Source organism: Erysipelothrix sp. HDW6B (assembly GCF_011301115.1).
In the GTDB taxonomy this organism is placed as follows: Bacteria; Bacillota_I; Bacilli_A; order Erysipelotrichales; family Erysipelotrichaceae; genus Erysipelothrix; species Erysipelothrix anatis.
The window spans coordinates 115,343-230,685 of the sequence record NZ_CP049860.1 but is presented as its reverse complement, the minus strand read 5'-3'; the positions used below and the strand labels follow the sequence as shown (position 1 = coordinate 230,685).

At 37.7% G+C, this 115,343-nt stretch carries 97 protein-coding genes, 1 other RNA gene and 1 other annotated feature (2 of these 99 running past the window's edge); of the genes, 39 read left to right on the top strand and 59 right to left on the bottom strand.

The annotated features are described in order from the left end of the window. The 3 genes from G7061_RS01090 to G7061_RS01080 form a co-directional block, all read right to left on the bottom strand. Positions 1-11,840 carry the 5' portion of an SdrD B-like domain-containing protein gene (locus G7061_RS01090; RefSeq protein ID WP_166118089.1) on the bottom strand. Its footprint begins 2,170 nt before the window's first position, so 11,840 of the gene's 14,010 nt are visible here — the first part of the coding sequence; the start codon lies at positions 11,838-11,840; its stop codon lies beyond the left edge, outside the window. Between the two features lie 16 nt (positions 11,841-11,856). Beyond that, entirely contained in the window at positions 11,857-12,369 is a 513-nt protein-coding gene (locus G7061_RS01085; RefSeq protein ID WP_166082626.1) for a hypothetical protein, read from the bottom strand. A gap of 968 nt (positions 12,370-13,337) precedes the next feature. After that, on the bottom strand, positions 13,338-14,729 hold the full coding sequence (locus G7061_RS01080) for a PLP-dependent aminotransferase family protein (RefSeq protein WP_166118087.1): 1,392 nt from the start codon (positions 14,727-14,729) through the stop codon (positions 13,338-13,340). A 102-nt stretch (positions 14,730-14,831) separates the two neighbouring features. On the opposite strand from G7061_RS01080, the gene G7061_RS01075 reads away from it, so the two are divergent. Both G7061_RS01075 and G7061_RS01070 read left to right on the top strand, forming a co-directional pair. Continuing rightward, the gene (locus tag G7061_RS01075; RefSeq protein WP_159639843.1) at positions 14,832-15,275 is read left to right on the top strand and encodes a carboxymuconolactone decarboxylase family protein; all 444 of its coding nucleotides are present in this window, start codon (positions 14,832-14,834) and stop codon (positions 15,273-15,275) included. Between the two features lie 82 nt (positions 15,276-15,357). Then, positions 15,358-16,302 carry a dipeptidase gene (locus G7061_RS01070; RefSeq protein ID WP_166118085.1) on the top strand — a complete coding sequence of 315 codons (945 nt, stop codon included), beginning with the start codon at positions 15,358-15,360 and terminating at the stop codon, positions 16,300-16,302. 22 nt (positions 16,303-16,324) lie between these two features. Here the strand turns inward: G7061_RS01070 and G7061_RS01065 are convergent, their stop codons facing one another. Then, complete coding sequence (locus G7061_RS01065) at positions 16,325-17,254, bottom strand: YafY family protein (RefSeq protein WP_166118083.1); 930 nt, start codon at positions 17,252-17,254, stop codon at positions 16,325-16,327. A 97-nt stretch (positions 17,255-17,351) separates the two neighbouring features. Between G7061_RS01065 and G7061_RS01060 the strand changes: the two genes are divergently transcribed. After that, positions 17,352-17,990 carry a type 1 glutamine amidotransferase family protein gene (locus tag G7061_RS01060; protein ID WP_240914422.1) on the top strand — a complete coding sequence of 213 codons (639 nt, stop codon included), beginning with the start codon at positions 17,352-17,354 and terminating at the stop codon, positions 17,988-17,990. 30 nt (positions 17,991-18,020) lie between these two features. On the opposite strand, the gene G7061_RS01055 is transcribed toward G7061_RS01060, so the two are convergent. Continuing rightward, positions 18,021-18,767 carry an alpha/beta hydrolase family protein gene (locus G7061_RS01055; RefSeq protein WP_166118081.1) on the bottom strand — a complete coding sequence of 249 codons (747 nt, stop codon included), beginning with the start codon at positions 18,765-18,767 and terminating at the stop codon, positions 18,021-18,023. After that, positions 18,757-19,062, bottom strand: coding sequence for a DUF898 family protein (locus G7061_RS01050; RefSeq protein ID WP_159634673.1), 306 nt, complete (start codon positions 19,060-19,062; stop codon positions 18,757-18,759). The genes G7061_RS01055 and G7061_RS01050 overlap by 11 nt, the downstream gene beginning before the upstream one ends. Before the next feature lie 115 nt (positions 19,063-19,177). Here G7061_RS01050 and G7061_RS01045 point away from each other — a divergent pair, with 115 nt between their 5' ends. Then, the gene (locus tag G7061_RS01045) at positions 19,178-20,203 is read left to right on the top strand and encodes a hypothetical protein (RefSeq protein ID WP_159639851.1); all 1,026 of its coding nucleotides are present in this window, start codon (positions 19,178-19,180) and stop codon (positions 20,201-20,203) included. A gap of 21 nt (positions 20,204-20,224) precedes the next feature. On the opposite strand, the gene G7061_RS01040 is transcribed toward G7061_RS01045, so the two are convergent. Then, the gene (locus G7061_RS01040; RefSeq protein ID WP_159639853.1) at positions 20,225-20,410 is read right to left on the bottom strand and encodes a hypothetical protein; all 186 of its coding nucleotides are present in this window, start codon (positions 20,408-20,410) and stop codon (positions 20,225-20,227) included. Between the two features lie 216 nt (positions 20,411-20,626). On the opposite strand from G7061_RS01040, the gene G7061_RS01035 reads away from it, so the two are divergent. Then, positions 20,627-21,580: a serine hydrolase gene (locus tag G7061_RS01035; RefSeq protein ID WP_166118079.1), complete on the top strand. Its 954-nt coding sequence runs from the start codon at positions 20,627-20,629 to the stop codon at positions 21,578-21,580. 102 nt (positions 21,581-21,682) lie between these two features. Here the strand turns inward: G7061_RS01035 and G7061_RS01030 are convergent, their stop codons facing one another. The 4 genes from G7061_RS01030 to G7061_RS01015 all read right to left on the bottom strand — a co-directional run bounded on the left by G7061_RS01030 (position 21,683) and on the right by G7061_RS01015 (position 27,071). After that, positions 21,683-25,186, bottom strand: coding sequence for an InlB B-repeat-containing protein (locus tag G7061_RS01030; protein WP_166118077.1), 3,504 nt, complete (start codon positions 25,184-25,186; stop codon positions 21,683-21,685). 267 nt (positions 25,187-25,453) lie between these two features. Beyond that, positions 25,454-25,741, bottom strand: a complete 288-nt coding sequence (locus G7061_RS01025) for a hypothetical protein (protein ID WP_166082615.1) — start codon at positions 25,739-25,741, stop codon at positions 25,454-25,456. Between the two features lie 143 nt (positions 25,742-25,884). Then, positions 25,885-26,424 (bottom strand): phosphatase PAP2 family protein, encoded by a 540-nt coding sequence (locus G7061_RS01020; protein WP_166118075.1) that lies wholly within the window; start codon positions 26,422-26,424, stop codon positions 25,885-25,887. Further along, positions 26,424-27,071, bottom strand: a complete 648-nt coding sequence (locus G7061_RS01015) for a metal-dependent transcriptional regulator (protein WP_159639861.1) — start codon at positions 27,069-27,071, stop codon at positions 26,424-26,426. The genes G7061_RS01020 and G7061_RS01015 overlap by 1 nt, the downstream gene beginning before the upstream one ends. Positions 27,072-27,205: 134 nt before the next feature. On the opposite strand from G7061_RS01015, the gene G7061_RS01010 reads away from it, so the two are divergent. The 4 genes from G7061_RS01010 (at position 27,206) to G7061_RS00995 (ending at position 30,293) form a co-directional block, all read left to right on the top strand. Beyond that, positions 27,206-27,865 (top strand): metal-dependent hydrolase, encoded by a 660-nt coding sequence (locus G7061_RS01010; protein ID WP_166118073.1) that lies wholly within the window; start codon positions 27,206-27,208, stop codon positions 27,863-27,865. A gap of 12 nt (positions 27,866-27,877) precedes the next feature. Beyond that, a complete protein-coding gene (locus tag G7061_RS01005; RefSeq protein WP_159639865.1) occupies positions 27,878-28,360 on the top strand; it encodes a hypothetical protein in 483 nt (160 codons plus the stop codon). 61 nt (positions 28,361-28,421) lie between these two features. After that, on the top strand, positions 28,422-29,492 hold the full coding sequence (serC, locus tag G7061_RS01000; protein ID WP_159639867.1) for a 3-phosphoserine/phosphohydroxythreonine transaminase: 1,071 nt from the start codon (positions 28,422-28,424) through the stop codon (positions 29,490-29,492). Positions 29,493-29,741: 249 nt separating this feature from the next. Continuing rightward, on the top strand, positions 29,742-30,293 hold the full coding sequence (locus tag G7061_RS00995) for a helix-turn-helix domain-containing protein (RefSeq protein WP_166118071.1): 552 nt from the start codon (positions 29,742-29,744) through the stop codon (positions 30,291-30,293). Between the two features lie 77 nt (positions 30,294-30,370). On the opposite strand, the gene G7061_RS00990 is transcribed toward G7061_RS00995, so the two are convergent. From G7061_RS00990 to G7061_RS00960, 7 genes are all read right to left on the bottom strand, one after another. Next, positions 30,371-30,922, bottom strand: a complete 552-nt coding sequence (locus G7061_RS00990; RefSeq protein WP_166118069.1) for a hypothetical protein — start codon at positions 30,920-30,922, stop codon at positions 30,371-30,373. A gap of 56 nt (positions 30,923-30,978) precedes the next feature. Beyond that, positions 30,979-31,617, bottom strand: coding sequence for an orotate phosphoribosyltransferase (pyrE, locus tag G7061_RS00985; protein ID WP_159639873.1), 639 nt, complete (start codon positions 31,615-31,617; stop codon positions 30,979-30,981). Beyond that, a complete protein-coding gene (pyrF, locus tag G7061_RS00980; protein ID WP_166118067.1) occupies positions 31,617-32,300 on the bottom strand; it encodes an orotidine-5'-phosphate decarboxylase in 684 nt (227 codons plus the stop codon). The genes pyrE and pyrF overlap by 1 nt, the downstream gene beginning before the upstream one ends. A 131-nt stretch (positions 32,301-32,431) precedes the next feature. Next, a complete protein-coding gene (gene pyrR, locus G7061_RS00975; RefSeq protein ID WP_159634721.1) occupies positions 32,432-32,935 on the bottom strand; it encodes a bifunctional pyr operon transcriptional regulator/uracil phosphoribosyltransferase PyrR in 504 nt (167 codons plus the stop codon). Positions 32,936-33,952: 1,017 nt separating this feature from the next. Then, positions 33,953-35,293, bottom strand: a complete 1,341-nt coding sequence (locus tag G7061_RS00970) for an APC family permease (RefSeq protein WP_166118065.1) — start codon at positions 35,291-35,293, stop codon at positions 33,953-33,955. A 14-nt stretch (positions 35,294-35,307) separates the two neighbouring features. Beyond that, positions 35,308-36,426 (bottom strand): cation diffusion facilitator family transporter, encoded by a 1,119-nt coding sequence (locus G7061_RS00965; protein WP_166118063.1) that lies wholly within the window; start codon positions 36,424-36,426, stop codon positions 35,308-35,310. A gap of 7 nt (positions 36,427-36,433) precedes the next feature. Then, positions 36,434-37,273 carry a VOC family protein gene (locus G7061_RS00960; RefSeq protein WP_166118061.1) on the bottom strand — a complete coding sequence of 280 codons (840 nt, stop codon included), beginning with the start codon at positions 37,271-37,273 and terminating at the stop codon, positions 36,434-36,436. A 169-nt stretch (positions 37,274-37,442) separates the two neighbouring features. Between G7061_RS00960 and G7061_RS00955 the strand changes: the two genes are divergently transcribed. Genes G7061_RS00955 through G7061_RS00945 form a run of 3 tightly spaced genes read left to right on the top strand, consistent with a single transcriptional unit; the run spans position 37,443 to position 39,162 of the window. After that, positions 37,443-37,826, top strand: coding sequence for a hypothetical protein (locus tag G7061_RS00955; protein WP_159634733.1), 384 nt, complete (start codon positions 37,443-37,445; stop codon positions 37,824-37,826). After that, positions 37,823-38,254 (top strand): NfeD family protein, encoded by a 432-nt coding sequence (locus tag G7061_RS00950; RefSeq protein ID WP_159639883.1) that lies wholly within the window; start codon positions 37,823-37,825, stop codon positions 38,252-38,254. The genes G7061_RS00955 and G7061_RS00950 overlap by 4 nt, the downstream gene beginning before the upstream one ends. A gap of 5 nt (positions 38,255-38,259) precedes the next feature. After that, positions 38,260-39,162 (top strand): SPFH domain-containing protein, encoded by a 903-nt coding sequence (locus G7061_RS00945; protein ID WP_166082607.1) that lies wholly within the window; start codon positions 38,260-38,262, stop codon positions 39,160-39,162. 46 nt (positions 39,163-39,208) lie between these two features. Here the strand turns inward: G7061_RS00945 and G7061_RS00940 are convergent, their stop codons facing one another. Then, positions 39,209-39,622 (bottom strand): Fur family transcriptional regulator, encoded by a 414-nt coding sequence (locus G7061_RS00940; protein WP_159634739.1) that lies wholly within the window; start codon positions 39,620-39,622, stop codon positions 39,209-39,211. 2 nt (positions 39,623-39,624) lie between these two features. Beyond that, positions 39,625-40,245, bottom strand: a complete 621-nt coding sequence (locus tag G7061_RS00935) for a YigZ family protein (RefSeq protein WP_236261680.1) — start codon at positions 40,243-40,245, stop codon at positions 39,625-39,627. 107 nt (positions 40,246-40,352) lie between these two features. Here G7061_RS00935 and G7061_RS00930 point away from each other — a divergent pair, with 107 nt between their 5' ends. From G7061_RS00930 to G7061_RS00920, 3 genes are all read left to right on the top strand, one after another. Then, on the top strand, positions 40,353-41,207 hold the full coding sequence (locus tag G7061_RS00930; RefSeq protein WP_159645227.1) for a DegV family protein: 855 nt from the start codon (positions 40,353-40,355) through the stop codon (positions 41,205-41,207). 57 nt (positions 41,208-41,264) lie between these two features. Next, complete coding sequence (locus G7061_RS00925; protein ID WP_159639887.1) at positions 41,265-42,119, top strand: DegV family protein; 855 nt, start codon at positions 41,265-41,267, stop codon at positions 42,117-42,119. Between the two features lie 110 nt (positions 42,120-42,229). After that, a complete protein-coding gene (locus G7061_RS00920) occupies positions 42,230-42,916 on the top strand; it encodes a response regulator transcription factor (RefSeq protein ID WP_159634751.1) in 687 nt (228 codons plus the stop codon). Between the two features lie 52 nt (positions 42,917-42,968). On the opposite strand, the gene G7061_RS00915 is transcribed toward G7061_RS00920, so the two are convergent. The 6 genes from G7061_RS00915 to G7061_RS00890 are packed head-to-tail and all read right to left on the bottom strand — an operon-like array spanning position 42,969 to position 51,057. Next, entirely contained in the window at positions 42,969-43,931 is a 963-nt protein-coding gene (locus tag G7061_RS00915) for a type I phosphomannose isomerase catalytic subunit (protein WP_159634754.1), read from the bottom strand. Next, positions 43,928-44,833, bottom strand: coding sequence for an ROK family protein (locus G7061_RS00910; RefSeq protein WP_166118059.1), 906 nt, complete (start codon positions 44,831-44,833; stop codon positions 43,928-43,930). The genes G7061_RS00915 and G7061_RS00910 overlap by 4 nt, the downstream gene beginning before the upstream one ends. A 2-nt stretch (positions 44,834-44,835) precedes the next feature. After that, on the bottom strand, positions 44,836-45,717 hold the full coding sequence (locus G7061_RS00905; RefSeq protein WP_166118057.1) for an ROK family protein: 882 nt from the start codon (positions 45,715-45,717) through the stop codon (positions 44,836-44,838). 4 nt (positions 45,718-45,721) lie between these two features. Further along, on the bottom strand, positions 45,722-47,098 hold the full coding sequence (locus tag G7061_RS00900) for a glycoside hydrolase family 1 protein (protein WP_205700100.1): 1,377 nt from the start codon (positions 47,096-47,098) through the stop codon (positions 45,722-45,724). 1 nt (position 47,099) lies between these two features. Then, positions 47,100-49,766: an alpha-mannosidase gene (locus G7061_RS00895; protein ID WP_166118053.1), complete on the bottom strand. Its 2,667-nt coding sequence runs from the start codon at positions 49,764-49,766 to the stop codon at positions 47,100-47,102. Position 49,767: 1 nt separating this feature from the next. Continuing rightward, complete coding sequence (locus G7061_RS00890; protein WP_159645212.1) at positions 49,768-51,057, bottom strand: glycoside hydrolase family 125 protein; 1,290 nt, start codon at positions 51,055-51,057, stop codon at positions 49,768-49,770. A 173-nt stretch (positions 51,058-51,230) separates the two neighbouring features. Between G7061_RS00890 and G7061_RS00885 the strand changes: the two genes are divergently transcribed. Together G7061_RS00885 and G7061_RS00880 are read left to right on the top strand one after the other, a co-directional pair. Further along, the gene (locus G7061_RS00885; protein ID WP_159639901.1) at positions 51,231-52,286 is read left to right on the top strand and encodes a substrate-binding domain-containing protein; all 1,056 of its coding nucleotides are present in this window, start codon (positions 51,231-51,233) and stop codon (positions 52,284-52,286) included. An 8-nt stretch (positions 52,287-52,294) separates the two neighbouring features. Continuing rightward, positions 52,295-54,430, top strand: coding sequence for a GH92 family glycosyl hydrolase (locus tag G7061_RS00880; RefSeq protein ID WP_166118051.1), 2,136 nt, complete (start codon positions 52,295-52,297; stop codon positions 54,428-54,430). 38 nt (positions 54,431-54,468) lie between these two features. Here the strand turns inward: G7061_RS00880 and G7061_RS00875 are convergent, their stop codons facing one another. The 12 genes from G7061_RS00875 to G7061_RS00820 form a co-directional block, all read right to left on the bottom strand. Beyond that, positions 54,469-55,965, bottom strand: a complete 1,497-nt coding sequence (locus G7061_RS00875; protein WP_159639905.1) for a response regulator transcription factor — start codon at positions 55,963-55,965, stop codon at positions 54,469-54,471. Continuing rightward, positions 55,958-57,640, bottom strand: a complete 1,683-nt coding sequence (locus G7061_RS00870) for a sensor histidine kinase (protein ID WP_236262182.1) — start codon at positions 57,638-57,640, stop codon at positions 55,958-55,960. The genes G7061_RS00875 and G7061_RS00870 overlap by 8 nt, the downstream gene beginning before the upstream one ends. Positions 57,641-57,660: 20 nt before the next feature. Next, a complete protein-coding gene (locus G7061_RS00865) occupies positions 57,661-58,263 on the bottom strand; it encodes a YesL family protein (RefSeq protein ID WP_159639909.1) in 603 nt (200 codons plus the stop codon). Between the two features lie 100 nt (positions 58,264-58,363). Further along, on the bottom strand, positions 58,364-59,818 hold the full coding sequence (locus G7061_RS00860; RefSeq protein ID WP_159634784.1) for an ABC transporter substrate-binding protein: 1,455 nt from the start codon (positions 59,816-59,818) through the stop codon (positions 58,364-58,366). A gap of 54 nt (positions 59,819-59,872) precedes the next feature. Continuing rightward, positions 59,873-60,793: a carbohydrate ABC transporter permease gene (locus G7061_RS00855; protein ID WP_159634787.1), complete on the bottom strand. Its 921-nt coding sequence runs from the start codon at positions 60,791-60,793 to the stop codon at positions 59,873-59,875. A 9-nt stretch (positions 60,794-60,802) separates the two neighbouring features. Then, a complete protein-coding gene (locus tag G7061_RS00850) occupies positions 60,803-61,735 on the bottom strand; it encodes a sugar ABC transporter permease (protein WP_159634790.1) in 933 nt (310 codons plus the stop codon). Positions 61,736-61,868: 133 nt separating this feature from the next. Beyond that, on the bottom strand, positions 61,869-63,059 hold the full coding sequence (locus G7061_RS00845; RefSeq protein WP_166118050.1) for a family 20 glycosylhydrolase: 1,191 nt from the start codon (positions 63,057-63,059) through the stop codon (positions 61,869-61,871). Between the two features lie 348 nt (positions 63,060-63,407). After that, a complete protein-coding gene (locus G7061_RS00840; RefSeq protein WP_166118048.1) occupies positions 63,408-65,696 on the bottom strand; it encodes an ATP-binding cassette domain-containing protein in 2,289 nt (762 codons plus the stop codon). Between the two features lie 120 nt (positions 65,697-65,816). Further along, on the bottom strand, positions 65,817-66,734 hold the full coding sequence (gene miaA, locus G7061_RS00835) for a tRNA (adenosine(37)-N6)-dimethylallyltransferase MiaA (RefSeq protein WP_166118046.1): 918 nt from the start codon (positions 66,732-66,734) through the stop codon (positions 65,817-65,819). Continuing rightward, a complete protein-coding gene (gene mutL / locus G7061_RS00830) occupies positions 66,731-68,590 on the bottom strand; it encodes a DNA mismatch repair endonuclease MutL (RefSeq protein ID WP_166118044.1) in 1,860 nt (619 codons plus the stop codon). The genes miaA and mutL overlap by 4 nt, the downstream gene beginning before the upstream one ends. Then, positions 68,583-71,096, bottom strand: a complete 2,514-nt coding sequence (mutS, locus tag G7061_RS00825) for a DNA mismatch repair protein MutS (RefSeq protein ID WP_166118042.1) — start codon at positions 71,094-71,096, stop codon at positions 68,583-68,585. The genes mutL and mutS overlap by 8 nt, the downstream gene beginning before the upstream one ends. After that, positions 71,086-72,639 (bottom strand): PTS glucose transporter subunit IIBC, encoded by a 1,554-nt coding sequence (locus tag G7061_RS00820; RefSeq protein ID WP_159634806.1) that lies wholly within the window; start codon positions 72,637-72,639, stop codon positions 71,086-71,088. The genes mutS and G7061_RS00820 overlap by 11 nt, the downstream gene beginning before the upstream one ends. Positions 72,640-72,706: 67 nt before the next feature. Between G7061_RS00820 and G7061_RS00815 the strand changes: the two genes are divergently transcribed. Then, entirely contained in the window at positions 72,707-73,912 is a 1,206-nt protein-coding gene (locus G7061_RS00815) for an FtsW/RodA/SpoVE family cell cycle protein (RefSeq protein WP_159634809.1), read from the top strand. A 26-nt stretch (positions 73,913-73,938) separates the two neighbouring features. Here the strand turns inward: G7061_RS00815 and G7061_RS00810 are convergent, their stop codons facing one another. Next, positions 73,939-74,721 carry an NAD kinase gene (locus G7061_RS00810; protein ID WP_166118040.1) on the bottom strand — a complete coding sequence of 261 codons (783 nt, stop codon included), beginning with the start codon at positions 74,719-74,721 and terminating at the stop codon, positions 73,939-73,941. A gap of 42 nt (positions 74,722-74,763) precedes the next feature. Between G7061_RS00810 and G7061_RS00805 the strand changes: the two genes are divergently transcribed. Then, entirely contained in the window at positions 74,764-75,306 is a 543-nt protein-coding gene (locus tag G7061_RS00805; protein ID WP_159639925.1) for a CYTH domain-containing protein, read from the top strand. On the opposite strand, the gene G7061_RS00800 is transcribed toward G7061_RS00805, so the two are convergent. The 3 genes from G7061_RS00800 to dnaX are packed head-to-tail and all read right to left on the bottom strand — an operon-like array spanning position 75,272 to position 78,623. After that, entirely contained in the window at positions 75,272-76,138 is an 867-nt protein-coding gene (locus G7061_RS00800) for a hypothetical protein (protein WP_159639927.1), read from the bottom strand. The two genes, G7061_RS00805 and G7061_RS00800, sit on opposite strands and share 35 nt — an antisense overlap. A 14-nt stretch (positions 76,139-76,152) precedes the next feature. Next, positions 76,153-76,743, bottom strand: coding sequence for a recombination mediator RecR (gene recR / locus G7061_RS00795; protein ID WP_159634821.1), 591 nt, complete (start codon positions 76,741-76,743; stop codon positions 76,153-76,155). A gap of 8 nt (positions 76,744-76,751) precedes the next feature. Then, positions 76,752-78,623, bottom strand: a complete 1,872-nt coding sequence (gene dnaX / locus G7061_RS00790) for a DNA polymerase III subunit gamma/tau (RefSeq protein WP_166118038.1) — start codon at positions 78,621-78,623, stop codon at positions 76,752-76,754. Positions 78,624-78,697: 74 nt separating this feature from the next. Here dnaX and G7061_RS00785 point away from each other — a divergent pair, with 74 nt between their 5' ends. Further along, a complete protein-coding gene (locus G7061_RS00785) occupies positions 78,698-79,303 on the top strand; it encodes a sortase (RefSeq protein WP_166118036.1) in 606 nt (201 codons plus the stop codon). A 45-nt stretch (positions 79,304-79,348) separates the two neighbouring features. Here the strand turns inward: G7061_RS00785 and G7061_RS10810 are convergent, their stop codons facing one another. Further along, positions 79,349-80,236 (bottom strand): GNAT family N-acetyltransferase, encoded by an 888-nt coding sequence (locus tag G7061_RS10810; RefSeq protein WP_201288182.1) that lies wholly within the window; start codon positions 80,234-80,236, stop codon positions 79,349-79,351. A 25-nt stretch (positions 80,237-80,261) separates the two neighbouring features. Further along, an RNA gene (ffs, locus tag G7061_RS00775) (signal recognition particle sRNA small type) lies at positions 80,262-80,349 on the bottom strand. A 77-nt stretch (positions 80,350-80,426) separates the two neighbouring features. Between ffs and G7061_RS00770 the strand changes: the two genes are divergently transcribed. Next, on the top strand, positions 80,427-81,218 hold the full coding sequence (locus G7061_RS00770; protein WP_166118034.1) for an HAD family hydrolase: 792 nt from the start codon (positions 80,427-80,429) through the stop codon (positions 81,216-81,218). 54 nt (positions 81,219-81,272) lie between these two features. Here the strand turns inward: G7061_RS00770 and serS are convergent, their stop codons facing one another. From serS to dnaA, 10 genes are all read right to left on the bottom strand, one after another. After that, complete coding sequence (gene serS / locus G7061_RS00765) at positions 81,273-82,562, bottom strand: serine--tRNA ligase (protein ID WP_166118032.1); 1,290 nt, start codon at positions 82,560-82,562, stop codon at positions 81,273-81,275. Between the two features lie 34 nt (positions 82,563-82,596). Continuing rightward, positions 82,597-82,788 (bottom strand) — a binding site (T-box leader). 97 nt (positions 82,789-82,885) lie between these two features. Continuing rightward, a complete protein-coding gene (gyrA, locus tag G7061_RS00760) occupies positions 82,886-85,396 on the bottom strand; it encodes a DNA gyrase subunit A (RefSeq protein ID WP_159634839.1) in 2,511 nt (836 codons plus the stop codon). A gap of 10 nt (positions 85,397-85,406) precedes the next feature. Further along, positions 85,407-87,326: a DNA topoisomerase (ATP-hydrolyzing) subunit B gene (gene gyrB, locus G7061_RS00755; RefSeq protein ID WP_166118031.1), complete on the bottom strand. Its 1,920-nt coding sequence runs from the start codon at positions 87,324-87,326 to the stop codon at positions 85,407-85,409. After that, on the bottom strand, positions 87,326-88,423 hold the full coding sequence (gene recF, locus G7061_RS00750) for a DNA replication/repair protein RecF (RefSeq protein ID WP_236261682.1): 1,098 nt from the start codon (positions 88,421-88,423) through the stop codon (positions 87,326-87,328). Before recF ends, gyrB begins: the two co-directional genes overlap by 1 nt. Next, a complete protein-coding gene (locus G7061_RS00745) occupies positions 88,395-88,616 on the bottom strand; it encodes an RNA-binding S4 domain-containing protein (RefSeq protein ID WP_159639941.1) in 222 nt (73 codons plus the stop codon). Before G7061_RS00745 ends, recF begins: the two co-directional genes overlap by 29 nt. Before the next feature lie 188 nt (positions 88,617-88,804). Next, on the bottom strand, positions 88,805-90,664 hold the full coding sequence (locus G7061_RS00740; RefSeq protein ID WP_166118029.1) for a fructose-specific PTS transporter subunit EIIC: 1,860 nt from the start codon (positions 90,662-90,664) through the stop codon (positions 88,805-88,807). A 2-nt stretch (positions 90,665-90,666) separates the two neighbouring features. Beyond that, positions 90,667-91,578, bottom strand: a complete 912-nt coding sequence (locus G7061_RS00735) for a 1-phosphofructokinase family hexose kinase (protein ID WP_166118027.1) — start codon at positions 91,576-91,578, stop codon at positions 90,667-90,669. A 113-nt stretch (positions 91,579-91,691) separates the two neighbouring features. Next, the gene (locus tag G7061_RS00730) at positions 91,692-92,429 is read right to left on the bottom strand and encodes a DeoR/GlpR family DNA-binding transcription regulator (RefSeq protein WP_159639947.1); all 738 of its coding nucleotides are present in this window, start codon (positions 92,427-92,429) and stop codon (positions 91,692-91,694) included. A 2-nt stretch (positions 92,430-92,431) separates the two neighbouring features. Beyond that, positions 92,432-93,550 (bottom strand): DNA polymerase III subunit beta, encoded by a 1,119-nt coding sequence (gene dnaN / locus G7061_RS00725; protein WP_159639949.1) that lies wholly within the window; start codon positions 93,548-93,550, stop codon positions 92,432-92,434. A gap of 262 nt (positions 93,551-93,812) precedes the next feature. After that, positions 93,813-95,186 (bottom strand): chromosomal replication initiator protein DnaA, encoded by a 1,374-nt coding sequence (gene dnaA / locus G7061_RS00720; protein WP_159645167.1) that lies wholly within the window; start codon positions 95,184-95,186, stop codon positions 93,813-93,815. Positions 95,187-95,782: 596 nt separating this feature from the next. Here dnaA and rpmH point away from each other — a divergent pair. From rpmH to G7061_RS00680, 8 genes are all read left to right on the top strand, one after another. Next, positions 95,783-95,917, top strand: coding sequence for a 50S ribosomal protein L34 (gene rpmH / locus G7061_RS00715; protein ID WP_003774176.1), 135 nt, complete (start codon positions 95,783-95,785; stop codon positions 95,915-95,917). A gap of 46 nt (positions 95,918-95,963) precedes the next feature. Next, positions 95,964-96,290, top strand: coding sequence for a ribonuclease P protein component (rnpA, locus tag G7061_RS00710; RefSeq protein WP_159634863.1), 327 nt, complete (start codon positions 95,964-95,966; stop codon positions 96,288-96,290). A 24-nt stretch (positions 96,291-96,314) separates the two neighbouring features. Further along, the gene (gene yidC, locus G7061_RS00705) at positions 96,315-97,160 is read left to right on the top strand and encodes a membrane protein insertase YidC (protein ID WP_159639953.1); all 846 of its coding nucleotides are present in this window, start codon (positions 96,315-96,317) and stop codon (positions 97,158-97,160) included. A gap of 16 nt (positions 97,161-97,176) precedes the next feature. Then, the gene (locus G7061_RS00700) at positions 97,177-97,791 is read left to right on the top strand and encodes a R3H domain-containing nucleic acid-binding protein (protein WP_159634869.1); all 615 of its coding nucleotides are present in this window, start codon (positions 97,177-97,179) and stop codon (positions 97,789-97,791) included. A 38-nt stretch (positions 97,792-97,829) separates the two neighbouring features. Next, positions 97,830-98,384, top strand: coding sequence for an aminoacyl-tRNA hydrolase (gene pth / locus G7061_RS00695; RefSeq protein WP_159645165.1), 555 nt, complete (start codon positions 97,830-97,832; stop codon positions 98,382-98,384). Continuing rightward, positions 98,381-101,803 carry a transcription-repair coupling factor gene (mfd, locus tag G7061_RS00690; protein ID WP_166118025.1) on the top strand — a complete coding sequence of 1,141 codons (3,423 nt, stop codon included), beginning with the start codon at positions 98,381-98,383 and terminating at the stop codon, positions 101,801-101,803. Before pth ends, mfd begins: the two co-directional genes overlap by 4 nt. Then, a complete protein-coding gene (locus G7061_RS00685) occupies positions 101,793-102,056 on the top strand; it encodes an RNA-binding S4 domain-containing protein (protein WP_166118023.1) in 264 nt (87 codons plus the stop codon). The genes mfd and G7061_RS00685 overlap by 11 nt, the downstream gene beginning before the upstream one ends. A gap of 238 nt (positions 102,057-102,294) precedes the next feature. Beyond that, positions 102,295-102,615: a septum formation initiator family protein gene (locus tag G7061_RS00680; RefSeq protein WP_159639959.1), complete on the top strand. Its 321-nt coding sequence runs from the start codon at positions 102,295-102,297 to the stop codon at positions 102,613-102,615. Between the two features lie 21 nt (positions 102,616-102,636). Here G7061_RS00680 and G7061_RS00675 read toward each other — a convergent pair whose 3' ends face one another. Further along, positions 102,637-103,179 (bottom strand): NUDIX hydrolase, encoded by a 543-nt coding sequence (locus G7061_RS00675; RefSeq protein WP_166118021.1) that lies wholly within the window; start codon positions 103,177-103,179, stop codon positions 102,637-102,639. Continuing rightward, a complete protein-coding gene (locus G7061_RS00670) occupies positions 103,163-103,381 on the bottom strand; it encodes a hypothetical protein (RefSeq protein ID WP_159645159.1) in 219 nt (72 codons plus the stop codon). Before G7061_RS00670 ends, G7061_RS00675 begins: the two co-directional genes overlap by 17 nt. Positions 103,382-103,482: 101 nt before the next feature. On the opposite strand from G7061_RS00670, the gene tmk reads away from it, so the two are divergent. The 9 genes from tmk (at position 103,483) to G7061_RS00625 (ending at position 111,445) form a co-directional block, all read left to right on the top strand. Beyond that, the gene (tmk, locus tag G7061_RS00665) at positions 103,483-104,115 is read left to right on the top strand and encodes a dTMP kinase (protein WP_370456902.1); all 633 of its coding nucleotides are present in this window, start codon (positions 103,483-103,485) and stop codon (positions 104,113-104,115) included. Further along, positions 104,099-105,040 carry a DNA polymerase III subunit gene (locus tag G7061_RS00660; RefSeq protein ID WP_166118019.1) on the top strand — a complete coding sequence of 314 codons (942 nt, stop codon included), beginning with the start codon at positions 104,099-104,101 and terminating at the stop codon, positions 105,038-105,040. The genes tmk and G7061_RS00660 overlap by 17 nt, the downstream gene beginning before the upstream one ends. An 11-nt stretch (positions 105,041-105,051) precedes the next feature. Next, the gene (gene rsmI / locus G7061_RS00655; protein ID WP_159641730.1) at positions 105,052-105,897 is read left to right on the top strand and encodes a 16S rRNA (cytidine(1402)-2'-O)-methyltransferase; all 846 of its coding nucleotides are present in this window, start codon (positions 105,052-105,054) and stop codon (positions 105,895-105,897) included. A 10-nt stretch (positions 105,898-105,907) separates the two neighbouring features. Next, positions 105,908-106,882 carry a GMP reductase gene (gene guaC / locus G7061_RS00650; RefSeq protein ID WP_159634899.1) on the top strand — a complete coding sequence of 325 codons (975 nt, stop codon included), beginning with the start codon at positions 105,908-105,910 and terminating at the stop codon, positions 106,880-106,882. Between the two features lie 30 nt (positions 106,883-106,912). Then, the gene (locus tag G7061_RS00645; RefSeq protein ID WP_159634902.1) at positions 106,913-107,311 is read left to right on the top strand and encodes a Fur family transcriptional regulator; all 399 of its coding nucleotides are present in this window, start codon (positions 106,913-106,915) and stop codon (positions 107,309-107,311) included. 46 nt (positions 107,312-107,357) lie between these two features. Continuing rightward, positions 107,358-108,125: a tyrosine-protein phosphatase gene (locus G7061_RS00640; RefSeq protein ID WP_166118017.1), complete on the top strand. Its 768-nt coding sequence runs from the start codon at positions 107,358-107,360 to the stop codon at positions 108,123-108,125. A 95-nt stretch (positions 108,126-108,220) separates the two neighbouring features. Then, positions 108,221-110,140 carry a methionine--tRNA ligase gene (gene metG / locus G7061_RS00635; protein WP_159641732.1) on the top strand — a complete coding sequence of 640 codons (1,920 nt, stop codon included), beginning with the start codon at positions 108,221-108,223 and terminating at the stop codon, positions 110,138-110,140. A gap of 43 nt (positions 110,141-110,183) precedes the next feature. Beyond that, complete coding sequence (locus tag G7061_RS00630; RefSeq protein ID WP_159634911.1) at positions 110,184-110,786, top strand: histidine phosphatase family protein; 603 nt, start codon at positions 110,184-110,186, stop codon at positions 110,784-110,786. A gap of 50 nt (positions 110,787-110,836) precedes the next feature. Next, entirely contained in the window at positions 110,837-111,445 is a 609-nt protein-coding gene (locus G7061_RS00625; RefSeq protein ID WP_159650022.1) for a histidine phosphatase family protein, read from the top strand. A 33-nt stretch (positions 111,446-111,478) separates the two neighbouring features. Here the strand turns inward: G7061_RS00625 and G7061_RS00620 are convergent, their stop codons facing one another. The 3 genes from G7061_RS00620 to G7061_RS00610 are packed head-to-tail and all read right to left on the bottom strand — an operon-like array spanning position 111,479 to position 114,686. Then, positions 111,479-113,464 (bottom strand): ABC transporter permease, encoded by a 1,986-nt coding sequence (locus tag G7061_RS00620; protein ID WP_159641734.1) that lies wholly within the window; start codon positions 113,462-113,464, stop codon positions 111,479-111,481. Next, positions 113,461-114,330: an ABC transporter ATP-binding protein gene (locus tag G7061_RS00615; RefSeq protein ID WP_166118015.1), complete on the bottom strand. Its 870-nt coding sequence runs from the start codon at positions 114,328-114,330 to the stop codon at positions 113,461-113,463. The genes G7061_RS00620 and G7061_RS00615 overlap by 4 nt, the downstream gene beginning before the upstream one ends. Continuing rightward, positions 114,327-114,686 (bottom strand): GntR family transcriptional regulator, encoded by a 360-nt coding sequence (locus G7061_RS00610; protein WP_159641735.1) that lies wholly within the window; start codon positions 114,684-114,686, stop codon positions 114,327-114,329. The genes G7061_RS00615 and G7061_RS00610 overlap by 4 nt, the downstream gene beginning before the upstream one ends. Positions 114,687-114,815: 129 nt before the next feature. On the opposite strand from G7061_RS00610, the gene mnmG reads away from it, so the two are divergent. Then, a protein-coding gene (mnmG, locus tag G7061_RS00605) for a tRNA uridine-5-carboxymethylaminomethyl(34) synthesis enzyme MnmG (RefSeq protein WP_159634926.1) crosses the window boundary here: on the top strand, positions 114,816-115,343 show its start. 1,332 nt of this gene lie beyond the right edge of the window; the window shows 528 of its 1,860 coding nt (coding positions 1-528); the start codon lies at positions 114,816-114,818; the stop codon falls past the right edge of the window.

Genomic DNA, 115,343 nt, shown 5'->3' with positions numbered 1-115,343 from the left:
TCATCTTTTCCTAATGCGTTAACAGTGACTTTGAAGCTGAGAATCATTGATTCACCTTTCTTCACACCATTAATATCCCAATACAGTACGCCATCTTCAAGTTTCATTGTAGCGGTTCCGCTGCTTTGATCATCGAATGTTTGGCTGTTTTCTACATACGTTGTTCCTTCAGGGATAGCATCTTTAACGTTTAGTTTATTCAATGTTTCTTCGCCTGTATTCACAACTGTTAAGTTATAAGTAATTTCATCGCCAGCAGTTACGAAACTTCCTGTTACTGGTGTTGATGATTTGTGGAATTCGAATGAACGTTTTTGTTTGTGTTCAATTTCTTCCGTTGGACGTTCTGGTTCACCTGGTGTGCTTGAATAAGCAACATTTCGGATTGTACGTTCGTCGTCCACTTTGAGTTTATCAACGGTTACTTTGAAGCTTAAGATGATTGTTTCACCTTTCTTCACGCCGTTAACTTCCCAGTAAAGCGTGCCATTTTCTGATTTCATTGTAGCGGTTCCACTACTTAGATCATCAAATGTTTGGCTGTTCTCAACATAGGTTGTTCCTTCAGGGATAGCATCTCTAACGTTAAGTTTGTTCAATGTTTCTTCACCTGTATTCACAACTGTTAAGTTATAAGTAATCTCATCACCAGCTGTGACAAAACTTCCTGTCACTGGGTCAGAGCTCTTATTAAATTTGTATGAACGATCTTGTTTGTGTTCCACTTCCTCTGTTGGATCTGGTGGGACACCTGGTAGATTTGAGTACGCAACATTTCGGATTGTACGTTCATTTTCAGTGCCTAAATCTTTAACAGTAACTTTAAAGCTTAATGTCATTGTTTCGCCTTTTTTGAGGCCATCAACGTTCCATTGCAATTTGTCATCTGTTTTTGACATAACTGCGGTTGCGCTGCCACCTGTATATGTTTGGCTTCCTTCCACAAAGACGGTTCCTTCTGGAACAGTATCTGTAGCGACAAGATTGTGGACACTTGTTTCACCAGTATTAATGAGTGTTAAGTTATATGTAATAACGTCTCCACCAGTTACATACGTACCTGATGCAGGTGTTGAATCCTTATGGAACTCATATGAGAGTTTTTGTAAGTGTTCAACTGGGTTAGTTGGTGTTGGTTCTGGGTCTTTTGGAAGGGTGACGTAACCGATATTTGTAATCTTACGTTCGCCTTTTGTATCCATAGCATTTGCTTTAACTTCAAAGCTTACTTGTACACTTTCGCCAACTGCCACAGCTTCGATATTCCATGTTAATGGACTATCTGCGGACATTGTTCCAACATGACCGCTTACAATCTTCATACTATTTGGTACAAAGGTTGTAAACTCAGGAACCATATCAGTAATCGTGAGATTTCTTAATGTTTGGTTACCTGTATTTGTTGCAGTGATGGTGTATGTAATTGTTTCATCAACATCTACATAGCTTCCTGATGCTGCAACTGCATCTTTACTTACGACATAGCTCAGTTTTTGAGTATGGCGTGTAGTTTCTGATTCTTTAGGAGTTTCATCATCTGGTAGTTTTGCATAGGCTGTATTCAAGATTTCTTGTTCAGCACCATTTGCCTCGAGAGCATCAACAACAACTTCAAACTCGAGTGTCATTGTTTCCCCTTTTTTAAGACCGCTAACGTTCCAGCTTAATGTATCGCCTTCAGTCATAACAGCTGTTCCGCTTCCACCTGAGAATTTCATACTGTTTGGTACATACTGAGTATGGGTAGGAATTGCATCTGTTACGTTTAAGTTATTTAGTGTTGCTTCACCTGTATTTTCGACTGATAAGATGTATCGAATTGTCGAACCACCATCCACGACACCATCAACTGGATCACTTGTCTTGTGGATTTCGTAATCAGTTTTTTGATTGTGAATAATCTTATTCGTTTCTTTTACAGGTTCTTCATTCATCTTGTATTGCGCAATATTCTCAATTACACGTTCACCAATTGCAGTCATGTCATCTGCAGTAACTTTAAAGCTGACTGCTGTTGATGTCTTACCTGCTAAATTGTTGATATCCCATGATAACGTTTCCGTACTATCATCAGATACAACAGTTGCTTCACCAGAATCTGTTATGCTTCCCGCAACATATTTTGTATGTGTTGGAATAACATCCGTAATTCTGATTGATTTAATTGGTTCACTTCCTGTGTTATGAACATTAATACGGTATTCAATTTCTTCATTTCCAGCAACATAACTTCCTGATACTGGAGTACTGTCTTTAACGACATTGTACGATAGATCTTGATGATGAATAATCGTATTTGTTGGTCGTTCATCCGGTTCATCTTTAAGTTTTCCGAACGCTGTATTTTCAATTGTTCTGGTACCTACTTCTAAGAGTGGTTTCACAGTAACTGGAATATGAATTTCAACAGTTTCATCAGTTTTTAAACCTTCGATTGACCATTTCTTACCATCTACATCTGTAATATCTTGAACGACGGTTGAATCTGGTTTCGTAATTCTTATGCCATTTTCAACAAGTTCAACTTCATTTGGTAACACATCTCGGATAATTCCGTTGTTGATTGTTTCATTACCAACGTTAGTAAATTTAAGTGTATAGACGATTGTATCGTAACCTTTAACGGTTGTGTCATTCTCAACATCACTTGTTTTCTCGATAGAATACTGGCTTTGTTGTTCGTGAGTAATGACATTTGTATTCTTGTAAACTGGAGCTGTTTCAAGTTTGTACTGACCCACGTTAGTAATATAACGTTTTCCTGTATGATTCATTTCTTGAACGTTAACTGTAAATTGTACAGTAGCTTCTGATTTTGCAGGAATTTCGTCAATTGTCCATTCTGCAACTCCGTTTTCAACTTTCATAATTGACGTTGAATTGCTTGATGCAATTGTATTGTCAACATAAGTTGTGAATTGTGGAATTTCGTCACGTAACATAAAGTTGGTTAGTGATTCTTCTCCACTGTTATTGATGGTCAAGGTATAAACAATATTACTTCTTCCATCTACAAGTCCTTCAGCAACATCAGCAGATTTGACTACTGCGTACTCAAGTTTTTGTTTGTGCTCAACTTCGTCAGTTGGGACTGTTGGGATTTCAGGGAATCCACTGTAAGCAACGTTTTTAATACTTGATTCGCCGTCGACACTTAATGGGTTAACCGTGACATCAAATTTCATTTCAAGTGCTGTTTGTGGTTCCAAGTTACTTACGTTCCATTTTAGAACATCACCATCTTGGCTCATTACTACAACAGCATCATCATTTCCTTCATGTTTCATGCTACCAGCTACAAATGTTGTAAATTCTGGAATTGCATCAGTAACATTTAGATCATTAATTGTTGATTCCCCAATATTTTCTAACTTGAGGATATATGTAATGACATCGCCACCATTTACATAACTTGGTGCTTCAGGCGTACTTGGTAAAGGATTTGAACTCTTGACCAATGTATACTTGATGCCTTGTTCATGTTTTGTTCCTGGTGTCTCTTCAGGTGTATTTGGTTCAACAACATATTGTGCGGCATTAAGAATTTCGCGTTTTCCAACTTCTTTCATTTCGTCAACAGTGACTTTGAATGTTGGTGTTGTTGTTTCACCTGTAGTAACTTCATCAATAACCCATTTCAATGTATCACCTGTTTGTGTCATTGTGACACCTGTTGTAGGATCAACACTTTGGCTTCCTTCGACATATGTTGTGTATGTTGGAATCTTATCGGTTACTTCGACGCCACGTAATGTTTCGTGACCTTTATTTTCTACAGCAATGAAGTATTGAATTTCGTCACCAGCATTAACGATACCGTTTCCTGGTGTACTTGTTTTTCTTACTTCATAATCCATCATCTGTTTGTGTTTGATGATGTTTGTTTTTGTAGGAATTCCATCATCTGGTAATTGTCCTTGTGCCTGGTTCGCAATTTCTCGCTCACCCTTCACAGTCAATGGATCTACCGTGACTTTGAAGATAAGTTTTGCATTGTCTCCAACTTTGAAGTTATCGAGTTTCCAACTTACTTTTCCTACTTCCGCTTTCGGTGTAATTGTTCCTGAACCTGTACTTGTGATGCTATTTTCAACATACTTAGTAAATTCAGGAATCATATCTTCAATGCGAAGATCATTCAATGTTTGTTTTCCACTGTTTGTTACATCAAGCGTATATGTAATAACTTGTTTACCATCTACAAATGTATTTTCTGCAACATCACTGCTCTTAACAAGAGTAAATGCTGCTTCTTGATGGTGTGTAATTTTATTTGTTTTTTCATATTCAGGCATTCCATCAATGATGTATTCTGCCTCATTAACAATATTTCGTGAACCAATTTGTGTCATTGGATTTACACGAACTTTGAAGTTTACTTCAACCACGCCATCTTTTTCAACTTCAGCAACTTTCCATGTTGGAACGCCAGCTTCTAGTGACTCAGTAACATCAGCGCGATTTGATTTCATACTTCCTTCAACATATGTTGTATAGCTTGGAATAGCATCACGAATGACGACATTATCAAGACTTTCATGCTGGAGGTTTCTCAACGTAATCGTATACTCAATTTCTTGGTTTCCGTCTACATATGTATTTGCTTCGACATCACTTGTCTTAACAATTTCATAGCCGAATTTTTGTTTGTGTACGACCGTTGATTCTTTTGGTGTAGTTTCTTTAGGTAATTGTGAATATGCAGTATTTGGTACATCTCGTGAGTCAACATCCCCAGCTACAAGTCTGTCAACCGTTACGTTGAAGATCAAATCTACAGTTTCATTAGGAGCAAGATCTTCGACAGTCCATGAAATCTTACCGAGTCCATGATCTCCACCTGCTTCGTATTTACCACCTAAGTTTGGATATCCTTCAACGACTTTGTACTCTGTAAATTCAGGAATACTATCCCAAACATTAAGTGCGTTAATTGTTGAAGATCCAGTATTTTTAACACGTAAAGTATATTTAATAGTTTCTGGTCCATCAACTAATGAACCACTTGCAGGGTCACTAAATTTCTCGAAAGTATAGTGAATGCCTTGATTGTGTTCAATTGTATTCGTTGGTTTTGGTGTTGGAATACCATCAAATTGATAGTAACCCGTATTTTCAATCGTTCTGCTTCCTTCTGCTTCCATTGGTTGTACTTCAACATCGAAACTTACGGTTGCTACAGATTTACCTGCCAACTCTGCAATTGTCCATTTTAATGTACTTGTAGTATCGTCTTTTGTTGCATCAACACTACTTGCAATTAATCCAGCCACATAGTTAGTGAATTCTGGAATCGCGTCAGTAATGACAAGATTCTTCAACGGTTCTGTGTCTGTATTTGAAATCTTAATTGAATATTTAATAATATCTTTACCATTTACGGTTGTTCCGTGAACTGGATTACTTTCTTTTACGATTGTATAGTTCATGGATTGTTTGTGTTTAATGGTTTCTGATGGAATTTTTGGCAATTCATTGAGTGATACATATGCTGTATTCTCTATCGATTTTTCCCCAACTGTTTGAAGTGGTTGAACGACAACTTGATACGTTACCGTAACAGTTGCACCAGCCTCAAGATCAGTTATATTCCATACTGCTTCACCGTTTTCCACTTTACTTTCAGTGTTTGCATGATCAGATGTTAGTTTTCCATCTTCATTTAATACAACACCTGCAGGAATTGGATCGGTAATTTTTACATTTTTTGCAGTTGCTTTTCCATCATTTGTAACAGCAATGGTATATGTGATGACATCGCCACCTTTTACGACACTACCGTCTGCTGGATTTGAGCTCTTAACAATTTTTACATTTGGCTCAGCAACTTTGTGGTACGTTGTTTCTGAATTTTTGGTTACTTCAGTTTCAGTGTATATAGCAGTGTCTTTTACATTTTGAACGACACCATTCGAATCGATAAAGTCTTCTTTGTAGAATTTACCTTCTTTTTGAATGTCTTTCATTACTGCTGTATTTTCAAATTGTTTTTCATACGTTTGTGGGTCTGTATCCGTAAGTGTTGTGCTTGGTGCGACAACTCTAAATGTTAAGTAAGCTTCTTCGCCACTTCCCATTTTGTTCAGTTCCCATTTCAACGCATTGTTTGCTTGTGTTGGTTCTGTTTGAGTAACCGTTGCTTGTGTTCCCGCATACGCATTTTGTGTTGCGGAATCTCGGAATACGGCTTTCATCGAACCTGGTACATATGTAACACCTTCTGGCACTACATCGTCAACTGTAATAACATCTGACAGCATTCCTTCACTACCTGTATTTTTAACCTTGAGGCGATACTCTACAGTTTGTGATAAGTTTGTTGGAACTGGATTTGTACTTGTTCCTCTGTTTTCTGGATCAAGTCCTGTTTCCGTTACCAATGCTGCAGTTTTTTCAATTTTTGCATTTCTTGCAATTATCTTATGTTGAACTTGAATTGATGGCAACTCAGTGTCACCAACAACGATTGTTCCGTGGTTACCAAAGTCACGTTCTGTGACCCCTTCCGGTAATTTGTCCACCACTACTTTGAACTCATACAGTGTCTTACCGATACTTACATTACGCACACCCCAATACACTGTTCGTGTTTGAGGATTGTATGCAGCTGAATCTGGTAATACTTCCCATGATGAGTTTACATCTTTTACTCTAATTGAATTTGGTACTAAACTCATTCCTACAGGAATTTTGTCAGATACCTTAACACCAGTCAATGCACCACGAGGTGAATTAACAGTAAGTGTATATGTAACAACGTCTCCTTCTGAAATTGATGGTTTTTCGCCTGGGGCGCCATCAAGTTTACCAGCAGGATCCGCACTCTTCTCAATTGAGTATGGATAGAAGAATCCAGCATCATTATTTGAAGAGACAAAGTTTAAATCTTTCATTGCTGATAGTTCTGGTAATTTTATTTCATCAATAAATGCTTCTTGAAGAATATAATTACTGTCATATTTTCCTTGTGCATCACTGTCAACACCTTGAGGCACACCTGGAGCTTTACGTTCGGTCAACTCATAGTCAGACAATGTAAATCCTGACGCATCTACGAAGTTAACTTTATATTCTCCAGCAGGAAGGTTATCAAATGAGTATTGACCGCGACTATTTGTTTCCTGTGGTCGAACGGTTTTACCCATTACATCTTTTACTGTATTTCCATCTTTATCAGTTAATCTGACACCAACACCAGCAAGTAGTTTTTCATTAGCATCACGTTGCCCGTTTCGGTTTGAATCGAACCAAGCTTGGCCACTGATCATACGTTTAGCAACACTTACTGTTTTCGATGGTGCAACTAATGGGACTTTCTCATCACCTCGAACCACCGAAATGTTATTACCATAAATATTACCTGGCATGTTTCCAACTGGTACTAAGTTATAGGATATATCAATTCCAGTCATTGCATCTAAATCACCCACGAGTGCTATTGCAGTAACTTTCTCTCCAGCAGGAATTGTAAATGTGAAGAGCTTGTCACCACCAGATATTGAAGCTGCAGTCCAACCCGTAACGTCCACGTTTGCAGCATTATTGGTTGTTTTTTGAACTCCCGTATCTGTTGTATAAACAACTCTTAATGGTGTAAGTTTTGGACTTTGACTATATTTAACATTAATTGACTGTAAATCATATGTTCCATCAAATTTACTTCCTCTACCATCGCCATTGTACGGTAAAATATCTAGGAGTTTTGCATCCATTATTGCATTATTTCCTGCATTACTATAGCTAATATTAAATCCTACAGTTCCAGATAATTCAATAACTGGCTTAATAGCATTTTTTATTACAGATGTTGGACTGTTTTTAATTATCCGCACATCTGCATTGTCGATGTTTCGGTTTGAAGCCATAATTCGCCTCATATCTAGATCTGACGAAATTTTTACAGTATTACTTAGTATTTTTCCATCCTCGACATCAGTTACTGGATTTTCCAATGTACCAATTGTTGCTGAAAATCTAAGTTTTTCCATTGGCGCTCCGACTAATAAATCCGGAATTGTCCATGTTAACTCTTGGTATGATTGCCCACTTTTATTTGTCTTAGTAACAATGACTGGCTCTAAAATTTCACCACCAGTGATTGACCCTTGTTGACCCGGCGTTTGATTCGGTACATACTCACCACCGAGAGTACCACTTCCTGCATTATACTTAACATTTGGAGGCAACTCATCAACAATTTTAACTGTATCTCGAAGCTTACTATCAGGATTTGGTAAACCTGAAGTAAATTCAAGTGTTGGAGTAATTAAATAGTCGATAACTCGTTCTCCACTTCCTAAGTTAAAGTTATATTTGGGTTTGTTTCCATCGGTTTGTTCAACAACTTTTGTTACTGTTGTTTTGTCTCCTATAATAAGCAATGATTGACCTTGCCATGGGCCTCCACCGTGCGTTCCAGGAACAAGATTTCCGTCTTTATCATATGCTGTTTTTGTATAGCTTGAGTTCATAGTTTCGGTCGGTGTTGGATATACACTTGTTGGATTAAGTCGTGAAACACTTTCGTCCAGTTTGTTTGATTCAGTATAAACCCTTAAATCATTTGTTGATTGATAGACTTTTCCAATTTCAGCCGTTTCCTTTATATACATGAACGATCCGATTTGGACGGTTCTTCCCGCAGCTACTCGAGTATTTCTACCTTCATAAAGAATTGCTACTGGAATGTATCCCTTACTTACCAATTCGTCTACCGTCGCAAAATATACAAGATCTTCTTCTCTGGTACTACCCATCTCAGCATCGTTCTTCCAGCCAGTTTTATCTGGTTTTGCACCATACAGAATTCGTGGTGATTTTAAACCTACGCTATTAGTAGCTACAAACTTAGCTGCATATCCTGTTTTTGCATCCACCGGCATAAATGCCTTATCATCAAATTTTTGAAGTAAATTATAACTTTGTACTTCTAAATCTTTTTCGTTTGATACACCGGATGAAACAGTTGACCACATTGTCATATTATGGCCGTTAGTAGTTGATCCATCACCCTGATCCCACTGAGAGTAATATGCCTTATCTTCAAGCGAGACGCTTGACTCTTGTCCGAAAATTGTCCTTTTCGTGTATGAACCCGGCAATGTCTTCTCTATTCGTTCAACCGTTTTATTATCAGAAGTCACCATATCAGAAGTCACTTTTTGACCCGACTTAGATTCTGCTCTGATGTTAGTTATTTCTGTAGTTCTATAATATTCATACTGCACGTTTTCATTGTCTATTGGATTGAACACCTGTATGTATCCTGCAGTAAAAACTGCTTGATTTTTATCATACTTAATCGGGTCCTTCGATGTATCTCCTCCATTATGCGTTGGGTAAATGACTGAATCGAAAAGATACTTATCAAATGTAAAACTATAACTATCTAATCCAGTCTTAGTCATACCAACTTTTCCCACTTCATTTCTAAAAGCAGAATGTATATTTCCTGGACCAAGAGCAGAGAGCGAGACTGGTGCGGCTTGAATCCCCAGTACACTATTATCTCCAAGCCACTGCATGTTACGTCCATATGCTCCTTTAGATCCGTAATTATTCAATTTATAATCCCAAACTTCTGGAGTTAGTATATTCGTAACGTCTTGCCGAGTTTCAGGTTTTCCCATAACTTGGCGTTCATACTTATACTTTAAATCAAAGGTTATTGGTCCTGTCGGAACTTCTAAACCCTTCAGTGATCGTTCTTCCTTGTTGTTGTAAATTGAAATACTAATTGCTTGAGCTGTTAGTCTTCCCAATTTGGGATTTACACTTTCGGGTGTAGCCACATTTCCTTTATCAAAGTCAAAATCATCTTTTAGAGATAGCCAATTTGTTGGCACTTGAGTTAGTTTAACATTGATCTTTGGTAACGCAGATACTGTGGTTACTTGTGTTTCTAGAGTTTGTTGACTATTGCTTTTTTCATTTCCATCAAGCCATAGTTTGAATGTAGGTTTGATTTGTTCACCATTTTGAGCACCTTTAACATTTAGAAGCACTTTAATAGGTTGTGTACCCGGTATCGGTGACTTACCGTTAGCATCTTTCGTTATTTTAATGTACCCGGTCATTGTCTGTTTATTTCCTACAACAGTAACCTTTGGTTCTGAGATTTCAGGCATGTTTTTTGTATCAAACTCTGCAACATCAATAGGTTTGTCTATTGTAAATTCGACATAAATTCTTGCATCAGTAAATGAGTCGAACTCTGATTTATCCCGAACAGCTAATGTTGTATCCAAATCGTAACGAATCGTATCAAACGAGCGTACTATTCCGTTATGAGGTCCTGAGTCATTCCCTGGGTTGTTATCTGCATCCCACTTTTCGGTACCATCATATACCTTGACGATTTTGGAATTACTTATGAATGCGTCATCAGGACTTTTTGCGAGATCCCCACCGGGTTTTTTGACGTTTGGTTTTAAATTATCTTCTTCCCATTTTATATCTATTTTTTTCGCAGGAAAGTTTAAGTTTCCATCAACATCAGTATCGTAGAATCCTTCATCAGATCCATCAACTTTTCCATATACGCGATAGTAAGGATTTCCATCTTTACCTGTAAATGAGTAGAAGAATGAACGTGGAGTAATTGTCTTATCCGTTCCTTTATCTACAGGATCGTTATAGTACGGTTGTTTAGTCGGTGCTGTACTATTTTCTACAAATCCTTTTTTCGATAAATTTAAGAACTCTTTTTCAATGCTCTTAATGACCGAAACTTCTGGTGCACCAAATCGTGTATCATATTTACCTTCGTCTGTAATTCGATGCCATCCTTTTGTTGCACTTGGATCTGTCACATTTGTTACTTCACCGAACGATCTATATGCAGATGCGGATGAATTCGTTTCATATTTATATACGTCAAATCCAGCTTTTGAAGATTGTGCAGCATCCTTAGCAAAACCATTGGCTTCACTTGGTGTTGTTCCCTCAACTGGTTTGACCACGAAGTTATAAGGTGCAATTGTCATATTTTCATTTGATAAATCAATGACACTTTCAACAGTAACTGTGTTTCCAAACTCATTTGAGCTATAGAAACCCTTGTTCGCACCATCTACAGTTCCGTATACGCGATAGTAACTGATACCATCACGACCCACAAACGTATACACAAGTCGACCAGTTCCTGTTGGACCTTTATAATATGCAGGGATTACCGATGCATCAGGTATTTGTTGTTCAAATACACCATCTGCCATATTGATAATTTGCTCAGATTGCTCACTACCATCGACTGTTTCTTCGCTATTGTTAAATATTGCGTTCGTTTTTTCGTCTTTAGGAACAAATGCTTCGCGTTCCTTGTCGATATCAATTTTTTCGTTGGACTTTAATGTTTCAAAGTCTTTATCGATTTCATAGAACCCTGGATTTTGTCCATCATATGTTCCATAAACGCGATATACCTTTTTATTTTGTGTATCTTTCGTTACAAAGATTTTCTCAGCAATACGTGTACGAAGTACAACGTCTCCAGCTACGGACTGATCAATCGTTGGCTCAGATTTTGATGCGTTATCAGCTTTTACGCTTGCATCTTCAGTATTGTTACTTTTCTCGATTGTTTGTTTCTTTTCATTAGCCTTTTTAATCGCTGCATCATTAATTTCCTGCAATGCGATATCTACCTTGTGAAGTTCTTCCTGTGTTACTTCTTTATAATACTCAGGGAAATTTCCATCTGGAATTGTTACGATCTCTCGGAACAATGTTGAATCAACTTCAGCAAGAGGCGTTTGCGCATTAACTGTTGTGAAACCAATTGATAATGCCATCACAAAAGCTAATGAACTTCTTAGGAATTTACTTATATTCCCTTTCATTAAATTGTCCCCCTACCTATTTCAACGAACCAAAAACTGCTTGCTCTATGTCCGCTCTTAAAAGACTGCGTTCATCCACAGTAAGTTCTTGTTGGTTGAAATCTATTGCCGTATCTTCTGGCAAGAATATTTTATGACTTTCGTCATTAACAAAAATGATAAGTGGTCTGAAGCTCATTGCCTCGTCAGGTATGTCTTCATGTTTTAAAAATTCTGTGATCCTTCGATTCACATCTGTTGTGAATGCTGTTTCATTACTCATGTCAATATAGTTTGCCTCAAGTTTTAAATCCTTTAACACATCATTTAGTGTGGGGATTATGTTTAAGCTTGCATAACTACCTGGATGCGCCACAACATATACACCATTCTCATCATTCGTTAACGCCTTCGTTACCGATTCATAGTCTACGGTTCTAAATTGGTTAGTTTTTGGTACCCCTTTGTATGCGCCCATGTCAGCACTGTTGTTTGCACAACCAGTTGCGAGTAGCACAAAAATAATGGATATCATCAACCATTTTTTCATTCGTTTATCATATCCTTTCTACGTGATGTAGACTTGACATTTATTTGCCTACCATCAACTTTTTATACTCAAAAAGAAAATGTAGTTAAGCCCCCGCCCCCCGTTCTATGATTATGTTCTTTTTCAATATAATTTCCGATATTCCCAGCACCAAACGATGTTGGGTGCAAGTGCCATGCTCAAAAAGTGCCTTCGATAATCAGCACCATTTGATTGATAAATATCAGAATTATAATCTATTGATCTAGATTCCATAATTCTGTGGATACATTATACATTAAGTTTTACACAAAAAGTTCATACAGACTCGGCATAAAATTTATATTTAAATACAAACCTAACAATTTAAGATTTCGTTCTTAGATTGTTTTCGATTTGTTTGGTTTATGAATTTATGAACGCATTGTTTGTTAGGGTTTCCGGTTTCATCACAAGCAATTTGTATCTTCTGACTAGAAAATTGGTCAACGCTTAAGCATCCTTCAATTTTCTAGCATAGAATGCGGATTTATTACCTTTTTTAAAAATGTGGAAAACTTTCTGGCGGTCACATTTAAGATATAACGTTCATTCTAGCCATTAGACTTTGTGAAGCGTAAATGTAAAATATAAGCTTTTTTGAAAAAGTTTGACTAAATAATTATGACTTTTATGAAATTTTGTTGAAATGAGGTAAGAATTTTGCGTTTTCGGTGTAAACCTGAATTTTTGAGCTTACAGCATAGTTTCGTCACATTGTTCAATGTCTTTAAACCCAATCAAATTGTACCTTTTACGTCATTTTAGAGAGTACAGTTTGTTGTATAAACTATTCCAATTTGTTCCCTATTTTTCGATTCCGCACCATCTTGAGATCAGCTTTGTTAAGGTTTAACGTTTTATCCAAATTTTGATTGTGAAGCAATCATCTTCATTGTCGACATCTACTTATACTTGTGAAATTCATAAAAATTGATTAATAAAAAAACCTACAATGTAGGTTTTTTCGATTCCACGAACCATGCTTGATAGAGCAATTCGATCCCTTTCTCGATATCCTCTAAACTCACATCGGTAAATCCCATGAATACAGTAGGATGCTTTCTCCCATCAGCATAAAAGTCACTGGTCGGATAAATCTTTACCCCTTTTTTCCATGCTTCCTTCACTAAAATCTCTGAAGTCGTGTTTTTATCAACTTCCAACAATACAAATAGTCCCCCGTTTGTACCATGAATGGATACATACTCTCCAAATTTGTTTTTACATAATGTACGAATCAAATCATGCTTCTTCTTATACACATTACGCATTTTTCGGATATGCTTTTCGTAGTCTTGATTCACAAGAAACTTTTCAAGAATACTCTGCTGTAATGTTGACACCGAACTTGTGTATCCATCATAACGGGTTTCATATATTGGTAAAAGTGATGGTGGAAGAATGAGGTACGACATTCTTAGCGTTGAAGAAAGCGGCTTCGAGAAGGTTCCAAAGTAAATAACGTTTCCGCTCTCATCCATCGATTGTAGAGAGGGAATTGGGTCACCTTTGTAGCGAAATTCACTATCATAATCGTCTTCAATGATGTAGATGCTGTGCTTACGTGCCCATGTTAGCAATTTTTGCCGCATCGACACGCGCATAACACTTCCAGTCGGAAAATGATGTGATGGAGTAACAATTACAGCTTGTAAATTATGTTTGGGATTTTCAGGGAGTTCAAGATTCCCATTGTAGTAAGAAAGTGGCTTGCTATAGATATCATTTTTGAGGAGTGTGTTTCGTGTCACTGGGAATCCCGGATCTTCCATTGCAATTGTTGACTTAGAATTTCTCGCTTTCAGTAAATTACTAATTATCTCTAGACTATAGACATACCCGTTGGTCACAACAATCTGTTCGTACGATGCGCGTACGCCTCGGTGGCGATACAAGTATTCCGCAATTGCGATTCTGAGATTAATGTTTCCTTTATTATCAAGAAAAGGGTCTGTCTCTGAACTGAGAACCTCTAAAGTGTACTGTTGCCATTTTGCTTTAGGAAATGTGGAAAATCCATTTCCTCCATATTTGAAATCAATGATGGAATCAGAAATTTCAGTTTGGGGTTTTCTCAGATTCGGCAGTGCTGTCAATTTTATTTCACTAAAGGTATCAAGGACCACAAAACCTACATTAGGTTTTGATAGGATGTATCCTTCAATCTCTAATTGTATATACGCACGATCAACACTATTTCTACTCACATTAAGATCAAGCGCTAAGCTGCGTGTTCCTGGCAGTAAGTCGCCTTTCTTAAGTTGCCCCGTCTGCATATCTCTTATTAAATTTTCGTAAATTTGTCTAAAAATTGGAATCGAACTTGTTTTATCTATCATTATCCACACTCCTGGACCCATTCAATCTCATGATATCTGGACCTTTTGTAGTTCCAGTTCCACTGTATAATAGAAGTATAAAATCGTCAACAGGAGGCTATTATGAATAAATCAATTGACTATTATACACTTGCGCCAGATGCTATGAAAGCAATGTTTGCAATGGAGAGTTTTGTTAATTCAATTCCGTTAGATCCGTCATTAAAGGAACTGATTAAGATTCGAACCTCACAGATTAACGGATGTGCATATTGTGTCAACGCTCATTCTCAAGATGCCATGAAACTTGGAGAAACAACACAACGGATTCTTAGCTTATCTGTTTGGGAAGAGTGCACTTTTTACACTGAAAAAGAACAAGCTGTATTGCGACTTGTCGAGCATGTTGTTGAAGTAGCAACAAAACGTGTCCCACAAAATGTCTATGATGACATTTCAAAACACTTCACAGATCAAGAATATGTCTATATTGTTTTTTGTATAAACCAAATGAATGCATGGAATCGCATTGCGATCTCAATGGGAAAGAAGGCCGATCGTCAGTAATACGCGCAGGACGTACGTTAACATTCATGAGATTCACTGTGCAAAACTATGCTATAATCAATCCTAAGAAATGGAGATTCCTATGAAAACATATCCTATTATTGATTGGCATTGCGATGTATTGATGAAACTACATCAGAATCCAGAATACAGTTTTTATGACAATGAAAACCTAGATGTTAATGTTTTGAAATTGCGTAAAGGTGGCGTTAAAGTCCAAGCCTGTGCAATTTTCATTGATCCCGACGCATATATTGATAACAAGTACGACGTTGCATTGGGGCAGATTGATGCATTTAAAAACAATGTTCTCAAACAAGAGGGAATTGTCCACATAAAACATTTTGCGGAAATTGAAAACCTAAATGATGATGAAATCGGTGTCTTCTTGACTCTCGAAGGACTTGATTGCGTTGGGTCGGATATTACAAAAGTGAAGCAATTTATAGATGAAGGTGTCCTATCTATTGGAATGACATGGAACGACGCAAACTTGGCATGTGATGGAATTGGTGAAACACGAGGCGCTGGGCTCACAACATTTGGATTTGATGTTGTGAAACTCGCTAATGACCGTGACGTCTTCATCGATGTTTCCCACATTAGCTTGAATGGATTCGAAGACGTCTTAGATACAGCTAAGCATGTAATTGCAAGCCATTCAAACGTTCAGAAACTTGCCTCACACCGACGTAATCTCAAGGATGGACAAATTCAAAGGATGAAAGATAGAGGGGCTCTTGTACACTTTGTGTATTGCGATGCGTTTGTCAATGACCAGCATCGGGTTGAACCGACTACAATTCAAATGCTTGTTGACCACATCGAGCATTTGCATCATGCAGGGCTCGCATCACAACTTGGACTTGGTTCTGATTTCGATGGTATCTCCTCCAAAATTGTGAATCTTGAAGATGCCAGCCAGAGTCAGAATTTATTACACGAGATCTCAGTACGCTTAGGCTCCGCTTTCGCAGAAGACATAGCCTTTGGAAACTTCATGAGATACGTTAACCGTCACTTCTAAAAAAGTAACCTGTGGGTACTTTTTATTTGTATAAATCCGCAACACGTTGGATTCGAGTTCTGAGTTCTTGACGAACATGTTTTGGTGCGAGACACTCGCTTTTATCTCCAAAACTCAGCAAAATATTGTAATAATAGTCATTTTCCATGAAGGGAAAGTCAACGAGATAGTACGTATCATCTATTGCAGAAAATGCATCAAACGAGCAATAATCCATTACACGATCCATTAATGACCGTTGTACACGTAACGTGACGGTTTCATTGGGACTATCTAAGACAGTTGATACATCAAGGCGAACTTGGGAGTACTCTCTACGCTCAAATGATGTGGGTGTTATCTTTAGGTCCGAAAGGCGTGAAAGTCTGAAGATTCGATAGTCTTCTCGCTCTAAACAATACCCATGCCAATACCAGCGATTACCTTTAAGTACGAGTTGATACGGCTCAACTGTACGTTGTGTACTATTACCAAAACGGTCGTGATAGGTGAATGTTAACAGTCTTTGCGATTCAATGGCTTCCTTAATAATCTCTAGATACGATTGAACATTACGATTTCCAAACCAAGAACTTAAATCAATATGAACGTGTTGCGTTTGCAGCACAATGTCCTTTTCTTTTTCCGGTGGAATTAGACTTTTAACTTTGGTCAAGACATTCGTTAAAGTGTCATTGGATGTCATATCGGATACACTCGATAGACCTGTAAGAATTGTTGACAAATCTGAAGTTGAAAATACGTTGTGATTAAGTTTATAGTTCGGCATTATTTCAATGCCGCCACCGACTCCAGGTATTGTTCGAATTGGGATTCCCGCCAAATCAATAGCATCAATATCTCGATAAATCGTCCGGAGTGACACTTCAAACATATCGGCAAGTTCTTGTGCGCTTACGCGTTTTCTTTCCAGCAATACAATAATGATACTCATCATACGATCCGTTTTCATGGGCATTTCCTCATCTTTATTAAACAAATTATAAATTGTTGACATAATGGTGTCAACAATTGTCACGTATACTATAAATACCAAGAGAATGGAGATTATGATGAAACATATTTATGTATATGTAATGGATACATTAGCAGATTGGGAGATTGGATATATTACCGCGGAATTGCATTCACGTCGCTTTTTTAAGGACAATGCACCTGAGATTGCTATTCAAACGATAAGCTACGCGTCGCAGTCGATTACTACCATGGGAGGACTTAATGTTACTCCTGATTGCACGTTGGATAGTATGATTGTAGACGAGAATACTGTGTTGATTTTACCTGGGTCAGATACGTGGCATCAACCAGAGCACCAAGCCGTACTTCAGTATGCACAACAGATTTTAAATGCCAATGGTAGTGTTGCAGCAATTTGTGGTGCTACACTCGCTCTCGCCACTTCGAACATGTTGAATTCACGCAAACATACCAGCAATGGTCCGGGATTCCTTGACATGTTTGCACCCAATTATACGGGTCAAACCTTTTATCAAGATCAACCGGTTGTTCGCGACAACAACCTTATTACTGCGGGATCCACAGACGCGCTCCTTTGGTCCAAAACAATTCTTGAGACACTGGATGTCTTTAACGATGACACCCTAGCATTATGGTACACTTTCTTTAACGAAGGGAACCCGAATGTCTTCTATGCACTTATGGAGACTTTACCCACCAAAGGCCACTAGTTCTAAAAAAAAAGACGTCACTGACGTCTTTTATTCTGTTATCGCATTTAGTCCTCGTTGGACAGCCGCTGCAAAATAGGGCCATCCATGATCGCCATCAGCGATTTGTGTATAGCGTACTTGCGCATGTTTTTCAAAGACTGCAACCGTTGCATCAACATCCGCAAACGGAACAATCGTATCCAACATTCCTGTCTCAATATAATACTGCGTGGTATTCGCCTGCGCGAAAGAGACTGGATGATTTGCATAATATTTTTCGAAATCATAAGTACCATCTTCATCGCGGAATATACTCCAAGCATAAGTTTCTGTCTCGGGGGTCATTTCTTTCCATACTGCAGGTGCAATGGCAAAGACTTTTTTGAACGTATTGGGATGTTTCATCGATAAGCGCAAGGCGCCATAGCCTCCCATTGATACACCACCGAGTAATATATCACCATTGGTACGATACTTTTCCAAATAATGTGGAATTAATTCTTCCATAATCATGGATTCCATAGGATATCCCGGCCCATCAAGATAAAATGAATTGAAACCGTCAACAAAGACTACGATGCCTTCATAGTGCATTGCGTCTAACTGACCTTTCATGTCCATACGCTCAAGGAAATTGAGTTGATGTCCGCCAGCGCCATGGAACATAAAGAGTACTGAATACCTTGCATCCGATGTGTCATAGGATGCAGGAAGATAAACACTCGAGTTCCAGTCTATACGCATTTTCTTACTTGCAATAAAACTCGAGATAATAGTGCCTGAATTAGTTAACAAAATATGTGTGCTCCGTTCTCCATTGTAATACTTTAACATGAACAAAGAATCCGTAAATTCCGAAAGTTACAAGAGTGAGTAACCACCATACAATCCATTGTCCAAATAAACTCATTGCAGTTCCAGTAAAGACTGTACGATTGCCTTCAAGGACTGTGTGGTCTGCTTCCCATCGGTACGTACGAACCATTGCCCATGGTGATCCAAAACCAAGTGTAAAGACTACGATAATAACATTGACGATTTGTAAGCCAAGGTATGACATAAAACCGCCATCAAAATATGAACTTTTCATTGATAAGTCCCCCTTTTTTACATTATACACGATAAATACGACAAGATAGGACGAATGTCTACCAATTACATAGGTATAGGTGTAATATATAAAAATATGGAGGGGGGCGACTCTATTGAAAGATAAGCGACATTATTATCTGAATTGGGTACTTATTTTTATTACGGGTGTCCTTCTTTTTGTGCTTGTTTTGATTCAAACTGGATTCACTTTCTCAAAAACATCCGTACTTGAGGCGATTCGTTCTCAAGATCCTAAATACGGTGAAATCGTATTCGCAACAACCCTCAATGATCGTAAAGAAGTTTATGTCTTTAAATATGGTGATGATTTGTATGCTCCAGTCGTGCTGGAACGTTTGGGTTCGTTATGGCGAAATAGTCATTACTACTACCAAGATGTCGCACAAATGAACATGTACTATACCGGTATTCGCGGCATTGCTTATGATTTTAATTCGATGAGTGCGCAGCGTCTCAATTATATTGATTTATCGTTAAATAAAGATTCTCACTGTTTCTTGGTCATTGATGAAGACTTAGACAATGTCAATGTTAAGTTCGAATCAGAACCTACTGAAGTACCAATGACTAAGAGTCAAAATGCCTTTTATCTTCAAAGTGATGTTGATATCGAAGCAGAAGATTCATTACTGATTGGTTATAAAGATACACAGGCCATCAAAGCGCGGTTAATTACGCATGATCCGGCGACAGTGATTGACTCTGTAAGTATTGGTACCAACACAACATTAAATACGAAGAAAAATCCTCTAATTGTTCCACGAATTCAAGCTTATGCTTATGATGATACTGCCTATACGAAAATTCCTTTTATCCATAAAGATGTAACACGGAATCCCATCTATACCGTCAGCATCAATAAACAAGTCCCTGACTACGCAACGACGACGCAAGGTTTAGTTCGCGAAAAAGATGGTCATACGTTACTAACCTATTATCATTTTAATGATTCATATCTGCTTGAGGTGCATAGCGTCGAGACAAAAACAAACCAGTATTTTGAACTTTCATCCGATACGTTTGCTTTGATTTCAAATGAAATCAATCATTGGTTGAGCAGCCTCAATCCGCCATCAACGCGCAGTACGATCTATTCAATTATTAAGACATCTTCATGATGTCTTTTCTTTACTTTACTATTATTTTTGTTTTTTGAAGGCAGGAAGTCCAGTAGCACCAAGAAGAAAGGCGACAAGTCCTAGTATGAGCGCACCTGTCATATACGTAATAATCACTCCAAGTAATACGCCACGAAGCAGTGCTCCAAAATTTGTATCAAAACCATCAATATCTGATGTTTTTCGAATCTTGTATTCACGTTTCATCTCGTTTTTCCTCACTTTCGTCACATGATCTTTAAACTTTCTTGTAAAGTTAGTGTAGCATTCTGCCATACCATTCGTGATGAAAACGGTCTATGCTGCACGATTTTTTGTTTAGGTGGTCATATTTCTCCTATATTCTCGAAACTATTTCAAAAATTGTTGGGTGTCTTCACAGCATGGTGTAAGATAAGAAGGAATCATGTGGAGGTATTGACCGTGACAATAGATACACTATTTGACAACGCTCTTTTAAATCAAGAAATTGGTGGTTATGTTTATGCCATCATTGAAAACGAAACTGCAACAATTAAAACTGCAGGACAGGCGAGCCCTGAGCTTGCAATGAGTGAGAATTTGCACTTTGATATTGCGTCATTAAGCAAACTTGTAGTAACGACACGCATTATGCAACTTGTTGAAGATGAAGAAATTGACTTAGATACGCCTGTTCAAGACATTCTAGAATCATTTAGAATCGCACATATTACAGTTGAAGACTTATTGTTGCATCGTAGTGGCTTTAACCCTTCTGTATCCAAAAAATATCTGGAATCAAAACAACTAATTAAGACATCGATTATGCATGCATATGATTGGCAAGAAGCCAACTATCATACAATGACCTACTCTTGCATTAATTTTATTATTCTTGGTTGGATTATTGAAGCACTGGATGGATCCTTGGACCATTCGCTAAATGAACATGTTCTTAAGCCTTTAGGCATGAACGATACAACATTTAACCCTGTGTCCACACCTTTAATCGTCCCAAGCGAAATACACCCTACACGGGGCCTAATATGCGGTACAGTCCATGATGAAACAGCAGCATCTTTAGATGGCATTTCTGGAAATGCTGGATTGTTTTCAACAATTCACGACCTTATCGCGTTCACCAATGGATATCTTCAAAAAACTATTTTAACCCCTGAAACAATTGATATTATGGTAGATACAAATCAAGAGCTTCGAAGTCTCGGTTGGAATTTGCATCTTTATGAGGGACAACCCTATCTTTTCCATACTGGATTTACGGGACCAGCCATAATTATGGATTTCAATCGAGGTCGTGCACTCATCATTTTGACCAACCGCACTTTTCCTTCACGCTCCAACACAGCTTTTATTGAGACGCGCCTCAAAATTTATGATGCATTTTTAGGAATGTAGATTTGCAGCATTATCGTTTCAATACAAAAAAGCCGGATATTTGCTATCCGGCTTTTCTTTTACTATGATTTATTTTTTTGACATCATCATTCTGTAAGCTTTTTAATCGGTTAAATTTTCTTTTTTTTCTTTACGTGTTTTTGCAACATACAATAAAGAACCCAATCCTGTAGCTACAAGAATGTATCCAATTTTGGAACTTTGAACTCCGGTTTTTGGTAGCTCATCCGTCTCGTCAATCGTTGTTACTTTTTCCCATTGTGCGTACAAATTCATGTTATCTTCAATTCTGAAGTTTGAATCTACAGCATAATGTGTTCCTTTTCCATCTGCTTGAGTATTCCAACCTACAAATTTGTAACCTGCTTTCTCAAGCGTATTGAACCCGAGAACCGTAACGGTATCATGTTTAAGATATTTCAGTGTATCAATTGGACTTGTACCATTGGTTTCACCATTTCCATAATAGGTAACAGTATATTTTTCAACAACTGGCGTTACATCCCACTGTGCATACAATTTTGTATTTCCAGTGATTGAGAAACTTGATCCAACAGCATAGTGTGTTCCTTTTCCATCTGCTTGAGTATTCCATCCAGTAAAGGTATGTCCTGTTTTTTCAAGCGTATTTTTCCCTAGAATAGTGACCGCATCATTTTCAAGATATTCCGTTGTATCTGTTGGCGTTAGTCCTGCTGTCTCACCATTTCCATAATAGGTAACAGTATATTTTTCAACAACTGGCGTTACATCCCACTGTGCATACAATTTTGTATTTCCAGTGATTGAGAAACTTGATCCAACAGCATAGTGTGTTCCTTTTCCATCTGCTTGAGTATTCCACCCAGCAAAGGTATGACCTGTTTTTTCAAGCGTATTTTTATCTAAGATTGTGACTGTGTCATTTTCAACATATTCAGTTATATCTGTTGGTGTTAGTCCTGCTGTCTCACCATTTCCATAATAGGTAACAGTATATTTTTCAACAACTGGCGTTACATCCCACTGTGCATACAATTTTGTATTTCCAGTGATATCAAAAGTAGCCCCAACAGCATAGTGTGTTCCTTTTCCATCTGCTTGAGTATTCCACCCAGCAAAGGTATGACCTGTTTTTTCAAGCGTATTTTTATCTAAAATTGTGACTGTGTCATTTTCAACATATTCAGTTGTATCTGTTGGTGTTAGTCCTGCTGTCTCACCATTTCCATAATAGGTAACAGTATATTTTTCAACAACTGGCGTTACATCCCACTGTGCATACAATTCTGTATTTCCAGTGATATCAAAAGTAGCCCCAACAGCATAGTGTGTTCCTTTTCCATCTGCTTGTGTATTCCATCCAGAAAAGGTATGACCTGTTTTTTCAAGCGTATTTTTATCTAAAATTGTGACTGTGTCATTTTCAACATATTCCGTTGTATCTGTTGGTGTTGCTCCTGCAGTCTCACCATTTCCGTGATATGTAACTGTGTACGTTACAGCATCTGGAATCCAAATTGCATAGACACTTTGGCTTGCACTCGTTAGTTCAACTTCTGTTACTGGAGTACTTCGCGTACCGTCTTCAGTAGGTTCTAATGACCATCCACCAAACGTATAACCGTCTCGCTTCAATCCTAAATCCTGATGATTCATCACCGGAACGACTTTATTTAAGTATCCAACTTGGTAATACTCTTCAATGACGCCATCCTCATTGGGTAAATAGAACTCTGTTCCATCATATTCACCAAGAGGGGCTAAATCAAAGGCTCCATGGTTTGAATTATACAAAATTGAAGCAACTTGAATTGAGCCGTGATCTTTATCACGTGGTAAACCACGTTGACCAATGTCTCCAAGGTTAGCTTGTCCTTGATATGTATTATCAGCAATACTTCCTGGTCTAATCATTACAGTCGGAACGACTTCACGATTCACACCTGCACGTACATTGGATTCGTTTTTTGCGACATGTGGTGTTGTAACACCTAGGACTTCAAACAATGAATCATCAATCGTCGAATCATTCTCTAAGTTGATGACGTTTCTCTTTCCTAAATCCACTGTCGTACTGTTACTGATATCCTTGTATTTACTGGATTCGTTTAAATTTCCATTTTCATCATACACACGGTTTCCAGCAAAGATATTGGCATCTAATGTTGTGGATGGTCCAAGAAATGACGTTTGGCTCAAGCCAATGGCACCACCTTGTTGATTAACAGACGATAAGCCATCACCAGATTGGTTTCCAATAAATGTGGATGTTTTAATAATATTATTAGATGTTGATTTAAGTCCGCCACGGAAGTATTGAATGGCACCACCGGAACGGTTTCCTCCACTCTTTCCATGCGCGACATTATCAATAAATGTTGAGTTCGTAATTGATGTTGCTAATTTTCCATTACCACTTGCCTCAAACAGAATCGCACCACCATCATCGTTTGCTTCATTGCCGATGAATGATGATCCATCGATATTTACTTTTCCATCGCCATTATAGACACGAACATAGAGTGCACCACCATCATCTGCGGCGAATGTTGGTGACGTTGGATCACCCTGAGCTATATTTCCTTCAAAAATTGAATGGTTAATATTTATGACACCGAAGAGATCATTTACGGTGATGGCACCACCGCTTCCACCCAGTAATCCGGTATTTTTTGTTGTGTTGATATTGTTACGGAAAACCGTATTTTCAATCGTCATGACAGAACGGTAATTTTTAGCTGAAATTGCTCCCGCTTCGTAACCATAGCCTGATCCATGATTGTTCTCAATTGTTGAATTGGTAATTGTAAGTGGGGCACGCTCTGCAACTTTAATTGCGGATGCCGAGTTCATGCTTTTATTGTTGTAGATATGCATGTTATCTAACTTGGACGATACACCAAGATAAATAACTGCTGATCCCGCATTGTAAACAGAAGAATTATAAAATTCTAATGATCCACCACTACGACTATCGTCAAATAAGTACCCAGAGCGTGATTGTCCATCAATCTTTAAATTTTTGATTGTAACGGTACTTGGTTGGTTTCCTTGTAACTTGATGTTTCCACCATCCCAAATAACACCATTACCATCGATTACAAATGATACATTGGGAATTGTAACCGTCATAGGTCCTGATACAAAATCAGGTGCAAGTGTAATAACTTGGCCCTCAGTGGCAGTTGCGATGGCTTCCATCAGTTCATCTACGGTTGCGACTGCGTCAAAATTGACCGCTCTCGTTTCTGTTTCAGGAGTTGGTACTTCTGGGCTTACTGAATCTGCATCTTTCGGCTTGTCTTCTGACTCTTGTGTCTCGGACACAACATCTGTTTCAACTTCTTGAGATGCGTCTTGATCTAATTCTGTATCACCTTCTGTAACGTCACCAGTTACATTTTCAGATTCATTCTCTTGCTCAGTCTCAGGTAATTCATCACATGATGAACCTTCATCCTCATCCGCACACACTTCACTGGTCGTATCATTGCCGATTTCTGTTTCAGTTATCGGTGTTGATACTCCTTGGTTAGTGTTTGATTCATCTGCATTGATATTTAAGAAAGGCACCGAAATGAGTACCAAGCTTAATACCATAAAAATCTTTAATTTCTTTTTCATAGTACCACCTCTTTATCTATTCCTAAATTAACAAATTAGGTCTCTATTAAGTTGTAAATGATATTAAAACATCGATTAACGTTACCAACAGACGATTTTTCCGGGAGATACTGTATCTTAAATTATTTGGAATAAGAGCACTTTGACGCTTTGAAGCATGAAAAAAGTAGAACAACGTTCTACCTGTTTTTTATTATTAAGAAGCGATCCTCGAATCAATGAAGTTTCTTAATCGCTCAGCAGCCTGTGGATAACCACACCAACTTATTATTTTTTTGTATCAGGGCGGTAATTAAGATAAACCATTCCCAATCCAGATACAATCACCAACACAGCTAAGATACCACCGTGGACTTGACGTTTTGTCGAGCCTATTTGACCATCTTCTCTTGGCGCTTTCGAAACACCTTTTATGACAGGTACTTCTTCAGCGGAAGTCGCTGTGACGACGGCTGTTGCTTCGGTATCCTTTTCATTTGCAAAGACTCGATACGAGCCAAACAATGCTCCAGATACGACCATCATACAGCACAGTGTTCTTAAGAACTTCTTCATGAATTCCTCCAGACATATGTTAAGACATATAGTTGTACGTTATTTCTTAAACATACGCTTATATATTATGCATAAATAAAACACCTTATGCAAGCAAATGTTTTTAAAAAATTGCTAGCTCAAGGTGTTGCGGTATGATTCGATTATTTCTTAAGAGATTGAAGTGTGCGAGCGGCATATTCACTAATTTTTGTTTGGTTTCGATAAAGGCCATAAGCAATTCCAAAACCAAGCAGCGAGCCTACGAGAACATCACTTGGGTAATGAACAAAGACATACAAGCGTGAGAAGGCCATCAATGCTGCCAACCCAAGAAAGATCCACCGTTTCTTATCTTTAATAAAGAGGAAGAATGTTCCTGCCATTGCAAATGCACTTGCAGCATGTCCTGATGGGAACGAAGAACCACGTGGTACTGGAATCAAAATATCAAAGTTCGCTATTTCAAAGGGGCGAACCCGCATCACAATCGGTTTCAAAATCCCGCTCACAAGGATTAATTCAAGGAGTAATGCTAACAATGCAAAGTAACCAATTTTCCGTGTTTTTTTATTAATCATAAGGACAAGGGCGATAGCTATCCACAGCTCTGCATGATCTCCCAAACGTGTGTATATCGCGAAAAAATGATTAAGAAATGGGGTAGCCCATGTTTGGATCCACTGCAGAATTGCCATATCCATTATTGTGTTACCTCAACTTCAATATCATGTGCTGCACGATAACTAATGGCAACCTCTTTACCATTAACATTAACAACAAACGGTCCTTCATACGGATCAATACGAACAAGTTCAAAGGGTTCACCTAAATTAAAGGATATCGTCTCCAAGTACTTGAGCAGTTCTAAATCATCACGAACACGAGAGAATGTACCCGTATCACCCACTTGTAATGAAGCAAGTGGGGTCACACCATCACGATCTAAACCACCATTTCCATAAATGATGCTTCCGTGAGGACAATACTTAGGATTATTGAGGTATTCACTTAATCTTTGCGCAAGATTGTTGGAGGTAACATGTTCTAAGACCTCCGCATCATCATGAACATCGGTCCATGAGTATCCCAATTGTTCTACCAAGAATACTTCCCAAAGTCGGTGCTTACGGACAAGATTCTGCGCTTCACGGGTTCCTTCGTCACTCAATGTCAAACCCAAATCTTTATGTCTAACTACCAGTCCTGATTCTGTCAGTTTTCGAATCATTTCGCTCGTAGATGCCGCAGATACATCTAAAGTAGCTGCTAACTCTTTGTTTGTAAGTTTAATATTTCTTTGATTCATAGCAAATATAATTTTAATATAGTCTTCGCGATTTGGTGTCATTTCTTACCTCTTTTCTTAGGTATACCTAATTTATATCATTATATCACTAAATATCAGTGAAAAACAAGATATGGAATCCGTACGCACAGTCTTTTTCACATGGTATAATAGAATTACACTAAGGAGGTTTTTGTATGAAATTTTCCTGGCATGGACACGCCTGTGTCCAACTTCAAACACTCGATGGAACCAAAATTATTATTGATCCTTTTATCAATGGTAATCCTTATTCCGATCTTGATGTCGAATCGGTTGTTGCCGATTATATTATTTTGACACATGGTCATGAAGATCATGTTGGTGATGCCTTAGCCATTGCACGGAATAATGAAGCAACGATCATTGCTGTTGTTGAGTTAGCTGACCATCTGGCGTCTATCGACGTTAAAACCCACGGTATGAATATTGGTGGAAGTTTTAATTTTCCGTTTGGAACTGTTAAATTAACACCTGCAATTCATAGCTCATCATATAATGGTCACTATATGGGACTTGCAGCGGGTGTTATTGTCGATGATGTGAGTTCTACCATTTACCATGCAGGAGATACTGCACTCTTTACAGATATGAGTCTTATTGGACCTGTCACAGCAGCTTTTTTGCCAATTGGTGATAATTTTACGATGGGAATACGCGATGCATTACACGCTGCCCAACTAATTCAGTCTGAACTATACATTCCGATTCACTACAATACATTTCCTGTTATTGAACAAAATCCATACGAATTCACAAACATGCTTCACGACAATCGTGGACTTGTTCCTGAAATTGGCGAAATAATTGAATTATAAAGGAGGCTTTTTATGTTACAAGAACGCATCAATCGTGTCATCAATAATCATCAATTAAGTTGCGGACACACCAATCACTATATTTTTATACTTAAAGGGTTCACCCATGTTTTAAAGAAATACTCAGTACCGGTAAAAGACCTAGATGTCGTTAAAATCCCCACAAAAACCAATTTTTATATTACATACGAAGATGCGATGACCCTCGGTGACGGCTTTGTCAGTGCACTTATCGAACATGAGTATGATCCTTGGATTGTTGATTTTAATTTCTTCGAAGGGGGATACCTTGCTGATATTGACTCTGTAGATTATACCAATCGAAAACCATTAGCGAACATGTTGCTCGTTAATTACCCTGAAATATCATGGGCTCCAGAACGGAAAACAATCCATATTTTCAACACCAATAATCCGTTAATAGGTATTGTGGACGATCCTGATACACCACGAACCAATGAAGACCGATTAAACATATTTCTAGAATTAGAGTAGAATTTTCTACTCTTTTTTCATAAATTCGTTTTATAATAATATATAAAAGTGGAGGATGTCTATGAGACCTGTATATAATTTTTCAGCCGGGCCAGCTATGTTGCCCGAATCAGTATTACTTAAAATCCAAGATGAACTATTAAGTTATCAAGGATCCAACGTTTCAATGTTAGAAGTGAATCATCGTTCGTCAGAATTCTTCGGAATTATCGATCATGCTAAGGCAACATTGAAAGAACTCATGAATATCCCCGATACATACTCAATTGTATTTCTTCAAGGGGGGACAAGTCAGCAATTTGCAATGATTCCCATGAACTTTGCGAAAGGAAGACGCGTTGCTTATGTCGATACAGGTTTTTGGTCAGCAAAAGCGATTGAAGAAGCCCATATTCTCAACGATACACTGGTTGTAGGATCAAGCAAAGAAGATGGTTACAGTTATCTTCCAATGGATCTTAATGTACCCGAAGATTGTGCCTATGTCCACATCACAACAAACGCAACATCAGAAGGCCTCATGTATCGTGATCTCCCTGATACCAATGGTGTCCCATTGATTGGTGATGCGTGCTCTAATATCTTGGGCTTTCCCTATGATATTAATGACTTTGCAATGCTTTACGCGGGAACGCAAAAGAATTTAGGTATGTCAGGACTTACACTTGCAATCATTCGTAATGATATGCTCCACGATGTGGAAGGACTTCCTTATATCTTCGATTACAAAAAACATATCCAGGAAAATTCAGTCTATAATACCTCTCCAACGTTCGCCATCTATGTCACCGATTTAATGCTGACATGGGTTAAAGAACAGGGTGGTGTCGAAGCACTCTCTCAACAAAACGAGCGAAAAGCTGCAATGCTGTACGAACTTATCGATCGCTCGGGATTCTATTCCAACTGGGTCAAACCTTCGGATCGTTCATCGATGAACGTTGTCTTTACAACAAATGATGAAACATTGGATACGCTGTTTGTGGAAGAAGCAGCACTTGAGGGCATGATTAATTTGGGGGCTCATCGTAGTTCCCGAGGTATGCGCGTCAGCATCTATAATGCGATGCCAGTTGAAGCGGTTGAAAAGCTCGTCGACTTTATGAACCGTTTCCAAGAGAAATATCAATAATAGAACGCCTGTGGAACCGTTTAGCGAATCAACTCTTAAAGGATTCACTAAATGGTTCCATAGTTTTTTATGCAAAACTATAAGAAATTAATACGTTTGTGGAGGTCCTCTTTCGTACTTTAACCTTTGAATAGAGCCTCTGTAAACATCGTCAAACATCTTTTACATACATGCGAGGCACAATGTAAAGAACTTTTAGATTGAACAGTAAACGAAACTCTTTTAATGTGGGGTTAGGAGGAACGGTTAATGGATTTTGGAACAAGACTTAAGGAAGCTCGCAGTCGCATAGAACTTAGACAAGAAGATATTGCGGATGCAATCGGCGTCTCAAGACAAACTGTGTCTAATTGGGAAAACAATCGGAGCCTTCCCGATTTAAGAAGTATTGTTGAGATAAGTGACATTTACCAGATCTCCCTCGATGACTTACTAAAAGGAGACCGAAAAGTTATGGAAAAATTAATTAATGATTCTGACGTCAAAACAATGGAAAGGAAATTGAATATTCTTACTCTAGTTGTTTTGGCAACATCATCCTTGACATTACTCTTTATTGATGGCGATATCCTTTCAAGTACAAGTATGCCTGTACTTAATGCTATATCCATTATTCTACGAATGATACTTATTGGATTACTATTTTATACAATTATAAAATATGCCAAAATGCGTAATGACTATCAGCGCCAAAACGGAGATGAAAACCAACCAAAGTTTAACACCACCAAAGTTATCATTGTACTTGCTGGATTATGCGTTGTTGGATTCCTACTCGGACTCATTGCCGCATTATTATAATATTATGCCGCAAAATTCGTAAAAAAAAAGCTGAACCCTATTCAATGCGCTCTTGCATCGAAATGGGTCCAGCTTTTTTAGTGTTCGATTTGAACACGTGGATTTAAAACTTTGATGTATTTAAGAATCATTTCTTGAATCTCGGGATGGGTCAGCAGTTTAAATGTCTTTTTCGTTTTGTCCTGATAGGTCAGCGTAAAGATATCTTGGTTCTTGCCTGTGTATCGTTGATTGCGATATGCAACGTGGGCAACATCTTCTAATACGACTGCTTTGCCAGTATCAACAAGGATCAAGCGGTCGCCATCTATGAGAATCGGAAATTCCGAAACACTATTTTTTATATACAAATTAAAATTAAGTGCAATCGATGGTTTGTCCATTGCATGAATCACTTGATCTATCTTTTGAGTATTCTGATACAATCGAAAGCTTTGAAATGCTACAACAATAGCACATACGGCCGTAAGCATTAGTGCCGTTGTCACGAGCGTCTGCTCTGGAAAGGCTTGACGTGATGCCAAGGTCCCAACAACGATAACTAACACTGACACAATGACCCATGCCGTAATCTTAATTCGAATTGTTTCTTTATTAATCCCCAATAAATATTGCCGTTCACGTTCCATAATATACCTCATATCTTCATTCTATTATACGTGATTTATGAGGGTTTGTCATGACACTACTGATGTGCTTCAGTATATGCCTGCGGATCTTGACGCCACGCTTTTAGAGAAGCAAGGTCGCTTTGACTTATGGTACCTGAGCTTACTGCTACATCAATGAGTGTTGAGTAGTTAGAAAGTGATTCGTAGGGAATTCCTGCATTTTCGAAATTTTGACGTGCACTATCAAGTTCATAATCAAACACGGAAAGTACCGCAACTACTTCATGACCTGCATCTTCAAGTACTTTACATGCTTTAATACTCGATCCACCTGTTGATATCAAATCTTCAATCACGATAACTTTTGATTTCTCTGGAATGAATCCTTCGATTTGTTTGCTACGGCCATGATCTTTTGCCGCAACACGAACATATGCCATTGGCAAAGCGAGTGCTTCAGATACCCAGCATGCTTGAGGGATTCCAGCGGTTGCTGTACCAACAATCATATCAACAAATTGGTATTTTTGACGTACGATATCAGCTAAACCTCGTGCAATATTCATACGTACTTCAGGGTAACTCATCGTGATGCGATTATCACAGTAAATTGGACTTTTTAATCCACTTGCCCATGTGTATGGTTCGAGTGGACTCAAGGTGACGGCTTCGACGTCAAGTAAATATTTAGCGATGCGTTGTGCTGTGTTCATTATGCTTGCTCCCATTCATTCTTAATTGCTACATATGCTTCATATGGATTATCAGCTTTTGTAATTGGGCGACCTACCACAATATAAGAAGACCCATTTTGACGTGCTCGAGATGGTGTCATGACGCGCTTTTGGTCACCTACATCACTAGTTGCTGGACGAATTCCCGGTGTTACTCGCAGGAACTCTTCACCACACTCATTCGCAATTTGTTGTGCTTCGAGTGGTGAACATACAACACCATCTAAACCTGCTTTTTGGGCACACGCTGCGTAATGGAGCACTGATTGTTCGAGCGAAACCTCAATTAGTTGATCACTGTGCATTTGTGCTTCAGAAGTAGATGTCAGTTGTGTTACCGCAAGAAGAATTGGACCTTCTCCTAAACCACGACGTGCAGCTTCCATCATTTCAATGCCACCTGCTGCATGAACGTTAGCCATGTCGACACCAAGTTTGCGTAAGCCACGCATCGCACTTTCAACGGTATTGGGGATATCGTGCAATTTCAGGTCAAGGAAAATGCGATGACCGCGCTCCTTAATCTCACGAACCATTTCTGGTCCGGTTTGGTAGTATAGTTCCATACCAATTTTAACGTAAAGGGACTCTTCGAAATGATCTAAGAATTCCATAACTTCTGTTCTTCCTGGAAAGTCCAGTGCAATAATAACTTCTGACATAATAACCTCTTTCTTTTTCTTCATTGAAAAGCAATTCAAATAAAAAGCTTGAACCCATAGAGTTCAAGCGCGTATCTTAAAAGATATGATTCGCTTCGAGAACTCTCTGGTACTCTTTAAAGTGAATTTAATTATGAAATATTTACCGAATCTTCGCCATCAATTTCTTTAATATGAACAAAGATACGTTCTGTTTTGGATGTAGGAACATTTTTACCAATATAATCTGGACGAATTGGAAGTTCTCGATGACCGCGATCAACCAGAACTGCTAGCGAAATTTCTGCAGGACGACCCATATCAATCGTTGCATCCATTGCTGCACGAATTGTTCTTCCTGTAAACAGTACATCATCGACCAATACGACATGTTTCCCTGTTAGCGAATCATTAGATGATGCACTGCTGTGGATTTCTTGATCATCACGATAACCCGAAATGTTTAAGCTTACGACATCAACAGGTCCTTCGATAGATGCAATTTTTTCAGCAATTCTTTTGGCAATCGGCACCCCACGTGTCTCAATACCAACAATCACTAAATTTTCGATGCCTTGATTTCGTTCAACGATCTCATAAGAAAGACGGTTAATTGCACGCATCATTTCCGATTCATTCAGAATTATTTTCGACATACGTTCCTCCATAAAAAAAGAGCCACTCACAGAAAGAGGCTCGTTGATAATGATCATAGTTGCTCTTTCCTTCTTGATCTCTCAGGATCAGTTTAAAGGATTCTTTTTTCGAATAAATCATAATCTAATTCCCGCACAATGTCAATCAATGTTCCAAGACATTCTACGAACTCGATCGTAAGAGAAAAGTAATACGCATCGAATCACATTTGTTCGAAAATGATTGTTTTTGATTGCGTATTTCGACTAATTATATCGTTTTGTGAAATTTTATTGCGATAATACATTAAATCATTGTATTTATATGCTTTTCTTACATTTTTGTAAGAATTTTGTCCCGTATATCGATGTTATTGAAACCGTACATTTTGTATTATAGTAACAGAGTAAAATTCATCAGTTCAGATGCACTTAATTGTATCAAGTTTTTGATTATTGTTACCTTAATCCTACAATAATCAAATAGCAATTAAGCAATCATAATATCCGCACTCATGAAACTTGATGTCATATACTCTGTCTCGTATAGCACTTGAAGCCAAAAGATGATTTCCTAACATATGTCTAACATACGATGAGTGTTGAATAAGTCCGCATTTCAAATCACATTTGAATTTATCCGCATTCGTTTCATCTTTTTTTAATCCGCCGATATTCTGAGAGGATATCAACGATTCTATTCGCAATTTACACTAATATCCGCAAACTTGATAATTGGTCATTATCAAATCCCGTAAATTGTACGCACATGCTTTTGAAATCCCCGATATACTTCAATCGCTAGTTTCTCCTTGTTATCGACATCAATTATTGATTGTCCTAACATGCCTGCGTTAGCAAGTTCTTACGATTCGTACTTTTTCAAGTACTCTCCTCAGTTTTACTACCTCTCAGATTTGGTATACAGCTTTGTGTGTTTACCCCTCTAATACCAAGCAATGTATATCACACATATTATTGATGTAATAATATTGCATCCCATCAAAAAAGGAGCAGACCTGTAGACTGCTCCTTTTCCTATGCTTCCTTGTTCATAAATACATAACCTAAGGCAATTCCCATAAACGAAATAATGAAATATGCAACTGATTGTGGTTGCGTTAGTCCGCCATACAATACAAACGAAGCACCGAGTAACGCAAGTCCTGGATACACGTATCCTTTGAGAACACCCAAGCGTTTCCGAGTTAGCTCTTCATATAATGTCCGAACATATAACGAACTATAGAAGACATAAGTAATCACGATCGGTAAACTATCAATCTGAAGTCCACTTAACGCTAACGGACCCACAGTGACTTGAAAGACACTCATTGCATGAAGTATCAACCACAACATTACAAGCCCAAATGCAAGCCATGCTGACGCTACCGGTATCCCAAGATGGTCATTCATTGTCTTATATCGCTCCGAATGAGGAAAGCGATTGCGAATTGCTAAAGAATAAGGTAATCGGATGTAACCTAAAATTAAGCCATTCACGGAACCCAAAATTGAAATAATCACCGCAAGGTAGACCAATTTCATTCCGATTGGTCCAAAAATCATTTCGGCAATGTAACCAACAGATCCATCACCCAAGGCCATCACTTGTTCTGGTCCTAGCAAAGCATTAATTCCAATAAAATACGCAAGGTAGATCGCAAGAATGATAATTGGAGCGACAATCAATGCTTTCGATAGATTCTTCTTCGGGTTCTCAATTTCATGTGCTATTGCCGGTGCAACGAACCAACCATCGTAAGAGAATGCGCACGCAATTAGACCGACAAACAACCCTGAATTTAACCGTGATTCTTCAATTACTGGTGCTGCAAGATTGGAAGGATTTCCAAAAACTAGCCCCAATAGCGCTAATCCTAGCAAGGCACCTATCTTAATAACAAGCGTAATATTTTGGAATAGCCCTGCTTGGTTACGGTTAAATATATTCAAGACAAATGTTGCGACGATAATGGTCAATGTTATGATCCACAGTCTGATGTCTGTTGGATCTGTAATATTAAAGAGTAAGCCAATATAAATAGCACAAATCCACGATAGAATCGCAACAATTGCTGGAAAATAGAAAACAACTTGAAACCATCCGGAAAGGTATCCCATTGTTTTTCCCCATGCGAGTTCCGCATAGGCTATGAGTCCACCAGCTTCTGATGTTCGTTTAGCATACTCGGCAACACAGAGGCCTCCAAAGATAATGCCGAATGCTCCGACGACCCAAAGTACGACTCCCAGAAGGACACTTCCTTGGGTTGCAAATAGAATATCATCAGTTTTGAAAAAGATGCCAGACCCTACCACAATTCCGACAATCATGGCTATGGTTGTAAACAGTCCAAATTTTTTAGTTTCTTTCACAGGTGTTCCTCATTCTATATTAATTGCTGAGTATCAACGGTAACTTTTAGGGGATAGGTAAAACCATTACGCGCGAGCTCTTCTTTAAGTGTGGTTTTGATTGTGTCTACTACATTGAGTTTATCTGGTTCAATCACGAGATCAAACATCAGCGTGTCGTGAATAATTCGAACATCATGAAAATCAACACCACCATAGAACGTTCGTATGTGTTTTTTTATAATTTGATAAATCTCTTTCATTTCGGGACTCTCGATATCTAATGGGTCCATATGAATCGCCAAAGAAATCCCTGTTTTGTTAAGAATTGTATTCTCCAAAGTATCGACAATCGTATGTGCGTCAATCAAAGACATTGTTTGATTAATCTCAACATGAACACTTCCGTATGTCGTATTTGATCCGTAATTATGAACCATTAAATCGTGATAACCTAGAATTTCGGAATTCGTATCCAAGATAGTTTTTATTTCGTCAAGAACTGATGCATCAGGGCGTTCTCCTAGAAGACTGTTCATGAATTCACGGACCATTTTCAGAGCTGACCAAAGAATAAACAAGGATAAGCCCAGTCCTAAGTAGGCATCAATTGTATAACCCGTCCAAAATTGAAAGCCAACACCAATCAGAACGCCTGCGGTGGTCATCATGTCATTGAGACTATCTTGCCGCGATGCTAGCAACATGTCTGATTTGAGTTTACGTGCTTGGACATCGTACATATATGCCATGAATCCTTTAGCAACAATTGAAAATATCAGAATAAAGATGACAAGCATCGAGAATGTTGTAGTTTGTGGTTCAATAATATTAGCGATCGATGTTTTGAGAACTTCCAATCCTAAAACACCCATAATTAAAGCCATTACAAATCCCGCTATATATTCAAAGCGTTGATGTCCATACGGATGTTCGCGGTCTGCTGGTTTACCAGTGACAATAAAGCCGACCACTGTAATAACTGACGACATAGAGTCCGAAAAGTTATTAATACCATCAGCCATGATAGATTGTGAGTTCGCAATAATTCCAATCGTTATCTTAAAGACAGACAAAAGTAGGTTTATCGCGAGTCCCGCTAAACCTACTTTAATACCTTCTTTGTTTCTGTTTTTTTCGTTTAAGTTTTCCATGTATTTATTATAACACAGTCAGTTTTAGATGAATCCCTGCTTTATCAACTATTTCGACCGTATCGTCTGAAACTGTATAACTATAATTTTCGAGTGCTTGAATATCCTCTTTAATTGTCTCGAGATTGTCAACAATGATTGTTACTGAAGCAAGTCCAGTTGTATCTTCAGGGAGTGGTGTTAATGATGGTCCTGACCAAACGTTCAGAGCGATATCATGGTGATAACCACGTTTGGAAATAAAAATGGCATGTTGCATATCAGTAATCAAATCATAGCCAAGTATATCTAAATATAAAGCACGTGCATCACGAATCGCATTCACTTGAAGATGAGCATGACCCAGAATTGTTCCTGCTGGCATACCATACCATGTTGGGTCCGTTACCAATGAAACCAAACGTTGAATATCTACCGGTTCGGTGGCAGCTTCCATTGTCCCATCTTCATTCACATGCCACTCTGAGCGTGGACGATCGGCATAGATTTCAATACCATTTCCCTCTGGATCATTCATATATAGTGCTTGGCTATAAATGTGGTCACCAGCACCCCCAATATCAAATCCAACTGCGTCAAAGTGATACAGAATTTGACCTAGATATCGTTCATCTGGCAATAAGATTGCGAGATGGTAGAGGCCATTGTAAGCTTTGGTTGCTTGTTTTACATCTTTAGATGTTATTAACTCTACAATTTTTCGATTATCAACCCCAAGCATCGTAGTCGATTCTGTTTCATTGATAATTTGTAGACCAATTGTTTCATTATAGAATTGCGTCATCATTTTTAAATCTTTGACACGGAGCGTGACGTATCCAAGTAGCGCTTCATTATTTAATAGCATAAGTAGTCCTCGTTTCTTTTCAATAACATAGTATCACAGTATGTTTAATATTTCTATTTTGAAACACTCAAAATTTCAAAAATTCAAAAGGAAAAAGATTTCGAAGAAAAAGAAGAACTTGAAATATTCGAAAATAAGGCGTATGATTGAAACATAAAGGAGGGACGCTATGTTTAATTGGGTAACTGGTAATGCACAACTCGAGATTGTGACATTAAACAGTAACAACATAACACTAAACCAAAACGCTGCATCTCACTTTCAGTCAAGTCAGTATGTTTTGGTTGGTTTTTCACAAAATTCAGAGATTGGAATTAAACCGGTCTCAAAACGTGATATGGATTTAAATGCATATCCAAAAGAGAACCTACATAAGATATCAATTGGTAAAGGATATGCTAAAATAAATAATAAGGCACTGTGTGATTTAATTTCTGCTAAAGTTGGAAAACCGTTAACAGGACAAAAGATCTATGCTCGATTTGATGAAACAGAAAATGTTCTTATCTTCGACATTGATGCTTTATCAAATGGGGAGGAGGTACTTGTATGACAGTGTTTTGGATTGTAGTGGTTATTGCGATGATTGTCATCGAATTACTAACTGCAGGGAATTTAGTTTCTATATGGTTTGCGATTGGGGCAATTGCAGCAACTGCTGTGGCATTCTTTACAGATAGCGTTCTCATCCAAGTCATTATATTTGCGTTAGTTTCGATTGTTTCTCTAATCTTAATTCGTCCATTTACGACGCGTTTATTACGAGGAAATGTTATCGCAACAAATGCCGACAGTCTTATTGGTCGGAAAGCAATCTTGTCAGAAGCAATTGATGAAGACAAGTGGGGAATGATACGTCTCAACGGTACTGAGTGGTCCGCAACAACATCGGATTATTCAGAGCTTCCAAAAGGAACGCGTGTTGAGATTATAGCAATAGAGGGTGTTAAATTAATTGTTAGAGAGATCAAGGAGAACTAGAAACAATGGAAATTTCAACAATGATTATTATTGGACTTATTTTGGTTATTGCGTTACTCATTATTGGGTACTGTATCCGAGTAATTCCGCAATCCAATGCGTATGTCATTGAGCGCTTAGGGGCATACTCACATACATTAGATAAAGGGATGCATTTGATTCTACCATTCGTAGACCGTGTCGCTAATCGTGTTTCATTGAAAGAGCGTGTCCAAGACTTCGCGCCACAACCTGTTATTACTAAAGATAACGTCACGATGCAAATCGATACAGTTATTTACTTCCAGATTACAGATCCAGTCTTGTTTACATATGGTATTCACAATCCAATTAATGCGATTGAGAACCTTACAGCAACAACACTTCGTAATATTATCGGGGACCTAGAACTCGACCAGACCCTAACATCACGTGATATCATCAACTCACAAATGCGTGCAATTCTTGATGAAGCAACTGATCCATGGGGTATTCGTGTTCAACGTGTTGAAGTTAAAAATATTATTCCACCACGTGATATTCAAGAAGCGATGGAAAAACAAATGCGTGCTGAACGTGAACGTCGTGAATCCATTCTTCGTGCTGAAGGGGAAAAACGTTCTGCAATCCTAATCGCTGAAGGGGAAAATGAAGCTGCTATCTTACGTGCACAAGCTAAGAAAGCTGCAATGATCGCCGAAGCGGAAGGGGAAGCAGAAGCAATCGACAAGATTCTTACAGCTCAAGCAAGTGCAGCATTGAAACTTGAAGCTATATCTGCAGATAATGCCTATATCAAATTGAAGAGCCTTGAAGCCTTAGAAAAAGTCGCCGATGGTAAAGCAACAAAAATTATCGTTCCTTCGGAACTTCAAAATATGGCCTCACTCCTTGCAAGTGCAAAAGAAATCATGACATCAGACAAATAAAAATTAAAAAGAGCATTCATCGTGTAGATGAATGCTCTTTCTTTTATTATGCATTGGCCATCAATAATTGACATGCAGGACAAATTCCATACAATTCCAATTGATGTCGTGCGATGATGAAGCCGGTGCTTTCCTCGACACGATCTTCGTAATTATGCAGTGGGCACCCTTCAATAATTTGAAAGAGACCACATTCGGTACAAATAAGATGATGTTTATGACCATGGTGTTTAAATTCATAGACGGTTTGGCTCGGTTCACTCACCAATAGTTTGGATACTAATCCCTTTTCAACAAACAAATCAAGGGTGCGGTAAATCGTCGAAAGATCTAACGTACTCTTTAATGATTCAAAAATTTGATTAATGGTCAGTGGTTGGTTACTCTCTTTTAAAAGCGATAACAGTTCATCGCGTTGTTTTGTGTACTTAATTTTATGATTTTTGAGCTCTTCTCGCATCTCTACGACACCTCCTTAATAAGTTCAATTGATTCCTGTATCAGCTCTTTGTGACCCATCCCCCGTGTCACATCGCTAAGCTTGTCTAGAGCGTCTGGTGAAAGGACACGGACATCATAGACTGCTAGTGTATCATATTGGCGTTCTATAACTGTACCTACTGATCCTGCATAAACTTCCACATCATTGGTAAACTCATATGGGAATGACACACGGAATAGAAAGACACGTTGAGGCACTAAGACTTCCGCTTCTTGGATTCCAAGCGTGACACTTGAACCGTATGCACGGATAAGACCACCAACACCCAACAAGATTCCACCATAATAACGCACGACTACTGCAATGACATAGTTCATCTTATTTCCACGTAAGACCTGAAGCATTGGAAGTCCTGCACTTGATGACGGTTCGCCATCATCATTCGATCGTTCAATCTCACCAACAACATATGCACTACAATGGTGTGTTGCTTTCGGATGTTCCTTTTTTATCGCACGCAGGTACTCTTTTGCTTCAGCTTCTGTTTGTACCGGTGCCAAATAGGTGATAAATTTCGATTTTTGGATTTCTTGCTCCGTAATTACTGATTCTTTAATTGTTTTGTAGTCTATTGGTTCCATGTATACATTATAAAGCATTTTGATTTCAGTTGAAAGACTGGCGACTTTAGGAGATAGTTTGACAATCAAAGTATTTAATTATATAATGCTCGCATTGGAGGATTACCATGAAAAATTATGCAATTGTCTGTGACACATCAGTCTCATTAACACCCGAACAAGCGGCTGCAATGAATGTCACAATTACACCACTTACACTTATTCACAACAATAAAGAATATCTCGATCAAGTTGAAATGGGCTACGATGCTGTCAACGATTTACTACGTAACAAAGAGCATCTTCAAACATCTCAACCAAATCTCGGACTCCTTATTACAACATTTGAAACTTTGAAAGCTCAAAACTACGATCATATTTTCGTATTAGCGCTGACATCATCATTATCTGGAACTTACAATTCCATGAATCAAGCCATCCAAGAAGTTGGTTTAGATAATGTTTCACTCGTGGATACCCGTTCACTTGCTGGGGCAGTACAACATCTTGTTCGCTTCGTAAACGAACAAGCGGCCGTCAACAGTTCTGTCGAAGCAATACTTTCAGGAATCGATGCCATGATTCCAAAAATTACTTCTTTTGTCTACCCACAAACATTAGATCAATTAAAAATTAGTGGTCGGATTTCAAAAAGTGCAGCAACTTTAGCGTCTCTACTTAAAGTGAAACCAATCCTATACTTAAAGAGTGACTTGGATACGATTGAAAAATTTGGGACAGCTCGTACTGAAACAAAAGTCTTCGACATTATTATCAAAGCGATGCGTGATGACAACGTGACACCGGAAACTCATGTTATTTATTACTTAGACAATGAGGGTGAAGAAATTGTTGAACGGGCTAATACTGCAATTACCGAAGCGTTAGGAACGTTTGAAACACATGCCTCTAAATTGCCGGCTGTTGTCGCTGCCCATGCAGGGCTTGGAACGATTGCAATTCAATGGGCACCAAAGTTCTAAATATGAGCACAACATGCGTTTATGGTATATAATATTAGGATACTAGGAGGTTGAATTATGAAAACTGCAGTAGTCGTTGACAGCGGAAGCAACTATTACAACGAAGTAGATCGTAAGGAAGGACTCTTTGCTATTCCACTACAAATAATAGATGGAGATCACGCTTACTTAGAAAGCGTTGAAATATCAATAGATGAAGTAAACCAGAAACTCGCATCTGGTAAACTTCTTCAAACATCGTTACCATCTTTGGGGAAAATTGAGGAACTTTTTACAGAAATTAAAGAAATGGGCTACGAGCAAATCTTAGCCGTTCCAATTACAAGCGGAATCTCAGGAACAATCAATGCAATGGTTACAGCTGCACAATTTGCAGATATTAAATTTGAATATATCGACTGCTTTACCGCAGCGCGTATTGAATTGGACTTAGCATTGACGGCACGTGATTTATTGGATGAAGGCAAATCAATCGAAGCAATTCGCGAAATCTTAGATGATTCCATTAAGAATAGTGATACCTATATTATTCCTGATGATTTGAAACATCTCTCACGTGGTGGTCGTCTATCGCCGCTTGCAGCAACACTGGGTGGATTCCTTAAAATCAAACCTATCTTGCATTTAAACCACACAACAAATGGTGTCATTGATCCATTCGGTAAGGTTCGCACAATGTCTAAAGCGATTGATACTGTCATCGCTCATATGCAAGATGTCGGCGTTGGTGCTGGTTATACGATAACGATTGTTGATGTTGATGCACCCGAGGCATTAGAAACAACGATTGAGAAGTTGAAGACAGCTTTCCCAGAAGCAAAACTTCATACAGGACCTCTAATTTCTACAGTTAGTGTTCATGTTGGAATCGGATCTGTCGCTTTCCAATACATGAAAAACCCTATAATTTAGACCGCGAAATGCGGTTTTTTTGTTTTCTATAACACCAATTCATACTTTAATGACAGATTGCATAACTTTATAATCTGTTTATATATGATGATGTTAGGAGGTTAGTCATTATGATAACAACATTAATTATTGATAGCGATTCAAAATATTTAGAAACATTAAGTAAAGGGCTTGAAGCAAACAACTACAAAGTGCTAACCGCATCGTCTGCCATGGAAGGCATTGAGCAATTTGCGATGAAAAATTCATTACTCGTCATTTCCGAATATGATCTTGATGATACAAACGGAATCAAACTTTTAGCATCAGTGAAACGCATGGTACCAACAGCACGTACTGTACTTATGACAGCATCACTTACAGATGCAATTGAAATTGAAGCACTTGCTGAAGATATCGATGTCGTTTGGGAAAAAAATAAATCCATTAATGTTCTACTTGCATATATGGAACGCATGTTCGATTCTTACTTCGATAAATCAACACAACTTTCATTGTTCTCTATTTCAGAGAATATGTTGATGGATGTTGATAATCAAGTCATCACAAAAGATGGTGTTGATATTCCAATGACACCGATTGAACTTGGCATTATTGGCCATTTCTTAGCAAACCGTGGTGATGTCGTTTCACGGCGTCAAATTATTGATAACATCTGGAACGAGCCCTATTCTGAAGAGCTCGAACGTAAAGTTGATGTACATATTCGTAATATCCGAAAGAAATTAAATCTTTCTTCAATCTACACTGTACGTGGTAAGGGTTATCGCTGGAGCGAAAACCCACACCGCGTATAATTGTGTAGGAAGCACAAAAGAAGACACCGCATAAATGCGTGTGTCTTCTTTTTTATACTCTTATTGATAAGTAACGGGCAACACCACTTATTTTAATGTTTGGCGTATTAGCATCAATGAAAGCTGATTCGCCTTTTTTAAGCTCAACGACTGTGTCGTTTTGAGTGATGGTGAGATAGCCATCAACAACCACAATTCCTTCAAATGATGTATCGTCAAGATAATAATTTTTGAAGTCATCGAGAATGACTTCCGTAGTTGTGAAGTAGTCACAACTTACAAGAATTCGACTTTGGTAGCCATCGGAAACAACGAAGGGTTCCTGAGCTTCAAATGATGTATCTTTGGGTTCTAGATTTGATACGTCGATTGCTTGTTGAATATGCAATTCGCGTAAATTACCATTTGCGTCTTTACGATTAAAATCGTAGACACGATACGTTGTATTTGAATTTTGTTGGATTTCACAGATAACGATTCCGGCACCAATTGCATGAATCGTACCCGCTTCAACAAAAATTACGTCGCCTTTGCTTACGGGAACTTTATTGAGAACATCGAGGATGGTGTTCGTTTCAATCGCTTCCTTGTATGCTTCTTTGCTTAGTGATGTCTTTGTACCATAGTAGATGGATGCACCGGGTTCTGCTTCCAAGATATACCACATTTCTGTTTTACCATACTCATTTTCATGAACTTTAGCATACGCGTCCTCAGGATGGACTTGAATGGATAAGTCTTGTTTAGCATCAATAAATTTAACGAGGATTGGAAAGTATTCAAATGCTTGTCCTTTGGTACCAAGAACGTGGCGACCTTGGACAGCAATGTATTCTGGTAATGTCTTCTCTACACCTGGATAGTCCACAAGATAACTGGGTCCATCTTTATGGGTCGATATTTCCCAGCTTTCGGCAAGTGGCGTTAATAATGTTTCTTTGCGATAGGATTCTTTGAGTTTACTACCACCCCAAAGATAGTCTTTATAAGATGGTGATAGCTTGATTACGCTCATATCATACCTCCAGCAAATACATTGAAGGCATATAAACCACCGCCGATTAGACCATTGTCGTCGCCTAGTTCCGCGCGTTTAATATTTACATTTTCAACTTGGACAGCATAGACTTTGGTTTGAACACGTTTAGTGACTTTTTCTACAAAGTTTGGAATTTTCAACGCAACACCACCACCCAACACAACAACACCGGGATCGATGACTCCAATCACAATCGCAATCATGTTCGCAAGATATTCAATTGCATCATCAATGATAGCTTCTGCGACCATATTGCCTGATTGTGCAAGTTGATAAACATCCCCAGCATGTTGGGCATCGAGTCCTTGTTGTTTGGCTCGTTGTGTGATTGCGGTCCCACTGCAAATCGATTCTACGGACCCGGGTTTTAAATCACCCAACTGTGGGCCGTCTTTCCATAAAATAGCATTGGCCACCTCTTGCGCAAAACCGTGTGATCCTAGAAAGATATTTTCGTTGATGACCAAGCCACCACCCAGTCCTGTACTTATGGTAAAGTACTGAACTACATCTTCACCAACACCAGCACCTTTCATGGCTTCGGCATAACCCGCTAAGTTTGCATCATTTTCTAAAATTACGGGTAAATTCCAAAGCTTTTCAGCTTCTTCTTTAAATTTAAAGTAATGCCATCCTGTTAAGTTTGGCGGCGTGAGGACGATTCCCTTCTTTAAATCTAAAGGGCCCGGGCAGGACACACCAACACCAACACAGGGCTCACTAAAACCTTGAATAATATCGTAAATTCCTTCAAGTGTCGCGTGTGGATTGTCGCCCAACGTGGTGAAGGACTGACGTTCAATAATTTCGCCTGTTTGACTTATTAGAGCAACACGAGTGGATGTTCCTCCAATATCAACGCTTGCAGCATATTTCATAATTATTGTGCTCCCTTCTGTGTTTGAAATGCAGCCACTGCTCCGACTAAATTAGCATCATTGAGGAAATGACACGCCTTAATCGATACATCGACACTTTCAAGACCTGCATTGCTTAACATATCTTGTATTCGTGTTGTAACTGCAGGTATTAAATCTGGGTTTTGGCTAACACCGCCACCAATAATGATGGAGCTTGGGTCTGTCGTAAATTGTAAATTATAGAGACCTAACGAGAGATAATCGTAGAAATTATTAACCTCGTCTATAGCGAGTGCATCTCCTGCTTTTGCGCGGTCAAATACTTCTGCACCCGTTATGCTATCTTCGGGAATTTTGAGACGACGTGCGTAGCGTTCAGCCATATGGACAGCGGTCCCAAGCATACTAAACGATTGTTTTCCGTCAAGGATCATGCAGCCAAATTCACCACCAAAAAGATTATGACCTCTTTGGATTTCGCCATCGACGATGACCGCACCTCCAATTCCTGTTCCAACAACTACAAATAGTACGTTTGATTCACCACGTGCAACACCTTTCCATGTTTCCGCAAGGGCGGCACAGTTGGCATCGTTATCGATACTTACCGGTAAACCAAAAACGGATTCAAGATCTTCCACAATTGGGAAATGGTGAATATATTCGATTGCTGAAATCCCACCGATAACCCCTTTCGCAACATCAACACTTCCTGGAGCTGAAAGGGCGATACCTGAAATATCAAAAGTTGCTTTGAGATTCTGATAAGTTTGATTGAGGCTTTCTTTCATTTCATCCCATGTTGCCGGTGTTTTGAACTGATCTGTCATTTCGAGCGTATCATTATTCCAGATACCGTACTTGACAGCACTTCCTCCCATATCAAATGCTAGTATTGCCATGTTCCTATTCCCCTTCCTGTTGAAATTGAATAAAGTCACGCATCCAGAAGCTACTTGCTTTAGGTGTTCGTTTTTGTGTTTCTAGGTCGACACTGTAGAATCCATAACGGTTACGGTAGCCATTGAGCCATGACCAACAATCCACAAATGTCCACATGTGATAGCCAAAGCAGTTTGCGCCATCAGCAATTGCTTCAGATAGGTAATGTAGGTGTTCTTCAACGAATTCAATTCGATAGGCATCTTGAATCATGCCATCTTCATCCTTAAAGCGGGCCTCATCTGCGACACCCATGCCATTTTCCGATACATACCACGGCATGTTGTCATACTTCGTTGTGATGAGGTTAGCGATATCTTTAATCGCTTCAGGATATATCTCCCAACCGCGATATGGATTCATACGACGTTCTGGCCAAGCATAGGCTTCGTAGAAATCTTCTGGCATTGTTGCAAGACCCACGAGTTTCTTCGAAGGTGCTTGAACACGGCGTGGTTGATAATAGTTAACGCCTAAGAATTCAGCTGTATTTTCCCGAATAATTTCTAAATCTTTTGCATCAGTTTCGGGAAGTAGTCCATGTTCTTTTAGAAGATTGACCATGAAGGGATCAAACGTTCCTTTGACCATTGCATCCATAAAACTCGTGATGTTTAAAGCATTCGCAATCCGAGTTGCTTGGACATCATCTTCTGAATCAGAGCGACCATAGACCGGGGTTAAGTTTAAAATGGTTCCAATACGAATGTCTGAACGAACATTACGCATTGCCTTGATAGCTTTCGCATGGGCTAAAATCGTGTTGTATCCCGCCAAAATAGCAAGTTTGAAATCAACAATCGCGGGATAATGAAATTCATACAAATAACTGCATTCAACGTGAACAATGGGTTCGTTAAATGTTGTCCAGTCTTTGACTAAATCTCCAAATTCTTCGATACATGTTTGGGCATAGAAGGCAAAATGGTCCGTAACTTCTGCATTGGTCCATCCACCCTTTTCCATCATCCACCACGGCATATCGAAGTGAAATAAGTTAATAATAGGATGAATGCCTTTATCAATCATTGTTTGGAAGTAATCACGATAGTATGTGACTGCTTCTTGATTCAGTGTTTTGCCATCCGGCAATAATCGGGTCCACGAAATCGATGTTCGATACGAGTTTAGATTCATATCGCGCATGCGCTGGACATCTTTTTTGTAAAGTTTGTAGACGTCTGAAGTTGTTTGCGGACCCACGTTTTGATCAAACCGCTCAGGGCTCAATTCAAACCATTTATCCCATGTATTTAATGACTTCCCACCACTTAGGTTAGACCCTTCTGTTTGAGGTGCAGAAGCCGCTGCACCCCACAGAAAGTCCTTTGGAAATTTCATTTTATTTGACATCTGGAATACGAATTGTACGAATCTCAGCGGCTTTGAGCGTTGTATCGTATGGTTTGTCTGTGACGATTTCAATGAGACTGGAATCATAAAGTTGTTTGCCTTCAAAATCAACATGAATTGTTGTAGCATCGTCATTACTCAAGTTGAACAGGCGAACCATGATATCAGTTTCGTGTTCTTTACGTTTGAGTGATGTTACATATGCGTCTGGTGCATCGACAACAAGGTATTGATGTTTACTTGCAAATGTTCCTGAATGAACAGCAGCCTGTGTAGTGATGAATGGAACCTGAATTCCTTTCATCGCACGGTAGTAATCATGTTTGTCATCACGACCATGGAAACTTACAGCATAAGACACCGTTGTTTCACCAAGAACTTGTGCTTCCGGTGTTGGGAAATATCCCCAATCGCCCATTTCGCCAGTACCGCGGTGAATTGTGACTGCAAGATACTGATTATCCAATACCTCATATTCATGCAATCCTGTATTTCCAACAATCATTCCTTTTTCGTCTGTTGTAATGGCGGAGAAAGCTTGTTGGTGTTGTGGGTTTGTTGGATTTTGCCATGATTTTGAGACTGCATTGGGACGTGTTACAACTTCATAAATACTTTCAGATTCATGTGTTGGTACCGACATTGAACTGTTGAAAATTGCGCGCACACGATGATCCTTCGCTTGATTATTAAAGCGTGTCTCAAATTTTAAAATTGGGCTGTCTGCCTCAAGTGTCATCATTGTTTCGAGTGTCAATGGGATAAGTTTTGTTGAGCGTTTTGATAAGCGCTCACGCATTTCCGTCACTGATTCTTGTTCAATTTTGAGCAGATCCTCAGCCGCTTCAGGAATCATCATCGTTTGGGTCATCTTCACGCGTTTCACTAAAGCAGTATCATCAAGTACCGTTACTGTTGCATCCAGTCCTTTAGAAGTGATGAATGTTCCGTCATGCGACTGCTTAAAGATATACTCATTGCCGATATCACCAGCATCATCAAAATAAAGAACATCTTCATAAGTATGACCGTGTACTTTATCTTCAATATCGATTTGTCCAGTATTCGAGATGGATACGCGTAATGATGCGTTTTCCAATCCTTCGAATGATGATGTGAGTGGTTCAGGTTTTCCTTCAACTAGTGCAAATGTCTCCCATGAGAAAGACGGCATCATTGTCATATTTAGACGTACGGTGATGTAGCGTGCAAAATGAGGTTTACGGAAAGCATCCTTTGGTAAATCGTAGTTGTACTTCACATCTGAACTTACGATTTCAAAAGGTACCGATTTCCCACTTTCATTGATTACGAGGACATCTGGCGTCCCTTTTTCGACAAGTTCATAGTAGTTTTCCTGCGGTTTACGATCATTAAATGGGATTCGTTCCCACTCTACTTCAACTTCGACTAAACCGGACTTTTCTTGACCTTCTGTATTGAAAACAACAAAGGGACGTGATGCTTCCGGGAAAACGTCTGTATTTAAAGCAGTTTCAATATGGCGAAGTGCTTCGTCACGCACAAAATTACCAACTTGTTTTGCATCTTCAAAACGAGTCATCATGCCACGGTGAATACTATCAACACCACATCCGCAAATTGAATCATGAGGATGGTTTTGCATTAGCTTTTTCCAAGCATAACGCAACATTTCATGTGGATAGTGACCTGTTACATCGGTCGCAATTGTAGCTAAAGGTTCGGTTATACGTTCTAGAAGATTTTGAACCGCAACGTTTTCTTGTTTTAAGTAAATTCGTGATGATGATGTATTCGCTAACGTATACCAACCATCTGTTTCTTGACTTGTTAATTCACCTTTAACGGTCCCGATATCTTCAGGAAGTGTCGCTTTGACAGCTTCGATATAATCCGGAAAGTTACTATGAATGAATTCGTAGTCTGGATACAGTTCATTGGCAAGAGCGATGGCTTTTGCCACGTCCTTTTGAATTGGTTGATGGTCAACACCATTCATCATGAGAAGGTGTGGTGTTGATGCATAACGTTCTGCATCAGCAAGTTTCTTATCCCAAAACGAAATTGCCGCTTCTCGTTCAGCTGGGATTTCATTACCATTGCTATACCAGTTGGCAAATAAGATACTGAAGATTTCAGTACCATCAGCGCCTTCCCAGTTAATTTCAGAGTATTTTGATGTGTAATCTTCATCGACAACAACGTTATTGAATCCTGTCGTTTTGACCCCGCGGCCATATGCAACTGCATCCATATTTCCTTGTTTCATCATTTGTGGTGCTTGTCCCATGTTTCCAAATGTATCTGGGAAATAACCAAGTTTTACGGGTTCACCCCATTTATAGCTCTCATCGAGACCAACAAGCATGTTTCGTGCATTTGCCTCAGCACTAATCAAGAAATCATCTTGTAGAATATAGAATGGTCCAATGAAGAGTTTTTTGTCACGAACAAGTTTTTCTAGTTTTTCACGGTTTTCTGGACGCACTTCAAGATAGTCATCCAATGATATTGTTTGTCCATCGAGGTGATAGCTTTTATATCCTGGATCATTTTCAAAAACGTCGAATAAGTCATCGAAGAGTTCGATTAAGCGCATATGATGTTGCTCATATGGCATGTACCACTCACGATCCCAGTGGCTATGTGAAATGATATGTACTGTTTTTTTCATATTATCGTTTAACCTTTATATCGAAGAAATCCATGACAAGTTCACAGAACATCATGTTTGCCCATGAGAACCACTCACGAGTGAAGTTGGTAGGATTATTGACATCGAAACTTTCGTGCATCATTTTTGTTCCACCATCGGTGGCTACTAGTGTGTTTAGGATTGCTGCTTTTGCATCTTTATCATTGGTTGTTAAGCCTTCGATTGATAATGCGATTGGCCAAATGTAACCTTCTGGGGTATGTGAACTTCCACATCCACGTGCAAATTGTCCTTCATAGAAATATTTATTTTTAGGACTTAATATGTGATCACGCGTATTTTGATACAGAACATCATCGACATCACAGAATCCCAAGTAAGGAGCTGCAAGAAGGCTTGGTACGTTTGGATCATCAATTAATAGGGCATTACCTAAGCCGTCAACTTCATAGGCATAGATATCTTTTTCACCATTTGAGAATACGGCAAAGTCTTCGATACCTTTCTTAATTTCAAGTTTGAGTTGTTGTGCTTGATTTGCTAAGTTTGCATCAACATTTATGGTCGTAAAGATCGTTTCCATATATTCTAGAACAACAACCGCAAACATATTTGATGGTACTAAGTAGTTGTATTCACACGCATCATCACTTGGTCTAAATCCTGACCAAGTCATACCCGTGCGGGCAACTTCACCACCACGACCACCATTGGTTAATGTGTCTTCTTTTCGGTCTGTTGGACGTTCAAAGTTGTATGGGGATTGCGTATGGTCTTGCTCGACTACCCATAAATCAATGACTGTTTGTGCGACTTGTTTGAAGCGATCGTCAAAGATTGTTGCATCTTGTGTATGTTGATAGTAAAGATAAGAAAGTTGAATTGGGTAGCACAATGAATCGATTTCATATTTGCGTTCCCAAATAAGAGGGGTCATGGTTGTATCATCAGTTTGATGACCTGCACCATTCGCATCTTCGTTAAATGCATTGGCATAAGGATCATGTAGAATCATGTCAAATTGACGCGAGATAACACCACGAATCATGGCTTGAATATCTGCATCACGTTCAGCAATGGGAAGATATGGACGTACTTGGGCTGTTGAATCACGAAGCCACATTGCCGGAATATCTCCTGTCAGTACATATGTATCGTCTTCACTGATACGTTTGATTGTTGTAAGCAGTGTATTTGAATACACGTTTTCAAATATTTCTGACCACCCTTTGTGTTCTTCACCACAAAGTTCAGCAATTTCATTCATAAAATCACGTACGGATTTTGGCATTTCTTTATAGACTGTCATAGTTCCTCCTAAAGTTGATATACCAAGATATAGTTACCAGTTACACTTCAATTTTATTCTTTATACAATAGGTTTTTAATGGACAAACTATAGGTCTTTGTGTACGAATTATTGGATTGATTTTTCTTGATATAACAAGTAAAATGTAGATGATATACCAACCAGGAGGCATTATGACCAAACCTCTATACCAAACAATTAAAGAGCACATAAAAAACGACATTTACCATGGCAAATACCACGCTCACGACCAGTTACCAAGTGAGAATGATATTGCTGCCACATTCAATGTCAGTCGTATTACATCAAAACGTGTTTTAAACGACCTTGAGCAAGAAGGCCTTATTTACCGCAAACGTGGTCTTGGAAGTTTTGTAAGTCCAATAGAAAAAATCACGTCTACGCGTGATTTAACCGATATTCTATTTATTATGCCTTTCCCCGATACTTACAGTTTCGGGAATTATACGCAAGGCATTCTTCAAGCACTTCAAGATACACCCTATCGTCTGCAAGTTCAGCAAAACAGCAAAATTTCAGCCGAACAACTTCAAGATATTGCGACAAATTATGCTGGTATTATCTTCTATCCATTCAATAACAATGATATTTTAGAATATGCTTACCCTCTCTATTTGCTCAATGTTCCAACCGTAATCTTAGATAAAGAAGTATCCGGTGTTCCCTTTTCAAGTATTATTTCCAACAACTTTCAAGGGGGATATCTTGCAACACAACACCTGATTGATCAAGAATTAAAAAATATTGCTTACATAAGTACCACACGCATCGAAGATGTTTCATCAGTTCGCGAGCGCTATTTCGGATATCTTAAGGCTCTAAGTGATTCGGGATTGAATCATAATGCCAAACCGATCTATTGTAACTTAACGAAGCATGCAGATGACTTTAAAGATTTGATCCACGATCTGATTGCATCAGAGATCAATGGTATTGTGTGTGAAAACGATATTCTCGCAATTTCTATTATGAATGCCTTAACACATTTGAATTATTCGATTCCACAAGATTTCAAGATTGTTGGTTTCGACAATACCCAGGCTTCACAATTCGTCAATCCGCCACTTACAACCCTTGAACAGAACTTTAAGCAAATTGGGATGCGTGCAATGCAACACTTACTTAAAATTATCCAAGATCCAAACACACCACAAGAACGACTGATTATTGATGTTTCACTCATCAAACGCGAATCTACGCACAATTAGGAGACTTTATGACACACGATACAATTGATACACGCGTCGGGACACAAAACTATCCCGGTTATTCAAACGGTAACACCCTCCCTTTCACCGGAGTTCCCTTTGGCATGAACTACTTTGCACCTCAAAATGATGAAGGGTCATGGTGGTTTAATCCAAGCAAACCATTATTTGCAGGTTTTCGCTGTACTCACCAACCGAGTCCTTGGATGGGTGACTTCAGTAGTTTTTTAATCACTCCTTTTACAACTGATCCACTTATCCGAAGTGTATTTCACCTTCAAAGCAGTTATCGTATTGAAGAAGCTGTATACAATCCAGGATATCTCAAACTTACGAGCCAACGCTATGCCCTTGAATCAGAACTTACTGCATCAACTTACGGAATGAAACTTAAGAACACGAGTTTACGTTCTGAAGCAGTCGGCTTCGTGATATCAGCAATCAAAGGCATCCATGATATACGTATTGACGCAGACACCATTTCATATGCTGTCGTGAATGCTTCGGGATCAGAAGACCCAAACTTCACAATGTATGTGCACATGACGTTAGATGTTCCATTTACTGCTGAAGCAAGTACTTTTGAAGATGGTACTGACATTATCATTATTCGTACAACTTCATCACATCCAACCATTACCGTTGCGACCTCTTTTATCAATTCGCAACAAGCAAGAATCAATGCATCGCGCTTACCATCAACCTTTGAAAGCATGCTAACAAATGCGAAAGATGCATGGGAACAAAAACTTTCCAAAGTTGAAGTAACTCACACTGACCAAGAAGCCGTCAAAATGTTTTATGCGGCACTTTATCGTTGTTTCCTTTTCCCTCAAACATTCTATGAATTGGATGCTAATAACGAACCTATCCACTACAATACAATTACGCAATCGAGTGCACCTGGAGTTTTATTTACCAATAACGGATTCTGGGATACTTATAAATCACTTTTCCCACTCTTTTCTCTTATTGAACCTGAACACTATGAGCTGATGCTTGAAGGTTTCCTCAACAGTTTCCGTGAAGCCGGATACCTTCCCAAATGGCTTTCACCCGATGAACGTGGACTCATGCCTGGCACTCTTGTCGATGCAGTTATCAGTGATGCGCTCACAAAAGGTCTCGCTCACGATAACATTGAGCCATTGTATGAGGCAATGAAGCAATCTGCAACAGTCGAGTCTGAGAATCCACAGTATGGCCGTCGTGCTGTTAATGATTATTGGAAATATGGTTACGTTCCATCATCCTACCATGAAAGTGTCAACCAATCGTTAGACAACAGTTACAGTGACTTTTGTATCGCACAAGTAGCAAAAATGCTTGGACGTACCGATGATTACCAAACATTCATGGATAGTTCAAAAAATTATGCACAGCTCTTTGATTCAAACTCAGGATTGATGCGCGCGAAAGATACAGAAGGCAACTTCAGTGATTCATTTAGCGATATAGAATGGGGACATGCGTATACCGAAGGTTCCTCTTGGCAAAACTCTTGGGCTGTCTATCACGACTTTGCCGGTCTAATTAAGTTATATGATTCAAAACAAGCATATCTTGATAAAATTACCCATCTTGTGAACCAAAAACCGTACTTCACATCAGGAAGTTATGGCTTTGAAATTCACGAAATGAGCGAAGTTGCTGCGATTGATTTTGGCCAAATGGCAATCTCAAACCAACCAAGTTTCCATATTCCTTATCTGTTCACGTATGGTGGCGAACCGGCTTCAACACAAGTACTTTTACGAAGCCTCATGCGCGAAACATTCAAGCCTACATTCACAGGTTACCCCGGCGACGAAGACAATGGCAGTATGTCCGCGTGGTATGTCTTCAACGCTATGGGATTCTATCCAGTTAGTCCCGGAACACAAGAATATGTCGTAGGTATTCCTTTCTTTGATACTGTTACAGTAAATCTACCGAATGGTGAAACATTACAAATCAATACTGAAAATAACACGCGTCATCATAATTTCGTTTCCAAGATGATGAAAGATGGTACTGAGTATACACCACTCTATCTCAAACACAGTGACCTTATCCAAGGTACGCGGCTTGATTTCGAGTTAGGAATTGTTCCTCGTCAACATCAATACACGGATGATGAACTTCCGTACTCAATGTCAAAATAAACCAAAAAAGGAAGAACAATGATTGTTCTTCCTTTTTGTTAGTCTAAGTGAAGGACGTCGCCGTTTTTGTGCCACCGTTCACGGAACTCTCGAGGAGAGATTCCGCATTCCTTCTTAAAGTTTTTGTAGAAATATCCAGAGCTTGTATATCCAACAAGTTCCGCTATTTCATTGACATTGTGACTTGATTGCATCAAGAGATTCTGTGCTTTCTTAATACGATGTTGATTTAAATATTGTGAGAAGCTAAGTCCCGTTTCCTTTTTAAAAATTTGTCCGAGATACATCGCATTTAAATGCAATGAGTCTGCGATTGTTCCGATTGTTAAATCATCAGTGTAATTTTGATGAATCATTTGCAGAGCTTTTTGCACGTTTACATTGTATTGTTTGACATCAGTTTGCGCATGATTAACTTCAATTGATGACTCAAGGACATCTAAAATTTCACCGATTGAATTTGCGCCATGTAGCAATTTAAGATTTGAATAGTAATGCTCTGAGGACATGCGATTATAATGACGGTAAATGTCTGAAAAAACAATAAACGCAATATAGCGTATATACTCTGGTTGCGGATTGGTTGCAATCGCCTCATCGATAAGACCCTTCATCTCTTCACGAATTCCTGCACCATCGCCTAAAGCAAGTGACTGATGAAATTTCTCAAACGATATCTTGGCATTCATTTCGATGCTCGTACTATCTTTAATACTTTGATCACGCAAGTACGAATCATCGTCATAAAACTCAACAATTTCCAAAAGTGCTGAGGCGTGGTCATAACTACGATGAATTTGATCAAACTTTACAAACAAATCGCCAATCGCAATCTTTTCATCTTCTTTTATAATGAGATGAATGATTCCCTTACGAACCTGATCAAAACGTAGGTTAGATCCCTCAACAACAATGTACAGTTCCTCCCCCATATAAGCATAGTATGGAATCATCATCTCTTTCATGAAGTGATTCCAAACTGCTTTACGGGCTTCAGTTACGCCACCAATCGCAATCACCGAATACAAATCTGTTAATTCTAGACGATGTCCTAATTGTTTTAAGATACGACGTAAATCAACGGAATCAATCTCCCCCGTTAACCAACGAATAATTGTATTCCTAAAGAGAATTTCATCGCCTTGCTCGTGATACTTTTCTTCATCGAGTTTTTGAACTATTTTACGAATCGATCCATTCAACTCAACCGTATCAATTGGTTTAAGGATGAAATTTTCAGCACCAAGGCGAATCCCCTCTTTGACATACTCAAACTCTTGATACCCTGACAAAATAATAAAGTTGAAGTTGATGTCTTCCTCCTGCGATTGTGCGACAAACTCAATACCCGTCATTACGGGCATACTCACATCCGTAATAACAATATCTACAGGATTTTCGCGAACATAATCCAAAGCATCGATGCCATCATCAAAGGTTCCTACTAATTCAATACCAAGTTGCTCCCATTGAATTAGCTTTTGTAACCCCTGTAAAATCATATACTCATCATCAATTAAGATTACTTTATACATCCGATTCCTCCTCTATAAAACTAATTAAAACCTCAAATCCTCCATTATCACTATGTGCGACTTCCATACGGTAGTCATTGTCTTTGTAGAATACTTTCAATCGTTCATGAACATTCACAAGCCCTACTGACTTGTCATTATCCAAATCAAATTCCGATTCTTGCAAGCGTCGACGAATTGTCGCTAAGACTTCATCCGTGACCCCTCGACCATTATCCGATACTTTAATATGAATTCGTTTATTGTCTTTGTAAACTGCAACTTTAATGGCGTTATCAACACGACGATAGTTTACACCGTGTACAAAATAGTTTTCAATCAAAGGTTGCAGCGTAAATTTAGGAATACTAATCATTTCAAAATTTTCTGCAACATCAAATTTATAAGCAATCTTATTGGGATATCGCATTTGATGAAGATAGACGTACTTTTCAACAAATTCCAGTTCTTTCGCTAACGTCGTTGTCTTCTCTAACGAAATGTTGTTGCGAAGCAATGTAGAGAATGTGTAGACAATATCCGCTAACTCATTAACACCTTCTGAGACAGCATACATACGAATAAATTCTAATGTATTGTATAAGAAATGAGGATTGATTTGTGATTGTAAGGCACGCATATTAATATCCTGTTGGCGAATCTCCATCTGATAAATTTGTTTAACATATCGATTCATACTGTCCAACGTCTCATTAATTGCCTGGGAAATCGTAAGAAGCTCATCCTCTTTATTTTGAATTTCAATACGATCCGAAACATTACCACGACGCACGCGTTCCATGGTTCCCAACACATCGTTCACTTGTGTATCATAACGTCCAAATGTCCTGAACAAGACAAACAGTAGAATCACAATTAAGAACGTCCCTCCCGCAGTAATCAACGCATATGTAGAGAATGACTTCATAAAGATATCGTGCTTATCAGCAGCTACAATGAGTACCGAACCATCTGATAACTCAACACGATTATAGACATACTGTTCAAATATCGCTGAATCTAAGGGTGAACGGGTTTCATACTGCGTCTTGATGTGTTCTTGTAAGACATCACCATTCCCCATATTGTATTGATATTGAATATTTCCCGTACTCGAAAGTAGGAATACAATAGGTTCTACAAAGCGTTGCTCCTGTTGCACAATCGTATCAAATACCGAGTAATCAATGTATAGATAGATATTTCCGAGCGGTAGGTATGCATCATAATTAATAATCGGTCTGGAAAAGACCATGTAATCAGAGATATCAGGTAATTGCTCTGGTTTACTCCCCATTTTGTTCTCTCGGCTTGAATGATATATATCATTGGTTGCCTCAAGCGAAATTACAAACCCTTCAATCGCATCGTAGCGTTCGTAGAGTTTTTCGACATCACGCGGAAAAAGTTGGAACTGTGGACGTCCCAACTGTTGCGTATAATACTTACTAAAATCCATATAAAAGTAATCACGCATACTATCAAGACGCGCCTGATCGGGAAAGAGATCATTGATCATACGTCGTAAATCTGTTTGATATCCCCCTGTTACTGCTGATACTTTTTTCGTTATTTGATCCACTTGATTCTGTACTGCCGTTCGATCGGATTGTGTTGTTGCATAACTCACCATCAACGAAAAGATGAGTATAACGACAATCAGTATCGCGGCATAGGTATGAATCAAACGTTTCATTAGGCTTTTCTTTTGCATAACTATCCGATGTGCTCATCAATGGTTACAATCATTGGCTTCCCAATTCGGGACACTAATACTGTAATCATACCGATTGTTAAGAATGGTAAAAGACCCATATATTTCGACGTAATAAACCCTACCACAATCATTGCTAGCAATAATTTTAAGACACTAAAGAAGTTCCCCATGACTGCGATTGCACTTAGCTTCAATAAGTTTTTATATGAAATTTCAAAATTATTATCAATTAAGACCGCATATAAATATGCACAGACTGTTAGTACAAATGCGGCAGCAATCAAGAATTGAACGAATAAAATTGCGATACCTCTAATTTGTACTGCAAGGTACATATTGTATGCCAAAACTGCGATAATCAAAAAATATGTATAGAATATCATATTTCCTCTTTTAAAATTACTTACAAAGAGTGTACCAATCTGCTTCCAACGCATATCACGATGCGTCCATTCATGATCGGTGTACAACTGAATAACACTTGAGAACGCAGGACCAATGCCTAGAACGACTCCACCCATCATCGTCATAATCCAAAACATTAACGATAATTTGATCAATACATATATTCGGTCAAAAAAATCACTTACATAGGTTCCCATAATCATCATCTTCCTTACTTCTATAATTATATACTATTTTTGATGATAGCGCTTTACGAAGAAAAAGGAGAGGGTCAATGCCCCCTCCTTCATTTGATCATTAAGCTTTTTTGCTAAATTCGTCAAATTGTTTTTGCATTTCTTTTTGAATCGTTTCGTATCCTGCTTCTTTTAATTTAGCAATGAATGTTGGAACGACTTCATCAGGGTTAACTGTACCTGTGTGTAATACTGCATAGTATTCATCAACAACGTTTGTAACGTTACTGATTTCTGTCTTAACTGAATCTGTAACAAAGTTGAATCCTAAGATTGGTGAAACTGTAGCTGCTTTAGTATCTGCTTCACGTTTTTCAATCATTTCTGTTGTTACATTTTCTGGTTGAAGTAATAATTCTGAGTTTCCTGTATTCCATGCTGCCATGTGGAAACCTTCTTTATATCCATCTAAGAATTTGAGGTGTTTATCCCCTACTTTTTCCCATGATTCGCCTTCAATACCGTATACTAATGTATTCATCATTTCAGCATTTGTGTTCAAGAGGTTTAACCATTTAACTGCTGCTTCTTTATTTTTTGAGTTTTGAGCAACAACGAAGTTAGCCATTTGAGCTTGAGCTGTTGATTTTAAGTTATTGTTTAATGGACGTGATACGATTTTCTTACCAGCAACTTGTGTTAATAAGTTATCACCGTAGTCAGCAGCACCTTGAGTTTCTTGACGCATGAACCATGTGTTGTTGTTCAAGTCGTATGATGTATCGTTTGTTGCTGCATCAGTAGGAATTAATCCTTTGTTGTATAGATCGTGTAATTCACGAAGACGTTGCATACCAACTTCTGTTTCGAATGGGTTGATAATTTGTGTTTGATCACCATCGATGTTTACTGCGAATGGTAGTGCATCACCTAAGATGTAGTCAAAGTTACCTAAGTTAGCTTTGAATGTTTTACCAATTGCGAATGGTACAGTTTGTTGTTCGTTGTCTTTAATTGTTTGTAACATTGGCTCAGCATCTGCATATGTTTTAACATTTGAGATATCTAAGTTATATTTGTCTAAAAGCTCTCCGTTGAATGATAACATTTGAGCCGCAAATACGTTACCGTTTACTGGGAAACCGTATAGTTTTCCGTTAACAACGTTACCGTCGTAGTAAATTGGGTCTACTGAATCAAAGAATTCTTTTGCATGTGTTTTTGCAAGATCTGTTAAGTCAGCATATGCTCCTTTTTGAGCATTAACTGTATAGTTTTGAGCAAATGCGATATCAAATTCATCACCTGCTGTAACCATTACAGACATTTTTTGGTCATAGTCTCCCCAACCAATATATGTGAAGTTAACTTTAACGCCGATTTCTTTCTCTGAAATTGTGTTAATTTTGTCTGTTAACTCTTTAATGTTTTTTGGTGCGTCCCCAATTTGGTAAACTTGTAAAGTTACAGTTTCTCCTGAACCTGTTCCTTCAGCACCTTTCTTTGAACCACAGCCTGTCAACACTAACAAGAATGCTAATGCTACTACTGCAAATTTTAATGCGCCTTTTTTCATGATAGTCCTCCTCTTCCTCTAAAACTTCATAAATAGGCAATATTTTATATCCTCTTATTCCTTAACGCCACCGATAGTCAATCCTGAGACGAAGTATTTTTGGAAGAACGGATATGTAAGTGCAATTGGTAATGTCGAAATTACGACCATTGCCATTCGTGTAGCTTCACGTGGGATTGACATCCCAGCACTGATTCCCGCGTTTCCAACATTCTTCGCGATGTAATCCAAGTTTGATTGGATCTGCATCAACAGATATTGAAGTGGGTATAAGTTATCAGAAGTGATATACAAGAGTGCGTTAAACCAGTCATTCCAGAATCCTAATGCGGCAAATAAGCTGATTGTCGCAATTCCTGGAACTGCAAGTGGCACAACAATCTGTACAAAGATTCGAAGTTCACTTGCACCGTCAATACGGGCTGATTCAATAATGGCATCTGGTACTGTCTTTTTAAAGAAAGTACGCATAACCATAATGTTGAATGGGCTCAGTGCCATTGGCAAAATTAAGGCCCAAATCGAGTTACGAAGTCCCAGCATCTTGGTAACAACCAAGTAGTTTGGAATCATCCCTGCCGAGAATAACATCGTAAGTAATGCAAATTTCGTAAAGAATTTTCGATATTTAAAGTTTTGTCTTGAAATTGCGTATGCATATGTAGAGGTAAATGTTGTATTGATAATTGTACCTACTACAGTAATAAATACGGTAACACCTAATGACGATAGAAGTTGTCCTTTGAATTCGTACAAGTATTTATATCCATCTAAACTAAATTCTCCAGGTATCAATCGATACCCTTGAATCGCTAATGCTGACTCACTGGTAAAGGATACTGCGATAATAAAGAAGAACGGGAATAAACACGATAATGCAATGATTCCAAGGAAGATTGAGAAGAATAGGTCTGTTTTTCTACCAAAACTTCGAACTTCTACACTTGCAATTCGTTTCTTAGTTTTTTTATCCATAATGTCCTCCTAGAATAAGCTTGAATCAGGGTCGAGTTTTCGAACAATTGCGTTCGCTCCTACCAAGATCACCAAACCGACGACAGATTGATAAAGTCCCGCCGCGGACGACATTCCTAAGTCACCCGATGCAGCTAATCCTTTATAGACGAATGTATCGAGAACTTGTGTTACTGGTGTTAATGGTCCTGAATTTCGAGGTACGTTATAGAAGAGACCGAAGTCTGCTCGCATGATATTACCAACTGCGAGAATCATCAAGATACTAATTAATGGGACAATTTGTGGAATTGTAACATGTCGAATTTGTTGCCAACGGTTAGCACCGTCAATTTTAGCTGCTTCATAATATGTTGGATCAATTCCCATGATTGATGCAAAGTAGATAACACTTTGATAACCAAGGTTCTTCCAAATCCCAATAAAGATAATAATAAACGGCCAGTAGGTTGGATCTGTATACCAATTAATTGGCGACGATCCCATATTTACCATCACGCGGTTTACAATACCCTTGTCAGGGCTAAGGAAGGAATATACGAAGGATGAAATTATGATCCATGAGATAAAATATGGGAACATCATTGCCGTTTGGTACGTTTTCACGCGGCGTTTATTCCGTAACATACTCATGACTATAGCGAGGGCAACAGCACAGGCTGTACCAATCACTATGAATCCCAGGTTGTAGAGTACGGTATTACGGGTTATGATCCATGCATTATCGGAACTAAATAGGAACTCAAAGTTCTTAAGTCCTACCCATTCACTTTCGTAAAGACTTCGTAAGAATCCACCATCGCTGGAGAATCGGAAGTCTTTGAATGCGACTACGTTTCCGAATACCGGAATGTAGAAGAAGAAAATCATCCAAAGCGCACCAGGTAATGCCATTAGTAGCAAGACCCAATTCTTGCGCATGTCTTTTATAAACTGTTTCATCATCTATCACCCCAGTTGTTATACAGTTTGCCTTGTGACACCCTAATTGTACCGCTTACATTTTGTTTAATATAGGGACAAAATATATGTAAAAAAGCACAAACTATAGATTTTACACGTAGAATACATATATTTAGTCGCTCCATAATTTACCTCCAAACGCTTCAATTAATGGTGTAATCATGGCTAATACAGCTGTCTGCGACAGTGCATTAGGGTCATCACACCAGACCGCAAAGAAGCTTCCTAAGTATTGCTCTGACGTGTCTAGCATGACTTGATCACGCTGCTCAGAAGCAAGTTCATGGCGTAATGGAAATACATGTGGCTCAAAAGAAGCCTGTATTTTATCTACCGTTGGATACGTATATCCTGCTTTTTCACCCAATACAAAATAGAGATATTGGTCCATAAAATTAAGTACTTTATGCTTATGTTTGATAAACGTTTCTACCGGTGCCATGTATTGATTCCAACTCGTCCAATATGTGACTTGAACATGTTTATCCAGCTTAACAATGGGTTTCTGATTCGTTCGATACAAACCATCATTCCAAACACGAACTTCTTTTTTATATTCGTAGACGTAGTTTGCAATATCGTTGATGTAATCAATATAGGTATCAACACCCGTCGCATCAGGACTAATGTGAGCTTTTGCATAGGCTTCAAGCTGCGGATAATCCCCATAATTTTCAAATGGAATAAACTCATCACCACCGATATGAATAATTTGGGATGTATAGAAACACTCCATAACACTCCCTAACATCCCCTTGATGAATCGACGTGCTTTAGGATTCGTAATATCTAAAGCTGTCTCGTTTCCCTTTAATTGGTACTGTGGATAATCTTTAAGGATGTATTTTAAATGTCCAGGTGTATCAAAGGACGGAATTACTTTAATATAAAAGAAATTAGCATAGCGAATGATATCTCGCATCTCAAATGTGGTTAAATGCTCTGGTGAACATAATGATTCATAACCATCCAACGCAAGACGAAAACCTTCATTTTCTGATATATGAATTTGCAAGGTATTCAGTTTTTGTTTGGCCATGACTTCAATCAAATCAAAAAACCACGTTTTCGAGAAATATTTACGTCCCAGATCAATATGAACGCCACGTTCTTGAATCCACGGTTTTTGGTGAATTGCTTCAACGCCTTGAATACGATCCAGTGCGCCATAAAAAGCCATCACGTCAGATGATCCGCGTATCGTGTTACCATTAATGATATATCCTGTTACTGTCGGGTCGATGGCAACATCGAGTACTTCCCGATAATGAGGATATAGTATTTTTATTTTGTCTTCTAACATACTTGACTCCTTTTCTTTTAGTTTAGGTTTTTATGGCGATATCTAACAGTCATAGATTATAGGAATTTCGATACGAATTAGTGTTCTCTTTTTGAATGCACACAAAAAACCCTCTAGCTCTGTTGAAGCTTGAGGGTTTCTATTTTAGCAATTTATTTCGACTCTAAATCCTTATTTCTGGTGATCGCACTTATCAGGTTACCTTAAAGTATACTTTCAAATCTGTGTATACTTATCCTTGTCGGACACCGTTTTAGATCAACTGTTATTCAACGTTAATGCTTGATATCTAAGTCATTAAAAAACCTTGAATTTGCTATGAAACTCAAGGTTTTATCACAATCACAATTATTCGCTACGAAGTGCGACAACTGGATCTTTTTTAGCTGCCATTTTTGAAGGAATGAATCCTGCAATAAAGGTCAATGTAATACTTATTGCAATCAGAATTAATGCGTGGTTAATACTTAGGTTGGCGATATTTTGTGCTCCCGTTAAGTCATAAACGACTGCATTAATTGGGAACTGGAGTAAGTATGTTACTACGATTCCGAACGTACCGGATACAAGTCCAATGAGGAATGTTTCCGCATTAAAGACACGTGAGATATCTTTCTTACGAGCTCCTAAACTACGGAGGACGCCAATTTCTTTTGTCCGTTCGATAACCGATACATAAGTAATAATACCGATCATGAATGATGATACAACTAATGAAATTGATGAGAAACCAATTAATACGTAAGAAATCGTATTAACCATTGTATCCATAATATTTGTCATAATTTCTGACATATCTGTATACGTAATTTGATCAGGTTTTTCGCGACCTTGATTGTATGCATCAAGATAATCGCGAATTTGTGACTTCGTTTCAAAATCTTTGGGAATAATTGCGAGTTTCGTTGCTACATCTGAACCACCCAATGATGCTAGAACTTCATTGTAAACTTGTTCTGAGTCCATGAATGGATTTGCATTCGCAATGGGTTGTCCAGACACAACCGAGTAAAGATCTTTAACCTCTAATTGTTTTGCCACAACATTCGATTGACGTGCACGTGTTGCGAAATCTTTAGAAAGTGCCTCAGTGTAGTAAAGTCCTGGATTATACATTGAAACTGACGATGCTTCACTCTTACGTAAAACTCCTGATACTGTTAGTGTTGTTGCAGTATCACTGTTAAAGAGTGTTTCGTATTGTGATGTATTTGCCGGTGGGAAAATGCCCATAGCCGTTTCTTGATAGAAATCATTATGTTCAATAAGTTTGTATTCTTTACCAACAATGGAAGTTGCATCAAACGATTCCCCTTCAAGCCCTAAAATACGTTGCGATTGTTTAGGGATTCGGTTGTATTCATCGACGACAACTACAATTTCATTTTGATTGGTAGGCATCTTCCCAGCAATCACATCGTATTGGCGATTATTAAAATCATCGTTGTTTAGAAGTTCCCCAACACCATCTTGGCCCGTTTGAACTAATTCATAGTTTGATCCTTTTTGTGTAATCCAATTCATGGAAACACCTGTTGACTCTTGAATGGAAATATAGAGGTTTGGATCAAGTTTTCGTACATACTCAATGTAGTCTGCAGTGATGACATTCTTCTTCGCTTCGTAACCTTCCATTGGGTCATAGACATTGATTGATGTAGAATCTGGATACGATTCACCAGGGTTCGAAATGTTTGGATTCATCGCCATGCCATAATCCATCGCCGTTTGTTCGATTGTGATTGGCGATGATGCCAGTGTTTCTTCTTGCATCGTTTTAATCGTATTCGACAATCCCGTTGAAAGTGCTAATACCAAGGCAATTCCAATGATTCCGATACTTCCAGCAATGCTTGTTAGAATGGTACGACCCTTTTTAGCCCATAGATTTCGTCCGCTCAATGTTAATGCTGTACGATAAGGCATTGCTGTCATAACTTGTTTATGATTGCTTTCTTCTTCAATATCATTACTTACAGGATTGCTATCAGAAACCATTTCTCCATCGAGAAATTCAACGATTCGTGAACTATAGGTATGCGCAAGTTCCGCATTGTGCGTTACCATAATAACTAACTTTTCTTTTGATATTTCTTTGAGAAGGTCCATGACCACCACACTTGTTTTACTATCAAGTGCTCCAGTTGGTTCATCCGCTAAGATAATATCTGGATCATTCACCAATGCCCGTGCAATCGCAACACGTTGCATTTGTCCACCTGACATTTGATTCGGTTTTTTGTTGATTTGGTCATGTAAACCAACTTTAATCAGTGCTTCTTCCGCGCGCTTGTGCGCTTCCTGTTTTCCAATGCCCGATAACTTCATAGATAGCTCGACATTCTGTAGTACTGTCAAGTGGGGGATTAAATTATAGGATTGGAAGACGAAGCCGACAGAGCTATTTCGGTACGCATCCCATTGTTTATCTGTATAGGTTTCTGTGGACTGCCCATCGATAATTAGATCACCGTATGTATAACGATCCAACCCACCTACAATATTTAATAATGTTGTTTTTCCGCTTCCTGATTGTCCCAGGATAGATACAAATTCAGTATCTCTAAATGTAAGGCTAACATCTTTGAGTGCTTGAACTTGTCCATAATTCTTTGTAATATTCTTCAGTTTAAGCATAAACTAACTTCCTTCCACTGTATCAATATATTAACACAGTGACATTGTGCTTTCAATAGTTTTACGCATCGATTAATGAAAGATACTTCACACGTACTATTTCCTGGGAAATTAAAAGACCTACGATTCCGTAGGTCCTTGTATGAATTGTGCAACCCTTTGCGATACTTTTTCGAAAGCATTCTCTGATTGAATATCAATCCATTGACTCGGAGTTTGGTGTTTGAACCACGTAATCTGTCTTTTAGCAAAACGACGTGTGTTACGTTTTATGAGTTCATCGCGCTCTTCCGCACTAATCTCATGGTTAAAAAAAGGTTCAAATTCACGGTAACCAATCGCCTGTAAAGCCTGCAGTTCGAAGAGTTTTTGATGATGGCTGAGCAAGTCCGCGACCTCTGTCTCAAGACCTTGGTCAATCATCATATCAACGCGTTTATTAATTCGCTCATAAAGTACATCGCGATCTGTTTGCAAGAAAAAAATGCACGCATCAAACAATGCAACGTCTTTTTGGTTTTCGTGAATGCCTGTCTTTGTCTTACCATCTTGAAGCATATTTAACGTGCGTACAACACGCTTACGATTGTTGGGATGGATTGTTTGCGCGGCCTCCGAATCACGGTCCTGAAGCATTTGATGCAGTGTGTAATCATCAAAATCATCAAACGTTTCCATCGTAGTCGTTACTTCCGTTTCGAAACGATAATCATTTACTAAAGCATTAATGTATAGTCCCGTACCACCTACAATGATTGGTAGTTTTCCCTTTGCATGAATCGCTGCAATCGCTGCGCGCGCATCTTTTTGAAACTGAGCAACATGATACGGTTCCACAATTGAAGTAACATCAATTAAATGATGGATGATACCCTCACGTTCTTCTACTGACGGCTTCGCAGAACCTATATTCAATTCGCGATAAACCGCAACCGAATCGGCACTTATAATTTCACCGTTAAAACGATGGGCTAACGCAACACCCATTTTTGTTTTCCCAGATGCAGTTACACCTGCAATAACTACTATTTTTTTCATCGTTTAAATTCCTTAATGAGTTGATTGTGTTCGACTGTTATAAATGTCGGACGTCCATGAGGACAATGGAACGGTTGTTGTGTATGTCGCAATTGCTCAACCAACGTTTCCATCGCATCCATTGACATAAACTCATTAAAGCGCACAGAAGAATGACACGCCAATGTCGCGATGACATTACGACGCATATCTTCCTCACGTACAACTTTATCTGTTTCAAACATATCCAATACTTCATTCACAAATTCATGGACCTCTGCTTCATCAATCCAAACTGGAACCGCTCGAAGGATAAATGCATCATCTCCAAAAATTTCGAGTTGCATTTGAAATGGTCTAAAGACTTCATTGATAGCATTAATCTGAGTGATAAGTTTTTGACGCCCTTCAATTACCATAGGAATCAAAAAGTCTTGCATCGGTACGTCTTTATTTAAAAGTTTATCTTGATAGTATTCATAACGAACACGCTCCATTGCTGCATGTTGATCAATTATATATAATCCCGCATCCCCTTGTGCCAAGATATATTTACCACTTAACTGTGATAGAACTGTCAATGGCTCAATCAAAACTTCGATGGGCTTTGGTTCTGACGGATATGGAGTTTGAGGTATAAAAGCAGTCTCTTTTTCTTCAACACGATAATCGTGAATAAATACCGGCGTATCAATAACTGGCATATCTGTAATGTTTATTGGTTCTGATACTTCTTCCGATTCATCATTGCGTGTGTTTGGTAAAACCGTATTTTTACCAACACTTTCTTCAATAAATATTTCCTTTTGAGTATCAATAATCGCATTTTGTAGTGCTTCACGCATATCCGTTTGTTCTGGCAAACTCGGTTTTATCGTGATTTTTTGTGGACGCATACCTTCTGACAATAAAGCCTCTAAATGATTTTGAATTAAGGATACGAGTTGTTCCTCTTTCGACAAACGTATCTCCCATTTACTTGGATGAACGTTAACATCAACGAGTTGCGGATCTACTGTTATCTTCATTACAACGATTGGATAACGATCGGTTGGCATATGACGTCTGAAACTATCGACGACTGCTTTTTGCGCTTTCGGGTAACGAATCATTCGATCATTGATATATAACCAAATTGCATATCGATTCGAGCGATTGTGCTGTGGTAAAGCAGCAACACCTTCGATTTTGAAATCATAATTTGATGCTTCAAAACGGCGTGAATCTTCTGTAATGGTTCCCCCATAAATTCGGTGGAATACATCCATGACATCACCAGTTCCATAACTTCTAAACACCATGCGGTCATCAAGGGTAAGGGAAAATGCGATATCTGGGCGCCCAAGTGCAAATTTTTGCACCGTATCTTGTATGATTGAGTTTTCATAATGAATGTTTTTAATGTATTTAAGACGCGCAGGAGTTTTCAAGAAGAGATTTCGAACGTGAATTGTTGTTCCTTTATTTCGTGCAAAACGAACGACATCACGTTTTTTTCCATTATCAATAAAAATGCGATGTCCCGTATCGCCATTATTCGTTGTCGCTTCAACTTGGCTAACTGACGATATCGACGGCAATGCCTCCCCACGAAATCCAAATGTCAGAATTGCGTTTAAATCATCTGTATCTGATATTTTACTTGTTGAATGACGTTCAAAGGCACGTGACAAATCATCGGCACTCATACCCTCACCATTATCAGATACTTCAACTAATTGCATTCCACCTTCAATGATTTTAATATCAATCGTTGTAGCCTTAGCATCAATCGCATTTTCAACAAGTTCTTTTACAATGCCACCAGGACGTTCAACAACTTCACCAGCAGCAATCATATTTGTTAAATGTGTATCTAATACGTGAATTTTACTCATGTGAATCACCTTCTAAAACTTTTTTGAGTTCAGAAACAAGCATTAACGCTTCAATCGGTGTCAGTTGATTAATATCGATCCCTTGAAGACGTTGCTTCACAAATCCATAACCTTGCGGTTCTACTTCTACTTGAATTACTTTACTATCAATATTAACTGAGTTTTTAGAAAGTTCGAGAACTTCAAGATTTTGCTTTGCACGATCAATAATACTTTGCGGTAAATGTGCAAGACGGGCAACGTTTATCCCATATGATTTATCTGCTCGCCCATCTAAAACACGATATAGGAATGTTACATGATCATTTTCTTCATGAACTTCAACATGAATATTTTTAATGCCATCATACATTTCTTCGAGTGCAACCAGTTCGTGATAATGTGTTGAGAAAATCGTCCGTGCTTTAACCGAGTTATTAATATATTCAATAATTGCTTGGGCTAATGCCATCCCGTCATAGGTTGAGGTTCCACGACCAATTTCATCAAACAAAATTAATGACTGTTCAGTCGCATTAGATAAAGCTGCTTGAGCTTCAATCATTTCGACCATAAACGTAGATTGACCCATGAGAATATCGTCACTAGCACCCATGCGTGTAAAGATTTGATCAACAAGACTCCACACCATACGGTCGCACGGTACAAAACATCCCATTTGTGCGAGCACAACATTTAATGCGACCATTCGCATATAGGTACTCTTACCACCCATATTCGGTCCAGTTAAAATCAATGTATAAATCGATTCATCCATTAGTGTATCACTTGCTATGTACTGTTGGTCTTTAAGCGTTGCTTGTAATACGGGATGCTTTCCTTCTTGAATATCGAGGTAACGTCCCTCTACAACTTCAGGTTTCGTAAAACCAGGAAGCGCCGAAATTTCTGCTAAAGCAACAAGTACATCCAATGTCGCAAGACCATCTCCAATCGCATGGATGGATTTCGCATGTTCCGAAACATACTCAGAGTACTTCACAAAGAGTTCGGTCTCTATCTGCAGAATTTGGTCACTTGCTTGGCTTATCTTCACTTCATATTCTTGAAGTTCTTCACTAATATAGCGTTCTGCATTTGTTAGTGTTTGTTTTCGGATATAACCGAAATCATCACGAACATTATCGACTTGTCCTTTGGACACTTCGATAAAGTATCCAAACGCACGATTGTATCCCACTTTTAAATTTTTAATTCCTGTTTTTTCCCGTTGTTTGGCTTCATACGCAACAAGCCATTGCTTGCCATTTTTTGAAATTTCAAGGAGTTCATCTAAGGTCTCATGAATCCCCGTTTTAAATGTACGCCCTTCTTTTAATTGAACCGGAGCATCATCTAAAATAGTATTATCAAGCACCTCAAAAACTGCTTCTAAGGGATCTAATTCACTGATGAATTGGAACTCATCAAAACCTTCAATATCTCTTTGAATTGTGCGAAAGACTCCCAATGTTTTCTTCAAACGAACTAGGTCTTGGGCATTATGTTTTCCTGTCGCCATCCGGGCAACGACACGATGAATATCATAGACTTCTTTTAAACTTGCTACTAATTTATCATTTAATAGATAATCTTGAATTAGTGTTTCAATTTGTGCATGACGTTTGTAGATGTCTGACTTACTCACCATCGGTTGCATTAATTCTTGTTTTAAAGCTCGTGCTCCCATATTCGTGCGGGTTTTGTTGAGGTAGTGAAACAAGGACAATTCTTTGCCGTTTTGATGATCTATCAGTTCAAGGTTTGTCATTGTTGCATAATCCATACGAAGGTATGCTTGATCATTCAAAACGACAACATCTGATAAATGTTGCAATGACCGCTTATGTGTATACTTAAGATAGGCACTCAAACGTGCTAAGGCCATTCCAATCGCTTTATCGTCATGGTTCATGGTCTCATCAATTGTTTCTTGATATGATACATAAATATCTGTTTTGGCTTTAACTTCTTTTAAAATATTGGGGTCAAAGTCTTCGCTAACTACGATTTCTTTAACTTGAAATTGTTGGAGTACTTTAATGATATCTACGAAATCATTCATAACTCTTATGGCACGAACTGTACCCGAAACGATGTCGCAGCTCACAATACTCGCATAAACGAGATCTGTATGAATGGCTGCAATCTCACGCGTTTCATGATCTTCAACTTCGAGATATGTACCCGGAGTTACAATTTCAACAACCTCACGTTTCACAATCCCCTTAACCGATTTGGGATCTTCAACTTGCTCAACAATCGCTACTTTATAACCCGCATTCACAAGTTTTTGAATATAAGATGCTGCGGCATGATGGGGTACACCCGCCATGGGTGCTTTCTCATTACCACCTGCTGATCGTGCTGTTAGCACAAGATCTAAAACTTTTGATGCAACTACGGCATCTTCAAAAAAGAGTTCGTAAAAATCACCTAATCGATAAAACACCAACGCATCATTGGTGTTTTGTTTTATTTCCATATACTGTTGGAGCATAGGTGTCAGTTTTGAATTATCCTTCATTCTCTTCAACTTCCTCTACTTCGTGTATTGCTCTGTATGTTTTAATATTTTTATTAATAGCTTTTTGAATCATATATGCTGGTGAACCAATGGATAAGACAAAGCCTTGGCGAGTCTCAACAATTCGAGTAACACCCTGACGGTGAAGCGCAGCAATATTTAAGTCTTCGCGTTCCCTTAGTTCTACATGAATTCGCGTTAAAGTACTTGATACTGTTTCAATATTTGAAACACCACCAAGGCCTTCTGTGAAGTCCTCAATACGTTGTTGCTTATTCGTAATACTTAGAACATCCAATGCTAGTTTATTGAAGTACAAGCGTGTGAATGAGAAGTAAACTAAGAAGACAATGATTCCTACAAGCAATAAGATAAAGACTTTACTTACTAATACAGTATTATAAGAAATACCCATCAAATCGATAATATTTCCAGGTGTTGCTGAGAGTAAATTTCCAAAGAAAGAGAATCCCAGTGCCACCGAGAATCCACTCAGAATTGCATAAATAAAACTTGTTGCAAACAGGTGGAAGAAGTATAGTGTTGGGCTTGTAAGTAACATTAGAATTTCTATTGGTAACAATGTACCACCAACCATCGATACAAGAATCGCAGCAATTAATAATCCAATATTACGGTTACGTGCACGTTTGTTTGAAATGGTCGTTGAGATAGCAATTAAGTAAGCTGGTACTGCAAAGATATTCATCACATAATATGCACTTGTAAAACGACCAGCACCAAAGACATTCACCGTTTCTTTTAACTGTCCGGCCCAGATGTTGACATCACCAACGAATGATTGACCTGCAAGGTTCATCCAGGTTCCACCTAAGGTATTGAGCCAGAATTCTTGGTGTAATATAACATCAAGGTTAGCTAGTGCCATGAGACGCTCTAGCGCCCCATAGGCAAATAGACTCATTGGATTATTCACATCTTGCGAAATAAATTCCATGATGCTGTACATCATTTCCATAAAATATGGCCATCCAAATGCAAAGAGCATACCGATTACAGATGATCCAACGATTGCGAAAACCATCTTAACTGTTTCACGATCCGCAAATGAGACATTACTTATGTGACGTTTTTCTGAAGTTTTACGGTATATATTTTTAACAAAGAGATAGATTGCAATTAAACCAAATATCCCTGTACGGTATAACATGTACTGTTTATCACCTAATTTGATCACTAATGCGCTAATGTAAGTAGCTGTAGGTGATGTCGTTGGTGACAAGAGTAGCATAGATACTAAAAATGCTAGATATGATATAATTCCTGTGACTACTATGTTCGGTTCGTTTTTCTCATGAGAGAGTAACTTGATAAAAACATATAGTGGGAAATATGCTAAAATAATACCACCACTCATCAATAACACACGTGATATTGTAAGGAGTATTGGACTGTCCAATTTTAAAACACTATTCACATATGGATTGGGTATAATCGTACCAATTGCGACTAGCAACGATCCAAAGAATAATGATTTTAAAGGTAATTGTAATTGTTCGTAATAAGTTTGAAGACGATTCATGTGGAACACCTCTTGATTTATCTTTATATATTATACACTATTCTATCTATTCACAAAAGGAGCGACAATGAACAAATTCATCAATGAAAGTAAGCGCTACTTTACCTTAGACAAAGTTTTGTTCGGAATTATGATTGCATTCGCAACGATAAGTGTTGTGGCCATCTATCTATCCGCACCACTTTTAGATAATGGTCAAGCAGATGCAATTTCTTTAGTTAAGAAACAATTAATGTGGTTTGCGATTGGATTCGCAGTTATCGCATTTCTAATTAAAATCGGAATAGACCGACTGTTTACTGCGATAGATATAGCTTATTGGATCTTAATGGTTCTTCTAGCTGGTCTTGTAATTGCACGTTTTGCAAATATCAACAGCAGTATCGTTGCACCCATTAACGGAACACGGGCTTGGTATATGATCCCTGGAATTGGTTCTTTCCAACCTAGTGAGTTCATGAAAATTGTCTTAGTTATCAAAGCTGCAAACGTCATTCATCAACATAATACCGATAAAGAAGGGTATACATTTCAAAGTGATTTTCAACTATTTTTCAAAATTGCTAAATTTGCACTCCCACCTTTTATCCTAATTTTCTTACAACCAGATACGGGAGTTCCAATTGTTATTCTATTTAGTTTAGCAACTATGTTTATTCTTTCTGGTGTACGACGCGAATGGTTCATTATCATTGCAACATTAAGTATTGGCGCATTATTAGGAATTGTCTTCCTCTACTATAACTACCCAGATATCTTGAATACTTTGCTTGGTGGTGGTTCGACGTCATATCGCTTGGATCGTTTCTATGGTTGGCTTGACTATGAAAAATACGCTATGGGCCATGGGTATCAACTTTTCCAATCAATGATTTCTTACGGAACTGCTGGTATTAATGGACATCCTCTCGGAACGATGATTGCCCACTATCCTGAAGCACAAACAGACTTCATCTTTGCAGTTATCTCTCAAAACTTTGGCTTCATCGGTGGTTCAATAACTATTGCACTATCATTCTTATTTGATATTAAACTTGTCTCCATTACTAAAAACAGTGATTTACCAAAAGAACGTTATATGATGATGGGAATCATTGGGATGATTTTCTTCCAGCATCTAGAAAATATTGGGATGATCATGGCAGTGCTTCCGATTACCGGAATTACTTTACCCTTTATTTCGTATGGGGGATCATCATTGCTTTCTTATATGATTCCGCTTGCCGTTGCATTTCATATGTACAGTGAAACACAAAATAGACATAGACACTAAAAAACAGGATTATATCCTGTTTTTTTTTAGAATAGTGCATTTAAGCGAGTAATATGAGGTATCTCTTTGAAACGAGCAAAACGCATTACGTGGTCACTATTTCGAATCGTAATATCATGAATTGAATCTAAATGAACATGTAGATGATCATAGCAAAGCAATGCATGATCAAACGAGTCACTTGTAAGTCTAATTGTTGTATGTGGATTCATTACCAAAGGTGATCCTAAGCTTCGGGCATGGCGATGATGAATTCCAGATATTTCCGTCATCTGTAATAAATCAAGTCCCGGATAAATTACAGCTCCGCCAATAGAACGGTTATATGCAGTCGATCCGTATTGTCCTGAGATACATACGCCATTTCCTCTAAAGGTTTCAAAATATGAATCATCAATATGAATATCCATCGTTTGCGTCTTTACAATGTTTTCCACGCGAACTTCATTAAGTGCGTAGTAATGGGACACTTTCGTAGTATTTTTTAAAGTGACTTCTAAGATTCTCTTCTCATCAATGATTGGTTGTTTTGTTAATACATCCGAAATGAAATCATCAATTTGATCCTGTGTATAATCAGTTGAAAACCCTAAAGTTCCCGTATGAATACCCACAAACGAGACGTCTTCAACTTTATCAATATACTCGTGAAAGGCTTTCAACAAAGTACCGTCACCACCGACACAAATCACTAATTCTGGTTGATGCTCATCACGAACCATCCCACCTTCAGTTAATTTGCGTGTTACCAATTGGCAAATACTTTCTGATGCATTATCACCACGATGAATTGTTATAAATCGTTTCATAAGTTACTTCCTTTTCCTTTAGACATATTGTAACATAGTAATATGAAACATAACCTAGAGATTGAATACAAAACAATGTTGGATGAACCTTTATTTGACAAAATTAAGTCGAAATTGCCTTTCGATTCTGGTGTCAACCAACGCAATGATTACTACGATACACCCGATCGTCAACTGTATAGTATGGGCATCATGTGCCGTATTCGCACAGTCGACAATCGCTTCGAGTTTACAGTTAAAATTCCTCAAGAGGATGGGGTCATGGAACATGAGGTGCTCTTAGAAACAAAGACTTTAGACCACCCTTCCGTTATTAATTTTTTTAATCAGTTAAACTTGGACGTTAGCCAATTGGATTGCATTGCATATAGTGATACTCAACGCTATACGTATGATGATGCGTACGGATCTTGGTGCCTCGATGCATCCTCATTCGAGAATCACAACGACTTCGAGTTGGAATATGAGCTACATGAAGCAAACGAAAAAGCATATCCACACTATGTAGATATGCTCAATGAGTTAGATGTTGAATACCGTGAAGCAAAACCTAAATATATAAGGGCGTTAACTTCAGGCGCTTAAATTGATCTTCAAAATCACGCATCGAAGTTTTCGATACAATGACGAACTCAAGTTGATAAACTTCGAGTTCTTTTTTTAACCACGTTATAATACCAAGAAGTTCATAAAAGTGATTTTTTATTGATGAGCTTGGCAAATAGATTTTAGTTAAACGCTCCGTATAATGATATGCGATAGGACCAATTCGCGATGTATTTTCAATATTGTAGGTCAAATTTTCTTGTAATTGTGTCCATGTCACGGCTATATCAGAAATTGCATTTCGGATTGTCTGTTCGTGGATATCTTCATAAATTAAATTCATCTCTACGCGAGCATTTATTGCTGCAAACCATTGATCGATACCAATTGTTTCTGCCTTCTTTAAGAGGTCAATCGCAACATCCCTGCCACCATCTACAAGATACAAGAACGATTCAAGTCTACTTGGTAAGACGAAGTCAACTTCACTTAGAAAGACTGGTCCTTTGAAAAATACGACATGGTCTAATTCGATTGATTGAATTTGCTTGGGCGCTTCCCCATCTTTAGTTGCATTCATAATGGACTCATGAAACGAAGGATAATCTTTGTATCCATTCATGTGTTGATACTCGTCCCATGTCCGCTTGATACTCATCGTTCGTACACTACGAGCACGCCCATATCCAATAATTCCCTTTTCCTTTGTTACGGGGTGAATATAACGCTTGTCTATAAAGAACAACAATGAGCCCACATCAAAGCGTTCAAATCGCTTCGTACTAAGACGCCAAAAATTGATAGAACGATGACCATTACTTCTATGAAATTCTATCATTCTTTCGTCCGAAATATATGCGATTGAGCTCATTATGTTATCCTCCTTTACTTAATTTTATTACGTCCTTCAAAAGCCTTGATTAATGTCATATCATCGGCGTAATCGAGATGCCCTCCAATTGGAAGTCCAAAAGCCAAACGTGTAACATCAACTTTATCCTCAAGCCTTTTAGCAAGATATAATGAAGTCATTTCACCTTCAACTGTCGCATTCAATGCTAGAATCACTTCTTTTGATTCTAGAGATAGACGTTTTTCCAAACTTTCAATATTCAATTGATCAGGCATTATGCCCTTTTTCGTTGAGATCAGGCCATCAAGCACATGATAGACACCATGATACTCTTGTGTTTTTTCGATTGAGAAAACTTCTTTAGCACTTGAAACAACACAAATTGTATTTTGATCGCGAGTGTTATCTGCACATATGTCACAAATTTCTGTTTCTGTAAGATTATGGCATACTTTGCATGTTTTAATGTTTAATTTTATATTCATCAGATTGCTAGCAAATTCGTTGAGATCTTCAATGTTTGATTCCAACATTGTAAGTGCATAACGTTCTGCTGTTTTTTGACCAACTCCAGGTAGCATCTTAAATGATTCTATGAGTTGTTGCAGTGTTTTCGGATACATTATAACTCCTATTCAATAATTTCTACGGAATCACCAAATAGATTTAAGACACTATCAAGTGACTCATCAACAATTCGGGCATCTTCCGCATTATCTTCTGTTACTGTAAGTTCTTCAGGTAGAACAGGACTTGGTAATGTTCCTGCTTTATTAAGTTCAATAAATTTTGCGACCGCTTCTTGATACATATTTACTGAGATTGCTAAGATTGTTTTATCTTTATTGAAAATCACTTCGCTAAATTTATTGAGTTCGTGACGATTCCGTGCTTCACCAATTTCACGAACTTCAATTTCAGACTGCATCGCTACAACAACAAAGAATGGACTACTTAACACTACTTTACCGCCAGATAGTAATCTCGCTGATCGCGCCCATTGTGGTATATTTCGATACCTCTGAATTTGCGTAAATTGCTCTTCATCCGCTAATCTCAGTGACTTATCAGCAGTTACCATAAATCTTATAACCATATCAGTATCAATATTCTTTAGGCCAATACTATTTTCTGTATGTACAGGAGCAATATTTGATGAATTTGCTGAATCATCTACGACATCTTCGATTATTTCATGTTCAGTATCATCAAACTCAAACTGTATTGCGTCTTCCGGATTTGATATAACAACTTCTGGTTGTTTATTTACATCTTTTGTGAGTACTACTGGATCTAAGTCTGTAGCAACTTTCGTATTTACGGATTCCACTATCGGTTTTAAGTCTTTTGGAGTTTCAACTACAGTCTCTTGTTTATTTGTAACAAACTGCGTATCTTTTTGAGTTTGCTGCCCTTGCACTCTATCTGATTTATTCGAAAAATGATTAAATATGTCTAACATAGCAATCTCAAAGTACATTTCAGGTTGTTGTGAGAAACGCATCTTTTCTGCATACTCTAACAAGATATCAATCATTTTAAGACGGACATCTGTTGTAAATGATTCTGATAAATAGTGGACTAACGTATCTTCAGTTATTGTATTCATTTTAGTATACGTATAAATCAGACTATCTTTAAGGTTTTTTGTAATATCCATCACTAAGCGATCATAGCTGACTGATTGCATTTTCATACCTTGAATATTATCAATAAGTTGCTGCATATCACTTGCTGCAATATTTCTAAACATTTCCATTTTTCCATCAACTGATAGTACACCATTTGATGCATAGATTTGTTGCTTTGTAATCGGACCATCAGATAGCACAATTGCTTGCTCTAAAATAGTTAGTGCATTTCGCAATCCACCACCCGATAATGACGCAATCAATTCCGTTGCACCAGGTTCTGCACTTTCATGTTCTTGCTCTAAAATACTGTCTAAACGCTCTGCAATTGCCAATTCAGGAATTCTTGTAAAATCGAATCTTTGGCACCTTGAAATGATGGTTGGAAGCACTTTATGAATTTCTGTAGTCGCAAGAATAAAGACGACATGACTTGGTGGTTCTTCTAATGTCTTTAATAGGGCATTAAATGCACCTTGCGTCAACATATGGACCTCATCAATAATATATACTTTATATTTACCTAAAATCGGTGTGTATTTAACACGTTCGATTAAACTTCGAATTTCATCTACACCGTTATTACTTGCTGCATCAATTTCAATTAAGTCAGGATGTGTATTATTTTGTACTGCAACACAGTTATCACACTGACCACAGATCAGTTCGGTTTCACTTGTACAGTTTACTGCACGTGCAAACAATTTTGCTGTTGAGGTTTTTCCGGTACCTCGGGGACCTGTTAAAAGATATGCATGCGATATCTTATCTTTTTTCACTGAATTTGTAAGGACTTCAACAATATGTTGTTGGCCGACTACTTCGTCCATCGTAGAAGGTCTGTATTTTCTATATAATGACTGATATGCCATGTTATCACCTATTATTCATTATATCATACGGTCTATTGGTTGTAATTACTTATTTGATTCCATATAATTAAGGTATGGAAAAGAAGAAAAAAGTAAATGTTCTTGGTATCATTGGGATACTAATGACTGTGCTGGGGCTCTCAATCATTGTTTACGATGTCGGTAACAAATACTTCGATCGTAGATCACAGGAACAGGAACTACAAAATTTTATGAATGCTCCTTTATTATCTGAAAACTCAGAACTTCCAGCTGAGACTGTTGATGCCAATGTATGGGGCTATATAGTTATTGAAAAACTAGGTGTTAATCATTTGATTGCTAAAACTAATGATTGGGACTATCTTTCTCGCTATGTAGTTGCATATGAAAGTTCTCCTGAACCTACAGGTAACGGAAACTTCGCTATTGCGGGCCACAATGGAAACTGTGCAAGCTGTGTCTTTAGAGATTTTGATAAACTTGAAATTGGTGATGAAGTAATACTTAACGATAAAAAGAATACTTATACTTATCGTATTGAAGATATTTCTACCGTTCATCATACGGATGTGTCGGTCTTGAATGATACTCCAGATGCTAGAACACTTACTTTAATTACATGTACAGAACAAACGACTGTTGATCCATGGCGAACTATCGTCAAGGCAACACAAATCAGTGAAGTACCGAACACATAAGTTTATGCTATAAAAAAAACATCAATCACTAAGATTGATGTTTTTTTATTTGATTTCCTTTTCCATCATTATATGATCAATCCCTGCGTCATCAAAGACTTCACCATATTCTTTATAGCCATTTTTTTCATAGAATGGTATTGCTTGAATCTGTGCACCCAATTCTAGTCGCTTAAACCCATTATTTTTCGCTTGTTTCTCTGCATCTTGGAGCAACTTTGTCCCTATTTTGAATTTCCGGTACTCTTTGAGCACTGCAACTCTTCCAACCTTGAGTGTATCTCCCTTTTTCACGTACCGAGCAGCTCCAACAACTTGATTATTAACAACCGCCATTACATGCATTACGTTCTCATCATTAGGTGAATCGTATTCATCTATTTCAAGGCTTATATCAACGTTTTGTTCTTCAACAAACACTTTCTTCCTGACATCTAAGTATAGATTATAAGATTCATCATCAACACGTTTGATTTTTACTTCATTATTTCGTTTTTCTTTAAAAAATTCTTTCATAAGTAATCTCCCTTCAGATTCGAGTATGTTTGGGATTACCTTCGGGTAATGATTAAATCCCTGTATTTCAGACATATTCAATACTGATCCATAGCTACCACTATTTGGTTCATTAGCACCAAATACTACAGTATCTACATGAGCTTGAATCATTGCTCCTGCGCACATTTGACAAGGTTCGACAGTTACATAAACAGTACAACCACTTAAGTTCCAACTATTAAGTGATTTCCCCGCGGCATTCATGGCTTCAATTTCTGCATGTGCGCTTGTTCTATTGGTACTCTCTCTTAGATTGAATCCTTTACCTATAATTTTCCCGTCTTTTACTACAATAGCACCGACAGGTACTTCATCCATCTCATATGCCATTTTAGCTTGTTTTATAGCTTCTCTCATATACATTTCGTGATTCATGATTTATCACCTCATTTTGGATACAAAAAAAGCCACTACACACATAAGAGCTAAATTAAGGCTGCTGTATTCCTACCCTGACCTGGTTCATTAGATTATGTTGTAGTAGCATAGTTATTATAACAAATATGCAAATAAATGCAACGTTTCACGTGAAACATTTATGATATAATTTCACTGGAGGTAGCATATGCCAAAACTATTTGTAAGTGACATGGATCACACCCTTCTGAACGATAATTCAGAGTTGCCAAAAGATTTCAAAGAAACACTAGACCTACTAAACAGTAGTGATTCCGGACTTGTTCTAGCTTCCGGAAGAACACTCTTTAGTATTAAAAACAAAGTTAAAGATTTTAAACATGAGATCAATTTTATCTCAGACAATGGCGCAATTGTCGAGTATAACGGTAAAATTATCTATAAGTCTGTATTTTCTCAGGAAGATATTGAAGAAGTCCTAGTACCCATTCGTAAAGCAAAAGAAACTTCAATCATTGCATCGTCTCTAACGAGTGCTTATGTTGAAGTCTACAATGATGACCATAAACAAAAACTGTATGAATATTATCTCGACTATAATATAGTTGACGATATATCAAAGGTGGATGATGATATAATCAAAGTCACTATGCTAAGTCTTGATAATACAGTTGATAATTACAAAAACTTTATAGAACCTGCCCTATCAAGCAGTTATAATGCTGTTACTGCCGGTAAAATTTGGATTGACGTCATGCACAGCAATGTCGATAAAGGAGAAGGTCTTAAGCATCTACTCGAAGAAATGAATATAGATCGAGATGACGTAGTCGCATTTGGTGATTACCATAACGACATTGGAATGCTTGAGCTAGCAGGTATTGGTTATGCCGTTAAAAATGCACATGATGATGTCAAACAAATTGCTGATTTTGTAATTGAAGACAATAATTCTGCCCCTGTAACTCGAATTATCAAAGAATACTTAGCAAAAGAATAAATAATGAACCTAAAAAAGGAGATAATCTTACGATTAACTCCTTTTCTTTGTGATTTATTTAGATACAGGAACCATTTTCTCTTTAAATCCCATATAAGGTCTTAACGCTTCAGGAATTAGTACCGAACCATCTTCTTGAAGGTTATTCTCTAAAAATGCGATAAGCATACGCGGAGGTGCAACAACTGTATTGTTTAAGGTATGTGCAAATACGCGTCCATCTTTTGTATCAATTCTTATTTTTAGTCTTCTTGCTTGAGCATCAGTAAGGTTTGAGCAACTTCCTACTTCAAAGAATTTCTTTTGACGAGGACTCCATGCTTCAACATCAACAGATTTGTGTTTCAGATCAGCTAAATCTCCTGAGCAACACTCTAAAACTCTGACTGGAATATCTAGACTTCGGAAGTAATCAACTGAATTTTTGTACATTTCTTCAAATAATGCAGCACTTTCTTCCGGTTTACATACAATAACCATTTCTTGCTTCTCAAACTGGTGTATTCTATATACTCCGCGCTCTTCTATTCCATGTGCACCTACTTCTTTACGGAAGCAAGGTGAGTAGCTAGTGAGGCGTTGTGGCATCTTTGATTCAGGGTTGATTGTATCAATAAACTTACCAATCATTGAGTGTTCACTGGTACCAATTAAGTACAGATCCTCACCTTCAACCTTATACATCATATTTTCCATTTCTTCGAAGCTCATTACACCAGTTACAACATGACTACGAATCATATATGGTGGAATGACATAGTCATAGCCACGATCAATCATGAAGTCTCTTGCGTATGCAGTGACAGCTGAATGAAGACGCGCAACATCCTTTTGTAAGTAGTAGAAGCCTTGTCCACTAACTTTTCGCGCTGCATCTAAGTCGATTCCATCGAATGACTCCATAATATCTACGTGATAAGGGACTTCAAACGGTTTTTCTACCATTTCACCATGACGTGAACGCTCGACATTTTCGGTGTCATCTCTTCCTAAAGGAACATCATCAGCAATTAAGTTCGGTATTTGCATTAAGAGTTGTTGTAATTTCTCAAATACTGGTTCTTCATTCTGCTCAATTTCTTCAAGTTCTTTAGCAAATGCTTGAACCTGCTCTTTAATGGCGTTTGCTTCATCGATTCTCTTTTGACCCATTAGTTTACCAATTTCCTTACTTAATGAGTTTCTTTGTCCACGTAATTCATCTGCACGTGTCTTTAAACCACGATATTCAATGTCCAATGCAATGATTTCATCGACCATTGGTAGTTTGTGATCTTGGAATTTTTTCTTGATATTCTCGCGAATAATATCCGCATCAGTTCTAAATAGATTAATATCTAACATAACTATCTCTCCTAAAATAAAAAAAACACCCTCATTAAGGGACGGATTTACCGTGGTGCCACCCTTTTTCGAATGTTTCACGTGAAACATTCCTTTAACAGATAACGGCTGTCTTCCGAATTTAATCTCTCAAGGGTAGATCTATAATCAATTAATAATACCTCTCACCAACAGTATCTCTCTTTAAATAACTTACGACTATATTATTCCCTCTCACTGAGTTTAAGATAATTATAGCCATTACTGTATTTATTGTCAAATTAGTGAGTTTTGATTATGAATAAAGAAAAAGCATACGATAAATCGTATGCTTTTGTACTATATTATTCTGAATCTACAGTTTCTGTTTCAACTACTGTATCATCGTGTGACTTATCATCGATATCAGAGTCAGAAATTTCTTCACTAACTTTCAACACAGCGACTGAAGCAACAGCGTCATTTTCTCCAACATTGATAATTCGAACACCAATCGTTGAGCGACCATATATTCCTATATTTGCAACTTCTGTTCGGATTACAGTTCCATCACTTGAAATAACAAGAAGCTCTTCATCACCTGCCACAGCTCGAAGTGATACGAGATTACCGTTCTTCTCAGTAATATTAACTGTTTTAACACCTTTAGCACCACGTTTTGTTAATCGATACTCATCTAATTCAGTACGTTTACCATAACCTTTTTCAGTAATGGCTAAAATATACTTACCTTCACGGTCAGTTGCAACCCCTACAACGATTCCACCATCAACATCGAATCCTCGAACACCAGATGCGGTACGTCCCATTGGTCTAACTTCATTTTCGTCAAAGCGAACTGCTTTACCGTTGTCTCCACCAATGATAATTTCATTTGAACCATCAGTCATTTTGACAGCCACGAGTTCATCGTCTTCGCGTAGCGTAATTGCAATTTTACCATTTTGTCGAATTGACTCAAACTCACTCACTGCAACACGTTTGACGATACCTTGTCGAGTTACGAAGAATGCATATTTAGAGTCTTCATCATCTCTAGGTACTTTCACCAGTGTACGTACTTCTTCACCTTCATCCAGAGAGAGTAAGTTGACGACTGGAATTCCTTTAGCAGTTCTACTTGCTGCTGGAACATTAAATCCGCGCATTCTATACACTTTACCTTTATTAGTAAAGACTAGTAAGTAATCATGAGTTGAAAGAGCTAGGAATTGATCAATTTCATCTTCATCGTATGTCGCCATACCTTTAACACCCTTACCACCTCTATTTTGAACATTAAAGGAGTCTATAGTTGTACGCTTAATATAACCATTCATGGTCATCGAAATTACGATATCTTCTTCAGGTATCAAATCTTCATCAAGCATATCGATATCTGCTTCTATAACCTCAGAGCGTCTTGGATCACCAAATTTAGTCTTAATTTCTTCTAAATCTGTCTTAATGATATCTAAAACACGACTGTGATTTGCAAGAATATCTTTTAAATCTTCTATTGTTAGTGTTAACTCTGCGTATTCTGCATCGAGTTTTTCGCGTTGCAACCCAGTCAGACGTCTGAACTGCATATCTAAGATAGCTTTAGATTGAATTGCTGTAAGACCAAATCTCTCATTGAGACGACTACTTGCCTCAGCATCATCATTTGAACTTCTAATAATTGTCATTACTTCATCGATATTATCGAGCGCAATGATCATTCCTTCGAGAATATGAGCACGTTCTTCAGCTTTTCGCAGTTCGAATCGTGTTCTTCGGGTGATAATCTCAATTTGGTGATCTCGATAATATCCTAGTATTTCAAGAAGGTTAAGCAATTTTGGTCTATTATCAACCAACGCTAACATATTTACACCAAATGTCGATTGCATTGCTGTTAAACGATATAGTTGGTTTAGTACAACTTCTGGTTGTATTTCACGACGTAATTCAATAACTATTTTGATACCGACTCGGTTTGACTCATCTCTTAAGTCGGTAATCCCTTCAATTTCTTTATCCCGAACAAGACTAGCGATTTTCTCAACAAGATTCGCTTTATTCACTTGATAAGGTATTTCAGAAATTGTAAGAACCGGCTTCCCATTAGGTAACTCAGTGATATCAACTTTAGCACGCATAACTACAGATCCGCGACCAGTTTCAAATGCTGACTTAATACCTGAGCGTCCAAGTAAATAAGCTCCTGTTGGGAAATCTGGACCAAAAATATACTCATCCATCAATTCTTTAATTGTGATTTCCGGATTATCAATTAATGCAATTGTAGCATCAACGACTTCTCCTAAGTTATGAGGAGGGATATTCGTCGCCATCCCGACAGCAATCCCCGTTCCACCATTAACTAAAACATTCGGAAAACGTGAAGGTAGAACCGAAGGTTCTGTCTCTTCTCCGTCATAGTTAGGTTGAAAATCAACAGTTTCTTTATTAATATCGCGCATCATTTCCATCGAAATTTTGGACATACGAGCTTCTGTATAACGCATCGCAGCAGCGCCATCGCCATCAATGGACCCAAAGTTACCATGGCCATCAACTAGCATGTAACGATAAGAAAAGTCTTGTGACATACGAACCATTGATTCATAAACAGCACTATCACCGTGAGGGTGATACTTACCAATTACGTCCCCAACGATACGTGCTGATTTCTTATACGGCTTATCACTCGTCATACCCAAATCATTCATCGCGTATAGAATACGACGGTGAACAGGTTTCAATCCATCACGTACATCTGGAAGGGCACGTGAGACAATAACGGACATTGCATATGAAACGAAAGATTTCTTCATTTCATCAGAAATACTACGCGATTTTACGCGATCAAATTCTTTATTCTCTTCCATTTTTCCCTCCCTAGATATCTAAATCTGCATATTCTGCATTTTCTTGAATAAACTGGCGACGAGGTGCAACTTCATCACCCATTAGTGTTTCAAAAATCATATCTGCTTCCATCGCATCTTCAATATCAACACGAATAAGCGTACGTGTTTGAGGATCCATGGTTGTTTCCCATAGTTGCTCAGGATTCATTTCACCAAGACCCTTGTATCGCTGAACGTTGAAACGATCTCCGAACTCAGGTTTGAGCTCTTCTAACTCTTCATCACTATAAGCATAAGCCATTTTATTTCCACGAGAAATTTTATACAAAGGTGGCTGAGCAATATATACAAAGCCTCCTTCAATGACTGGACGTAAGAAGCGGTAAAAGAAAGTTAAAAGTAACGTTCTAATGTGCGCACCGTCTACGTCAGCATCGGTCATGATAACGATTTTATGATATCTCAACTTCTCAAGATTCATTTCTTCACCAATTCCCGTACCGAATGCTGTAAGCATCATGCGAATTTCATTGTTGTCAAAGATTCGGTGTAAACGAGCTTTTTCGACGTTGATAACCTTACCACGTAGAGGAAGAATTGCTTGGAATTTACTATCTCGACCTTGTTTTGCACTTCCACCAGCGGAATCCCCCTCAACGAGGTAAATTTCACTTTCGGCAGGGTTACGATTTGAACAGTCTGCAAGTTTTCCAGGTAATGATGATACTTCAAGAGCACCTTTACGGCGTGTCAATTCCCGTGCTTTACGAGCAGCAACACGTGCTTTTGATGCAACTAGAGCTTTATCAATGATTATTTTTGCATCGTCTGGATGCTCCATTAAGAAACGTTCAAATTGATTTCCAAAGATATTAGAAACAATCTTACGTACTTCACTATTTCCAAGTTTAGTTTTTGTTTGCCCCTCATATTGAGGATCTGGATGTTTTACAGAGATTATAGCAGTGAGTCCTTCACGAACATCATCACCCAAGAATCCATCTTCGTCTTTTTTCAATAGATTATTTTCTTTAGCGTAATTATTAATAACACGTGTTAAAGCAAGACGGAAACCATCTTCGTGCGTTCCCCCCTCTTGGGTATTAATATTATTTGTAAATGAATAGATATTTGGAACAAATCCATCATTATACTGCATCGCAACTTCAACTTGAATTTGATCTTCTTCGCCTTCGACGTAAACAATCTCTTCATGAATTACTTGGCGATTTCTATTCATAAAATGAACATACTCAAGAATTCCATTTTCATAATGGAATTCGTTGACGCGTGACTCCTCAGGCTCTCTCTCATCAACAAATGTAATCTTAATTCCTTTATTCAAGAAAGCCATTTGACGTAAGCGATCACGTAATACATCAAATGAGTACTCTGTTGTTTCTTTAAAGATTTCTGGATCAGCTTTAAATCTAACTTCTGTCCCTTGGCGATCAGTTTTTCCACGTTCTTCTAATGGAATGGCAGTGTGGCCACCATTTTCGAAACGAAGATAATACTCAATACCTTCTTTAAAAATAGATACTTCTAAGAAAGTAGACAAGGCATTAACAACGGATGCCCCAACCCCATGAAGTCCACCAGAAACTTTATAGGCGCCACCACCGAATTTACCTCCGGCATGAAGCACAGTATAAATTGTTTCTGCAGTAGAAACACCAGTTTTTTCGTGAATTCCAACTGGAATACCACGACCATTATCAGAAACAGTGACAATGTTATCTTTGTCGACAGTAACTGTAATTTCGCTTGCGAAACCAGCTAAAGCCTCATCAATACCATTATCAACAATTTCCCATACCAAATGGTGCAAACCACGAGCAGATGTACTCCCTATGTACATCCCAGGACGTTTACGAACAGCTTCTAATCCCTCTAATACTTGAATATCTTCTGAAGTATAAGAATGTTCTACTTTGTTTGATGCCATTAAATTACCTCCTTATGAATAATTCCTTTATTAACGTGAAACACATTTAAGTTTCTTTCTGTTTGTATAAATTGCATATCAGTCGTTGTAATAAATACTTGTACGGCGTCTGGAATCATTTTCAGAACCATTTTACGACGTGACTCATCTAATTCCGAAAATAAATCATCCAAGCATAATATTGGATAAGCCCCTTGCAACTCATAAACCAACGAGACAAGCGCAAGTTTAAACGCAATCATGAGCATTCGTTTCTGTCCTTGAGACGCAGTATTGATAACAGGAACTCCATCCATCTTAAATACGTAGTCATCTCGATGAATTCCCACTTGCGTTGCACGTAAATCTAAATCTCTTTGGTGCATTTCTTGCATACGTTTCGTTAGATTAGCAAGAATCGAACTATCAACACTTACAGGGCTCCTATACTCGAAATTAACACGAGTCGATGTTTGACTCATTGCTTGGTAAAATCTTTCTACAACTGGCTCTAAACGAGCAATAAATGCATTTCTTTGCTTGATAATCGGAATTTGATACTCAATTAGCTGGCTATCCAATATTTCCAATAAACCAAAATCAATATTTCTTGATTTCAATAATGCATTACGTTGTGTTAAGACCTGTGTATATCTAGACAAAATGCCAATATAATCTTTAGAAAGTTTTCCTAATTCAAAATCAACACTTCTACGTCGAATTTTGGGTGCATCCGTAAAAAAATTTAAATCATCAGGATTGAATAATATTACATTACAATACCCGATAAAATCACTTAACTTTTTCAATGGTGAATGATTAACCTGTAAATATTTTCCTTGCTCGCTAACAACTATTTTCAAAAGGTGTCCCGAATCCATAACTGCTTCGGCTTTCGCAAATTCTTTTCCATTTTGAATCAGAATTTTATCATCATTGACTCGAAACGATCTGCCTGAACCTAAAAAAACTATCGATTCGATGATATTTGTCTTACCTTGACCATTGTTTCCAACAAACACTGTAATATTTTCCGGAAAATCGAGACTTACGTCATCAACATTTCGAAATTGTTTAAGTTCAAGTTGCTTAATCTGCATCTTCTTCAGAGATTTCATGCATATTCCCGTTAATCACAACTTGATCACCAGGGTAAAGTTTCTTTCCACGACGATTTTCATTTTCGCCGTTTACTTGAATGGAGAATGTATGAATAAGGTGTTTAGCTTCCCCACCCGATTGCACATAGTCCATAACTTTTAGAAACTGTCCAAGTGTTATGTAGTCTCCTTCTTTTTTCATATTATCCATCCTTTTTTTAACTCCTCTATTTTATCATATTTTACGATAAAATGCACGTATATGAATAATCATAAAAGTCCTATATTAGTGGGTTTGATGACATTTTTTTACACAAAAAAAAACAACCGAATATACACCTTCAAAAATTATTTTTTTAAGATGAGTGCATTCGGTTGTTTTTATGTTTTATATGTTAATTATTTGGATAAAATACCCATAATGAATCCGCTAATTATTGATCCAATTGCAATATAAGCAATGTATAGAACTGGTTGCGAAACAAGGAATATTACGAAGATACCACCGTGAGGCGCACTTACCATAATATTTGATGCAAGTACAAGTGCACCGGTAACTGCGGACCCAACTACAAAACTTGGAATGATTCGTAATGGATCTTTTGATGCAAAAGGAATTGCTCCTTCAGTAATGAAAGATGCCCCTAAGACAGCATTAGTAAGTCCGGCTTGTTTCTCTTCAACTGTAAATTTATCTTTGAAAAATAGTGTGGCAACAAATACTGCAAGCGGCGGTACCATACCAGCCGCCATAACGGCTGCCATGACACTACTTCCTCCCACAGATGCTGTAGCAAGCGTTCCTGTACCAAAAACATAGGCCGCTTTGTTAACTGGACCCCCTAAGTCAATTGCCATCATAGCCCCTAAGAGCAATCCTAGGATAACAGCATTCGTGCCTGACAAGTTCAGCAGGAAGTTGTTCATCATATCATTAATCGTTTTCATTGGTACATTAACAATAAGCATAATTGCACCAGTAATGAGGACACCTAAGAGAGGATATAACATGATATTTTTTAATCCATTCAGTGAATGGGGCAGTCCATTGAGCATTTTCTTCACAAAATTGACTACATACCCTGCCACAAATCCACCAATTAGTGCGCCAAGGAAACCTGCGCCACCAGTGCTAGCAATTCCACCTGCAACAAATCCCGCTACAAGGCCCGGACGATCTGCAATACTGTAGGCAATGTAACCAGCTAATACTGGAAGCATGAATCCAAATGCTGCACCACCAATTTTATTTAGAGATGCAGCTAATTCATTGTAACTACCCAATTGACCTAAACTATCTTGTGGTACACCTATTAACTGGTCGACCAAAAATGAAAGTGCAATAACAATTCCACCACCAATAACAAATGGGAGCATATAAGACACACCACTCATTAGATGTTTATAGATTCCTTTTTTCTCATCTCGTGGTGAATCTTGAGCCTTCTCACTATGAATAGGAGTATTATCAGAAAGTGCTTCTTCAAATAATTTTTGTGGTTCTTTAATTGCTTTGGCTACTGGGACTGCAATCATTTTTTTACCATCAAATCGTGATGTTTCAACCTTGATGTCAGCAGCAACAATCACAGCATCAGCATTCTCAATATCAGCCTTCGACAACTGATTGCCAACACCTGAAGTTCCGTTAGTTTCAACTTTTACATCAATGTTCAACTTCTTTGCAATTTCTTGAAGTTTCTCTGCTGCCATATATGTGTGTGCGATTCCTGTTGCACATGCTGTCACTGCTACAACTTTTTTATGATTATGTAAATCATTCGTTTCGATACTATTAGTAGTATCTTCTATTGAGAATGCTTCGATTATTTCTGAATACGTTGAGGCATTTTTTAGTTTTAGCACAACATCGGAATGCATGAGCTTACCCGATAATTCTGCGAGAATCTTAAGATGCTCATTCCCTGAATTTTCCGGAGTAGCAATCATAAAGAATAAATGCACGGGCTTGCCATCCATGCTTTCGAAATTCACTCCACCAGTACTTCTTCCAAATAAAACAACTGTTTCTGTAACTATATTGCTCCGACCATGAGGGATTGCAATTCCATCTCCAACACCAGTCGTACTTATAGCTTCTCTTTCAAGAAGTACATCTAAGAACTGATTTGCATCACTAACAAATCCTTGTGCCTTTAGATATTCAGACATTTCTAAAAGCACAGATTTCTTATCATTTTCTTTCAAATCAAAAATAATACTATTTCTTTTAAGCACATCACTAATTTTTAATTTCATAATTAGATCCTCTCTATTTTGATTTTATTCATTAAATTTGATATTTCATCTGATGTTGCAAGTGCTTCAGAAAATGCCGTTGCCGTTCCCGAAGCCGATGCTAATAAGTATGTTTCTTTTTCGGATTCTCCTTTTACGATTCCTGCAATAAATCCAGCAACCATGGAGTCTCCAGCCCCAACTGAATCAATAAGCTTTCCTTCTGGCACCGTAGCCTTAAACAGGTCTTGATTGGAAATATATAGAGATCCATCTTTACCACAAGAGATAATAATATTTTTAACACCTAATTTAAGCATTTCCTTACCTGCAATAAGAATCGATTCGTAATCATTCGGGACATTGGTAATTTGAAGGAATTCATCGATATTTGGTTTAATTAAGAGGGGATGATATTTTAAAATATTTATGAGCTCATGACTTCCGATATCAACGATAAAATCAATATTCTTCGAATGTAAATATTGTGCTATCTTTGTGTACCAACTGTAATTCATTCCCCGGGAAATACTACCACTCATAACAACAATATCGTTTTCAGTAAATGTCTTGATTTCTCGTTCAAGTTGTTCAATGTATCTCGAATCGATGATTTCTCCAGAACCGTTCAGCTCAGTCTCGATATCGGTTTTAATCTTCACGTTGATCCTCGTTAATACATTTGAATTGATAAATTTATCTTTTATGCGTGGATACTCTTTCAAATTTTCACGAATATGTTCGCCAGTAAAACCTCCTAAAAATCCATGAAGCGTCGTATCAATTCCTAAGTTATTGAGTACGATTGCAACATTAATTCCTTTACCTCCTATTCTTATTTTCTCGAAGTTTGACCGATTCGTCTTGCCAAGTTCCACAGAACTTGCAGACATCAAATAATCAATTGACGGATTTAGTGCAATAATATGTATCATGAAATCACCTCTATTTGTATTTTATCATAAATGTAATCGTTTTCAAACACTATTTATCATTTCTTATCATTTTCATTCAAATCATTATTAAAAATAAAAAAAGTAGGACACGCCTACTTTATTACTTTTATATTTAGGTATTTATCTCCTGGATGTTTATTTGAAACTAGGTATCCATCACTAATTTGAGCAAAGGACATTCCTGACTTCCGCCCAAATTTACTTTCATCACCTAGGAAATACACTACATTAGAATGCTTGATAATAGTGGCCTTAATCATTGCTTCCATTTCATCAGGAGTTGAATAACCAAACTCTGAATCGAGAGCATTAAATCCTATAAGTGCTATATCAAAATTCATACGTTCAAGATATTTGATACTTAGTGATCCAACCGTTGCAAGTGTCTTAGTTTTTAGATGACCACCGATAATATACGTATCAATATTGTATTTATTTAGCATTTCAATATGATGTAAGCCATGAGTAAACACCGTTACATTCTTGTTTTCGAGATATGGAATGACAAGTGATGTTGATGTTCCTGCATCTAAATAGATTGATGAATCGTCGGGAATATAATCTGCAGCGATTTTAGCAATTTTTAGTTTTTCATCAGCATTAGTAGTTCGACGCAATTCGAGCTCAATATCCATAGCAATGTGATTCTGTTTGAGAGAGCTCGCGCCTCCATGAACTTTTTTAATGACATTTTCTTCATGAAGTTCATTAATATCTCTTCGAATCGTAATTTCGGAAACATTCAGAAGTTGCGATAATTCTTCTACTTTCGCAAATTGATGTTCATTTACGTATTCAATAATTGCGAGATGTCTTTGATTCTTTAACATGATTAGTCAAATGTTCTAAGTGGTAGAATTAACTGAACAATTGAATCATCTTCAGGATGACGAATTACAAATGCTTGCATTTCACCCACGAACATAATTTTAACTGTTTCTGACTTGAAGGATTTTAAAGCTTCAATCAAGTATTTTCCACTGAATGAAATTTTTAGATTACCTCCCACATAATTTATCGGATGGAGAATTTCTTCTGATGATCCAATTTCTTGAGATTTTGAACTAATAATAATTTCATCTGGAGTTGCTTCAAGTTTTACAGTCCAGTACCCTTCACTCTTTAAGAATGAAGATCTATCAACAGCATTGATTAAATCAGTTTTCTTAACAACGAGTTCAAATCCATACTCGTTCGGAATCAAACGATTTACATCTGGGAAAAGACCATCAATAAGTCGAGATTGAATCAATGTTTCGCCAATATAAAATTGAACTAATTTATCCGATACTGCAATAGTAATGATTTCATCACCGGTTATTGTTTTTTGTACTTCATATAAGTTAGAGGCTGGGACTGAGATATTAAAGTCCATCTCTACAGGAAGTTCAACAACTTTCTTTGCAAGACGGTAACTATCAGTTGCAACACTATTTAAAGTCGTTCCATTAGCTTTAAAGTTTACGCCCGTAAAAATCGGACGATCTTCACTTGTTGAGCAAACAAAAGCTGTCTGAGAAATAATCTCAGATAATTTACTTCCAGAAATCTCAAATTGTTTTTCTGGTTTTGTAAAGTCGATAATTGGGTATTGATCGCCCTTTGTTCCATTAATGTTATATTCAGCTTGATTTCCACTGATACGTGTTAGAGCACCATCAATAATTTCCATATTAATAATGTCAGCATCTAATTTTCGAACTGCTTCCAGAACATAACGCGCTTCTAAAACGACATCACCTTCTTCATGGATAACTAAATTATTTTCATCGTTAGCATAAATGACTTCACGAATAGAAATATTTGAATCACTAGCTATCAACGTTAACGTGTTGTTACGTAATTCGAATTTGATTCCTGAAAGTATAGGTAGCGGTGAGTGTGTTGATGAAGCACGACCAACTGAAGATAATGATTTATAAAACGATTGTTTTTTGATATTAAACTTCATAGATTCCTCCAAAGTATATTGAATACAATTACATTTATTATAGCATAATTATGCAAAATATTATTATCGAAAAAGTAATTCGTAAAGAACGATTTTTTGTTATTTATAAGTATATTAAGTAATTTAATACTATTAAGGGCTGTGGAAAAGTGGATAACATTTCATTTAGGCCTATAATACGCCAAATAAAGCTATTTTAGGGTGTTATCAATATGTGGATAACTGTTGATAACTTCTCTAAAAGAAAAACCAGCTGATAGATTTAGCTGGCTTTAAATTCAGATTCAATTTCAAAAATTGCCCGTGCAAGAAGCTGATCTGTTTTAAGCTTCTTTTCAATTTTGTCACATGCACTTATTATGGTTGAATGATCACGTTTTCCAAATTCTTCACCAATTTTATTGTAAGGTAAATCGAGATGTTTTCTCGATAGATAAATTGCAATATGGCGGGCATTCGCAATTGCTTTCGTCCGTGCCTTAGAAACAAGCTGAGCTTGTGTAAGTCCATAGTAGTCAGCGACAATACGTTTGATAGTTTTTGTATCCAATTCATTTGTTTTTATTGGTTGTCCATTTGTTACCTTAAATGCAGACATAGCTATATCTAAATTTATATGGTCATTGTTAGAGAATTGAATAGAGTAAAACAATAAGCGGTTAAGTGCACCTTCTAAAGTTCTCACATCTTTAGAGAAATTTGCAGCAACATAAGCGAGGACATCTTCATCAAAAATACCTGGATCAACACTTCGACTCATTATTTTCATTTTTAGAATTGCGAGTGAAGTTTCAAACTCTGGCGAATCAACGCCAACAGATAAACCTGAGGAAAAGCGGCTAATTAAGCGGTCTTCGAGTCCTTTAATTTCGGTTGGAAGTCTATCACTAGTAATAACAATTTGCTTACGGTTATAAATTAATTCATTGAAAATGTGGAAGAAAATCTCGTGGGATTTTTCTTTACCTGCTAAAAACTGGATATCATCAATAAGTAAAACATCGAGATCGTACATTTGATCTTTGAAGTCTTCAATTTCTCTATTTTGGATAGAGTTGGCAACTTGTCTAACAAAATCAGAACTTGATGTATAAAAAACCTTGGCATTAGGGTTCTTTCCTTTAATATAATTACCAATTGCATTTAATAAGTGGGTTTTACCTAAACCAGAGTTTCCATAGATAAAAAGAGGCGTATAAAATTGTCCAGGTCGATACGCACATCCCAATGCAGCTGAATGACTTTCCTTATTACTAGGTCCAACTACGAAATTTTCAAAAGTCTGGTCAACCGCAATTCCATCAGATTTAACAACACGCTTTACTTCTGGAACAGGAGTAGCAGTAATTGGCTTCTTCTGTGTAAACTCGCCTTCTTCAAGAACTTCACAGACCATGTTTTCTCGTTCTAAAACAGAATTAATGGCTTTATTCAAGTATTCAAGTTGATCATGTAGTATGACTTTTTGTAAATAAGTTGAAACAACAATCGTTGCTGTTGCATCATCGAGTGCACCAAGACGAGTATCAGATTCAATATATGTTTTAAAAATCATATCATCTAAAGGACTGTTTTTCTGAATATAAGATTTAACTTTTCCCCAAACATCCTCTAAATAGAATTTCATCGTTGTCATGGCATTTCTCCTTGTTCATTTACTATAATACCAAATAAAAACAAGAAAAAAAGCAGGTATTTTTTTGGTAACAAGTTATCCACAAATGTAAGTGTCAACCGAACAGTAAACAGTGGATAGTTTAGAGTTATCCACACTTATCCACAAAATTAACAATGGGGATTAATTGGGGAAAGTTGAAAAGATAGTCAACAACTGTTGATAAATGAATGATTCAGGAAAAAAACTTGAATTTCAAACGCATTAACAACATCAATATAGAGCTTGTATACTGGATATAATGTACTTTTCCACATATCAACAAAGTGTTGATAAACAATGTTATAAAGTGGTGGTAAAAGGTGTTAAGAGTCAAAGTGGATAAAAAAAACATATATTTAATCCACTGATTTATAAACAGGGTTATCACCAATCCTTAAATTACTAAAATAATGTGGATAAATGTTGTTGAATTTGTTAAGATGGAAAAGCATGTTTTCTGAATCAGTAAAAAAAAGCGTACTCGCTCGTGGGTTTCGTTGACATTTGGATACAGATTATATATAATTTTAAAGCATTTGCTCTTTATCGTAAAAAAGAACTGGAGGTGGTTTTCAATGAAGAGAACTTATCAACCGAGCAAAAGGAAACACCAAAAGGTCCATGGCTTCAGAGCCCGTATGAAAACAGTTGGCGGACGTCGAGTGCTTTCACGTCGTAGATCAAAAGGAAGAAAAGTGTTATCTGCATAAAAAGTCACCCATGCGGGTGGCTTTTTTGTAAAGATGGAAGTGAATTATGAAAAGAGAACTTAGAGTAAAAAATCCAAGAGATTTTCAACGAATTATGCAACGACGTCGTTTCAAAAATTCGAAGTCTTTTTCAGTATATATAGATACAAAAAAAGAGATTAGTCCACGCTTTGGAATATCAGTTCCCAAAAAATTAGGTGGAGCCGTATTAAGAAATAAAACCAAGCGCCAAGTACGCTCAATGGTTCAAGATATTGGAGTTTTCGAAAGCGATTATGACTATATTATTATGGTACGTAAAAGCTATTTTGAAACAAGTTTTGAGGAAAACCGAAAAGACTTGGAAAAACTCCTAAAAACAGTTAAAATATAACAGTACGTATGTTAGGAGATTTAGATGAGAAAATATAAAAAAATTGCACTCCTAGGATTACTACTTGTAGTACTAACAGGATGTATGAGCTATGTTGATCCTGTAACGAAACAAGTATATCCAGAATCAATTATTCGACTAGGGGATGCATGGACATGGGGTAAAGAGAGCTGGTTCGGCGCTATCTTTGTATGGCCTATTGCACAATTACTTAACTTCTTTGCTCAATATGTTGGAGCGTTATTATCAATTGTTATTGTTACTTTGTTAATTCGTTTATTAACAATTCGTGGATCAATCAAATCAACGATTCAACAACAAAAAATGCAATTGTTAGGACCTGAACAAGCAAAAATTGAAGAGAAATACCGAAACAGAACTGACCAACAATCAAAAATGGCTAAAGCAACCGAAATGCAAAAGCTGTACCAAAAACACGATATCAAACCGATGTCAGCAATCGGCGGTCAATTATTACAATTACCAATCATGATTGCAATGTACTATGCGGTTACACGTGCAGACTTAATTATTAGCGGAACAGTATTTGGAGAAACATTAGAAAAAACACCAATGCAAGGATTCCAAGAAATGAATGTTGTGTATATTACAATATTTGCATTAATGGTTATCTTCCAAGCATTATCAATGTTCTTACCACAATACTTAGCAAAACAAAAATTGAAGAAATATCCAAATCAAAAGCAACCTGCAAACCCAGCAAGCTCAATGATGTATGTATCATTAGCAATGATCGTTTTCTTTGCTTTAACATGGAATATCGGAATGAGTCTATACTGGATGATTTCAGCTATGGGACAACTATTCCAAACACTTTATATTAACAACAAATACGCAGATCAAAAATAATTCGTAGGAGGAAGTCATGAAGCAATATACCGCAAAGACTTTGGATGAATTACTAAGTAAAGCAGCCAAAGAAAAAAATGTTCAACCCGAAGATTTAGTATATTACGTAACTGAAGAAAAGACAGGATTCTTAGGAATTGGGTCCAGTGTTACTGCTGAAGTATATGCCCTCCAAGACGTGTCTGAGTTCATTAAAGATTACCTAACTACATTCTTTAGTGGTTTAGGACAGAACGTTGAAATTGAAATTGATCAAAACAATAATAATATTCGCATTAATATTAATGCAGAGAATAATGCAATCTTGATTGGCCGTGGTGGTAAATCGCTCGATGGACTAGGACAATTAGTTCGTCATGCTGTTAACGCTAAGTTCAAACGTAGATTCTTTGTTAGCCTTGATATTAATAACTATAAAAATGACCGTTACCAAAAACTTAAAGCAATGGCAAAACGTATTGCTAAACAAGTTCAACGATCTAAAGTTGATGCATCGTTAGATCCGATGCCAAATGATGAGCGCCGCGTTATTCATAAAGAATTAACGAACTTCCCTAATGTCAAAACGTTAAGTGAAGGCTCTGGCCGTAACCGTCATCTAAAGATCATTTATGATCCAAACAAAGAGTAAGGGGAAGCCCTTATTCTTTTCTTTCTAAAGAGGTATGTATGAAAATAGTTGTAGGTCTGGGAAATCCCGGAAAACAATACGAACGTACACGCCATAATGCTGGTTTTATTACAATAGATAAAGTTGCTTCGAAATTGGGAGTAACAATTTCTACGAAGAAATTTAAAGCATTGATTGCGGAGACATTCGTAAGGGGTCAAAAGGTTATTCTCGTTAAACCACAAACATATATGAACTTATCCGGCGAAGCTGTCCGTGAAGTTGTGGCATATTATGATGCATATCCGGAGGATATTATTATCATAAGTGACGATAAAGACCTTGATTTGGGAAAAGTCAGAATCCGTCCGAAAGGCAGTTCTGGTGGACAAAATGGAATCAAGAGTATCATCGAACATATTGGTACATCTGAAATTGCACGTATTAAGGTGGGGATAGGGAAAAATCCACATATGAATACTGCAGATTACGTTATGGGAAAAATTGATGAAGAAACAGCTATCGATCGTGCTGCAGATGCGGCAATTGATTTTGCTGAAGGAATAGAAATTCTTGAAATTATGAACCGTTATAATGGAGCAAATAATTCATGAATTGGCTTAAAGATTATTTAAAATCGAATCCTATTGTTGAACAATACACCCAGGGCAAAGATAACTTTGCCCATTTGAGCGTGATGCAAGAAGCAATGTTAGCTGTAGGAGCCACATTAAAAAACAAGAAAAAAATATTTATTGTTAAAGAAAATGAACAGCAAGCTCAAGAACTGTTCGATCAAATTCAGCGAATAAGTCCCGAATCAAGAGTTATATATTATAACCATGAAGAATCTCTAAGAGTCGAAGCTATCGTACAATCTGAAATTATGCGTGCCAATCGAATCGAGGCACTCTATCGAATATTAGAAAATGACTATGACATATGTATCACGCATGCGATTGCTTCGATTCGTAAGCTTTCGTCACCCAATACATTACAAGAGGCAATTACAACCATAAAAATTGGTGACCACTTTGAACCAATTGAACTTGCGCGTCGCTTGCAAAATATGGGTTACTCGCGCGTTAAATACGTCGATCAACCGTTTACGTTTGCAATGCGTGGTGGTGTTTGTGATATCTTTTCAGTTCAAATGGAAAAACCAATCCGCATTGAATTCTTTGATGTTGAGGTTGATAGTATTCGGTCATTCAATATTGATGACCAAAGATCAGAAGAGAAACTTGAATCTGCAACAATCGTCTTTGCGAATGATGTGTTATTAACCGATTCTGATAGAACGATGATTGTATCAAAAGTTGATCAAGCATTGGCTTTAGAAAAAAATGATGAACTTATCAATAACGTTGAAGTCAAACGAGAACAAATAAACCAAGGATCGTATGATACGACACTCTATCCCCTTCTTGGATACTGGGAAAATTATGCAACCATCTACGATTTCGTGAAAGATGCACAGCAGATTTTGAGTTCGGTTGAGGGTGTAGAGCGAACATTAAAACAAAATACGATAGATTTAGCGGAGTACTCTGAAGAATTGTATGACATGCACGAGTTAATCTATATCAATAATATGTATGCAGAGTACCCCTCCTACCTTAATGATGCTTCGAAAATGAAAATTCATGAGTATCAGATTGAAAATGAAGTCTTCATTCCTTGGCATAGTGCAAACATAATATCGGATAATATCGTAGAGACACTTCAATGGATTCGTAAAGAAGCTATAACCCAAGGTGTCATCATTGCTTTAAATGAACACAACATGGAAGAGTTCATCCGCGCACTCATTAATGCAGATATGTCTTATACAGTATTAACGGACTACCCAAGTAATCCTGGGATTTATATTGATTACTCAGATATCCAAAGTGGATTTTACTTAGAAGACGAGAAAATTCTTGTTTTCACCGAAAAAGAGCTATACCAATATCGTAAAAAGAAATATCGCTATGACAATAAATTCTCAAAAGCGGAGTCTTTGAATCAACTTCAAGATTTAGATACTTCTGATTATGTCGTGCATCGTCAATATGGAATTGGTCGCTACATGGGAATTACGACAAAAGAAATTGAAGGCGTCCATAAAGACTTTATGAGAATCATGTATCGTGATGGTGATGAATTGTTTGTCCCTCTCGAACAATTTAGTTTAGTTCGAAAATACATGTCTTCTGAAGCAACTGCAGTTAAGCTCAGTAAGCTTGGAAGTAGTGCATGGCAAAAGAATAAAGATAGAGTTAAACAGGATGTTGCATTAGTTGCGGATAAGCTAGTTAATCTCTACTCACAGCGAATGGAAAGTGTTGGTTATGCATACCAACCTGATACCGAGTTTCAAAAACAATTTGAATCAGATTTCGAGTACGAGTTGACTCCAGATCAAAAACAAGCAATCAAAGAAATCAAGGAAGATATGGAAAAACCACTTCCGATGGACCGACTACTCATCGGTGATGTCGGATTCGGAAAAACAGAAGTCGCAATTCGGGCGGCATTTAAAGCATTTGTAGATAGTAAACAAGTTATCTTCTTGTGTCCAACTACGATTCTTAGCGCTCAACATGCTCGAACATTTAAAGAGCGCTTTGCAAACTATCCAATTGTGGTTGAAGTATTGAATCGTTTCGTATCTGATAAAGAACAAAAAGATATCATTCAGCGTTTTAAAGATGGAAAAGTTGATATTTTAGTTGGAACGCATCGTGTTTTATCACGAGATATCAAGCACCATGATCTGGGGTTATTAATTATTGATGAAGAGCAACGTTTTGGTGTTGAACATAAAGAACGAATTAAAGAATTCAAAGTATCGGTTGATGTGCTTTCGCTGAGTGCAACGCCGATTCCGAGAACGTTACAAATGTCATTAATTGGTCTTCGTTCATTGTCACAACTTAATACTCCACCGTCAAATCGACTTCCGGTTATGACATATGTAATTGAGAAAAACCAAAAAACAATTAAAGAAATTCTTGCAAAAGAATTAAATCGTGATGGACAGGCATTCTATCTCTATAACAATGTAGAGCAAATTTATAGTGTTGCAAATAATATTGCAATGTCGGTTCCACAAGCGCGTGTTGCAGTAATACATGGGCAGATGGATCGTAGTGATATTGAAGATGTTATGATCCAATTTATTGAGAAAGAGATTAACGTCTTGGTATGTACCACAATTATCGAGACAGGCATTGATATTCCAAATGCGAATACGATTATTGTAGATAATGCTCATCGATTTGGACTGTCTCAACTGTATCAAATTAAAGGTCGTGTTGGTCGATCAGATCGTTTAGCCTATGCATATTTTATGATACCAAGTAAACAAAATATCACAGAAGTTGCGCAAAAGCGTCTGCAAGCAATTAAGGAATTCACGCAATTAGGAAGTGGCTATAAGATTGCAATGCGTGATCTTACCATTCGTGGTGCGGGAGAATTGTTAGGTGGAAATCAATCCGGTTTCATTGACACCGTGGGTATTGATTTATACGTTCAACTTCTTAAAGAAGCTATTTCTGAGCGTCAAGGTAAAGGAATTGAAACACCTGAAACAGAATCACGATATAATCTAAGTGTTGATGGTTATTTACCCGACGATTTTACAAGTGACGATGGTGAAAAACTGGAATTGTATCAGCGAATTAATGACTTAGAAACAATCTCAGATTTAAAACGATTCTATGATGAAATGCGAGATCGTTATGGAGAACTTCCAGAGTCGGTAACAATGTTGCTAGAGAAAACACGACTGGAAATATTCTTGCGAGATGAACGCATTGAATCATTTAAGGAACGTGTGAATAAAGTTGAATTGCGATTCACAGAAGCATACAGTTCAAATGTCGATGGAATCAGTCTTTTTGAATTGATTTCGGAACGCTCAAGTGAGATTAAAATTAAGTATACAAATCGTATGATATCAATTGAATTACCTGTCTATAAAGGATGGGCTGAAGATTTAATTTATGTTTTAGAACATGTAAAGGAGCAAAATCATGAGGCTTGATAAGTATTTAAAAGTATCGCGAATCATAAAACGGCGTACAATTGCGAAAGATTTGGCTGATGATAATCGTGTATTTGTGAATGGAAAATTGGCAAAACCATCGACTGAAGTAGCGGTTGGAAACATCATCGAAATTCGCTTTGAACACCGCCATATTAAGGTTGAAGTAACCTTTTTAAGTGATAAAATTCTGCGTTCAAATCCGCCAATGTATGAATTATTGGATGATAAACGCATCGAAAAGAGTGAATAAGTTTCCTCGAATATGTGAATTAAATTATTTTAATTCACATTCGAAGTCTTAATATATTAAGAAAATAGTCCTGAATTGTGACAAAAACGTCACTACATAGTGCGGAAATTTAAAATATGTGAAGATATCCTTGAAATATTGTTGCAATGTGAGCTTTGTGAAAGTGAAGTGACAACTCTTGAAACGTAATAATTTGTCGGTATAATTAGGTGTGTAAAGAAAAGGAAGATGAGACACTATGGCTCAAATTGCTAAGAAAAAAATTAAAAAAACATCACCACTTGTTAAAATTATTTCGACATGTCTTGGTGTTGCCGTTCTTGCATTTTCGGGATACATGTTAACAAAATCCGTAAACGAATTAGTTACAACAGCACAACTTAAACAAGAACTAAATACAGTTCAATCCCAATTAGACACATTGAAAGATGAACAAACAACTCTCAATGAAGAAAAGGCTCGTTTAGAAGATCCGACATACGTTCAAAACTATGCGCGTGGTACCCACCTCTTATCGAAGTCGGGAGAGCAAGTATTTATTTTACCTAAGGGTGAATAATAGAAAAGGTATGACATTATGTCATACCTTTTTATTTTGCAAATAAAGACGGAGTTTCATTGTAAGTGCAATTGTCTTTGCATCTGTAATTTCATTATTCATGATTTTTGCTTCAATCTCTGAGAGCTTGAGTTGGTGAACGTGAAGTTCTTCACCCTCATCAAGGTTTTGTCCAACAAATTCTAAATCAGTAGCGTAGAATAAGGCTAATGCTTCTGTAAGATAGGCAGGTGTTGGATGCATAATGCCAAGTGGCACAATAGTTTGCGCTCTGTAGCCAATTTCTTCTTGAAGTTCACGTTTCGCAACATTGAGGGGAATCTCACCAGGATCTGTTTTCCCAGCTGGAAATTCAGTCATGATCATTTCTGTACCAAAACGGAATTGATCAACGACATAAAAGTATTCATCATCGTGTGTCGCCGCGATTACAGCCCCACCAGGGTGTTTTAGGACTTCTGCTGTGAAAATACCTACATCGGTCTCAAAATCAGTCTCAAAGGCATCTATGAGAAAGCCATCAAATTTTTTTCGTTCATCGAGTTTTTTATAAGGTTTTACCATTGTTTTTATAATCCTTTCGCGCACCAACATAGTGTTTAATTAGATAACCAAAGCAAACAATCAACAAGACTCCTGTGATTACGGGAATAAAGGGTTGTGGCCAAAACATATAAACAATCATCAAAATAAAAATTATAGCAATCAATCCATTATAAATTTTGTCATCAGCAGCATTGTGAAATGCCTGTTTAAGTGGTTTCATCAACGTAATCCTTCTTTCATCACTTTTCATTCTAACTGAAATCATTTTTTCAAACAACAATAAAGAATGATGCATGATATAATGATAAAAAAAGAGGTGTGATTATGGGATTATTTGTATCATTTGAAGGACCAGACGGAAGCGGTAAGACAACTATCACGAAATACTTAACAGAGTATTTTATTGATAAAGGGGAAGATATCTTGCTAACGCGTGAACCTGGGGGAATTGGAATTTCAGAAAAGATTCGAAACCTGATCCTTGATCCAGTCCACACAGAGATGGATGATCGTACAGAAGCATTATTGTATGCAGCAAGTCGTCGTCAACACTTAGTGGAGAAAATTGTACCTGCCGTCGAAGCAGGTCGTATTGTTTTTTGTGATCGTTTTGTTGATTCATCACTAGCGTATCAAGGATATGCCCGTGGAATCGGCATTGATGAAGTTTGGGAAATTAATAAGTTTGCAATTGATAGTCATCTTCCAGATGTTACGATTTTTATTGATTGTGACCCGGAAATTGGTTTAGAGCGTACTGGTAAACGGGGCGCAAAAGATCGTTTGGAGATGGAAGGGTTTGAATTTCATAAACGTGTCTATGAAGGGTATCAAGAAGTCATTCGTCGTTTTCCAGACCGTATTCGTGTAATTGATGGTACTGGAACTGTCGAAGCGGTTGCTGCACAAGCAATAGCAATTATTGAAGAGGTTATTAATGAACGTTCAAACTGAAGCATTAAATTTATTTCATAAACAACAAGAAAAAAATCGTGTGTCACATGCATACCTAATTGTAGGGAAAAGTGATGCTTTTTCTTTTGCAGAGTATATGGCGCAAAGTTTGATGTGCATGCAACAAGAAATTGGTGCGTGTGGAACATGTAGTGTGTGTCTTCGAATTAAAGAACGAATACATGGTGACTATAGCGTTTTAAGTAGTAAAGATGAAAGTATCAAAAAACAAGAGATTGTAACGTTGAAAGAGCAATTTGTTCAAACCAATATGGAAGCCAATTCGCGTAAAGTTTATATTATTGAAGATGTAGAAAATGCTAGTATCGCTGCAATGAATAGTATTTTGAAGTTTCTTGAAGAACCGGATAGTGATGTGACTGCAATTCTTACGACATCCCAACCCAATCGCGTCTTAGAAACGATTAAATCACGATGCCTACTTATTCAATTGAAGGATAACGACCAAAAATTGCTCTACGAAGCCGGTATTGAAGAAGGACTTGATGAACAAGATGCTTATTTATTATCAAGAGTTGAAAATACCGTTGAAGAAATGCTTACTGTAAGTCAAAGTGATGGGTATCAAGCAACCGTAGATTTGGCGTTAGAATTTTTAGGGATGTTGAATGATATGCGCATTCACGAAGGTGTCGTTCTTATGCAGCACCGTGGTATTAAACAAAAAGTCTTAGACAAAACAACGATTGATTTATTTTTAGACGTGCTCTTGGTAAGTTTGGATTTTGAAACATTTCCAAAATTCAATCAATATGTCGATAAAATGAATGACAATACAAAACTTGGATATAAGAAACGTGTATTGATGATTAAAGATAGAATTCGCCCTGGGGTAAATACAAACTTACTCATTGATCAACTCGCTTATGAAATTGTGAATCAGCATAAAACATTTACGCTCTAGGAGGTCCCGCTATGATTAAGCAACAAAGTTTTAAAAATGAACTGCCAACACTGTATCTTGTCGCAACACCGATTGGAAACTTACAAGAAATGACACCACGTGCCATTGAGATTCTCAAAACAGTAGATATTGTTGCTGCAGAGGATACACGTAATGCGCGTAAACTATTTTCGCATTTTGATATTGAAACGAAGTTAATCAGTCATCATGCTCACAACGAACATGAGAGTTCACAAGGGATTATCGACCTATTGCATAACCATTCGAGTGTTGCATTAATTAGTGATGCAGGATACCCCCTAATTTCAGATCCTGGGCAAACTTTGGTTCGAGATGTTATTGCTGCAGGATATAATGTTGTGCCAATTTCAGGTGCGAGTGCATTTCTAAATGCATTAGTTGCTTCAGGTCTTGTTGCTCAACCATTTGCGTTTATGGGATTCTTGGAACATAAAGAAAATCAATTAAAAAAACAACTCGAAAAAGATAAAGATTTGCCGATGACAACTGTCTATTATTTATCGGTTCACAAGTTAGCAAAGACCCTAGAAATCGTGTATGATGTATTAGGTAATCGCCAAATATGCCTTGTTCGTGAACTCACCAAAATGCATGAAGAATTCATACGTGGCAGTGTTACCGAAGTTATCGATGCAGTCGATGTGATTAAAGGTGAATTTGTTCTTGTCATTGAGAAAAATTCAGTTGAAGAAATTGTGACGTTTGAAACGCTCATTTCGCAAATTGATGACGCAATTTCAGAAGGAAATTCAGTATCACGATCAATCTCATTGGTAGCGAAGCGTAATAATGTATCTAAAAATGATCTTTATGCGCAGTACCACGAATCAAAATAGGAGAGATAAAATGAAAATTTTTGATTATGAAGATATTCAATTGATTCCCAATAAATGTATTGTGAACAGTCGTTCAGAGTGTGATACAAGCATTGAATTAGGAAACCGCCGTTTTGAAATGCCAATTGTTCCTGCAAACATGCAAACCGTTATTGATGAACCCCTTGCAATCTGGTTAGCAGAAAATAACTACTTTTATGTTATGCACCGCTTCGATGAAGCACGTCGTTATGACTTCATAAAGGAAATGGCAGAACGTAATTTATTTTCATCGATTAGTGTTGGTGTCAAAGGTGATGAGTATGGTTTTATCGAACAACTCGCTAATGACAATGTGATCCCTGATTATATAACAATTGATATTGCTCATGGTCACTCAGAGTCCGTTATCTCAATGATTAAACATATTAAAAAATTCATTCCTCAAACATTCGTAATTGCGGGTAATGTCGCAACACCTGAAGCTGTTCGCGAACTTGAAAATGCGGGAGCGGATGCTACGAAAGTTGGCGTTGGACCTGGAAAAGTATGTATCACAAAATTAAAAACTGGTTTTGGAACTGGTGGATGGCAATTATCAGCGCTAGCATGGTGTGCTAAAGCAGCACGTAAGCCAATTATTGCTGATGGTGGTATTCGCGACCATGGTGATATTGCAAAATCAATTCGCTTTGGAGCAACAATGTGTATGATTGGTTCACTCTTTGCAGGTCACGAAGAATCTCCAGGGGAAACTGTTGAAAAAGATGGAGTTACATTTAAAGAATACTTTGGTAGTGCGTCACAATTCCAAAAAGGTGAACACAAAAATGTCGAAGGTAAGAAAATCTTGGTACCATACAAGGGAAATCTTGCTGATACATTGTTAGAAATGAAGCAAGACTTACAATCTTCAATTTCCTATGCGGGTGGAAGAGACCTTGAGTCAATCCGCAAAGTAGATTACGTAATTGTTAAGAATTCTATATTTAACGGCGACCGTTAAAATATGATATAATTTACACAGGGTGATGCTATGAGTTTAAAACTTACAAAACAAAGACAAGAAATCCTCGATGTTATTCAAGCATCTGACGGACATATGACCGCAGACGAAATACATTCAACATTAAAAGAGCATGGAGTATCGGTAGGAATTGCGACTATTTATCGCAATCTTAACGTTTTGTATGCAGAAAAGTTGATTAACCGTGTGCGCCATCCTGAGCTAGGATTTATCTATGATAAGAATCTACATGATCATTATCATTTTAGATGTCGCGAATGCAATCGAATACAAGATGTAGAGATTGAGTATCGTGATGATTTACATGCGCTTGTAGAACAGGAACTTGGATGTCTCGTGATTGATCACGATATGTCATTTGAGGGAATCTGCAGCGAATGTTTAAAAAAACGAACCAAAAAAAGCTAAATCCCGTCATTACGGGATTTTTCAATAGATATGAAAGGGATAGTACATGCATACAAAAATATTAAATTTCCGTGATTTAGCTGGAATACCTGTTACTAATGGTGTTGTGAAGCCACATAAATTGTTGCGAGGTGGTCCTCTTGAAAATCTGGATGACCAAACGCGGGCCCGTCTTGTTGATGAATTTGAGTTAACGCATGTTATCGACTTGCGAACGCTTAATGAACAAGATCGTCAACCTAACGAAATTCTCGATGGTGTCCGGTATACACATTTGGATATACTTGGGAAACGCGAACGCACAACAGCAGACCCAATGGAAATGCTAAAGATGGTCAAAGACGTAAACTCGGTTGAGCATATGCAATCGCTAAATGATACATTTATTCGTGATGAAGATGCTCGTAATGAATACCGCCAATTCTTCAAGGAACTTTTAAATAATCCTGAAGGTGCTACTTACTTCCATTGTTCAGCAGGAAAAGATCGTACTGGGTTCGCAGCTGCTCAAATATTGAAAATTCTGGGTGCATCTCGAGAATCAATTTTAGAAGATTATTTGATGACAAATATCCTCAACAAAGATAATCAAAAACGCATGGTTGATCTCATGTTGGAACAGCATCCCGATGCGACACACGAACAGATCGAAAATTATCGAGGATATACAATGGTTGCGGAATCCTATATTCAAGCGGCATTTGATGCAATCGATGAAGATTATGGTGATTTTGATACCTACGTTGCGGAAGTCTTAGAACTTACTGCAGACGATATTGAAATACTTAAAACAATTTACGTAACAGAACAATAATCTCAGTGGGATTGAATCCCATTGAGATTTTCTTTTCTAAGTTGTGAGAAGTGACTAAATAAGCTATAATTACAAAGAAATATGCGGAGGCCTATATGAAAGATAAAAAAAATTATTACATTACATCCGCCATTGCTTACACCTCAGCAAAGCCTCATGTTGGGAACATTTATGAAATCGTATTAGCTGATGCTATCGCGAGATTTAAACGTGCACAAGGCTTTAATGTTCGTTTCCAAACTGGAACAGACGAGCATGGACAAAAAATTGAGGATTATGCGATTGCAGCGGGTATTACACCAAAAGAACATGTCGATAACATTTCTACAATTATTCGTGACCTTTTTGATCTCATGGACGTAAAATATGATTACTTCATTCGAACCACAGATGAAGATCATAAAACACAAGTCAAAAAAGTATTCAAAAAATTACATGACCAAGGGGATATCTATAAAGGTGTTTACGAAGGTTGGTACTGTAAAGCTGATGAAGCATTTTACTCAGACATTCAAGTTAAAGATGGTTTATGCCCAGATTGTGGTGCAAAATTAGAACGTCAAAAAGAAGAAACATACTTCTTTAAAATGAGTAAATACCAGGATCGTTTGGTAAAACATATTCAAAATAATCCAAATTTCATTCAACCAGAATCACGTAAAAATGAAATGGTCAAAAACTTTTTAACAGAACCACTTCACGATTTAGCGGTTTCTCGTACAAGTTTCAAATGGGGAATTCCTGTTGATTTTGATCCAGAACATGTTGTTTACGTATGGATTGATGCATTAATCAACTATATTACAGGTATTGGATATGATGCTGATGGAAACCATAGCGCAGAGTTTGCGGAATGGTGGCCGGCAGATGTTCACTTAATTGGTAAAGATATTTTACGATTCCACACAATTTACTGGCCAATTATTCTCATGGCATTAGATGTTGAATTACCCGAGCAAATTTTTGGTCATCCATGGTTACTTTCCGGTGATGACAAAATGAGTAAGTCAAAAGGAAACATGGTTTATGTTGACGACTTGGCTGCAGTGTTTGGTGTTGATCCTGTTCGTTATATTATGCTTCATGAAATGCCTTATGAACGTGATGGCCATATCACAAATGAACTGATGATTGAACGTATTAACACAGACCTTGCGAATATTATAGGGAACTTAGTTAATCGTACAGTTGCGATGATCAATAAATACTACGGGGGCGTCCTAACGGTAAACACTGTGACAGACCCACTAGATACAGAACTTGTTGATGCAATTCAAAATTTAATACCAAATGTCGAAACAAAAATGGAAACATTACATGTTGCAGATGCAATTAGTGAAATTGTAAGTCTTTTCCGTAAAGGAAATAAATATATTGATGATACACAACCATGGGTACTGGCAAAAGATGAAGCGTCAAGTGATCGCCTACAAACGGTACTTTATAATCTTGTAGAATTGATTCGTGTTGGTGGTATTGCTTTAGAAGCTTTCATTCCATCGACATCTCAAAAAATTCTTGACCAAATTAATGTTGAAGATCGTTCATTCGAAAGTGCGCGTCAATATGGTCGTACACCATTAGGTCACAAAGTTATCGATAAAACTGAAATTATCTTCTCACGTTTAGATAAAGAAGAAACTTTAGCAAAACTTACTGTTGAAGAAGAACCAGAAGTGGTTGAAGAAGTCGTCGAAGAAATCACGATAGATGAGTTCAAAAAAATGATCCTAAAAACAGGAACAATAGTGGATGTTGAGAAACATCCAAAAGCCGACAAACTCTATGTAGTTCAAGTTGACTTAGGATCTAAAACTGTCCAAGTCGTAAGTGGTCTTGTGGAACACTTTACGAAGGACGAACTAATGGGGAAACAAGTTGTTGTTGTAACGAACTTAAAACCTGTCAGTTTACGGGGTGTCCAATCAAACGGAATGATTCTAGCAGCCAAAGATGCTGAGGGAATGGATCTTGTTTCAGGTGGAACTGTCGCAAACGGAACTCAAATTAGTTAACCAGTCCCTCCGCAAGGAGGGATTTATTTTTTAGGAGGAATTTATGAAAGTTGTTTTTATCCGTCATGGTCGTTCCATGGCCAATGATACGGGTGTATGTGCAGGTTGGTACGATACACCGTTATGTGAAAAAGGAATTGAAGAGTTACATCAACATCGAGAAACGTATACCTATCCCAAAACCGATCGTTACTACAGCTCTGATCTGAGCCGCGCTTACGATACCTTTAAAATTCTTTATGGTGATGAAACACCGCTTGCAGAGAAAACATCAGCATTTCGTGAAATGTCAGTGGGCGATTATGAAAATGTTGCGTGGGATGCCATGGATTTTAATCCGTTCGACGAACTTTTTGGCAACAACAAGCCAGTTCTAAATGGTGAGACTGTTTCGCAAATGAGTTTACGTGTTTTTGGAAAGCTAACAAAAATACTTTCCGAAATGGATGCATCGAATGAAGATAGTGTTACGATTGTTTGTCATGCAGGTGTAATTATGATGGTTCTTACATTTCTTGCGCCACTGTCGTTTGAAGAGCGTATGAATATTGAAACACCCAATGGATTGGGATATGTCATGGATTTAGATTTTGATGCAATGCACAATCATATCCGCCTTAACTCTTACCATAAAGTCTGGGAGTAAAGGTCGCTTTCAAAGGCGAATCTTGGTACAATACAACCAGAGGTGATAGCATGAAAGTTGTATTAGTAAGACATGGATTTACAGTTGGAAATGATTTAGGTACTTATACAGGTTGGAGCGACACAATGTTGTCGGATAAAGGAATTCGCGAACTCAAAGAATACCGTGAAACGTATAATTACCCAAAAACAGATCGTTATTATACATCTGATTTAACACGTACAATTGATACATTTAAACTTATTTATGGTGAAGAAACACCAATTACGGAATCAACATTTGCCTTCCGTGAGATTAACTTTGGTGATTATGAAGATGTTCGTTGGGATCAAATCAACAACATTCCTTACAATGAAGTTTATATCCAAAACAAACCCCATGTGAATGGTGAAACCATTTCTCAAGTTAGTTTGCGTTTGTTTGGAAAACTGACGGCAGTTCTTGGGGAAATGCAAAAAGCAGGCGAAGATAGTGTAACAATCGTCTGTCATTCAGGAGTCATTAAGACCATCTTGATGTTCCTCAAACCTGTATCTTTTGATAATTATCGTCGTATCGATACGCCAAATGGCTTGGGTTATATTCTCGATGTTGATTTTGATGCGTTAAATAACTACATCACATTGAACTATTATGATCCAATCGAGAAGATAAAATAAAAACTGTCTAAATAGACAGTTTTTTTTGTTCGATTATTTCAATGGAATTGCAATTGAAAATGGAATTAGTGTATCTTGACCGATTGACTCAACATATAAGATGTTATGTAGTTCATTAGTGTAATCAGCAGCAGTTACTGCCGTTTCATAAGTGACTGCCTCAGTTCGAGATAAATTAGATAAAGTAACGGTGTCATAGTTCAAAAAAGACAATGCGTTGGTACTCATAAACCCGTATTCGGGATTAAAGAATCGCGGAATTACAATATCTGTCTTTGGCTTGGCAAGGAAATAGTTTAGATTAACATCGGTTTTCTTGCCTGTGTTTGCTTTGAGATAAGCAAGCGTTCCTGGGAATCGTTGGTCAACGTTTAATTGATAGGTTTCAGCATTCTTTTGATACATAACAATGTATTCAAGTTTGCCACCATCTTGAGTGTAATCTTGTGTTGAATCAATATTCCTCAAATCATTAGTATAGATGGTTCCAAGTTCTGTAAAGTTTCCAGTGAACTCATGCTCAGCTGTCAGAGTGTTATTAAAAATTTGCATCGCAGTAGGATTAAAACGTGGTCGTGATAATGGATTAATTTGAATCAGTGTTTCTGATGTATGCATCATTGAAAAGAGTGGATCCAACTTGTCTTTACGAACAAAGAACTCTCGGTTCATTTGACTGCCATTATCTAAGTTATAGGAAAATTTGAGTAACGCATATGGTGACTGCCCTGGTTCTGTAAAGATATCACTGTAGGATAATACTGATGCGTCTTTTTCGAAATCATCGACAATTGATTGGTGGAATGCAACGAAATCGTTAATACCCTCATCAGATGTGATAAAGATATCTTTAGTTGATCCTTCACCAAAAGGTAATTGAGCAACGGTACTTCCTGAAATCTTAATGCGCTCAACATTTTCGGCATTTGGGACGCGTGTTGTGAAACCATAGCCATTTGATATAAAAATAAATGCACAGGTTACAATTGTAACAAGAACAACAATACCGTAGTTTCGTGTTATTTCTCGGATATTTCGTGTCGATCGGTTTTTGATAATATTTAATAAAACGTAAATGACATAGCAAAGTAAAATTGGGAGAATGATGACGAATGGTGATAGGAAATGGTTCACATTAGTGAGAATTGCCCAGAACGCAATCAAACCAACCAGTAACAATGCCGTGAATAAAGATGTAATGAGACTGAAGAAGACCCGATTCGTAAACGGTTGTTCTGTCTTTTCAGATTTTCGAATTTGGTAGAGATAGATAGAAACAGCATTAATAATTATTCCAAGAATAAGCCAGTACGATGAGATAATCGTAGGACTGTATTCAACCCCTAAACTATTGGTAACATGGAATGTTGCGATATGAGGCGAGAAGAGTGCAAGCATCTCGCCAGACCCTGATGCAAAACCAAGAATGAAGCGTCCGGCAAAAAATTGGACAGCGGTATATGCAATATAAGGTGCAATAGATAGAATTACAGTGTAGATAATTGCATCGGACAATGTTCCGGTATTCATGATGACAAAAATTGTCATACTCATTATTGCCGCGAAAATAATAACTAAACGGGCATATATAAAGAGATGTTCAACGGACATTGGAATAATATTCAAGATATAAGAAAGAATATAACCCAAACCATATGTAATCGTAAATGGAATTACAACCATCATTAACGATGCAAATAAATAGGTAATATATAGGTCACGACGTCGTACTGGCAACGAGTGATAAATATTCACCGATTTACTCGAAAATAAATAGTTAAAGAATAAGAATGGTGAAATGGCACTGATGAAAACAGTGACAGTCGCAAGGAGGCTAACCAAGAATTGTGGAAATGGATTCAATGTCGATGTTGCTGAACTATTGAGCCAATTGATAAAGATTGGTAGTGGAAAAGTTGTTAGCAATAAAATAGTGAAAACCGTCATAAATGCCTTGAGTCGTTTCGCGTGGAAGCCGATGAGATCAAAGTTTATCCGTGATGTGAATAAGAGTTTCATATGTTGACCTCCGCCATAAATATTTCATCGAGTGATGTATCATCATGTTCGTAAAGAATAGGGTTTAATGTTTCAAGAAATGCTTCTATTTCTGAACGATTTCCTTTAACAAGAAGTGTAAAAATTCGTGATTTACCACTGATGCGTAGTGTCTCAATGTTTGCGAATACTTTAGGATCAATATCGTTCGCAAATGCAATCTGGTATTTATGATAGGAATTTAAGAACTCTTCTTGAGAGTAGTTCATCTGAATTGTATTCTTATCTAAGATAACTACTGAATCGCAAATATCTGATAACTCTTGAAGGTTATGTGATGAGATGATCACAATTGTTTTATTTGTTGCAACTTCATCACTAATCATTTGGCGAATTTTGAAGCGCATTAAGGGATCAAGACCATCAAATGCTTCGTCCAAAAGCAGTACTTTGGTGCGTGCTGCGATTCCAAGAAGGAGTGAGACTTGCCGTTTCATCCCTTTCGAGAAGGAGTTTAAAGATTGATCTTCATCTAAATCAAAAAGATAGAGTAATTCATAGAAACGACCATCGTCAAAATTTTTATAGAAGACTTTATAAAAATCGCGCATCTCTTTGATGGTTGCTTTAGTCATAAAATAGGCGTCATCGCTGACAAAGAAAACCTCTTTTTGGACATTTGGATTATCGAAAACTTGTTGTTGGTTAAATGCAACAATTCCTGCATCAGCTTCAACGACACCAGCAATGAGTCGTAAAAAGGTGGATTTTCCAGCACCGTTTCGACCAATAAGTCCTAAAATCGTACCATCTTCAATACGGAGGTTGATGTCTTCGAGGACTTCGCGATGCTCGTAGCGTTTGTTAACATTAATAAATTGGATCATGAGTGTGCCCTCTTTAGAAAATTTTGAACAGTCTCTGGGTCTTCACCCAGTTCAATAAGTTGTTGATATGCACTTGCTAAGATTGAATAGGCATCTTCTAAGACTGAGTCTAGTCCTTCGGTTGTCTCACTGACAAACGACCCCTTTCCTGCTACGGAATAGATTAAACCCGCCATTTCGCATTCGTGATATGCCTTCGAAACCGTATTCGGATTGATTCCTAATTCTTTAGCAAGAATCCGTACTGTTGGAAGCTGATCGTGTGGCTTCAATATCCCAATAGCGATATACTTAGCGACTTGTTGCACAATCTGTTCAAAGATTGGCAAGGAACTTCTTGAATTAATACTGAACATAATGTCACCTCTATCTGTACCACTTATAGTAATACAGTAATACAAAGCGGTGTCGGCTGTCAATAGTTTAAGCATAAAATAGCGGATTTTATGGATAATGTGTTAAAATCTAAGACGGAGGCTTTAGATATGTATGATGTTATAGTAGTAGGAGGCGGTCATGCCGGTGTTGAAGCAGCAGTAGCTGCAGCTCGCATGGGACAAAAAACTGCACTCTTTACGTTAAATATTGATCGAATCGCAGCCATGCCTTGCAACCCCTCAATTGGAGGTCCTGCAAAAGGTATTGTTGTTCGCGAAATTGAGGCATTGGGTGGTGTTATGGGAAAAATTGCAGACCAAACAGCACTACAATTCCGTGTATTAAATTCAAGTAAAGGACCAGGCGTACAAAGCTTACGAGTCCAATCTGACAAAATCGAATACAGTAAAGCTATGCGCGATGCTGTATTGAATGAACCAGGTATTGAAATTGTCCAAAAAATGGTGGAAGGACTTGTTGTTGAGGATGGGAAAATTGTTGGTATTCAATGTGCTAACGATGAATTCATTGCAACAAAGACGGTTATTATTACTTCTGGAACCTATATGAGCTCAAAAATTTTGGTCTCAGATCGTGTTACTCACTCAGGTCCTGAAGGTGATCCAACGTCAAAC

Coding starts and splice junctions, on each gene's coding strand:
- G7061_RS01085 (WP_166082626.1), bottom strand. CDS start 12,369: ATGAAAAAATGGTTGATGATATCCATTATTTTTGTGCTACTCGCAACT.
- G7061_RS01080 (WP_166118087.1), bottom strand. CDS start 14,729: ATGATAGATAAAACAAGTTCGATTCCAATTTTTAGACAAATTTACGAA.
- G7061_RS01075 (WP_159639843.1), top strand. CDS start 14,832: ATGAATAAATCAATTGACTATTATACACTTGCGCCAGATGCTATGAAA.
- G7061_RS01070 (WP_166118085.1), top strand. CDS start 15,358: ATGAAAACATATCCTATTATTGATTGGCATTGCGATGTATTGATGAAA.
- G7061_RS01065 (WP_166118083.1), bottom strand. CDS start 17,254: ATGAAAACGGATCGTATGATGAGTATCATTATTGTATTGCTGGAAAGA.
- G7061_RS01060 (WP_240914422.1), top strand. CDS start 17,352: ATGATGAAACATATTTATGTATATGTAATGGATACATTAGCAGATTGG.
- G7061_RS01050 (WP_159634673.1), bottom strand. CDS start 19,062: ATGAAAAGTTCATATTTTGATGGCGGTTTTATGTCATACCTTGGCTTA.
- G7061_RS01040 (WP_159639853.1), bottom strand. CDS start 20,410: ATGAAACGTGAATACAAGATTCGAAAAACATCAGATATTGATGGTTTT.
- G7061_RS01030 (WP_166118077.1), bottom strand. CDS start 25,186: ATGAAAAAGAAATTAAAGATTTTTATGGTATTAAGCTTGGTACTCATT.
- G7061_RS01025 (WP_166082615.1), bottom strand. CDS start 25,741: ATGAAGAAGTTCTTAAGAACACTGTGCTGTATGATGGTCGTATCTGGA.
- G7061_RS01020 (WP_166118075.1), bottom strand. CDS start 26,424: ATGGATATGGCAATTCTGCAGTGGATCCAAACATGGGCTACCCCATTT.
- G7061_RS01015 (WP_159639861.1), bottom strand. CDS start 27,071: ATGACACCAAATCGCGAAGACTATATTAAAATTATATTTGCTATGAAT.
- G7061_RS01010 (WP_166118073.1), top strand. CDS start 27,206: ATGAAATTTTCCTGGCATGGACACGCCTGTGTCCAACTTCAAACACTC.
- G7061_RS01005 (WP_159639865.1), top strand. CDS start 27,878: ATGTTACAAGAACGCATCAATCGTGTCATCAATAATCATCAATTAAGT.
- serC (WP_159639867.1), top strand. CDS start 28,422: ATGAGACCTGTATATAATTTTTCAGCCGGGCCAGCTATGTTGCCCGAA.
- G7061_RS00995 (WP_166118071.1), top strand. CDS start 29,742: ATGGATTTTGGAACAAGACTTAAGGAAGCTCGCAGTCGCATAGAACTT.
- G7061_RS00990 (WP_166118069.1), bottom strand. CDS start 30,922: ATGGAACGTGAACGGCAATATTTATTGGGGATTAATAAAGAAACAATT.
- pyrE (WP_159639873.1), bottom strand. CDS start 31,617: ATGAACACAGCACAACGCATCGCTAAATATTTACTTGACGTCGAAGCC.
- pyrF (WP_166118067.1), bottom strand. CDS start 32,300: ATGTCAGAAGTTATTATTGCACTGGACTTTCCAGGAAGAACAGAAGTT.
- pyrR (WP_159634721.1), bottom strand. CDS start 32,935: ATGTCGAAAATAATTCTGAATGAATCGGAAATGATGCGTGCAATTAAC.
- G7061_RS00965 (WP_166118063.1), bottom strand. CDS start 36,426: ATGGAAAACTTAAACGAAAAAAACAGAAACAAAGAAGGTATTAAAGTA.
- G7061_RS00960 (WP_166118061.1), bottom strand. CDS start 37,273: ATGCTATTAAATAATGAAGCGCTACTTGGATACGTCACGCTCCGTGTC.
- G7061_RS00955 (WP_159634733.1), top strand. CDS start 37,443: ATGTTTAATTGGGTAACTGGTAATGCACAACTCGAGATTGTGACATTA.
- G7061_RS00950 (WP_159639883.1), top strand. CDS start 37,823: ATGACAGTGTTTTGGATTGTAGTGGTTATTGCGATGATTGTCATCGAA.
- G7061_RS00945 (WP_166082607.1), top strand. CDS start 38,260: ATGGAAATTTCAACAATGATTATTATTGGACTTATTTTGGTTATTGCG.
- G7061_RS00940 (WP_159634739.1), bottom strand. CDS start 39,622: ATGCGAGAAGAGCTCAAAAATCATAAAATTAAGTACACAAAACAACGC.
- G7061_RS00935 (WP_236261680.1), bottom strand. CDS start 40,245: ATGGAACCAATAGACTACAAAACAATTAAAGAATCAGTAATTACGGAG.
- G7061_RS00930 (WP_159645227.1), top strand. CDS start 40,353: ATGAAAAATTATGCAATTGTCTGTGACACATCAGTCTCATTAACACCC.
- G7061_RS00925 (WP_159639887.1), top strand. CDS start 41,265: ATGAAAACTGCAGTAGTCGTTGACAGCGGAAGCAACTATTACAACGAA.
- G7061_RS00920 (WP_159634751.1), top strand. CDS start 42,230: ATGATAACAACATTAATTATTGATAGCGATTCAAAATATTTAGAAACA.
- G7061_RS00915 (WP_159634754.1), bottom strand. CDS start 43,931: ATGAGCGTAATCAAGCTATCACCATCTTATAAAGACTATCTTTGGGGT.
- G7061_RS00910 (WP_166118059.1), bottom strand. CDS start 44,833: ATGAAATATGCTGCAAGCGTTGATATTGGAGGAACATCCACTCGTGTT.
- G7061_RS00905 (WP_166118057.1), bottom strand. CDS start 45,717: ATGGCAATACTAGCATTTGATATGGGAGGAAGTGCTGTCAAGTACGGT.
- G7061_RS00900 (WP_205700100.1), bottom strand. CDS start 47,098: ATGAAATTTCCAAAGGACTTTCTGTGGGGTGCAGCGGCTTCTGCACCT.
- G7061_RS00895 (WP_166118053.1), bottom strand. CDS start 49,766: ATGAAAAAAACAGTACATATCATTTCACATAGCCACTGGGATCGTGAG.
- G7061_RS00890 (WP_159645212.1), bottom strand. CDS start 51,057: ATGACAGTCTATAAAGAAATGCCAAAATCCGTACGTGATTTTATGAAT.
- G7061_RS00885 (WP_159639901.1), top strand. CDS start 51,231: ATGACCAAACCTCTATACCAAACAATTAAAGAGCACATAAAAAACGAC.
- G7061_RS00880 (WP_166118051.1), top strand. CDS start 52,295: ATGACACACGATACAATTGATACACGCGTCGGGACACAAAACTATCCC.
- G7061_RS00875 (WP_159639905.1), bottom strand. CDS start 55,965: ATGTATAAAGTAATCTTAATTGATGATGAGTATATGATTTTACAGGGG.
- G7061_RS00870 (WP_236262182.1), bottom strand. CDS start 57,640: ATGAAACGTTTGATTCATACCTATGCCGCGATACTGATTGTCGTTATA.
- G7061_RS00865 (WP_159639909.1), bottom strand. CDS start 58,263: ATGGGAACCTATGTAAGTGATTTTTTTGACCGAATATATGTATTGATC.
- G7061_RS00860 (WP_159634784.1), bottom strand. CDS start 59,818: ATGAAAAAAGGCGCATTAAAATTTGCAGTAGTAGCATTAGCATTCTTG.
- G7061_RS00855 (WP_159634787.1), bottom strand. CDS start 60,793: ATGGATAAAAAAACTAAGAAACGAATTGCAAGTGTAGAAGTTCGAAGT.
- G7061_RS00850 (WP_159634790.1), bottom strand. CDS start 61,735: ATGAAACAGTTTATAAAAGACATGCGCAAGAATTGGGTCTTGCTACTA.
- G7061_RS00845 (WP_166118050.1), bottom strand. CDS start 63,059: ATGTTAGAAGACAAAATAAAAATACTATATCCTCATTATCGGGAAGTA.
- G7061_RS00840 (WP_166118048.1), bottom strand. CDS start 65,696: ATGCTTAAACTGAAGAATATTACAAAGAATTATGGACAAGTTCAAGCA.
- miaA (WP_166118046.1), bottom strand. CDS start 66,734: ATGAAAAAAATAGTAGTTATTGCAGGTGTAACTGCATCTGGGAAAACA.
- mutL (WP_166118044.1), bottom strand. CDS start 68,590: ATGAGTAAAATTCACGTATTAGATACACATTTAACAAATATGATTGCT.
- mutS (WP_166118042.1), bottom strand. CDS start 71,096: ATGAAGGATAATTCAAAACTGACACCTATGCTCCAACAGTATATGGAA.
- G7061_RS00820 (WP_159634806.1), bottom strand. CDS start 72,639: ATGAATCGTCTTCAAACTTATTACGAACAATTACAATTACCTTTAAAA.
- G7061_RS00815 (WP_159634809.1), top strand. CDS start 72,707: ATGAACAAATTCATCAATGAAAGTAAGCGCTACTTTACCTTAGACAAA.
- G7061_RS00810 (WP_166118040.1), bottom strand. CDS start 74,721: ATGAAACGATTTATAACAATTCATCGTGGTGATAATGCATCAGAAAGT.
- G7061_RS00805 (WP_159639925.1), top strand. CDS start 74,764: ATGAAACATAACCTAGAGATTGAATACAAAACAATGTTGGATGAACCT.
- G7061_RS00800 (WP_159639927.1), bottom strand. CDS start 76,138: ATGAGCTCAATCGCATATATTTCGGACGAAAGAATGATAGAATTTCAT.
- recR (WP_159634821.1), bottom strand. CDS start 76,743: ATGTATCCGAAAACACTGCAACAACTCATAGAATCATTTAAGATGCTA.
- dnaX (WP_166118038.1), bottom strand. CDS start 78,623: ATGGCATATCAGTCATTATATAGAAAATACAGACCTTCTACGATGGAC.
- G7061_RS00785 (WP_166118036.1), top strand. CDS start 78,698: ATGGAAAAGAAGAAAAAAGTAAATGTTCTTGGTATCATTGGGATACTA.
- G7061_RS10810 (WP_201288182.1), bottom strand. CDS start 80,236: ATGAATCACGAAATGTATATGAGAGAAGCTATAAAACAAGCTAAAATG.
- G7061_RS00770 (WP_166118034.1), top strand. CDS start 80,427: ATGCCAAAACTATTTGTAAGTGACATGGATCACACCCTTCTGAACGAT.
- serS (WP_166118032.1), bottom strand. CDS start 82,562: ATGTTAGATATTAATCTATTTAGAACTGATGCGGATATTATTCGCGAG.
- gyrA (WP_159634839.1), bottom strand. CDS start 85,396: ATGGAAGAGAATAAAGAATTTGATCGCGTAAAATCGCGTAGTATTTCT.
- gyrB (WP_166118031.1), bottom strand. CDS start 87,326: ATGGCATCAAACAAAGTAGAACATTCTTATACTTCAGAAGATATTCAA.
- recF (WP_236261682.1), bottom strand. CDS start 88,423: ATGAAATCTCTGAAGAAGATGCAGATTAAGCAACTTGAACTTAAACAA.
- G7061_RS00745 (WP_159639941.1), bottom strand. CDS start 88,616: ATGGATAATATGAAAAAAGAAGGAGACTACATAACACTTGGACAGTTT.
- G7061_RS00740 (WP_166118029.1), bottom strand. CDS start 90,664: ATGAAATTAAAAATTAGTGATGTGCTTAAAAGAAATAGTATTATTTTT.
- G7061_RS00735 (WP_166118027.1), bottom strand. CDS start 91,578: ATGATACATATTATTGCACTAAATCCGTCAATTGATTATTTGATGTCT.
- G7061_RS00730 (WP_159639947.1), bottom strand. CDS start 92,429: ATGTTAAAGAATCAAAGACATCTCGCAATTATTGAATACGTAAATGAA.
- dnaN (WP_159639949.1), bottom strand. CDS start 93,550: ATGAAGTTTAATATCAAAAAACAATCGTTTTATAAATCATTATCTTCA.
- dnaA (WP_159645167.1), bottom strand. CDS start 95,186: ATGACAACGATGAAATTCTATTTAGAGGATGTTTGGGGAAAAGTTAAA.
- rpmH (WP_003774176.1), top strand. CDS start 95,783: ATGAAGAGAACTTATCAACCGAGCAAAAGGAAACACCAAAAGGTCCAT.
- rnpA (WP_159634863.1), top strand. CDS start 95,964: ATGAAAAGAGAACTTAGAGTAAAAAATCCAAGAGATTTTCAACGAATT.
- yidC (WP_159639953.1), top strand. CDS start 96,315: ATGAGAAAATATAAAAAAATTGCACTCCTAGGATTACTACTTGTAGTA.
- G7061_RS00700 (WP_159634869.1), top strand. CDS start 97,177: ATGAAGCAATATACCGCAAAGACTTTGGATGAATTACTAAGTAAAGCA.
- pth (WP_159645165.1), top strand. CDS start 97,830: ATGAAAATAGTTGTAGGTCTGGGAAATCCCGGAAAACAATACGAACGT.
- mfd (WP_166118025.1), top strand. CDS start 98,381: ATGAATTGGCTTAAAGATTATTTAAAATCGAATCCTATTGTTGAACAA.
- G7061_RS00685 (WP_166118023.1), top strand. CDS start 101,793: ATGAGGCTTGATAAGTATTTAAAAGTATCGCGAATCATAAAACGGCGT.
- G7061_RS00680 (WP_159639959.1), top strand. CDS start 102,295: ATGGCTCAAATTGCTAAGAAAAAAATTAAAAAAACATCACCACTTGTT.
- G7061_RS00675 (WP_166118021.1), bottom strand. CDS start 103,179: ATGGTAAAACCTTATAAAAAACTCGATGAACGAAAAAAATTTGATGGC.
- G7061_RS00670 (WP_159645159.1), bottom strand. CDS start 103,381: ATGAAACCACTTAAACAGGCATTTCACAATGCTGCTGATGACAAAATT.
- G7061_RS00660 (WP_166118019.1), top strand. CDS start 104,099: ATGAACGTTCAAACTGAAGCATTAAATTTATTTCATAAACAACAAGAA.
- rsmI (WP_159641730.1), top strand. CDS start 105,052: ATGATTAAGCAACAAAGTTTTAAAAATGAACTGCCAACACTGTATCTT.
- guaC (WP_159634899.1), top strand. CDS start 105,908: ATGAAAATTTTTGATTATGAAGATATTCAATTGATTCCCAATAAATGT.
- G7061_RS00645 (WP_159634902.1), top strand. CDS start 106,913: ATGAGTTTAAAACTTACAAAACAAAGACAAGAAATCCTCGATGTTATT.
- G7061_RS00640 (WP_166118017.1), top strand. CDS start 107,358: ATGCATACAAAAATATTAAATTTCCGTGATTTAGCTGGAATACCTGTT.
- metG (WP_159641732.1), top strand. CDS start 108,221: ATGAAAGATAAAAAAAATTATTACATTACATCCGCCATTGCTTACACC.
- G7061_RS00630 (WP_159634911.1), top strand. CDS start 110,184: ATGAAAGTTGTTTTTATCCGTCATGGTCGTTCCATGGCCAATGATACG.
- G7061_RS00625 (WP_159650022.1), top strand. CDS start 110,837: ATGAAAGTTGTATTAGTAAGACATGGATTTACAGTTGGAAATGATTTA.
- G7061_RS00620 (WP_159641734.1), bottom strand. CDS start 113,464: ATGAAACTCTTATTCACATCACGGATAAACTTTGATCTCATCGGCTTC.
- G7061_RS00615 (WP_166118015.1), bottom strand. CDS start 114,330: ATGATCCAATTTATTAATGTTAACAAACGCTACGAGCATCGCGAAGTC.
- G7061_RS00610 (WP_159641735.1), bottom strand. CDS start 114,686: ATGTTCAGTATTAATTCAAGAAGTTCCTTGCCAATCTTTGAACAGATT.